Origin of the sequence: Pseudoglutamicibacter cumminsii, from assembly GCF_016907775.1 — a bacterium.
Lineage (GTDB): Bacteria > Actinomycetota > Actinomycetes > Actinomycetales > Micrococcaceae > Pseudoglutamicibacter > Pseudoglutamicibacter cumminsii.
Window position 1 is genome coordinate 1,671,649 of the sequence record NZ_JAFBCO010000001.1, and the last position, 113,727, is coordinate 1,785,375.

Consider the following 113,727-nt stretch of genomic DNA (forward strand, 5'->3'; position numbering starts at 1 on the left):
TCCAGGACTCGGTACACGATCGCCGCCTGGTCGGTCGGCAGCGTCTTCATGAGGTACGCCATGTCGTGGCTGGGTACCTTGCGTGCGAGGTGGCCAAGCTTGACCAGCTCGGCTTCATTACGCGGGTGGTCGCGCAGCGAATCGATCAGCTGATCCATCGTCATGATGACTCCTCACCCCGGGCTGACAACGCGGCAATGGACTGCCGCCGTTTACACCCTACCCGTAAAGATATAACCAACGATGCGGGAGCCGGCTGGCGCGGTCATCAGGGCCTTATCAGGGCGAAAGTTTCGAGTTTCAGTTGAGGGTCAAGGCTCGCCGAGATAGAGGGCAAAACCAGCTTTAATCACGCAAAAACCACTAGCCTTAAAACAGAGCACGCAAGCACATCACGACAACGAAACTCAGCACGGAAGGGCGGTCTCACCCGTGAGCGATCCAAACTCCTTTGGCCGAGTACCTGCGCCAGGCGGAATGCAGGAACTCAACGCCCTCGGACGCCCTCTGAGTAAGCTCCCTGAGCCACCTGTGCTGACCGAACACGGCCCGGCCCGCATTATCGCGATGGTCAACCAGAAGGGCGGCGTCGGTAAGACGACGTCCTCGATTAACCTCGCGGCCTCACTTGCGGAACTCGGCCGACGCGTCCTCATCGTGGACTTCGACCCTCAGGGTGCCGCATCGGCAGGCTTCGGCGTCAACCCGCACGAACTCGACCTGACCGTCTACAACGTGCTCATGGAACGCCGCGTCGAGATCCGCGACGCGATCCTGCAGACCGACGTCCAGAACATCGACCTGCTGCCGGCCAACATCGACCTCTCCGCAGCGGAAGTTCAGCTCGTCAACGAAGTCGCCCGTGAACAGGTCCTCGCCTCGCAGCTGCGTAAGGTCTCCGATGACTACGACGTCATCATCATCGACTGCCAGCCGTCCCTCGGCCTGCTGACCGTCAACGCGCTCGCCGCAGCGCACGGCGTCATCATCCCGCTCACCGCGGAGTTCTTCGCGCTGCGTGCCGTGGCCCTGCTGATCGACACGATCGAGAAAGTTCAGGACCGTATCAACCCTGACCTGCAGATCGACGGCGTGCTCGCGACGATGTATGACCAGCGGACCCTCCACTCGCGTGAAGTGCTGGGCCGACTCGACGAAGCCTTCGGCGACAAGCTTTTCGAAACCGTGATCCGCCGCACCGTGAAGTTCCCGGACGCAACGGTCGCAATGGAACCGATCACCGAATTCGCTCCATCGCACGCCGGCGCACACGGCTACCGGCGCCTCGCTAAAGAGCTCATCGCGCGCGGCGGAGCTCCGTGACACAGCAACCCGGCGCCGGACACGAGAGCACAGCTCCCAAAGCCCCCGGCCCGGCCGCGAGCGCAAACTTCCAAGTAACGCTCGAAAACTTCAACGGTCCCTTCGAGGTGCTGGTTGAGATGCTGAGCCGGCGCGACCTCGACATCACCGAAGTTGCGCTCGCCGAAGTAACCGACGAATTCGTCGCGTATCTGCGCACGCTCGCCGATGAAATCGGCGCGACGGTCCTCGATGAAACCACCGAGTTCCTTGTGGTCGCCTCAACGCTGCTCGACATGAAAGCCGCGCGCCTCCTTCCGCAAGGCGAAGTGGAAGACGCCGAGGACATCGAACGCCTTGAAGCTCGCGACCTTCTGTTCGCGAGGCTGCTCCAGTACAAGGCCTACAAAGAAGCCGCGACTGTTTTGGAACACCTGCTGGAAGCGGGAAGCCGGTTTGTTCCGCGGCAGGTCAGGGCAGATGACCCCGATGTGCGCGAGCACCTTCCGGAACTCGAATGGACGCACACTCCGGAACAGTTCGCGGCCATCGCCGCGAAGGCCCTTGCACACGAACACACTGCTGAGCCCGATGAGGTCGGCACGGACCACATCCATGACGCCCCGGTTTCGGTTGCCGAACAGGCGCAACAGATCGCGGCACGGCTCCGCGCCGCTAAAGCGCTCACTTTTAGCGAGCTCACTGCCGACGCCGAAGCATCCCTCGTCGTGGTCGCCCGCTTCCTCGCTCTGCTCGAAATGTATCGAGACCGCGCAGTGGATCTTGAACAGGAATCCCCGCTTACTGAGATCATGGTCGAATGGATCGCTACAGGCTCCGGAGAGTTCCGGGTCGCTGAATACGACGGCGACGAGGAAGCCGCCTCACAAGGAGGAACAGCATGAGCCACGAGACGGCCAACATCGAAGAAACAGACGCAACTGATGCGGCGCAGTTCCGTGAAGGGCTTGAAGCCGTGCTGATGGTCGCCGACCGTCCGCTCACGGAAACGGAGCTCGCTGAGCTGCTGGAGGTCGATGCGGCGGGCATCAGCCGCGTGCTCCACGAGCTCGCGGCAGAGTATGATGGAAAGTCGCGCTCCACATACCAAGCCAACACAGACGACGGCAACAGAGACCAAGCCAACACCGACCAAGGCTTCAGCGTTCGTCGTGGATTCCAGCTCCGCAGAGTAGGTGGCGGTTGGCGTATCGGGGCGCGGCAGGAGCATCGTGAGCTTGTATCTCGCTTTGTTCTCGAGGGCCAAACGGCCAAGCTTTCAGCCGCCGCGATGGAAACCCTGGCGATCATTGCGTATCGGCAGCCGGTGTCCCGAGCCCGCATCGCAAGCATCCGTGGAGTGAACGCGGACGGCGTGGTGCGCACCCTGATGACGCGCGGTTTGATCGAACAGGTCGCGACCGATGAGGTCACTGGGGCGGGTCTCTTTGGGACCACGCCGGTACTTCTGGAAAGATTAGGCGTAGACAGCCTCGAAGAACTTCCAGACCTGTCGCCACTTTTGCCAGGTGTTGAAAACTTGGATGATGTACTGCCCTCGTTGTGATAATGACGGCGACGGCGGAATAGTCATTCGCTAATCGAAGGACGTTGAGACGTATGACTCGCCAGACTGGATCGAATTCGCGTGGGGGTTCGCGCCGCCGCGGGCACGGTAAACCGAAGGAACAGCCGAAGGGCTTCCAAGCGGGGCAGGTTCGCCGTGGTCGTGCCCCGAAGCAGGATGAAGTAGACCAGTACGCGGGCGGTCAGAAGCCTCAGCTTGGCGGCCAGAAGAGCAACGCACAGAAGCGTGGTGGCGCTAAAGGCGGCGCCCAGAAACACGGCGCCCAGCAGCGCGGTGGGCAGCAGCGTGGCCAGAAGCCGCGTGGTCCGCGTGCTTTCGCTGAGGATCGTTTCAATGATCTTGGTCCGGTGCGTCGTCGCCGCCGCGGCCCGTCGACTCCGGTGGATTCTGGCCCACGTAAGGAGCACAGCGATGGCGAGCGTTTGCAGAAGGTCATGGCTAACGCGGGTGTCGCGTCGCGCCGTGCGAGTGAGGAGATCATCCTCGCGGGTCGCGTTGAGGTCAACCACCAGATCGTGACTGAACTGGGTACGCGTGTGGATCCTGAGGTGGATGTGATCCACGTCGACGGCATCCGTCTGCAACTCGACACGGAGAAGACTTACCTGGTCTTCAATAAGCCAGCAGGTGTCGTCACCTCGATGAATGATCCCGAGGGCCGCAAGGACATTTCCGATTTCTTGCGCGAGGGGCAGGCAGAGCGTTTGTATCACGTGGGCCGTCTGGATTATGAGACGGAAGGGCTGCTGTTGTTGACCAACGATGGTGAGCTTGCGCACCGCTTGACCCACCCGTCGTTCGAGGTGTCTAAGACGTATCTGGTTCAAATCCGTGGCCCGCTGCCTGATGGTGTGGGTGCACAGATGCGTGAAGGCATTGAGCTTGAAGACGGATTGGCGAAGGTTGATTCGTTCCGTCTGGTTGATGGGTCCGGTAAGGACCTGTTGGCTGAAGTGGTCTTGCATGAGGGCCGTAACCGGATTGTGCGCCGCCTGTTTGATGCGGTCGGTTTCCCGGTGCGCCGCCTGGTTCGTACTCAGATTGGCCCGATCACGTTGGGGCAGCAGCGCCAGGGTTCGGTGCGTCGCCTGAGCAAGACTGAGGTGGGGCACCTGCTAGCGGAAGTGGGTTTGTAGGCCGTGGCTGAGGGGTACCTTCAGGGTCCTGTCCTGGTGATTGGGACGGGGCTTTTGGGCACGTCGGCGGCGCTGGGTTTGCGTGCTGTTGGCCTTGAGGTTGGTTTGCGGGATGCCTCGCCGACTGCGCAGCGTATCGCTGTGGATATGGGCGCTGGTTTTTTGGCGCCGCAGGGCACGGATTTTGCGCCTTCTTTGGTGATTGTCGCTACGCCGCCGGATGTGACGCCGGGGATCATTGCGCAGGCTTTGGTCGAGTTCTCTGAGGCGGTTGTGATCGATTTGGCCTCGGTCAAGGGCTCGATCATTGATGTGCTGAAGGCTGACGACGATGTGTCTGAGGCTGATCTGGCTCGTTACGTTGGGTGCCACCCGATGGCGGGGCGTGAGAAGTCTGGTCCGGCGGCTGCCCGGGGTGCGTTGTTTACGGCGTCGCCGTGGGTTGTTGTTCCGCATGAGGGCTCTACGTCGCATGCGGTGAAGACCGCGAAGTCGGTGGGTCTGGATTTGGGTGCGTCGATCACCGTGATGGACGCGGAAGCCCACGATGCGGCGGTTGCGTTGATTTCTCATTTCCCGCAGATCGCGTCTTCGCTTTTGGCGTCGAGGCTTTTGAACGCTCCCGCGTCGTCGTTGGCGTTGGCGGGGAATGGTTTGCGTGACACGACGCGGATCGCTGCGAGTGACCCGAAGTTGTGGATCCAGATTCTGGCGCATAATGCGCAGCAGTTGATCCCGATTTTGGAGGGTCTGCAGTCGGACCTGGATCGGCTGCTTGCGACGTTGCGTGACCCGTTTGCTTCTGGTGCTGCCTTGGATCTTGCGGAGTTGATGACGGAAGGGAATCAGGGGCAGGCACGGATTCCGGGTAAGCACGGCGCGCCCCCGCAGTCTTTCGCTACGGTTTCTGTGATTGTGAATGATGAGCCTGGTCAGGTGGCCCGTTTGTTGACTGACATGGGTGAGGCCGGCATCAATATGGAGGACCTGCGGATGGAGCATTCGTCGGGTTATGAGGTTGGTTTGGTTGAGATCCAGGTTCTGCCTGGGCGCCGCGATGAGCTTGTGTCTGTTTTGACGGGCTTGGATTGGAAGGTTGTGCAGTGAGCATGGATGCGCAGGATGCTTTTGGTTCTCTGATTGTTGCTATCGATGGCCCGGCGGGTTCGGGTAAGTCGTCGGTGTCTAAGGAAGTGGCCCGGACGTTGGGTTTGGGGTACTTGGATACTGGTGCGATGTATCGTGCGGTGACGTTCGCGGCGTTGGAGTCTGGCATTGATTTGTCGGATCAGGACGCTGTTGCTCAGGCCGTGATTGAGGCGGACATTCAGTTGTCTACTGATCCGGATGATCAGCGCGTTGTGGTCAATGGCCGCGACGTGATGAAGGAGATCCGTGAGCCGCGTATTTCTGAGCGGGTTTCTGATGTATCAACGAATCTGAAGGTTCGTGAGAACCTCGTGGAGCGGCAGCGGAACGCGATTGTTGATGCTGGTCGGATTGTTGCTGAGGGCCGCGATATTACGACGGTGGTGGCGCCTTTCGCTGATGCGCGTGTCTTGCTCACGGCGTCGGAAGAGGTGCGGATGAAGCGCCGTGGTTTGCAGTTGAATAACACGCAGTCTGCGCAAGCCTTGGCTCAGCAGGTGGGGGAGCGCGATAAGAAGGACTCCTCGGTCGTGAACTTCATGGAGGCCGCTGAGGGCGTGACGTTGGTTGATACGTCTGAGCTGAACTTTGAGCAGTCTGTTGAGGCTGTTTTGACGGTTGTCGAGTATGAGATCAGCAAGCAGGCCACCGCGATTGTCGAGGGCGATAATGAGGCCGATGAGCAGCGTGCTGAGGCGCTGTTGGCTGGCTTGCAGGATTATGAGCTCGATGACGAGGACGCCGCTCTTCTGGCCGGTGAGGGCTGGGAAGCCGATGAGCCTGGCGAGAACCCTCCTGTGGTCGCGATTGTGGGCCGCCCGAACGTGGGTAAGTCCACGTTGGTGAACCGTATTTTGGGCCGCCGTGAGGCGGTTGTTGAGGACCTTCCGGGCGTTACGCGTGACCGCGTGACGTATGACGCGGAGTGGAACCTCAAGCGTTTCCGCGTTGTGGATACGGGCGGTTGGGAAGCCGATGCGAAGGGCATGGATCGCCTGGTCGCTGAGCAGGCTGAGCGTGCCGTTGACGTCGCGGATGTTGTTGTTCTTGTGGTCGATGCGGTGGTTGGCGCTACCGCGGCCGATGAAGCGATCGTGAAGATGTTGCGCCGCAAGGGCCGCCCGGTCTTGTTGGTTGCGAACAAGGTCGATGGTCCGTCGCTTGAAGCTGATGCGATGGCTTTGTGGAACCTCGGCTTTGGCGAGCCGCATCCGGTGTCTTCGTTGCATGGCCGCGGTACCGCGGACGTGCTGGATGAGCTGATCAAGATGTTGCCGGAGGAGTCCGCTTTCGGTGAGGCTGACCCTGAGGGCGGTCCGCGCCGTGTGGCTCTGCTGGGCCGCCCGAACGTGGGTAAGTCCTCGCTTCTGAATAAGCTGGCGGGCCACGAGCGTGCAGTGGTTTCCGATGAGTCGGGAACCACGCGTGACCCGATCGACGAGTTCGTGGAACTCGACGGCCGCATCTGGAAGTTCGTTGATACGGCGGGTTTGCGCCGTAAGCAACACATGGCATCGGGTGCTGACTATTACGCATCCCTGCGCACGGCATCGGCCCTCGACAAAGCCGAGGCGGTCGTCGTGCTTTTGGCTGTAGACGAGGAACTGGCTGAGCAGGATCAGCGGATCCTGCAGCAAGTGATCGATGCGGGCCGCTGCTTGGTCTTGGCTTTCAATAAGTGGGACAAGCTCGAGGACGAGCGCCGCTACTACCTCGAGCGCGAGATTGAGCAGGACCTCAAACACGTGTCCTGGGCTCCGCGGGTCAACATTTCCGCGAAGACCGGCTGGCATAAAGACAAGCTCGCGCCGGCTTTGGATATCGCCCTGGAATCCTGGGATCGCCGCATCCCTACGGGCAAGCTCAACTCCTTCTTGGGTGAATTGGTCGCTGAGCATCCGCACCCGTTGCGCGGCGGTAAGCAGCCTCGTATTTTGTTCGCGACGCAAGCGAGCGCGCGCCCGCCGAAGTTCGTGTTGTTCACCACGGGCTTCCTGGATCCGGGATACCGGCGCTTTATTGAGCGCCGTTTGCGCGAGACGTTCGACTTCCGCGGAACCCCGATCGACATTCAGATGCGGGTGCGTGAGCGCCGCGGAAACAAGCGCAAAAAGTAACACACAGAAGTTTCAATACAGAACAAAATTTTCCAACGTTAGAATGGCGAACATGTCTAAGGTTCTTTCCAATCTGCCCGTCGGCGAACGCGTCGGCATTGCTTTTTCAGGTGGCCTCGATACGTCGGTGGCTGTCGCATGGATGCGTGAAAACGGTGCGATTCCGTGCACGTACACCGCGCACATCGGCCAGCCGGACGAGCCGGATATCGAAGGTGTTCCTGGCCGCGCTAAAGAATACGGCGCGGAGATCGCTCGTCTTGTTGATGTTCAGGACATGCTGGTCCAGGAAGGCATCGCCGCGCTTCAGACGGGTGCTTTCCACATTCGTTCGGGCGGTAAGACCTACTTCAACACCACGCCTATCGGCCGCGCGGTAACCGGCATGATGCTGGTGCGCGCCATGAAGGAAGATGGCGTCAACATTTGGGGCGACGGCTCGACCTACAAGGGCAACGACATCGAGCGTTTCTACCGCTACGGCCTCATGGCCAACCCGAACTTGAAGATTTACAAGCCGTGGCTTGATTCGAAGTTCGTTGACGAGCTCGGTGGCCGCCAGGAGATGTCCGAATGGCTCACCGAACGCGGCTTCCCGTACCGTGACTCCGCTGAGAAGGCGTACTCGACGGACGCGAACATTTGGGGTGCTACGCACGAAGCGAAGGACCTCGAGTTCCTCAACAACGGCGTGAACTTGGTTGAGCCGATCATGGGCGTGGCCCCGTGGGATGAATCGGTTGAGATCAAGACCGAGGACGTCACGGTGACCTTCTATGAGGGCATGCCGGTTGCGATCAACGGCGTCGAGTACGAAGACAAGGTTGAGCTCGTCAAGGAAGCTAACCGCATCGGTGGCCGCCACGGCCTGGGTATCTCTGACCAGATCGAGAACCGCATCATCGAGGCGAAGTCCCGCGGTATCTACGAGGCTCCGGGCATGGCGCTCCTGCACATCACGTATGAGCGCCTGGTCAACGCGATCCACAACGAAGACACGATCGCGACCTACCACAACGAAGGCCGCCGTTTGGGTCGCCTCATGTACGAGGGCCGCTGGCTGGATCCGCAGGCACTCATGCAGCGCGAGGCTCTGATCCGTTGGGTTGCTTCCGCTGTGACGGGTTCGGTGACGTTGCGTCTGCGCCGCGGTGACGACTACTCGATCATGAACACCGAAGGCCCGAACTTGTCGTACCACCCTGAGAAGCTTTCGATGGAGCGCGTGGGTAACGCTGCATTCGGTCCGGATGAGCGCATCGGCCAGCTCACGATGCGCAACCTGGACATCGCTGACTCGCGTTCCCGCCTCGAGCAGTACGCCGAGCAGGGCATCGTGGGTGGCGTGACCGCCAAGCTCGTAGGCGAGCTTGAAGAGGGTGGCGCTGAAGCGATCGTGGCCGGTTCCGAACAGGCTGACGAGGACCTCGATGAGGCATCCAACCGTGCCGCATTCGACATGGGCACCGACTAATCAACGACGCGCCTAATCAACGCATAGAAACCAGCACATAGCGACGGGGGCTGCGGTTCAATCTGAACCGCAGCCCCCAACATCATCTGTATCTTTTATTCCTTGCCAGCTTCCTGGCGTGGGTCGTACTCGCCGGGCTTGAGGCCGGAGACGTCGACCTCGTCGAGCGGAATGAGCCGGCCCTGCTTAGTGACGAGGGCGTGGATGCCCCAGACTGCGAGGAAGATTGGCAACCCGATGTAGGAGGAGAGCACAGCGCCGAGGTTGCCGTTCTGGATGGCTTCGAAGTTCTGGCCGATGATGACCACGAAGATGACGCTCAACCCGATGATCGGACCGAACGGGTAGAGCGGCGCCTTATACGGCAGTTCGGACAAGTCGTGGCCTTGCTTGATGAACGCTCTGCGGAAGCGCAGGTGGCTCCACGAGATGCCTGCCCACACGGTGAAACCACACAGCGCGGAGATGTTGAGTAGCCACGTATATGCCTGGCCTTCGCCCATGAGGTGGGTTGTGAACGCGAACCCGCCGATTGCAGCGGTGGTCAGTAGCGCAGGGACCGGGACGCGGCGCTTGGAGAGCCACGTGAAGATTTTCGGAGCACGGCCAGATTCCGCGAGTGCGTACAGCATGCGGGTAGAGGAGTAGAGGCCCGAGTTACCTGCCGAGAGGATCGCGGTCAGGATCACGGCGTTCATGACACCGGCAGCGAGCGCGATGCCGGCGCGGTCGAACACGAGGGTGAACGGGGAAGCCGTGATGTCTTCGTTGTTCGCGGCCGCGAGCAGGTTCGGGTCGGTGTAGGGGAGCAGGAAGCCGATCACGGCGATCGCTGCGATGTAGAAGATCATGATGCGCCAGAACACGCCGCGGATGGCGCGCGGCATATCGCGGCGTGGGTTTTCGGATTCGCCGGCGGCGACACCCACGAGTTCGGTGCCCTGGAACGAGAAACCCGCGACCATGAACACGGCGATGGTCGACCACGGTCCGCCCACGAACGGTGCTTCGCCTGTGGTCCAGTTATGGAAGCCAGGGGATGGGCCGCCGATCACACCGATGATCATGAGCACGCCGAGCACGAGGAACACGATGACGGTCGCGACTTTGATGAGCGCGAACCAGAATTCGGATTCGCCGAAGGCACGTGCTGAGAGCGCGTTGATGGTGGTCAGCAGTGCTAGGAAGACTGCGGCCCAGATCCAGCCGGGAACATCAGGGAACCAGAACCGCATCACAAGCCCTGCTGCTACGAGTTCTGCCGCGAGTGTGATGGCCCAGTTGAACCAGTAGTTCCAGCCGGTTGCGAACCCGAATGAGGGGGACACGTAGCGGGACGCGTACACCTCGAAGGAGCCGGCTACGGGCAGGTGGGTGGACATCTCGCCGAGTGACTGCATGACCATGAGCACGACGAAGCCGATGAGTGCATAGGCTAGGAGCGCGCCGCCGGGGCCGGCTTGGGAGATGGTTGCGCCGGATGCGAGGAACAGCCCGGTGCCGATCGCGCCGCCGATGGCGATCATGCGCATGTGGCGGGCGTGCAGGCTCCGGTTGAGGTTGTCGGCAGCATCGTTGTGTGCGTGCTCGGTTTTGCTCATGTTCAACCTTTGGATCGTGTTTGGTTTGAGTGAGTGCCTCACTTTATGTCCGTTGAGACTACTCCTTTCTGCAGAGATGTGGGGGATGAAGTCACGAAGTGACACAGGTTTTGAGGCGGTCACGATATAGGATTCTCAGTAAGTTCATAGATATGATTCAGGTGATACATATATCGGTTGCTATGCAGGAGTCTGTCTCCGCAAGTGAAGGGTCAGAGGCTGGACAGCATGGGTGAGGAGTGGGGCATGGCGGACACAGCGATGTCGGGTAAGTGGTTTGCGAAGGCTTCTGTCGCTGCGGTTCTGGCTGCAACGTTGGGACTAACAGGTTGTGGTAGTTCCTCGGAATCGGCGAAGGAAACTAAGCCGGCCGAGTCTTCCAAGCAGTCAGGTGGCACGGATTCGGTTGCGCCGTCGGAATCGCCCAGTTCATCGGATTCAGCTGCGCCGTCGGAATCGGTTGCGCCGTCTGAGGCCAGCGCGGCAGCCAAACCTAGCGCGAACTCCAGTAAGTCGGAGAAGAGCGCAAGTACGCCGAAACCGAAGATCAACCGCAAGAAATTTGGCGCGAACACGGTGGTCATGGAAGGCACCGTGCGGATCATGTCCAACCGAGAACTTATTGACGGCCCGATGAAGAAGGATCTCAATGGGTGGGTGCCGGTTGAGGCCGATCAAATGACGGACCGCTATCCGATCCTGGTTCTCGACAAACCAACCAAGCTGACGGGGTATCAAGCTGACCCTGAGCCACGCACTGAGACTGTGAAGTATGTTTCGCTGGGGCATTCAAGCCCTGAATGGGCCAACCTGAATGTGTGGCAGCGGTATGACGGCAAGCGCGTCGTTGTCGTAGCTAATCAGGATGATTTTGGGTGGCCTTCCGATGTTTCGATGCCGCTCGGCTGGCTGCGGTTCGCTGGGCACGAAACTGCGGATATCGTCGTTCGCTGATCCCACGCTCTGCTGTGCCTACTGTTCGACGTAGGTGCACAGGGCTCGGCCGGGCTTGACGTTGTCCTGTTGTTCTGCGACGACTTTGCCGTTGATGAGGATCGTGCATTTCGCGGCGAGGTGCGCGCCTTGTGGGACATCGAAGCTCACTCGCACGTCGGAGAGGTCGTTGCTTTCACGCTTCACAACAAGCGGTTCGCTGGTTGCGGTGTCGAGTTTCCCGTGTTCGCCGCCGATTGCTGGGCCGAGCTTCCAGTCCATCGAGGTGAGATCAGCCGGATTGGTTGTGCTGGTTTGAGGTTGGGTTCCGGTCTCCACGGCGACGCCGCGGAACTCCACCTCGACCGTTTCGGCGCCGCAACCGGCGAGCCCCACTCCGATCAACGCTGTCGCGAGGCCTGCGCCGAACAACCTAGGTAGGCGACGTGCAGGTTTTGAAGCGTGACGGGTGAACATACGGGCCTTTCCTTCTTCCGCGATCCGCGGTTGGTCCGCGCACGAACCGCGGTTGATGCGCGATGGTGATCGTGCCTATTCTCTCATCTGCTGATCAGCCGCGCGGGAGCGCCACTAATTGGTCGCTTAAACCGGGCATAGTGTACGGTTGATCGGAGTCTGTCTACTCATTTTGGGCAGAGCCGTCCAGTCATGGGCAGGTATCGGGCTATGGCGCAGCTTGGTAGCGCGCTTGTCTGGGGGACAAGAGGTCGTCGGTTCAAATCCGGCTAGCCCGACCACGATAAATACCACTGGCGGGGTTGCAACAGTTGTTGTTGCAACCCCGCCAGTGTTTTGTCTGGCTATGCTAACTAGAACTGGTAGTCGGTTACGTCAGTTGGTAGGAACAGAACGCCGACGACCGTGCCGTCGCGGCTGATCGCGATGCGGGAGGTGAGTTCACCGGCTTCGTGACGCAGTGTCGAGGCGACCACGGCGGTGCCGATGTTTTTGGCAGTGAGTGTGTCAACCGCGTCGGTCTCTGGGTTGCCCTTGATAGGCACGACGGTCTGCTCGGTGATCTCTTGTAGCTCGCCGAGGTCGGTGAGGATCTCCGTCCACACTTGAGAGATGACGCTCCAGGGGAGGTCGTCGCGGACTCCTGGGTCGAGCATGGTGATGGTTTCGTTTTCTTCGCCGCGTGCGATGTGGCGGATGAGTTGGTCTGAAATGTCAGGGAGGTGCGTGGTTGGTTTCGGGGCCATGGTTTCTCCTGTGAATGGATTGCGTACGGTGCCGAACCGTTTGAAAGCGGCTTGCCGTGAGACGTTGAGTGCTTTCCCGATGTCTGCCCATGAGTGTCCCGCGCTGCGGGCTTGGGTTACGGCATCTTCTAGCTGGTGTTCGGCGAGGCTGACTGCCTGCGTGCAGTGGTGGATGTGCGTCAATGGATCCATGCACGTAAGTCAACCTTAGGTTGACGCCTATGTCAACCAAGGGTTGACGAAGGTGTAAAATTGGGGCATGACCAAGAAGAGGCGCTTCGACCTCCCTAAGCCTCTAGCCCTCGTATTCACCATCGCTATCTTTCTTGTGATACCGATTCCGCCTGCGGTGTATTTCGGTGGTGTCGACTGGCTGACTCAGGGACCTCAGGCTGGGTTGAAGGAGTTCCTCGTCACGTATGTTCTGGGTCTCGTGGTGCTGTTCGTGAGCCTTGGTTTTACTGTCTTTCGTGACCGAAAAAAGAAGAGTGGCCAGGCGACACAGGTGGTCGCGGGTGAGTAGACACCGGCAAACTGGCCAACGGCCTGGAATATGGGACATGTTGTGCCGACCACGGTCAGATTGCTTAGCAACCCAGACTGAATCGCAACTGAAAGAGCGGCATGTAAATCTGATACGCCACCGAAGCCAATCCTGTTCCCCCAACGTAGAGAAGCTTCGTTGGTTACGTTCCATGATCGCCTCCTGACGCACATCACTATCAGAACAGCGACCCCGGATGGATTTCCCATCCGGGGTCGCTGTTGCGTTGCAGGCTCCTAAGCTGACATTTGCAGGCTCGATGCATCGATGGCATCGAAATTCCTGCGAAGCCTAGGTGCCCGTTAATTCAGTAGGGCTAAGGCGGCACCTACAGCAAGCACCGTCAAAGCGACGTTAACAACGACGATCGCCAGATTGATCGCAAGTAACTGCTTTTTCTGAGCCACGTGCTTATTCCTGATGATCGCGTAGAGGATCGCACTTGCGATGGCCGGTCCGAGTGGTACGAAGAGCGCGAAAGCCCCAGCCATGATGGTCACGGTAAGTGCGACCGGATACAGCTGCTGTTGAGAGCCACCGTCTGGTCGCTCACGTTTGTTCACCGTGTTCATGATGTTCTGGTCCCCCTCGAAACGACGTGGTTCATTGGGTGAAGCGCCCTGAGTCTCCACTAAACCCAGGGCGTTTCAGGAGTAGTGCCCCATAGAGTGGTGTAACTCGGTGGCCGAGATCGTCTCCGACTTCGTGTCGTTGTCGGATGTAGAGCGGCCACCGCGTGATCCTTCGAGTCAACCTTCCAAAGAATCCTCGAACGGAGTCATCACGATGACCGCACCCCATATTGTCGACCCTGCCGGCCTGCTGGGCCAAGCCCTCGCCGATGCATCACCGGATCTGATGCGCGAGCTGCTGCAGACCATGATCAACGCCCTGCTTTCCGCCGACGCCGACAGCGTGTGCGGGGCCGAATGGAACGCCCGCTCCGAGCAGCGGACGAATCGCCGCAACGGCTACCGCCAGCGCCCGCTGGACACCCGCGTCGGCACGATCGATGTCGCCGTCCCGAAGCTGCGCCAGGGCTCGTATTTCCCGGAGTGGCTGCTCGAGCGCCGCAAGCGGGCCGAGTCCGCCCTGATCACGGTCGTGGCGGACTGCTACCTCGCTGGTGTGTCCACCCGCCGGATGGACAAGCTCGTCAAGACGCTCGGCATCCACGCCCTGTCGAAATCCCAGGTCTCGCGCATGGCCGCCGACCTCGACGAGCAGGTCGCCGCGTTCCGCCACCGACGTCTGGACGAGGCCGGGCCGTTCACGTTCGTCACCGCTGATGCGCTGGCGATCAAGGTCCGCGAGAACAAGCAGGTCGTCAAAGCCTCGGTGCTGCTGGCCACCGGCGTCAACGGTGACGGCCACCGCGAGGTCCTGGGCATGCAAGTCGCCACCAGCGAGACGAAGGCCTCGTGGAACACCTTCTTCGCCGACCTGGTGGCCCGTGGCCTGGGCGGAGTGCGGCTGGTGACCTCCGATGCCCACGCCGGGCTGGTGGAGGCGATCGCGGCACACCTGCCCGGGGCCGCCTGGCAGCGCTGCCGCACCCACTACGCCGCCAACCTCATGGCCGTGTGCCCCAAGTCCATGTGGCCGGCGGTGAAGGCGATGTTGCACAGCGTGTACGACCAGCCCACCGCATCGGCCGTGCACGAGCAGTTCGACCGCCTGCTGGAGTACACCGACAGCAGGCTGCCCGAGGTTGCTGACCACCTCGGCGATGCCCGTGAGGACCTGCTCGCCTTCACCGGGTTCCCCGACGATGTGTGGCGGCAGATCTGGTCCAACAACCCCACCGAACGTCTCAACCGGGAGATCCGCCGCCGCACCGACGTGGTCGGGATCTTCCCGAACCGGGATGCCATCGTTCGCCTCGTCGGCGCCGTCCTGGCCGAGCAGACCGACGAATGGGCCGAAGGCCGCCGCTACCTCGGTCTCGAAGTCCTCAGCCGCTGCCGACTCACCCTGACCACCGACCCCGCCACCAGCTCGCCGACGGAGGTGAGCACCGACGACCTGATGCAACTACCCGCCTGACCACCCACGAAGGATCACCATTCAGTTACACCACTTCCAGGGGCTTGACCGTTTCAGGTAGGGCGTCGGGTGTTGACTAGGCTTTTTGACGGAGGCTCGCTTTTATGAATCTTCCGATCTATCTTTTCACTACTCAACGAGGGATCAACTCTTGAAAATTATGAGGAAACTCTTCTCTGTCTTTGCTGCAACAGCAATGATTGCCGGTGCAGGGTTGGCAGTATCTGCACCTGCTGCAAATGCCGCATCCTGCACCAAGCTGACGGTGGCTTCAAAGGACGGACGTGTTCTGTATCTATGGAAGTGTGGAACCGAACTTCATGGCCAGCTGGTGAATGCATCAACTGGTGACCTTGCATACCTTCGTGCACCAGGCGGACAAACGACCGGTGGCAAGCGAGTTGCGGCAGGAAAGACGAGCGTCAACACCGGGAATGCAAGCGGCAAGTGGGCTGCATGCGTTGCGGTCAAAGATCGCCCTGGCAAAGACTGGTGCACCGCTTACAAGAGCTAAGCTGGAAGAAAGCATTAAAGGAAAGGAGTAGAGAGATCTACTCGTCTATCTTCTGGCGAACCAAGCCTGTCACAGTCGTACTGGAAATCGTTCTAGTGATTGTGGCGGGCTTGGTGCTCGTTCTAACAAGCCCAAGCGGTCTGGATCTGAAGGTGTATCGAGAAGGTGGTCTTGCGCTTCTCCATAACCCCTCGTCGCTTTACGATGCGATTCTGGGACCTGTGGGAGATCCAGGCCTCCCTTTCACGTATCCGCCGTTTGCGGCTCTTATTTTTGTCCCGATAGCGATAATGCCATTTTGGGCAGCTTTTGTGCTGTCGATTTTAGTTTCGATCGTTGCAGTCCTTTATGTCAGCAAAGATCTCTCTGAGCGAATAGTGGCAAAGTGGCCTAAACTTGAGTCGTACGTAACTACGGTTACGGTAAGCTCGCTGTTGCTAGTCTCAGGCCCCTTTCGAGACACCATTTGGTATGGTCAGATCAACATACTGATTTTTGCGGCCTGCTATCTGACCTTTGTCAAATGCAAGTCTCTAGCGCCATTTGTCGTCGTAGTTGGTATTTTTGCTGGCATCAAGCTGACTCCCATTGCCTTTTTGATTCTTCCGTTCGCAATGAAAAAATGGCGCGCGCTTATCATTGGCGTTGCTACATTCTTTGGTACTCAACTTGTGGGGTGGCTAGTTTCCCCGCACAACACCGTTCATTACTGGACCGATGTTCTCCGTGATCCTACGCGCGTGGGCGGGATTGGGTATCTAGACAACGTTTCGATTCAGGCCGTTCTTGAAAGAGCTGGACAGTCTCAAGCGGTGTGGTTTGTTATCGCACTCATTGTCGGGCTTTCATTTGTCGGGCTGCTATGGAGGATTGCTCCGTACACTGATCGTGTTGCAATGCTTGGCATTGCATCCGCATGTCCGGTGCTTGTGTCGCCCGTTAGCTGGTCCCACCATTGGGTGTGGTGGCCGATTATTGCGCTTGGTTGGATAACTCTGGCCCAGAAGGCTCCGTCAGTAGTAAAGTACACGATTTGGGTAGTAACGACGCTTTCTACGACTGCTTTGTTCTTTGCGCCTAAAGCCATCTCACTGGCTTTCGGCGTGTTCCCGGACGAGGAAATTGTACCGATGTGGGGGTATATCGCTCCAACACTTCCAGTTTTGGCAAACATGATTTGCTTGTACTTGGGCTTTGCTGTTCGAAGTCAAGTTCTCGCCTCAGAAGTAGGTATTGACAATTTTGATCGTGAGCTCGCCATGTAGTCTTTGCCAAGATGCCCTTTGATTGCATCTGACTGATTTTAGATCGCAGCATAAATCAGAACAGCCTTTGTCACTTTATAGAGATAGCGGACTTCGGACAATCCGACGTCCGCTGTCGTCGTTCATGAGAAGCTGAAAGCAAATAAGATGGGTCCGATTCAATGATTCTTTATGCGCTGCTATGGTTTCTCAAACTGTTCGAAAGCGTTCATGTGACGGGTGTATAAACAACTTTCACAAACAGAATCCTTCCAAGATTCCGTCCGCACCCCCTTTTGACCCTTAACCCAGTTCTCATCCGGGGTCGCTGTTGCGTTGCAGGCTCCTAAGCTGACATTTGCAGGCTCGATGCATCGATGGCATCGAAATTCCTGCGAAGCCTAGGTGCCCGTTAATTCAGTAGGGCTAAGGCGACACCTACAGCAAGCACCGTCAAAGCGACGTTAACAACGACGATCGCCAGATTGATCGCAAGTAACTGCTTTTTCTGAGCCACGTGCTTATTCCTGATGATCGCGTAGAGGATCGCACTTGCGATGGCCGGTCCGAGTGGTACGAAGAGCGCGAAAGCCCCAGCCATGATGGTCACGGTAAGTGCGACCGGATACAGCTGCTGTTGAGAGCCACCGTCTGGTCGCTCACGTTTGTTCATGGTGCTCATGATTACTGACCTCTCCAGGTGGAAGAATATCCCTTAGATGTACCGGTTAGTCGGCCTTTGATGGATTTCAGCTGTACACACAGCCCTTTAAGAGGCCCGACCCTATAGCTGAATACAGCCTCTAGATTTGCAGTTTTACCCCCGGAACCGGGTCAAGCCCCTGGAAGTGGTGTAACTGAATGGTGATCCTTCGTGGGTGGTCAGGCGGGTAGTTGCATCAGGTCGTCGGTGCTCACCTCCGTCGGCGAGCTGGTGGCGGGGTCGGTGGTCAGGGTGAGTCGGCAGCGGCTGAGGACTTCGAGACCGAGGTAGCGGCGGCCTTCGGCCCATTCGTCGGTCTGCTCGGCCAGGACGGCGCCGACGAGGCGAACGATGGCATCCCGGTTCGGGAAGATCCCGACCACGTCGGTGCGGCGGCGGATCTCCCGGTTGAGACGTTCGGTGGGGTTGTTGGACCAGATCTGCCGCCACACATCGTCGGGGAACCCGGTGAAGGCGAGCAGGTCCTCACGGGCATCGCCGAGGTGGTCAGCAACCTCGGGCAGCCTGCTGTCGGTGTACTCCAGCAGGCGGTCGAACTGCTCGTGCACGGCCGATGCGGTGGGCTGGTCGTACACGCTGTGCAACATCGCCTTCACCGCCGGCCACATGGACTTGGGGCACACGGCCATGAGGTTGGCGGCGTAGTGGGTGCGGCAGCGCTGCCAGGCGGCCCCGGGCAGGTGTGCCGCGATCGCCTCCACCAGCCCGGCGTGGGCATCGGAGGTCACCAGCCGCACTCCGCCCAGGCCACGGGCCACCAGGTCGGCGAAGAAGGTGTTCCACGAGGCCTTCGTCTCGCTGGTGGCGACTTGCATGCCCAGGACCTCGCGGTGGCCGTCACCGTTGACGCCGGTGGCCAGCAGCACCGAGGCTTTGACGACCTGCTTGTTCTCGCGGACCTTGATCGCCAGCGCATCAGCGGTGACGAACGTGAACGGCCCGGCCTCGTCCAGACGTCGGTGGCGGAACGCGGCGACCTGCTCGTCGAGGTCGGCGGCCATGCGCGAGACCTGGGATTTCGACAGGGCGTGGATGCCGAGCGTCTTGACGAGCTTGTCCATCCGGCGGGTGGACACACCAGCGAGGTAGCAGTCCGCCACGACCGTGATCAGGGCGGACTCGGCCCGCTTGCGGCGCTCGAGCAGCCACTCCGGGAAATACGAGCCCTGGCGCAGCTTCGGGACGGCGACATCGATCGTGCCGACGCGGGTGTCCAGCGGGCGCTGGCGGTAGCCGTTGCGGCGATTCGTCCGCTGCTCGGAGCGGGCGTTCCATTCGGCCCCGCACACGCTGTCGGCGTCGGCGGAAAGCAGGGCGTTGATCATGGTCTGCAGCAGCTCGCGCATCAGATCCGGTGATGCATCGGCGAGGGCTTGGCCCAGCAGGCCGGCAGGGTCGACAATATGGGGTGCGGTCATCGTGATGACTCCGTTCGAGGATTCTTTGGAAGGTTGACTCGAAGGATCACGCGGTGGCCGCTCTACATCCGACAACGACACGAAGTCGGAGACGATCTCGGCCACCGAGTTACACCACTCTATGGGGCACTACTCGGAACCGATCCAGCTTGACTTTTGTTGGAGTTCTGTCTGCGTCATAGGATTGAGGTTTCTCGATACATAGGCATGTGAATAGTTAATCTTTGTCACGCGCGATGAACTTACGCGATAACCCATCTCCAGTCGATATTCCAGTACTTTGATGCCGAATATTTTTACCCAACGGCTGTTCGAGATTTTCTTGTCAGAAGTGGCAAGTGGAGTAGGATGTTGCGGGGATAGGGGGGATTGGTCTTGTGTCGGGGATACCGATTTCTGGGCCAGTACGGGTTTTGGTGAGTCCTGTGGTTACGCCCAGCACTGTCTCAGGATCATCTCCATAGAGCCTAGGGTCCTGTAACGCTTCAAGGAAGGACTCTTGCTGTGTTCTCGTCAAATGTTGGAACTGCTCGAGAGTTTCATTATTAAGTGAAGCTAAATATTCCTCGTATTCTTCTGGGGTCCAGGCCGTGAGCTGCGGCTCGAAGATGACCCCAGCTACGGAATTTCCACTGGCATAAGCAGGCTGCAGACCGAATATGAATGCCAGGAGTAGCAAAGATGCAAGAATGGTGCGGAGCTTTTTGGGTTTCACGGTGCTCATTATGTTCTGGTTCTCCTCGTCATGAAGGGGTGCGCTGAGTTGTGAGGTGGCTGGCTTGGGGTTCTCACCTTGGCCATAACGTTGTGCCTCTAGGACTCATTAGAAAATATTTGCTTTACTTTCGGTATCAACAAATGTTGATACTTGGCTGAACCCAAACCTCAACAGTGCGACTACTGAATCTTGGTGAAGAAGTTTGGGTCTTATCGGTAAAGCGGTACTCGAGTCATGAAACGTCCACGCGTAGCGAGAGCATTCGATCCAAAAGCGCTCAAGTTTGAGTTCTCAGAAACTTTGGTCCTGCAGATCACAGCCGTAGCCATGGCCGTGCTGATCGGTGTGATGGAAATATTGAGCGTCCGCTCTGACGCCGGCACTTTCTGGGACAACGAGTTACTGCACATCGTTTTCACGCTCACCATCTGCATCACCTTCAGCTTCGTTGCCTTCTTAGGCCTTTTCGGGGAGCTACTGTTTATTGGCGTTTATGCATCGTTTGCTCTTATGCCGGAAGGGCCGCCACTGCAACTCATGATGCTCGGGTTGGGTTTCATCGCATGCAGGTGGATCGTGGCGCGCAAAACTACGTGGGCGATCCTACTGCTGGGCTCAGTTGTCCTCATCAACGCGATTCAGACAGAAATAACCCTGAACCAGATTGTTGCCTATGCGTTCCTGATCGCATCCACACTCCTCTTTGGTTTTGGGCTAAGGCTTACGTATGAGCATGTGACCACTCGCAACGCTGAACTCGAACAAGCACGACTCGAAGTAGTTCAAGCGGAATCAAGCATCAAAAAAGAGCTTGCACGCAATCTGCACGACACAGTGGCGCGCGACCTCGCCCGAATCGCAATGACGCTCGAAAGCGTGGGCATCTCTCACCCCGACCTGAGGGATCAACTCGATCCCATCATGAAGCTGGCGCGGGAATCATCTCGCCGGCTCAAACCAACCATCGCGGCCCTCAATGTAGACCTTGAACCTTCAACCTTCTCGGCAGCCGTACGCGAATCCGAGCTCGTCTTAGGCACCCGAGGCATTTCCCTGACAACGATGCTCCCACCTGAGCTCGACCAGCTATTCGACCAAGCAACATCCGACATCGCTTGCCTGGTACTCCGGGAAGCGACATACAACATCTTGAAACACGCAAAACGCAACAGCGAAGCCCACCTAAACGTGGAAGCCGAAGACGGAAACACGTCTCTAACGATCCTCAACAAACGAAGCGCCGCTAACAGCTCAGCGGGTATAACGGAAGGCTTCGGGCTCATCAACCTGCACCGGCAAGTTGAAGAGGGCGGCGGAAAACTGACAGTGAGTTCCTCAAAAACAAAGTGGGGTCTCCACGCAGCATTCACCCGCCAGGCGGTGGACGCATGAACAACATCATTCGAGTTGCTATCGCCGATGACGATGCGATTTTTCGCTCAAGTCTCTACGAAGTTCTAGCCGCACGCGAAGACATTGAGCTCGTTGGAACAGCATCTGACGGACTCAGACTGCTCAAACTTCTCGAAACGCGACCAGTCGATGTTGCCCTGCTCGATGTGGATATGCCATGGCTCAACGGAATTCGAACAGCGGAACTGATTACCGAACGATATCCGAAAACCGCGGTAGCCATGTTGACGGCCTTTCGAGACGAAAACTCCCTCAGCCAAGCACTACAGCACAACGTTCGTGGGTTTTTCACTAAGGATCTCAGCGGCGAGGATATCGCAGCCAATATTCGAAAAGTCGCAGCGGGTGAAACAGTTCTCGGCAACCGCCCGAGTCAAATCATGGTCCAGCATTTCGTCAAGACATCATCACGCAAGCGTGACCCGGGCCTCACCGACGCTGTGAACAACCTTCCCCGTCACCTGCGATCCGTCTTTGACTTGCTCGTACAGGGTCTTCCTAACAAGGCGATAGCGCAAGAACTACATTTGTCAGATTCCACCGTGCGTTCCTACGTCAGTGCTCTATTCGATGCGACCGGATATCGCACCCGTGGCGAACTCATGATGGCCGCCATCGACGCAGGAGACGGCTTACGCCAGGCCAACACCCAACGGTTGCAGTCTTAAACAGCCCTATGAAGTAGCGTTGATCTGTGCTATCAAAACGTCGTAAAGACTCACCTGATCCAGACCGCCGTCAGCCTCTCCAGAGCAGTCATGCGATTGACCCCGCAGGAATGCGTGCCATCTGGCTACTGCTCGTAGCCGCGTTCGTATCGATCCTCAACGAAACGACGATGGCGATCGCCATTCCGGCGTTGAACCGATCCTTGGACATCCCGCCCGAACAAGGGCAATGGCTCACCAGCGGCTTCATGCTCACTATGGCGGTCGTCATCCCAACGACTGGCTTCCTGATCCAGCGTTTCACGACCCGGCAGGTGTTCTTGGCAGCAGCTGGTCTCTTCGCACTGGGCACCGCGGTGTGCATGGTCTCGCAGGGGTTCATTCCGTTGCTGACAGGCCGCGTGATTCAAGCGGCTGGAACCGGCATCATGATGCCGCTGCTCATGACCACCATGATGGAAGTCGTGCCGGCTCAACAGCGCGGACGGATGATGGGCCGCGTAGGCCTCGTCATCTCGCTGGCGCCAGCTATTGGCCCAACCATGTCAGGCATTGTCCTCGACACCCTGGGTTGGCGCTGGCTCTTCGGAATCGTGCTGCCCATCGCAATCATCTCTCTTCTCCTGGGTTGGCGCTGGCTCGGCAACCTGGGGGAGTCCACGACCGCGCCCATCGACGTCCTCTCTGTGGTGCTATCCGCATTCGCGTTTGGCGGCATCGTCTTTGCCTTGAATCAGCTGGCTAACGGCGGGGCCGCAACTGAGGGGGCTTTCCTGACTTCGCCAACTGGAACATGGGTACTGATTGGCGCGAGCCTTTTGATCCTTGTGTTGTTCGTGCTTCGACAGCTGGCTCTTCAGAAACGGGATGGAGCGCTCCTCGACCTCCGCGTGTTCTTGTCCAGCAACTTTGTGGTGTCCGTAGCAATCATGACGATCGTTGCTTTGGCGATGTTCGGTACGTTCTCGCTTCTGCCTCTATACCTGCAGTCCGTCGTGGGGCTGACAGCAACGCAATCTGGTCTGGTGATGCTACCTGGATCGATCCTGATGGGGTTGCTGGGGCCCATCATGGGACGCATTTATGACGCTCGGGGACCTAGAATCCTCCTGATTCCCGGCACGATTTTCATCTCGGGTGCTCTGCTTTCGTATTCCATGGTGGGTACGCAGACCCCCGTCTGGTGGATCGTCTCCACACAGATTGTGATGGCGGTAGGCTTGGCCGCGTCCTTCACTCCACTGTTTTCCGCGTCCCTGGGGTCCCTACAGCGACACCTGTATTCGCACGGTTCAGCCGTGTTGAACACGCTCCAACAAGTAGCTGGGGCGGCAGGAACCGCGATGCTCATCGGCGTGTACTCAGCTTCGCTTCACTCCGGTGAGGCACGCGGACTCACGGTTGTCGAAGCCGGGGAACCGGGCGCGCACACCGCCTTCCAGATGGCCCTGATCGCCGCCCTCGTGGCGGTAGTGCTCTCCGTCTTTGTGCGCAAGCCTGAAGAGCCGGAAGCTCAAGATCGAACCGCCATCGAGGAAGACGGTGAAAACCCGGAGCAGAACAACAACGACTGACGTTCGCTTCGGCACTGACTTCTTCCCGTTAACGTGTCCCACTTCACGCTCCGGAAGCGATAGGCTCAGAGTAGACGCACAGAATGTGCCTAATCTGATCTGTGCTTAACCTGATCCAGGGAAGGTGATGACGTGGAGATTGGTCGCTTTATCGAAGGGCAACCATGCTGGCTCGAGCTTCGGACGTCCGTACGACGTGAGGCGCTCGACTTCTACACAGGCTTGCTGGAATGGCAGTATGAAGAGCGCGAAGGCCTCACCACGGCCCTGATCCGCGGACGCGCTGTCGCATCCATCGTCGACAAGACCGATGATTCCCGCCCAGATGAGTGGATCACCTACATCGCAGTGGCCTCCGTCGACGACGCGATCGAACGCGTCAAAGAAGCCGGCGGCGTTGTTCTCGAAGAAGCCGAAAACCGCCCCGGCCTTGGCCGTGTAGCGCTGGTAGCTGACAGCCCAGGTGAACTCGCCGCTGTCATGGGCCTCATGCAGATCGGGGACCACCAGGGCTACGAGGTCTACTACAAGGCGGGCGCGCCTTACTGGCATGAGCTCTATTCCCGTAACTTCCCGGGCACCGTGAAATTCTTCGAGGACGTCTACGGCTGGAAGACTCAGAACGTCTCCGACGTCGTCGGGCACGAATACGTGACCCTGCAGGGCGAAGAATCCGGCCCAGTCGCCGGTATCATGAACGCCTCGGTGGTGCTCAAGGACAACATCCCGGCGACCTGGCGCATCTACTGGGGTGTGGCCAACGCCGCAGCGCAGATCGACGTCGTCGGCCACCTCGGTGGCCGTGCAGCTAGCCTGCCAACCGAAACGAACATCGGCGCCGTAGCCTCCGTGATCGATCCAGGCGGTGCACGCTTCCTGATCGGCTCGGGCTACCCAGTTCTCTAGTTGTTGGGCAGGGAACTCAAGCCATAGAGACGTTTGGTGCGCACCCTCAGCAGGGTGCGCACCAAACGTTTAAAGAGCGACCGTATTTTGAAGAGAAGCTGCCCGGCGAACGGCTTTAGCTCTGGCTAGTGGCCGGTACCGGGCTCCACGAGTCCTTCTGCTTCCATCCGCAGTAGGTGTTTCTTAGCGAGTTCACCACCCAGGTAAGCCCCCATACGCCCGTCAGTACGCACCACCCGGTGGCACGGCAAAAGTAATGGAAGTGGGTTCGTTGCGCACGCAGTGCCAGCGGCGCGGACGGCATCAGGGTTGCCAGCCATTTCAGCTAGCTCCGCATACGTGATGGTGCTTCCGTACGGAATCCGTGCGAGCGCACGCTGAACAGTCTCGCGGAAACCATTGCCATGGGGGCCGTCCAATGGCACATCGAACGAATCCCTCTCAAGCATGAAGTATTCATCGATCTGCTCAACTGCCATATCGGCCCACGCCTGCGCTCTATCGCGCAGGGTACGGTCCGTCTCTTCAAATAACCGTGCCATTCCTTCTTCGACGAACGGATTCATGCGGTGCTTGAAGTCGATATGTGCAATTCCTGTAGGCGTGGAAGAGACCACAAGCGTTCCAATTGCGGTAGAGAGTTCAGCTACCGCGGCTACAGCACGCACCGTGTTTGTCATGATCACTTCCACCAGGGTTGAGAATGGCACGGAGCCGACATTGAATGGGTATGTAGGTTCCGAATGTGAATTAAACCCATCGTAGTCGGCTACGCTCCACAGGCAAGGCTATGTATCTACTATGTTTTCACACAGGCTTCTTGAGCAGTGTCGACCACGCTCCGCCTCCATGTGACACACATTACGCTTTGCGTCAGGGCATCACGAAACAGTTTTCCGCGTAGTTTTAGAATAGTGCCTCAGGTGAACCGCCATATGGCTTCACACAACATACGGAGGGCACTCAGAATGACTACGGAAACACAACGAAGAATCCGCGCAGGCATCGTCGGTTACGGCAACCTTGGCCGCAGTGTTGAAAAACTTGTTCGGCAACAGCCCGATATGGAATTGGTCGGCATTTTCTCCCGCCGCGATTCCCTCGAAACCGAAACACCAGTCTTCCCAGTAGCCCATGCACCCGAATACTCTGACCAGATTGACGTTTTGTTCTTGTGCCTAGGTTCCGCAACCGATATCCCGGAGCAGGCCCCTGGATTTGCAGAGAACTTCACCACAGTTGACACCTATGACAACCACGCGTTGATCCCTCAACATCGCAAAGCGATGGATGAAGCCGCTAAGAAGGGCGGCACCGTCGCGTTGATTAGCACAGGCTGGGATCCTGGTATGTTCTCCCTTAACCGCACTATGGGCGAGGCTTTCTTCCCGCACGCCCAGCAGAACAGCTTCTGGGGCACTGGCTTATCTCAGGGGCATTCGGATGCGGTGCGCCGCATCCCCGGCGTCAAGTTCGGGGTCCAATACACCGTTCCGGCGGAGGATGCGATCGAAGCCGCCCGCGAAGGCAAAGGTGCCGACATCAGCAAGTTCGATGCGCACCAACGCCGTTGCTTCATCGTCGCCGATGAAGCGGACCACGAACGTATCCGCGAGACTATCGTGACCATGCCAGATTACTTCGAGCCGTACCAGACCGAAGTAACTTTCATCTCCGAAGAAGAGTTCAAGCGCGATCACCAGGGCATGCCGCACGGCGGCCGTGTGATCACGACGGGCGACCTCGCTGGTAGCCGCGCCGGCATCGAATACTCCTTGGATCTTGAAGCGAACCCGGATTTCACGGCCGCAGTTCAGGTTGCCTACGGGCGTGCCGCTGCGCGCCTTGCCGCCGAAGGCCGTACCGGCGCAGTCACGGTTCTTGAGGTTCCTCCGTACCTCATCTCGCCAACGCCGTTGGACGAGCTGGTCAAGCGAGACATTTAATGCCGCATCAACACCACGACGCCGGTGCCGACGTCACCACACCCGAGTCTCTCAATCGAGTTGCTCGGTCGCTTCCGGTGTGGGAGCCAAAGCGTCACGGAAGCGGATACGTTGAGCTGACCCACCCGGACGGTGCCCGCGTTCGCATCACAGCGGACGCGGTCATCGGCCGGAAACCGGGGGAGTTCGCTGAAAAAGAGGGCCTCGTTGGAATACCGGTTCAGGACCCGCACCGGAGCGTATCCCGTGTCCACGCGCATCTCTGGGTGCGCCCTGACGCGCCTCTGTCTGTGAGCGACGCCAACTCCGGAAACGGGACCCGGCTCCAACGCGGTGAACACTACATATCCGTAGCCGACGAGCCTGAACCTCTTGAAGATGGCGACATCATCTGGTTAGGTGACGTTGGATTGCGCACCGCAATTCAACGCTGACCCCGGTGTGGGGTGACCAGAAACGGTGTAGATATGGATCAGTACGGCTACGGCCTCGGTACGGAACACTTCACTGCGATTCACGGTGATGAGCCACCCCACGACATAGGTTCGTCACCCCGCTATCTGCAAAACGCACTCGCCGCATGGCGTACGAATCCGTCCCCTCAGAACTGGATGGGTTTGCTTTCGGAGTTTTACGGGGCCTACGTTGCCGTGCCTGTCAACAGCCAGGGACAGCTGGTGATGTACATCCACGAAGGCCAACTCGCGATCCCCGCCCACACCCGCCGTGAAGCCGTCTATGAATGGTGCGCGGCGCTCGGGATCCAAGAACGCCCGCAGATACGCATGATGCTGGGCGATGACCTCGTGAGCGTCATCGCCTCGATACGCCCTTATCACTGCATCATGCTCGATCCGCAAGAAGCCGCGGTTGCTATCTATGCTGTCGACGAATATGTGGCCGGCTACTCGCGCTTCGGCAATCTAAAAGCCGCGCTACGCACTAACGACGTACAACGCGGCTTCGTTGACCGCATCGTCCATGAGCTCATGCGGCCTGGAGCACACATCGTGTACATGATGAGTCCTGGCTCGAACCAGCAGCACTATCCGCAACTGGTCAACAGGCCAACAGACGGCGCCGTGGCCTGTCCGCTGTTCACATCGGCCCTTGAAGTTTTCCGCTTCCAACCCCAGGCTGGGGCCGGCCAAACAAGCGTTGAATGGTTCCGCCGCTACCTGCCGGCAAACGTGCCCATCTGTATCGACTTGGCCGCTGAAGGGCATGTCGTTGAGATCAGCCCCCAGCAATTGTCCGACGCGGGTTTCTGGATGTGAAGCAATCATCACCCCCGTGGTCAAAACTGCCCCTCAGCATGCGATAAGGTTGTGACAGTTGTTAACACGAGTGAAGGAGTGGTCATGACTCAGGGTCAATCAGATGGCCGCGAATCTGGCGTGGAGCCATCCACGCAGACAACCTCCGTCGCGCTACCGCCAGTCAGCGACGAGGTTATCGCCAAGTACCGTTTGTCTGAGGACGAACGCCGCGCTGTATCGGCTCTTCCGCAGGATTCCGCGCTTCTGCTCTCTAACGAGGGCGAGGTTCGTGGTGCACGCTTCCTGCTGGATCAGGACGTAACTACGGTGGGCCGTCGCCCAGATTCAGATATCTTCCTCGATGACGTCACCGTGTCCCGCAAGCATGCTGAGTTCCGCCGTGAAGGCCGCGCCTTCCGCGTCGTCGACTCCTCGAGCCTCAACGGAACCTATGTCAACGGTGACCGCGTTGACGACGTCGAACTCCGTACCGGTAGCGAAGTGCGCATCGGTAAATACGTCCTGAAGTTCTACCAGCCTCTTCCTGAGCAGTGACTCGACGTAGAAACCTTGATGTAGTTCTGGGCCGAAGCTCCGCAGCCGCTGCTGCACCAGCTTCCGGCCCTCAACGTGAGCCTGCGCTCGCCCCGCGCAGTGGCGTCAAGAACATCGGCGACGTGTTGTCGATCCTGCAGGAAGATTTCCCTGCGGTGACCGCCTCGAAGATCCGTTTCCTCGAGGAGAAGGGCCTCATCACTCCGGCCCGAACCGCTGCCGGATACCGCAAATACACGGCCTCCGATGTTGAGCGTCTGCGTTTCATTCTCGCGTTGCAGCGGGACCAGTACCTTCCGTTGAAGGTCATCAAAGAGCATCTCGACGCGGTCGACGCGGGGGAGAACCCGCAAGCCCTGCCGGGTGGCACGACGATCGCGCCACGCGTTCTCGACGAGGTTGAGGCTGAGCAGATTGCGGGCCACGTCCGGCCGCTCACGCGCGCTGAACTCGCTGGCCGTGCTGGTGCATCGGTAGCTTTCGTTGACGAGCTGACTGAACTTGGCATGGTTACTGCCGATGAAGACGAACTCTTCGATTCACGTGCTTTGCAGGCAGTGGTCGCTGCGTTGCGGTTGGCTGAATACGGGGTTCAGCCGCGTCACTTGCGTCTGGTTCGTACCGCCGCGGAACGTGAGTCTGCGCTGATCGAGTCAGTCGTGACGTCCTCGCATCCGCGCCGTGATTCGACCTCGTCCGCTCGTGCCGCAGACCAAGCCGAGACCATGGCTGAGGCTTTATCTGCTTTGCACCGCTCGATGCTCTACAGCCGCATCGACCACTTTGACCGCTAAACCGGGGTGTTTTTGTGACATTGGACGGTTATCAGGCCGTTGAGGTTGAGAATGCCTTGATCGAGTTGCCATCGCAACAACCAGTTGTTGTGATGCATGAAGTCGGTGGGGATCGCGTGTTCCCGCTGTGGATCGGTTCGCATGAATTCGCGGTGCTTTCGATGTTGCTTGAAGGCAGTCGCGCGATGCGCCCGCTGACTCACGAACTCTTGCTCAGCATGGTTGATGCGCTCGATGCCGAGATTGTGCGTGTGCGCTTGGTGGATGTGGAGGACATGATCTTTCACGCCCGGATTGACTTGAATAATGGTCGTGAAGTTGATGCAAGGGCATCCGACGCGGTGATTTTGGCCACCCACGCTGATGTGCCGATCCTGATGTCGCGAGAACTTCTAGACCACGTGGGGTTTGTGCGGCCTGTCGAGGAAGATCCGGAGGCGACCGACATGCAGGTTGAAGAGTTCAAAGAGTTCTTGGAGGACCTTGACCCGTCCGATTTTGAATAATTAGGGCGACACGCCTTCAAGTTAAACCTGAAGGTCTTTGACGCGAGGCCTGATTCAGCCTACTTTCTTAACTAGAAGAGTCTCCTCTTTTCAACCTTGTTGTCTCACATCACTCGCATCCGAGAACTGCAAGGTTTATAACCGACCCAGTTCTCAAAGACTTGAACGCAAGGAGATCGCACGTGAGTCACGATGTAGATCAGCCGGATATGGTCCCTGTGACGCCCGGAAACCAGGGAATGCTGTTCGATGACGACCTCCCTGTTCTCGACGAAGCCGCCGGCTACCGCGGCCCAACCGCATGCAAGGCCGCTGGCATCACGTACCGCCAGCTGGATTACTGGGCGCGCACTGGGCTCGTTGAACCAACCATTCAGACTGCTACCGGCTCCGGCTCGCAGCGCCTCTACAGCTTCCGCGATGTCCTCGTTTTGAAGGTAGTCAAGCGCTTGCTTGACACGGGTGTGTCTCTCCAGCAGATCCGCACCGCAGTCGCAACCCTGCGTGAACGCGGCGTGGATGACCTTGCGCAGATCACCTTGATGTCCGATGGCGCCTCAGTTTATGAATGCACGTCGGCCGATGAGGTCATCGACTTGGTACAGGGCGGCCAGGGTGTGTTCGGTATCGCCGTCGGCCGCGTTTGGCGTGAAGTCGAATCTTCAATTTCTGAGTTGCCAGTCGACTACGCACGCAACGACGAGGACGCAGAGCCAGAAGTTGCGCATCCAGAAGACGAGCTTGCGCGCCACCGCGCACGCAAGTCCGCTTCCTAACCGAGCGACCCAAGCGAAGAAACGCCTGGACAAAACTTAAACGACTGAGGGCCACGACGAACTGATTCGTCGTGGCCCTCAAACGATTAAGTCAGTGAATCAGCTTAGGGCTGTCGATACACCGTTTCGCTTTTAGCGCCGGCTACGGCGACGCCCCGCGCGACGCGAACTGCTTGCAGGCTTGTTCTTGAGCTGCGGCAGTTCGGGTGCGATCGTGCGCAAAGCATCCTCGAAAGCCTCCGCGGCTTCCTTCGCGGCGCTACCGGGCCAGTGGTGCACAGCATAAGCTGCACCCTGGATCTGCTGCCAGTTAGGCGTCTCCGGGATCGGAGGTTGAATCAGCCCGTCACCGAACATCACCGCGAGCTCGTTGAGACGGAAAGCGTGCTCGGAGGAGTCGCGGCGGTAACGGTTCGCTACCACGCCATATGTCTCAATCGTGGTGTTGAACTCCTGGCGGAAGAGCCTCAGCGCACGCAGAGCGCGCTCCGTGCCCGCCACAGAGAATAGTGCCGGCTCCGCAACCAAAACCACGCCATCGGAGGTGTACCACGCCATCCGGGTCAAACCTGACAGCGACGGCGGGCAGTCGATCAAAACGAGGTCATAGCGGCGCTCTGCCCCTTCAAGAACGCGCTTGAGGCGCTTGAGATCCCGGGTACGGATATCAGGGCGATCAAAATAGCCAGTCAACGCGGAACCGGGCAGAACATCCAAGACCGCATCCGCATCGCCATCGGCTTTTGCTCGGTCAGTCCATGCCGAAGGCGTTGGATCGGTATCAATCGACGCCTTCCGAGGCGACTTCAAGAGAGTGCCGATGGGTGTGGTCGCGTTCGGGGAAACGCCCAGTCCCGTCGATGCGTCCGCATGGGGGTCAAGATCAACCACCAGGGTGCGCACTCCAGCGGCGAGCGCGGCAGAAGCCAAACCCAAGGTGACGGAGGTCTTACCGACGCCTCCCTTCAGCGAAGAAACGCTGATGATCTGCACAAGCAAACACATCCTTGACGAGGTAGCAACAGTTTGGTTCTCATCATATCTAAAAGGAAGCGTTATTCCGTGTTGATTCCGCTGTGTTCTCGTCGACGGGGCCTCATGCGAGTGGCTTGTGCAACATCTCGCGCCTATGTGAATCCGAGGCCGTAATTTATTCACGAATCTATATAGGATGTTGCCACCGGGCAATATGTCCACGAGGGCTCTAAGTCCACGGAAGAGGGCGGCCATAACGATGTGGCCCCGTTTTTGAGGAGGCTTATCTGTGAAGCAGAAAAGCAAAGTGTTGGTCGCTAACCGTGGCGAAATCGCGATTCGCGCGTTTCGCGCCGCCGTTGAACTGGGGATGGACACGGTAGCTGTCTACCCGTGGGAAGACCGGAAGTCGATCCACCGTCAGAAAGCTGACGAAGCCTACCGCATCGGCGAAGAAGGCCGCCCGCTGCGCGCCTATCTCGATGTTGAAGAGATCATCCGTGTAGCGAAGTCCTCGGGGGCGGACTTCATTTACCCGGGCTACGGGTTCCTTTCTGAGAATCCAGACCTCGCGCGCCGCGCTGCCGAAGAAGGGCTCACGTTCGTTGGCCCACCTGCTGAGGTTCTGGAGCTTGCGGGCAACAAGGTCGCCGCGATCAACGCGGCGAAGAGCGCCGGCATCCCGACGCTCGCCTCAACAGATCCGTCTGAGGACCTTGATCACCTTTTGAGCCAAGCCGACACGATCGGCTTCCCTCTCTTCGTGAAAGCCGTTGCCGGCGGTGGCGGTCGCGGCATGCGCAGGGTCGAAAAGCTCGAAGACCTTCGTGATGCGCTCGAAGCCGCATCCAACGAAGCCTCGACGGCCTTCGGTGACGGGAACGTGTACCTCGAACAGGCTGTGCTCAAGCCACGCCACATCGAGGTTCAGATCCTCGCAGACGGCGAAGGCAACACGATCCACCTGTACGAGCGGGACTGTTCGGTTCAGCGCCGCCACCAGAAGGTCGTCGAGGTCGCGCCGGCACGTGACCTTGACCCGCAGGTGCGCGAATCGATCCTCAACGACGCTGTGAAGTTCGCGAAGGCCGTGGGCTACCGCAACGCTGGCACCGTCGAATTCCTGCTCGACACCGAAGGTGAACGCGCCAACGAATACGTGTTCATTGAAATGAACCCGCGTATCCAGGTTGAGCACACCATCACCGAAGAAATCACCGACGTCGACCTCGTCGCCGCTCAGCTGCGCATCGCGATGGGTCAGACACTCGCCGACCTCGGCCTGAGCCAGGATGCCATCAAGCCTCGCGGCGCCGCTGTTCAGTGCCGCATCACCACCGAAGACCCAGCCCAGGGCTTCCGTCCAGACGTCGGAACCATCGCGGCATACCGCTCCGCAGGCGGAACCGGCGTGCGCCTCGACGGCGGAACCATTTACGCGGGCGCGGAAATCTCTCCGCATTTCGACTCACTGCTCGTTAAGCTGTCAACCCGCGGCGCGACCTACGACATCGCGATCCGCCGCGCACTGCGCGCCCTCGACGAGTTCCGCATCCGCGGCGTGGCAACCAACATCCCGTTCATCAAGAACGTCTTGAGCCACCCAGAGTTCCAGGCAGGGCCTGTCGCGACTGACTTCCTCGACAGTCATCCAGACCTGACCGACATCCAGCCAAGCCGCGACCGCGGAACCAAGGCACTGGCCTACCTCGCGGACGTGACTGTCAACCAGCCGCACGGTCCACGGCCCGACATTATCAACCCGGCGCTCAAGTTGCCCGCCTACCCGGGCAACACGCTGGACAACCCGGAAGCATCGCCGTTCGACACGGTCAGTGGGCCGGCGCCAGCCGATGGCTGGAAACAAGTGCTCGATGCGGAAGGTCCGGAAGGGTTCGCGCGTGCACTTCGCGCTCACAAGGGCCTCGGGGTGACTGACACGACGTTCCGCGACGCTCACCAGTCGTTGCTCGCGACCCGCGTACGTACCCGCGACCTGCTCGCGGCCGCACCAGCCGTAGCGCACACGCTCCCGCAGCTGCTTTCGATCGAAGCGTGGGGCGGAGCCACGTACGACGTCGCGCTACGTTTCCTCGGTGAAGACCCATGGAAGCGACTCGAGCTTCTGCGCGCCGCAGTGCCGAACATCCCAATCCAGATGTTGTTGCGCGGCCGCAACACGGTCGGCTACACGCCGTACCCGCAAGAAGTCACCGAAGCGTTCGTCGACCAAGCCGCGAAAGCCGGCGTCGACATCTTCCGCATCTTCGATGCCCTCAACGACATCGAACAGATCGCTCCGGCGATCACTGCTGTACGCAAGACCGGAACCGCTGTTGCGGAAGCCGCCCTGTGCTACACCGGCAACCTACTCGATCCGAATGAGAAGCTCTACACCCTCGACTACTACCTCGAGCTGGCTCAGAAGATGGTCGACGCGGGCGCCCACGTGCTCGCAATCAAGGACATGGCGGGCCTGCTGCGACCAGCCGCGGCAACAAAGCTCGTAACCGCATTGCGGGAACGCTTCGACCTGCCAGTCCATCTCCACACCCACGACACCGCAGGCGGGCAGCTCGCGACCCTGCTGGCCGCAGCCGAAGCCGGCATCGATGTGGTGGACGTTGCCGCCGCATCGATGGCAGGAACCACCTCCCAGCCGTCGATGTCCGCGCTCATCGCCGCAACCGACAACACGGAGCACGAAACCGGGCTCTCGATGCAGGCTGCATCCGACCTCGAACCATACTGGGAAGCGCTCCGGCAGGTCTATGCACCATTCGAATCCGGGCTCAGCTCGCCAACCGGTCGCGTCTACCGCCACGAAATCCCTGGCGGCCAGCTGTCCAACCTGCGTCAGCAAGCGATCTCGCTCGGGCTCGCCGACCGCTTCGAAAAAATCGAAGAAGCCTACGCGGCAGTCGATAAGATCCTCGGCCACCTCATCAAGGTCACACCATCCTCCAAGGTTGTGGGCGACCTCGCGCTCGCCCTCGTCGGGGCGAACGTCGACCCAGCCGACTTCGAGCAAGACCCGACGCTGATCGACCTGCCGGCATCCGTCGTCGGATTCCTCTCCGGCGAACTCGGCACCCCAGCCGGCGGATGGCCAGAACCATTCCGCAGCAAGGCGCTCGCCGCCGGCGCGAAGGATATTTCCGTGGTGCCGCTCGATGCGGAAGACGTCGAAGCTCTCAAGGGCGAGGACGAGACCGTACGCGAAACGCTGAACCGCTTGCTGTTCCCAGCGCCAACCAAGGAATTCAAGCAGAAGCAGGACGAATACGGCGACCTCTCCGTGCTGGAAACTCGCGACTGGCTCTATGGGCCACAGCGTGGCGAAGAGTCACTCATCCCGCTTGAAGAAGGCGTGCGGCTGCTCGCGAGCATCGAAGCGATCTCGCCGGTCGACGAACACGGTATGCGGACTGTGCACTGCCGGCTCAACGGTCAGTCACGCAACATCCAAGTCCGTGACCGATCGGTTGAAGTACGCGCTGCGCAAGCGGAAAAGGCTGACCCAGACAACCCGGCGCACGTCGCCGCACCTTTCGCGGGTGCCGTGACCGTCCGCGTCAAGCCAGGGGAGACTGTGGACCGCGGTGGCCGCGTCGCGACCATCGAAGCCATGAAGATGGAAGCCGCGATCACCACACCAACCGGTGGCGTAGTGCGCCGCGTCCTGATCGACGGAACCGGGCAGGTCAACGGCGGCGACCTCATCGTCGAATTCGAGCGCGACTAAACGCTAAGTGTTCGAGGGCGCCGCGTTCCTGACAACGCGGCGCCCTCGTTAACAGTGGGGCCTCGCCAACAAGAACACACCCGCGTGGGAAGATGAAAGCATGACTCATTACGACTTGGTGATCGTCGGTTCCGGATCAGGCAACTCACTCGTGACCCCGTTTTGGGACAACAAAAAGGTTGCCATCATCGACGGCGGGGTATTCGGCGGAACCTGCCTCAACAAAGGTTGCATCCCGACAAAAATGTTTGTTGTGCCAGCCACGCTGGCATCCGAAACCGAACACCTGCGCAAGCTCGGCGTTGACATGCACGTCGACGCGGTGCACTGGGCCAAGATCCGAGACCGCATCTTCGGGCGCATCGACCCGATCTCAGAAGCCGGCCGGAAGTACCGTGCGGAAGAGCTCGATAACGTTGACCTCTACGAGGAAAATGCGTGCCTCGTGGGTCCGCGCGAACTCGTGACCGACTCCGGGAAGAAAATCACCGCGGACCAGGTTGTGCTCGCGAACGGCTCACGGCCGTGGCTTCCGCCAGTGCGGGGGATGGACCTTCCAGGCGTTCACACCTCCGAGACGATCATGCGCATCGAACGGCTTCCACGCACGATGGTTGTGGTCGGCGGCGGTGTGATCGCCGCCGAGTTTGCCGCGATCTTCCACGGACTCGGCGTTGAAGTGACGCAGGTAGTGCGCGGTGAGCAGCTCCTCAAGACCCTCGACGACGAAATTGCGGACGCGTTCACACAGGCCGCACTACGGCGTTGGGACATCCACCGAGGATGGGACATCAAACGCATCGGCGTGGGCGGAGACGCAGAACTTGCCGCAGAGTTCACGCGCGGGGACGAGAAACTGACACTCAACGCCGATGTTGTGCTCATGGCGACGGGCCGTGTACCGAACTCGGACACGATCGACGCACAAGCAGCGGGGTTTGATGTCGACTCCGCAGGGTTCGTTGAAACCGACGAATACCTGCGGGTGCTCTCCGACGGTAAGCCCGTTGAGGGTGTGTGGGCACTTGGCGACATTACCAACCCTGCGATGCTCAAGCACGTCGCGAACCGCGAAGCGCGCGTCGTCTCCCACAACATGGAGAATCCAGGGCAGCTGCGCGCAGTTGACCACAGCGTCATCGCATCCGCAGTGTTCTCGAATCCGCAGGTAGCATCTGCCGGGTTGACGGAAGCGCAAGCGATCCGAGCAGCAGAGGACGAAGGCCGCGACGCGAACGACGTCATCGCCTACACACAACGCTATGCGGACGTTGCCTACGGTTGGGCGCTCGAAGACGACGAGGGCCTGGTGAAGCTGGTAGCCGAAAAGTCCACCGGCAAGATCCTCGGCGCCTTCATCATGGGCGAGCAGGCTCCAACACTGATCCAACCGCTCATCCAAGCCATGACGCTCGGGACGGATGCGTACACGATGGCTCGCGCGCCGTACTGGATCCACCCGGCACTCACCGAGGTCGTAGAGAACGCGCTACTCGGGCTCGGTACGCAGCCGCCTGAGAACCCAGCGCTTTAGCTTTAAACGCGTTGTGGCTCCCCTACACAAGTAAGGGGAGCCACAACGCGTTAATGATGAGGGATCAGGCCTCGTAGAGCTTCTCTACCTCGTCCTGGAAGTCCTTCAGCACAATCTGGCGGCGGATCTTCAAGCTCGGAGTCAAGTGACCCGTCTCCTCGGTCAGATCCGTGGTCAAGACCCTGAACTTACGGATCGACTCAGCGCGCGAGACCGTGTCGTTCGCCGCATCGACACCCTCCTGGATGTCAGCGAGCAAATCCTTGTTCTCGACTAGATCCTCAACCTTCGTGCCAGCCGGAAGGTTGTGACGTTCGAGCCAGCCAGGAAGCGCTTCTTCGTCGATCGTCACGAGTGCGCCCACATAAGGGCGGCCCTCACCGACCACAACACACTGCGAAACGATCGGGACACTACGAACGCGGTCCTCCATGATGCCCGGAGCCACGTTCTTACCCGAAGCCGTCACCAGGATCTCCTTCTTGCGGCCCGTGATCGTGAGGAATCCGTCCTCATCGATAGTGCCCAAGTCGCCCGTGGCATACCAGCCGTCAACGAACGCGTCATTCGTGAGATCCTCACGGTTGTAGTAGCCCTCGAAAACACAGACACCCTTGGCGAGGATCTCACCGTCTTCTCCGAGCTTGATCTCGTTACCCGGCAATGGGCGTCCAACAGTGCCGATCTTGATCTTCTCTGGAGTGTTCACAGTCACCGGCGCGGTCGTCTCCGTAGCGCCATAGCCCTCCAGAACCGTCAGGCCGATACCGTTGAAGAAATGCCCCAGACGCTCACCCAGCGCACTACCGCCCGACACTGCGTGAGTCACCTTGCCGCCCATAGCGGCGCGCAACTTCTTGTACACCAGCACATCGAAAAGCTTGTGCTTGACGCGAGTGACGAGCGAAACCTTGCCCTCAAGTGACTGCCGCGAATATTCCTCGGCAACCTTGGCTGCACTCGCGAAAATCTTGCCCTTGCCGCCATCCTCAGCCTTCTGCTGTGCGCCGTTGAAAACCTTCTCAAACACGCGCGGAACAACAAGCAAGAACGTTGGTTTGAACGAATCCAGCGCCGGCAACAGGTTCTTCAGATCGGACGTGTGACCGCTGCGAGCGCCGCCACCGACCGCCATCAACGCAATGAAGCGGGCGAAAACGTGTGCCAAAGGTAGGAACAGGATCGTCGAAGCATTCTTAGTGATGACACCCGGAACAGCTTTTGCGGCGTTATCCGAAAGATCAACGAAGTTCGCGTGAGTGAGCTCGCAGCCCTTTGGCTTGCCCGTCGTGCCGGACGTGTAAATGATGGTCGCGATATCCGACTTAGAACGCGTAGCCTCCTGCGCCGCGCGATCCTCCTCCGAGACCTTCTCGCCATCAGCACGTAACTGATCCAGCCCATCGCCATCAATCACGAGGGTCTCAGAAACGTTAGGCAACGACTCCGAATCCTTAGCCCGCTTGACACCCTGCGCATGACGATCGTTCTCTACGATCACAATGTTCGAGCCCGAATCCTTCAGAATCCAAGCGATCTGGCTAGGGGAGGACGTCTCATAGACCGGCACCGAAACGCCACCGGCATAAGCAACCGCGAAATCGATGAGGCTCCACTCATAACGAGTAGCCGACATCAACGCAACGCGATCGCCCGGCTTCACGCCACGATGCATCAAGCCGCGCGCGATAAGTTTCGCATCTGCGGCGAAATCACGAGCGGAGACGTCGATCCAACCGTTGTTGCCGTCCGGTTTAGAGAACAAAGGAATATCGGAATCGTTCACTAGATGACGTTCGACCAGATCAACCAACGTGGCGCTATCTGGGTTCACGACCACAGCCGGAACAGAAACGGTCTCCACGGGCAAACTCCTGACTTCTAATGTTGGCGGTGGACTACACAAACACTGAATGTGATGCGTGTCACCATATGTTTATCAACACTTTATGTCATTGCACGTACAGATGCGTAACCGCGCGCCGTCAGACTCTAGCGGCATCAGACTCTGGCGCCGTCATCCCAAGGGTCACGCCGATGCCGAGGCAGAGTCCAGCCCAAATACAGCAAGGCACCCAACTCAGCCGCGATGAACACCCACCAAGCGAACGACGGCAGGGCCACCTTGAAGATCACGCAGACAAGCATCAATAGCGGCAAACACGCCACGACAATCCAGGCCAGGACCCGGTCTGGACGACCCGAGAAAACCGATGGGGGCTCCTCGGGAACATAGTCGGTGTCCTCATCTTCGACTTCCTCACCCGGAGACCAGTCTCGTGGACCAGAACTTTCAAGACCAGACGGCTCGTCCATTGCCGTGGGGAAAAACGGCTGTGACGCAAAGAAATCCTCAAGGTCAGCGGCTTTGTTCTGAGCCCTCTGTTCCGCTGAAGGCTCGTGCGGCGGCTTATGCGAACCCGAACGCTGCCCGGCGACAGTCTCCTTAGCGCCAGATTCCTCAGTTTCCGGGCCGTCAGTCCCTGACTCCTGAGGTCCCGGGTCCATCTGTTCAAGGCGAGCTACAAGGTCAGCCCACGCCGCATCATCATCACGACGATCCTTCACGACACCTCACACACCCTTCGCTACATCGCGTGCAATCCCATCAACCACATCGCGCGACTCAGAGAAAATCAACGGAGCGTCCTCATCCAACGTTGCAACGTGAAAACTGTTCGGGAGATCAATATGCCGCAACTGACCCCGAACGCTAGGCCGCAAACCACGCTGCAAATGCGCCACCGTCGAATCCGGAACCACATGGTCAACAGCCGAACGGAACAACGTGATTGGAGCCTCAACCCCCGGAAGCATGCGGCGAGTACGCGCAACCAAACGTGTCATCTGATGTACTGCCGCAACCGGAACACGATCATACGCACCCTCAGTGACACAAGGCTTGCGGATGTCGTCACCGATCGCAGGAACTGTAGCCACAAACCGCTTCACAATCCCAGCGAACGACGCCTGCAGAGGATACGAAAACGCGGGATTCACCAAAAACACATGGGCCGGGCGGCGCACCGCACCCAGATAAGCAGTCAACGTGCCACCCATCGAGAGCCCACCCACCGCAACGGCATCACACTCAGCCGCCAGCGCATCGTACGCATTCTCCACATGCTCACACCACTGATCTGCAGAAGCTGCCTGCAGATCCTGCCACCGCGTTCCATGGCCAGGTAACAGGGGCATCGACACCGCATGCCCTGCATCCTGCAACGTGCGGCCCCAGTCGCCCAACGAAGCCGGGCGAGACGTGAACCCATGAATCAGCAGAACCCCAACACCCGAAGTTCCCGGAACGAAAGAACCCGGCTGCGGGACAAACGCTTCATCAACCACGATTGGCACCCTTCTCTACGCCCTGCGCCACAATAAACATTCCGTGCACAACAAACCGCACCTGCGCCACAACAAACAACGTTATGTTGTGAACTCAAGGTTACGTTCAAAAGCCTAGATTACGCTGAAAATCTCAACCTTTATGTCCCGCGCCGCTGGGCTCCGTAGACTGGAGTAATGCTGAACAACGCCGTATTCTCCGATGCTGGATCACAGACAGGCCCTGCCACCGACCCGGCCTTGGACCGGTGGCGTTCACTACCGATCAAGCAACAGCCAGACTGGGCAGGAACCGAAAACCACGACCGCGCCGTCTCGGAGCTCGGAACCAAACCGCCGCTCGTATTCGCCGGTGAAGTAGACGCCCTACGTGAACAACTAGCCCGCGCAACCCGAGGCGAAATGTTCGTGTTGCAAGGTGGGGACTGCGCCGAAACATTCGCCGGCGCAACCGCTGACAAGATCCAGGCGCGCGTCAAGACCATCCTGCAGATGGCCGTCGTGCTCACATACGGCGCACAGATGCCCGTGCTGAAGATGGGGCGCATGGCCGGCCAGTTCGCCAAGCCGCGGTCCTCGGCCACCGAAACCCGCGACGGCGTAACCTTGCCGACCTTCCGCGGAGAGATCGTCAACGGCTTCGAATTCACAGAAGAAGCGCGCAAGCCAGACCCGATGCGCATGGTCCAGGCCTACGACACCGCAGCCGCAACGCTGAACCTGATCCGCGCGTTCACCCAAGGTGGCTTCGCGGACTTGCGTTCCGTTCACTCCTGGAACCGCGGCTTCATGACCAACCCTGCGTACCAGGAATACGAAGAGCTCGCCGCCGAAATTGACCGTGCCGTGCGTTTCATGGACGCATGCGGTGCCGACTTCGAAGCGCTACGCCGAACCGACTTCTACGCAGCGCACGAAGCGCTACTGCTTGACTACGAACGCGCACTGACCCGCACCGATTCCCGCACCGGTAACCCCTACGCAACCAGCGCGCACTTCTTGTGGATCGGAGAACGCACACGCGATATCGACGGCGCGCACGTCGACTTCCTTTCGCACGTCGAAAACCCTCTCGGGGTCAAGCTCGGGCCAACCTCGACCGGCGAGGACGCGCTGCGGCTCATCGAGAAACTCAACCCGAACCGCATCCCCGGCCGGCTGACCTTCATCACCCGCATGGGGGCGTCCAACATCCGCGAAAAGCTGCCGCCCATTGTCGAAGCGGTCAAGAACGCAGGTGAAGACGTCCTATGGATCACCGATCCCATGCACGGCAACACCGTCACCAGCTCAAACGGCTACAAGACCCGGCGTGTAGAAGACGTTATGGATGAAGTTAAAGGCTTCTTCGAGGTGCACCAATCCCTCGGAACAGTCCCGGGTGGCCTGCACATCGAAATGACCGGCGACGATGTCGCCGAATGCCTCGGCGGCGCAGACCCGATCCGCGAAGACCAATTCGATGACCTCTACGAGACCGTATGCGACCCGCGGCTGAACCACTCACAATCGCTAGAGCTCGCGTTCCAGGTAGCCAACGGGCTTGCACACCACTGAACGGAACTAGCAGGATCGAAACACGAAACGGGAAGAAACCAAGGAACCACCATGAGCGAGAAGAACGCTACGAGCAACCTCAACGTCGGCCCATACGCCCTGTTTGACCGCGACGAGGATCCTAACGACCTCATCAGTGGCTTCTGGCGGGCAGACTATGCGCCGAACACGCTGCCAGAGCGGCTCGTCATGGCTTTCCTCGGCCCTACCGTAGACGAATTCGCTCACGAACGCGGCTGGGAATGCCGCGTTGAGCTCGACTCGATCACGCGCGACTACCCGTACTGGGTAACCGAACACAATGGGGTTGAAGTTGCCGTTGTGCTGGCTCCGCTCGGTGCATCCGCCGCAACGCAGAACCTTGAGTTCGGCATGGCGCTGGGCGTCAACAAGGTCTTCGCCGTAGGTAGTTGCGGTGCCCTGGACACTCAAGAAGAGAACGTGTTCTTCATTCCTGAGCGAGCACTGCGTGATGAAGGCACGAGCTTCAAGTACCTGCCGGCCGAGGACTGGATCGACCTTGACCCCGCCGGAATCGAAGCTGCGGAAGCCGCACTTTCCGCCCAGGGGCGTGCGGGGGAGCGAGTCACCGTATGGACGACCGACGGCTTCCTGCGCGAAACCCCAGCGATCATCGAACGCCGCCGTGCGGCAGGATGCGACGTCGTGGACATGGAATGCTCTGCGCTCGCCGCTGTATCGCGTTTCCGCGGCGCAACCTACGGGCAGTTGCTCTACACCGCTGACTCTCTTGCTGACCTGGACAAGCACGACCCGCGCGGATGGGGTAAAGCCTCGCGCGGCATCGCGCTCGACCTCGCGATCGAGGCCGCGAGCCGGCTCTAGTCTTCGGCGTCGGTTGGCGTCGGGGACGCGCGCCAGGCCGGCTCTAAACCACGCCGGCTCTAGACAACACCGATCGTGATGGTTGAGCCACGCTTGGCCATCTGACCTGCACCTGGGTCCTGCTTCACTACGCTGTCGATAACCGTGCCGAAGCTGCCCTCGTCAACAGCGACCTTGAAGCCGGCTTCCTCGAGGATCCGCGTCGCTTCGTCGCGGCTCTTGAACTTCACGTTCGGAACCTCAACAACATCGGGTCCTTTAGAGACGATGATTTCGATCTCGCTGCCGCGCTTGACCTCCTCGCCGCCTTCCGGCGCGCTACGGATCACGTTGCCTTCGCGGTATGTGTCAGAGAACTCTGGCTCGCCCTCAACCACGGTGAAGCCAGCGGCTTTGAGCAAGTCTTTCGCGTCGCTCACGCTACGTCCGCGGACCTGCGGCACCTCGACCGGGGCAGGACCGGAAGACAACACGACATCGACGGCTGAACCTTCAGCGATCTGAGCCCCGATCTGCTCGGATTGCTCAATCACGAGTCCAGCTTTCGCCTCGTCGTGTCGTTCGCTCACATCGCCGAGCTTGAGCTTCGCTTTCTTGAGCTGAGCTTCGGCGGCATCACGGTCTAGACCGTTGAGGTTAGGCACGCTGATCATCCGAGGCCCGCGCGAAATCACCAAGTTCACACCTTGGTATCGGCGGACCGTGTCACCGGCTTTTGGGTCGCTGGATATGACCTTCCCTTTCTCGACGGTCGCCGAGTAGTCCTCGCTCGTGTTGGCATGCGTTCCAGCATCTTCGAGTTGTGAAATCGCGCTCGACTCGCTCTGGTTCTTGAGTTCCGGGACCACGATCTCGGCGCCTGGCCCGGCGCCGAACCACCACGCGCCGGTGCCGCCTAGCAGCGTCACGATGAACACGATGAGAGCGATGAACCAGGCCTTGCGTTTGGTTCCGGGCTTGGAGACGGATTCCGAAGGCTTGCGCGCCGCGCGCCCAGTGCGGGGGCCCGCTGGAGCGTCTGATGCGGGAGCTGCTCCGCCTGAATGCTGGCTTGGAGAGGCAGCGTAGCCGGCATCGTGCGCTGGGCCTGAGTCCGCTGGCGGTTCGATATCTTGTGATTGCGTATCGGCAGGCAGGCGCAGCTCGTGCTGTGGGATGCCGCCTTCGGGCACAAGGCTCGTGTCTGAGTCCGGTGGTGGTGGGGAGAAAACGGATGTGCCGTCGTCTCGGGCCATCGGTACGAACGTGGTGGCCGCATCGTTATCGATGTCACCGCTTGCGGCTTCTGAATCAGGCTCTACGTCCTGGGCGCCGGCGCTCGCGGCGGCAGCGTCTTCTGCGGCGGAAGGCTCGTCGTCAGCGGGTTGGGTGCGTGCCAGGAGGTTCTGCGTCGCGACGACCAGTTCGTGGAGTGCGACCGGTTCGTCGCCGAGATCGAGTTCGTCCTCGGAGAGGTGATCTTCGATGCGGCGGAGCTCGCGGAGGAAATCTCCGGCGTGTGCGGGGCGGTCGTCTGGCTGGTGTTCGGTGGCCCACGCGACAAGGTGGTCGAAATCTTCGCTCAGCTCAGGTACCGCATCGGAAGGGGCGGGCACGGTTTCGTTGACGTGGCGCATCGCCACATCCCATGTTGTTTCACCCGTGTACGGTTGACGGCCGGTCAGCAGTTCGTACAGCAGGATTCCGCACGCGTAGATGTCGGTGCGTTCGTCCGCGCCGCGGCCTGTGACGAGTTCGGGGGAGACATAGGCGACGGTGCCGACGAGGCCGCCGGTTGCGGTGTGTTCGCTCGCTGCGCGTGAGAGGCCGAAGTCTGCGAGTTTGATACGCCCGTCAGCTGAGATGAGGACGTTTTCGGGTTTGATGTCGCGGTGGACCATGTGTGCCGCGTGCGCGGCAGTGAGGCCTGCGAGGACTGCATCCATGACTTCGAGCGCAGCGCGTGGGGTCATCGCGCCTTGGGTCTTGATGACGTCGCGCAGCGTGACACCCGGGACGTATTCCATGACGAGGTAGGCCTCGGAGCCGTCGACGCCTTGGTCGTAGACGTTGACGACGTTCGGGTCGGTGAGCCGGGCTGCGGCGATCGCTTCGGCTTCGAACCGTTCAACGGCTTGCGCGGAGTCTGCGAGGTGGGGGTGCAGAACCTTGAGTGCTACCTGACGGCGGAGTTTGAGGTCAGTGCCGAGGTAGACGGTGGACATGCCTCCGCGCGCGACTCGACGCTCGATGCGGTATCGATCATCGAGTACTTCGCCAACTAGGGCGTCGCGGCGTCCTGGCATAGTCACACACTAGATCTTAGGTGAAAGTGGGGCTGAATCCTTTGAAGCGCATCGTAGATGTGCGGCATTGTGAGGTTTAAATGTCCTGAGGTTTAAACAATGTGGGCGTCCGGGGAGCCCGGACGCCCACATATGTGGTGTGCGCTTAGGATGCGCGGCGTGCGCGTGCGGCGCGGCGCTTCATTGCGCGGCGCTCGTCTTCGCTGAGACCGCCCCATACGCCGGCGTCTTGGCCGGTTTCCATGGCCCACGAGAGGCACTGTTCGATGACGGGGCAGGTACGGCACACATTCTTTGCTTCTTCGATCTGCAGGAGTGCAGGACCTGTGTTGCCGACTGGGAAAAAGAGGTCAGGGTCTTTTTCCAGGCAAGCGGCTTTATCGCGCCAACTCATGCGGTGAATGCTCCTTGGTTGATGTGGCGGGGTGGTCCACGTTTGCTGGGTTCCCGCCGTGTTGTTACGTGGGTGCCGTAACGGTTTTGTGGCGCCTGCAACCGGTGAACTTTTGGAAGGTGGTGCAGGCGTTTGCTTACGAGGACGTTGGGAAACAAGACGGCCCACGCATCGTGGGCCGGTGTATCTCCAACATCAGGTACTGGGTTCAATTTTCCCACGGGGCGGAGAGCTAAACAAGGGTGTTCGCTACTTGAAAGTCACTAAACGGTATGGCGTTGATCACCGTTTGTGCACCTGGATCTGAATTTCTGTTGGTTTTCGTTCTTGCTCTGTTCATGTTTGTGCTCGGGGTGAGTGAGGGAGCTGTTGTGCCGCTTAGAATGTTGGGCATGATGACTCAGCCTTCTGAACCTCGTATGACTGCGCCTACTTCGGTCAAAGTGACTGTTGCGATGCTTGGGATTGAGGTTTTAGGTGTTGCGGCCGCACTGATTATGTCGATTGTGAATCTGAATCAGCCGGGCCCGTTGAATATGGCGGGCCGTATTTTCATGTTGGTTCTGATCGCGGCTGCCGGGGCTGGTTTGTTGGTGACTGCGGTTCAGCATTACTTGGGTAAAGCGTTTACGCGCGCGATCATCGTGGTGTGGCAGCTGTTCCAGATCATCATTGGTGCTCAAGCGCTTGCCGCTGGTGGCGAGTTGTTCGGCGTCGGCATCTGGATGGGTATTGCGATGGTGGTTACGGCCGGGGTCGCGCTGGTCATGGTGTTCGCCCCGGCGACTCGCTTGTATCTGTCAATTGACGACGTGCCCCGCTGATGAGGGGAGCAGGCCACTCATAGGAGTGGAACTGCTCGGTAGGTTTCTTGGTTGATGTTGACGAGCACGTGGTGGGGCTGCATCGAGCTCGTTAGCGGTGGCCTCCAGTTCAGTGGCTCGAAGTCGCTGGGTGCAACGGGTGGGATGACGACGGTGGAGTTGCTGAGCGCTGTGCTGCGCCACCACGGCATGAGGTAGGCGAGGCGTGTTGGTGTGCTGGCTCCGAAGATGATGGGCTGGCCTTCCGCAATGCGACGTTCACAACGGGCTATGACCGCCGGCGTGAGAGCTTCCGCGTTGTCAACGACCCAGATGATTTTGTCTTCTGATGCTTCGGGTGCGTCGTCGCGCTCAGGGTTTATTCGTTTGATGGTGTAGCCGGCGCACCATTGGTTGATGAGCTCGTTGCGTGCGAGTGCGTCAGCGCCGATCACGAGTCCTGCCGGTGTTGCCGGGATGGCGGTCGCCGTCTGGGTGGGCACAAGGCTCACGCGTAGCTCTGGGGTCAGTGCTGCTGTGCTTCGCTGAGACCTGTGCGAAGTGGCACTTCGGGTGGTGCTTGCGATGTTCTGCGCTGTACAGTTTTCTCCCCAACGGTAAGGGTTCGCGTCACGGCGGGGTTCGTTGTCTGCTGTAGGCAGTTGCACGGAAAGGCCTTGGGGTGGTGTTGCTGTTGAACACAGCACGCCGCGTCCTGGAATGGACGGGACAGGGCGGATGCGAGGCCAGACGTGTCGTGCCTCTTCAGCGACGGCATAGGGAAGGTAGATCCGGTGTGCGAGTGTCGAGAAGGTTCGCGATGTTGCGAGGTCCCGGCCTCCGTTGATGATCACACCAACCGTGCCTTTAAGTGCAAGCTCTCGCACTGTGTGCTCTCGATAGGTTGCTGCACGGTCCGAGGCGTCTGCCCACCAGCTGCTCGGGGAGATGATCCATAACGTCGGTGGTGTGGTTTTCTGAGCTTCCCCGTATCCGCCCGCGCGCGCATTGACGTCCGCGTGAGGGTAGCGTCCGTTTTTGAGTTCGCGTAAGACTTCGGTTGCGAGGCTCGTTTCGTGGGGTCCTACGTAGCAGCCCCATATGTGTTTGGTGGGCTCGAGGGTCCCGAGCCCGTCCAGGACTATAACTGAACGCGCTGATCGTCCTTCGTCCTGGCCCGATAGGGCGTGCGCGAGCCCCCGGATCACAGCCGCATCTTCATTGCCTTCAGCGCCGCAGATCCCTATCGAATACGGGGCGCGAGGGGCGAAGTTCTCAACCCTCATCTCCGGGGTAGTGATCAGCCCCAGCGTTGGTGCGCCACCGTATCGAGTAGATGCATCGTCAAGACGGTAGAGGCCGTCTAGGTCGCGTGGGGAGAGTATTTCAGGTAACGCCGGCGGAATGATCACGTCGCCTAGCCCTTGAGGGGCCTGCGCCATGATTCGTTCGAGACGTTCAGCTAGAGTCGGCACGCCGTGGCTAGAGACTTCCTGCGAGGCTTCATCGCATACCCGTGGCCCACGGACGCCGATGCGCACAGTGGAAGGCGCGTCGCTCGTCGGCTCAACCATGCCGTGGATGAGCGGGCTGCCTGTTGACGCGATGATGACGCGGCCTGGTTCAGATGCGGGAATTTCAGCTGCGGCTGTAGAGCCGATCAAAGACATCGAATCTGCGGTGTCTACAAGCCGAAGGCACACGGTGAGTGAAATGTTCGCCTTAATCTCTGGTGTGACGATCCCCTGTGGCCGTTGGGTTGCCAGAATCAGGTGGAGACCTAACGCACGGCCAAGTGTCGCTAGGCGCATGATGTCGGTGAGGATGCTCGGATGGTCCTGGGCGAGGATCCGGAACTCGTCGATCATCACGATGAGCCGCGGGGGTGCCTCCGGTAGCTCCGAAACGTCGGAGGCTCCCGCGCCCTTCAGTAGTTTTTCGCGTCGAGTCATCTCGATCCGTAATGCCTCAACGATGCGGAAGATCTCACTCCCGTCGAGGTCTGTGACACACGTTTCCACGTGGGGTAGCGATGTGAACTCGCTGAATGTTGTGCCGCCTTTGAAGTCAACGAGGGCCAACCTGAGATGCTCGGGCGAATAGCGCTCTGTCAGGCCAAGCACCCACGAGCGGAGCAATTCGGACTTTCCGGAACCGGTGGTTCCGGCGATGAGCGCGTGAGGGCCGTCTTTAACGATGTCGACGGCGAGCGGGGCTCCGTCACTGCGGGTACCTAAAACGGTTGCCGCACTGTGACGCGGCACGGCTTTCCTAGGCCCTTCGGAATCAGTGGGTGCCGCGGTTTTCGCAGGCGCGGCAGCAGGCAAGCGCTCAGCTCCCTGTTGAGGGTCTGTTGCCGCTTTGAACAGCACGGATGCATGGTCGAGTGCTTCGAAGCTAATGCTGTCTGGTTGGAATAACTGTTGAGAACCATCGTGAGCGAGTGTCGCTGACAGCGTTTGCTGGGTGTTTTCACTGCACGTAATGACCCACTCGTCTGGGCCTGCCGTTTGATCGTGAGTCCGCGCGCTTCGGGACTCGACCTGTACAGTGATCGGCTCGGCGCCAGGCGTCGATGGGACGAGTAGGCACTCATGCGGCTGAATAGCGTTATCCAAGCGAACGGCGCTCACTCCTAGTAAACGTGCGGGTATACGCGATGACACCGGGACTTGCAGATTCCAGCCGGTCAAGCCCCTGGAAGTGGTGTAACTGAATGGTGATCCTTCGTGGGTGGTCAGGCGGGTAGTTGCATCAGGTCGTCGGTGCTCACCTCCGTCGGCGAGCTGGTGGCGGGGTCGGTGGTCAGGGTGAGTCGGCAGCGGCTGAGGACTTCGAGACCGAGGTAGCGGCGGCCTTCGGCCCATTCGTCGGTCTGCTCGGCCAGGACGGCGCCGACGAGGCGAACGATGGCATCCCGGTTCGGGAAGATCCCGACCACGTCGGTGCGGCGGCGGATCTCCCGGTTGAGACGTTCGGTGGGGTTGTTGGACCAGATCTGCCGCCACACATCGTCGGGGAACCCGGTGAAGGCGAGCAGGTCCTCACGGGCATCGCCGAGGTGGTCAGCAACCTCGGGCAGCCTGCTGTCGGTGTACTCCAGCAGGCGGTCGAACTGCTCGTGCACGGCCGATGCGGTGGGCTGGTCGTACACGCTGTGCAACATCGCCTTCACCGCCGGCCACATGGACTTGGGGCACACGGCCATGAGGTTGGCGGCGTAGTGGGTGCGGCAGCGCTGCCAGGCGGCCCCGGGCAGGTGTGCCGCGATCGCCTCCACCAGCCCGGCGTGGGCATCGGAGGTCACCAGCCGCACTCCGCCCAGGCCACGGGCCACCAGGTCGGCGAAGAAGGTGTTCCACGAGGCCTTCGTCTCGCTGGTGGCGACTTGCATGCCCAGGACCTCGCGGTGGCCGTCACCGTTGACGCCGGTGGCCAGCAGCACCGAGGCTTTGACGACCTGCTTGTTCTCGCGGACCTTGATCGCCAGCGCATCAGCGGTGACGAACGTGAACGGCCCGGCCTCGTCCAGACGTCGGTGGCGGAACGCGGCGACCTGCTCGTCGAGGTCGGCGGCCATGCGCGAGACCTGGGATTTCGACAGGGCGTGGATGCCGAGCGTCTTGACGAGCTTGTCCATCCGGCGGGTGGACACACCAGCGAGGTAGCAGTCCGCCACGACCGTGATCAGGGCGGACTCGGCCCGCTTGCGGCGCTCGAGCAGCCACTCCGGGAAATACGAGCCCTGGCGCAGCTTCGGGACGGCGACATCGATCGTGCCGACGCGGGTGTCCAGCGGGCGCTGGCGGTAGCCGTTGCGGCGATTCGTCCGCTGCTCGGAGCGGGCGTTCCATTCGGCCCCGCACACGCTGTCGGCGTCGGCGGAAAGCAGGGCGTTGATCATGGTCTGCAGCAGCTCGCGCATCAGATCCGGTGATGCATCGGCGAGGGCTTGGCCCAGCAGGCCGGCAGGGTCGACAATATGGGGTGCGGTCATCGTGATGACTCCGTTCGAGGATTCTTTGGAAGGTTGACTCGAAGGATCACGCGGTGGCCGCTCTACATCCGACAACGACACGAAGTCGGAGACGATCTCGGCCACCGAGTTACACCACTCTATGGGGCACTACTTTCCAGCCCGCAGGTATGCCGCGCTCCATGAACGAGACGAGCAATGCCCTCAGAATGCCAAGACACTGGGCAGGCGGCCCGACGATGCGCACGCTCTCTCCCGGCTGAAGATGAAGCACTGCCGGCCATTCGTACGGTTCACGGCCGATGCCGCGCGAGAGCTTGATACTCGTGGGTTCTCCGTTGACGGTGAGACCGAGCCGACGCTCACTCACAGTCCCGACGCGCAGGCTCACTGAGTCTGTGCCGGGGGATGTAGTGCCGAACTTTCCCCAACGGTCACGCGTACTTTCTGCCGGAGCGTTCACTGTCTTAGCTGAGGTCTGTCGGCCCAGCGTCTGGTGCCATGATGCGATGATGCGTGCCGGTGTCGGGGCGTTGTGTTTCAAGGTTTCGATGTGTCGGAGACCTTGTTGCCGCAGGCGGTGGCGGTAGCGGCGCCGCTCCGCGATGTTCTGTCCCACCATGAACGATCCGGTGAGGACGCCCAGGGCACCGAACACCAGCATGAACCACGATCCGAGCGCGAGCCATAACGCGATGCCGATCCCTAGGGGTGCCACCGCCATCACGAGTCCGAGCCACGGGAACTTCGGTGGTGCTTGCACGGAAACGTCAAGCTTGTGCGGCAGAGGCGCTGTGCCGCGTCGCCGCTGGGTTCCCACGACAAGCCGCAGAGTCGTGTCACCTGCCAGAACCGTGTCAGCGTCGGTGATGGTGGCTGAAGCAGTGCGCTCGCCGTTGACACTGAGTTCGCCATCGAGCTCCGAGATGGTGATGCCCGTTGCGGCGACACGTATGAGGGCGTGTTCGCGGGACATTGTGGGGTCGTTGATTTGGATCCTTCCGGGGCCGCGGCCGATGAGGGAGTCACCTCGGGGGAGTGTGAAGACTGTCCCGCAGTCGGGCCCGGAATCCACGATGAGGTGCAGAGAGTCCCGATGCCGGTGCTCGGTGGCAAGCTCGTCGGCAGCCGCCGTACGGAGTTTTTGTGCGGTGTTGGGCTCGCCCACGAGCGTTTGCGTGAGATGTTCGGCCGCGTCCTTCCGAAGTCCCGGAAGCTGAAATACGCGGGGTTTCCGTGGGTCGAGCAACAACATGAGGATGGCTCCTGAGTAAAAACAGTGATTTTCCGTTGTTGAAGCCAACGTAGTGAAGAACCTGCTGTGGATGCGCTGTGAATAGGTGTTATGTGGATAACCTTCGTTATCCACATCGTGCTGTTTGATGCTTGCGGGCGTTCGCTAAGTGCTTTTATCGTCGGTACCGCAAAGCAAAGTCATTCCAGTGACGTTCGCACGTCCATGGAAAGTGCGTCAGGAGGTGGGTATGAGCGACATCGCAACCATGATCGAACACGACGTTCGACAACGAATGCGTCGCGATGGCCTGGACCCCGTCACGGCACCTACGCAGGTGCGTGCACTCGTCGCGCAGGCTCTCGAAGAATACGATCTGCGTTCGCTCACGGAATCCCTCACCCCGCTGCGGCAACGCGATGACGTTGAACGCACGATTGTTGATTCGCTCATTGGCCTTGGTCCGTTGCAGGCCCTCATGGAGGACCCTGAAGTCGAAGAGATCTGGCTCAACGGTCCGGACAAGATCTTCGTCGCGAGGGCAGGGGTCGCATCACTCACGCCGATCAAGATGACCCAGGAAGAGTTGCGTTCTCTGGTTGACCGCATGCTCGCCGGAACGAATCGGCGCGTCGATTTGTCGTCACCATTTGTGGATGCCGCCCTGCCCGATGGTTCGAGGCTTCACGTAGCGATCCCTGACATCACACGGTCGGTGTGGATGATCAACATCCGTAAGTTCGTTGCCCAAGCCCACCGACTCAGCGACCTCGTTCGCCTCGGTTCGCTCAGTAACAGCGCTGCAGCGTTCCTTGACGCGTGCGTTGAAGCCGGCCTCAACATCGTGGTTTCAGGGGCTACAGGAGCGGGCAAAACCACGATGCTCAACGCGCTTTCCGCCTCGATCGGGGCGCGGGAACGTGTCATCACCGTCGAAGAGGTGTTTGAGCTTAAGGTTCCGCTGCGGGATGTCGTGGGGATGCAGTGCCGGCCAGCGAACTTGGACGGCATGGGTGAGATCACGTTGCGCAGGCTAGTGAAAGAAGCGCTCCGGATGCGGCCAGACCGGATCATGGTCGGCGAGGTCAGGGAAGCGGAAAGTTTCGATCTGCTCCTAGCGCTCAACGCCGGGTTGCCGGGGATGGCGACGATCCACGCGAACTCCGCGCGAGAAGCGATCAGCAAACTGTGCTCGCTGCCCTTGTTGGCCGGCGCGAACATATCGCAAGAGTTCGTAGTGCCAACCGTGGCTTCGACGATGCACGTGGTGGTTCACTGCTACCGAACCCCAAGCGGCGAGCGCGGTGTTGACGAAATTGTGATGCTCAAAGGGTCCGACGGGGAAGGGGTCATCGAAACATCAACAATTTTCAAACGTGCCGACGGTGAACTGCGTCCCAACCAGGACGCCGACCCCGCACACGTCCGTTTCGCTGCTCGCGGCATCGACCCGCGCAGTTTCTTGGTGGAACGCACATGAGCGCAATCCTAGGGCTGACGCTGGGGCTGGGTCTGCTTCTGATCTGGCAATCAGGTTTCGAAACCCGGCGACGCGCACGCTCCCTCACAGCGGACACCAGGTTGCGACGCACTATGGACCAAGCCGGCCTACAACACGTCACAACCGTGACGTTCCTCCTCATCAGCGGCGGGATCGTCGCAGTTGCTACGGGGATCTATTTCCTCGCAACATCAACCCTTACGGTGTCGCTTGTTTTGTGTGGCATTACCGCAGTCCTGCCGGCGTGGTGGCTCCGGCACAAAGCAGACCAACGCACCAAAGCACTGCGGCAAATGTGGCCCGACGTCGTGGACCACCTCCGCTCAGCCGTACGCGCCGGACTGCCGCTCAACGAAGCGCTCGCACAACTGAGTTACGAAGGCCCTCAAGAACTCCAGCCAGCGTTCAGAGCCTATGCGGCAGACCTCAAAGTCACCGCCAACATGGACGCGACCCTCGACAGGTTGGCGCATCGACTCGCGGACCCCGTGGCTGACCGCATCGTCGCCGCAGTCAAACTCACGCGCGAAGTCGGCGGCGCCGACGTCAGCATCATGCTCAGCACGCTCTCCGGATTCCTCCGAACCGACGCCCGAACCAGGGGAGAGCTCGAAGCCCGCCAGTCCTGGACAGTCAACGCGGCCCGGCTTGCGATCACAGCGCCGTGGGCCATCCTGCTCGTTCTGTGCCTAGAACCGCGCATCGCCCAGGCGTATTCAACCCCAACGGGGCTCATGGTTCTGCTTGGCGGAGCGTTCGTAGCGGTCGTGAGCTACCGGATCATGATGCGCATCGCCCGGCTACCTGAACCACAGCGGGTGGTCACATGAACATCTACGTAGCCAGCGCACTCCTGACACTCGTAGGGCTCGCAGGGATCGCATTGATTATCGACTTTGTGCTCCGAGGAAGAAGCCTGCCCATCGGCGACAGAATTGCTGCACAATTCGGTGCCCGCACACCCCAGCCGTGGAGATGGCGAACCCTCAACCCGTTACGTTATCTCTCCCCAAAAGCCGTGCGAGCAGCGCGCTATTCAACCACTAACACGCGTGCCTCAAGCCCCCACATCGCGATGCGAGAGAAGAAGATCGCAGCAATGCTAGCGGCCGCAGGGCTAGAAACCAGCGTGGCCGAACACAAGCAACACCGGCTCGTTGCATCCATCGTCACAGCAGGGGCCGCAGGAACGATCTTCATCGCGCTCAGCACACGGCAGAACATCCAACCCGTCGCTGCCACTATCGCGGTCATCGCGAGCGCCGTAGCTGGAACCTGGCTCGTCGACGCCCGGGTCAACCGAAAGATCAAACAACGCCGCCAAACGGCAATCGAGCAATGGCCGGAATACATCGAACTCGTCGCGCTCGCCGTGGCCGCGGGTGACGGAATGCGCTCAGCGATCGCCCGCGTGGGGCAACAGTTCCCTGGTGTTCTAGGGGAGCGGATCCGCGACATGCTGATCCAGGTGCGGACGAACGGGAACGTTGGCGAAGCTCTGATTGAGTTTGCGGACGAGCTGGAAAGCCCCACTATCCAACGATGTGCCTCCACGGTGAGTGTCGCCGCGGAACGCGGCACTCCGCTGGCAGCGGTCCTGCGAGATCAAGCAGCAGACGCTCGCGAATCAGCGCGGCGAGACCTCATGGAAGCCGCAGGCAAACGCGAGCTCGGGATGCTGTTACCAGTGGTTTTCGGTGTTCTTCCGTTGTCCGTGGTCTTCGCGGTATTCCCGGGTCTGAGCCTGCTCACGATGTCTGTCTAGAAACCACACTCCCTGAAACTTTTGCCATCACTCCTGGAAATCCATTCACGAAAGGAACCAATCATGAACAATCGATTCACCCGCACCCGACTAGGTTCATCCATCACGGCTATGTTTTTGAAGTTCTCGGCTCTCATAGCGGGCGGTGCGGCCGCAGATGAAGACCGTGAACGCGGCGACGTCCCGGGCTGGGTTCTCGTGACGCTCATGTCAGCTCTGCTGGTTGCCGGAATTTACGCGGTTGCCGGCCCAGCATTGGTCAAGATGTTCAACGAAGCGGTCGGTAAAGTCGGCGGCATGTAATGGCCGGCGGTACGCATGATGAGCACCGGGAGCGAGGCTCTGCCGTCGCCGAAACAGCGATGATCATGGGTTTGATCACACTGCTGTTCATGAGCCTGATCCAGCTCGCTGTTTTCCTGCATTGGCGCAACATGGCAGCTGACGCGGCAACCCACGGTGCACGCTACGGAGCATTCCCGGATCAGGAGGCCAGCGCCGGAGCGCTGAGGGCTCAAGAACTGCTGGATTCCTCGCTCAACCAAGGCGCCGGACAAGCGCGGGCCGATCTCATCAAGCGCGACTACGGCCCGGCCGTCAAAGTGACGGTGACCGTTAATGTGCCGATCCTCGGTTTCCTCCCTTCACCGCTCACATATTCGACCAGCGCGGTCGTGACTAAAGCGACGTACTAATGCACTCAACTCAGATTCAGGCGACATCTTGCGGGCCTGCAACCCCCGAGACGCTCAAGCCACGCGTCACAACTGAACCTGAAAGAGGCAGCGCGATCATCGAGTTCATCGGGCTGTCCGTGCTCCTCGCGATCCCGCTCATGTACCTCATGCTTGCGATATCGATGGTGCAAGCCAGCAACCTTGCCACCGTCGCGGCAGCGGATCAGGCGGCACGCATCGTCAGCAATTCCAATGCCGCGCCAGATACTGGAGCACCCGGCACGCGGGAGAAGGCTGAACATGCGATTGCAGACGTCATGAATGGCTACGGGATCGCACCAGAGAACGCGAGCCTCAACATTGAGTGCTCCGGCCTATGCCCCGGTCCCGGGTCACTCATTACTGCCCACGTTGAAGTACGGGTTCCGTTACCGTTCGTGCCTGACGGCGTGCAAGGGATCGTCAAGACACACGCAGAAACCACGACGCTGGTAGGGGAGACAGAATGAGCTCCGTCCACACGGAAGCAGGTAAGCAAGAAGAAGGCCGTATCGCGGTGATGATCGCCGGGCTCATGGGCCTGCTTATCGCGGTCATAGCTGTGACATCGGCGCTCAACCATGTGGCGATATCCCAGCGGAAGTTGACCTCGATCGCTGATTCGGTGACCAGCACCGCGGTGCTGAGCAAATCACAAGCGAAAGCAGTTCAAGAAAACGGGCATCCGGACGTCAACGCGGCGCGAGCCGACATCGAAAGGCAACTGAAGAAGACACCTTTGCCTGCGCAGTTGGAAAACCTGCGGATCGATAGCGTCGAATTCAGGGGCGAACCGCTCACGCTTCACGTGAACATGTCAGCCACAACTCAGATCCCGATCATCGGCGGTATCTTGCCCGGTTCGGCACACGTACACACCCACGCGTTCAGCCGCCTGGACGTCCGATAGCGGATGCGGACACGCCCGGGCGCACGACGGGTAGACTTGAAATCACTATGTCTTCAACTGATTACGCCGCCGAGATCCGCGACCTCCGACACACTCTTCATGAGATCGAAGAGGTTTCGGACATTGAGCAGCTTCAAGCCGAGATCGACCAGCTCGAAAAAGAAGCCGCCGCACCAGACCTGTGGGACAACCCCGATGAGGCGCAGAAAGTGACCTCCGCGTTGTCCCATAAGCAGGCTGAACTTGGTCGTATCACCGGCATGAGCGCACGCATCGATGACTTCGAAACGCTCATCGAACTCGCGGAAGAAGAGGGCGAACCAGAGCTACTCGAAGACGCCGACTCTGAGCTCGCAAAGATCAAAGAAAAGCTTTCCGAGCTCGAGATCATGACGCTGCTCAACGGTGAATACGACGCCCGCGAGGCCGTCGTCACAATCCGAGCCGGCGCTGGTGGTGTCGACGCCGCAGATTTCGCGGAAATGCTGTTGCGTATGTACCTGCGCTACGCGGAACGCCGCGGCTGGAAGACCAAGGTCACCGATACGTCCTACGCCGAAGAAGCGGGCCTGAAATCCGCGACTTTCGAAGTCAACGAACCATACGCATTCGGAACCTTGTCAGTCGAAGCGGGAACCCACCGGCTCGTGCGCATCTCGCCGTTCGATAACCAGGGCCGCCGCCAGACCTCGTTCGCGGCTGTCGAGGTGATCCCGCTCATCGAAACCACAGACCACATCGAGATCCCTGAAAACGAACTCAAAATCGATGTGTTCCGCTCTTCGGGGCCAGGCGGCCAGTCGGTTAACACGACTGACTCCGCGGTGCGTATGACCCACATCCCAACCGGCATCGTGGTCTCGATGCAGAACGAAAAATCACAGATCCAGAACCGTGCGGCGGCGTTGCGCGTCATGCAGTCCCGCTTGCTGCTGCTCAAGCAGGAACAGGAAGCTGCAGAGAAGAAGGCGCTCGCGGGCGACGTCAAGGCGTCATGGGGTGACCAGATGCGTTCCTACGTTCTGCACCCGTACCAGATGGTCAAGGACCTGCGCACCAACCACGAAGTCGGCAACACCGGCTCGGTGTTGGACGGCGACATCGACGGCTTTATCGACGCCGGCATCCGCTGGCGTGCAAGCCAACGTAACCAAGACGAAGACTAAGCACGACGCCGACTAAACACGCCGACTAAACACGCCGACGACTAAACACGACGCAGACTAAACCGGCCCGGCGCATCGTGCGTTAGGCCACCCGCGTCTGACCGACCGTGATCCGTGAGGTTTCCTTGGTGTGGTCGGTGATGCGGCCATCGATCAACGTCACCATTTCATCGAAGCGGTGCGCATGCTGCAGGTCGTGGGTCACCAGGAGCGTGGTGACGTCGAGCTGTTTGGTCATGCGGATCAAGAGGTCGATGATCGTGGCGCCTGCGCGTGAATCGAGCGCCGAGGTCGGCTCATCCACCAGCAAAACCGATGGGTTAGCTACGAGCGCGCGAGCGATGTTGACTCGCTGACGCTGACCTCCGGAAAGCTGCGCTGGCCGCAGATTGGCTTGGGCACTGAGACCCACCGCCTCAAGCAACTCACCTGCGCGGGCCCGTGCCGCGCGTTTCTGTGAGCGCGTCCCGGCAAGCTCAATCACGGCACGGATCTGTTCGTGGGCGGTCAGCGAAGGCAGCAGGTTGGACTGCTGGAACACGATCCCGATCTTCTCGCGACGCAAACGCGCCGCCTCAGCTGGCTTGAGCCGGCTGGCTTCGATCCCATCGATCATGACGGACCCGGAATCCGGCTGGGTCAGCGTCGCCGCGACCGTGAGCAGCGAAGACTTGCCCGAGCCCGACGGCCCCGTGATTCCGACGAGGGTGCCTGGCTCTGGTGTGAGCGTCACATCATCGAGCGCGGTCACGGTGTCGTTGCCGTCTGGGTAGGTGAGGTTCAGATTCGTCAGGGAAAGCATGGTGGTCCTTTCAACGGGCGGGGACGAGATGGTGGTGGGTGAGCGGGTTTAGTTCAGAGCCTGCATCGGGTCGGCTTTGGTCACGGAACGCAGCGCGAACGCTGCGCCGATGAGTCCCAGGAGGGTCATGAGGAGGCCCGGTGCGAGCGTTGTGAGCCAGTTGCTCACGAACGGAACGCTTGAGGAGATCGCCGGGCCAACGAGCATGATGATTCCGATGCCCGCGCCGACGCCTACGGCCAAAACGAGCAGCGACTGCCCGATCGCGTCACGCAGCAGTGCGCTCACGGGGGAGCCGAGGGCCCGCATCACGGCGATGTCGCGGGTTCTTTGCAAAGTCCACACGGTGAAGAACGCGCCGACAACGAGCGCGGAGATCGCCATGAGCATCCCGATCATCATCCCGAGGGAGCCCACCTCCGAGCGGAAAGACCCCACCGCCAAAAGCTGCTCGAAACCGGCAGGAGACACCGTGTTGGCGACCGTGTTGATGTTTGCGGCTTCGTCGTCGGAGATCTCGGCGTGGACCAGCAGGGCGTTAGGATGGCCGGTTCCGCCGGTGCGCTCGGACAGCTCTTGCCACGCGCTCCACGACATGCCGATGACTGGCACGTGCGAGTAGTGCCCGCTTCCGGTGACATCGGCGACAGTGAACTCGTGACCTGCGATGGTGATTGTGGCTCCGGCTTCTACGCCGAGTTCTTCTGCCGCATCTTCGCTCAAGGTGACGTTACTGCCGGAAGGGGCGACGGCGTCGTCGGCTTGGCCCGGTCCGGTACCGGCGCCGAGGTCAGCGCCCGGTCCATGGGCCACGAGGGCAACGCCGGTCGTGACATCGTCGTGAGCCGCGGCGATTTGGGTGACGCCAACGGCGGTCACGTTGCTGCGGCCGGCGTGATCTTCCCACCGCTGTTGAGCATCTGGGGTCACGGAAGAGGTGGACATGCTCGCATCCTGGCTTCCGTTCGGCGCGGACATCACGAGCCGGTCGGCCTTCCAGGAACGGACGGTGTCGACGTTGGCGCCGGCGAGGCCCCCGGTCAACCCGGTGAGGAAGCCCACCAGCAGGGTCATGAGCATCACGACAACGGTGATGATCGCGAAGCGTCCTTTCGCGTGGAGTACGTCGCGCCAACCGAGAAACATGTCAACCTCGTTTTCTGTACCGTCTCTTCGCAGCTCGGCATTGCCGCTGCGTTGTTCGTTGCTTCTATTCCATCGAGTTCGGGGCTTCAACGGATCCGGCGCAAGACTGATCTTGAATGTCGACATGGTTGAGGCGCGGGATCAATCTTTCGGTTGATGCGTTGCGGCGACTGAGGACTGTTGGACGCAGTATTCTCGTTTATATGGTTGAGTCCACGCCGTCTGTTGCCCGGTCTGCTCCGGAACCGGAGCATGTCGTATCCGCGATGGCGCCTGCGTTTCGTCTGCTTCGTGCGGGCTTGCATGTGGTGATGCTGGTGTGCGCTGGCATCGCTGTTGCTGCCGGTGTGAAGCTCATCAGCGTGCCGGGGCAAGAGGTGCGTGGATGGCTTGGGATCGTGGGTGTGGCCGCGTTTGTTGCAGGCTGGGCAGGTGGTGCGGTTCAGGTTGAGCGTGGAAAGATCCGCGAGAACACCACCTCGACTGTGCTGGGTCTCATCGGGATGGCTGCGGCTTGGATGCTTGCTGCGAGCCAGATCTTCGAAGCCGCGTATCTGGTGTTCCCGTTCTTTTTCGCGCTGCTGTTCCTGTTAGGGATGAAGTTCGGAACTATCGCGGTCATGGCGGCGACGGCGTGCGCGATCCTCTTCATTTCCCAACGCCTGGGGTTTTCGTTCGCGGTCGTGATTGGCCCGGTGCTGGGTGCTTCGGTGAGCGTCATGATCGGGTGGGCTCTGCGTGCGGTTGCGTATCAGGCCGCGGTGCGTGAATCCTTGTTGCAGCGGCTGCTCGATACGGAACGCGAGCTGACCGTGACCCAGCGGGAAGCCGGCGTTCAAGCCGAACGCGCTCGCTTGGCGGGAGAGATCCACGACGGCGTTTCGCAGTCTTTGTCTTCGATCCAGATGTTGCTGCACGCGGCCGAGCGTGGCCTGCCAACTGATGATGCGCATCGTAGGACCAAGGAATACATTGTGATGGCGCGGTCTGCTGCCGAGGATGCGCAGTCGGAGACGCGGGGGATCTTGCGGCGGATGGCGCCCGCGGCTTTGTCTGATGAGACGCTCACGGGCGCGCTCGAACGGCTTGCCGATGTGGGCGCTGGCCCGGCCGTGGTGGTTATGAGCGATGACCCTCCGTTGACGATGAGCCAGCAGGCCGCGTTGTTGCGGATCGCACAAGGTGCGGTCGGGAATGCACGCCAGCATTCGCGGGCTCACCGGGTTCTGGTTTCGCTTGAACACGATGTGAATTCGGCCACGTTGACGATCAGCGACGACGGCGTTGGTTTCGTTCCGGGGAGCGTTCCGGAAGGCTCGCGCGGCCGGGGTCATTTCGGGTTGGCGTTGATGCGCGAGCGGGCTGAGCAGATGGGCGGCCAGTTCGCTGTTGAGTCCCGGCCGGGTCAGGGAACGAGGATCTCGGTTTGCATCCCGCTGGAAAACGGTGACGGGCAGCACACCACGGCGGGCGAGGAGGAAGCATGAGTGGAGCTGGCGAGGCTATCCGCATCGTAGTGGTGGATGATCATCCGGTGGTGCGTGCTGGTTTGCGCGCGCTTTTGGAGATGGAGGAGGACCTCACGGTTGTCGGGGAGGCCGGCAGCGAAGACGGTGCTGTCGCCGAGGTTGAACGTGAACAGCCGGATCTGGTGTTGATGGATTTGCGCCTGGATCACGACGGCTCTGGTGCGGTTGCGATTCAACGGTTGCGTTCCGCAGGGCTCACGATGCCGGTTCTGGTGCTCACGAATCACGACACGGACGCGGACATCCTCGCGGCGGTCGAAGCTGGGGCTTCCGGATACCTGCTCAAGGACGCGCCACCTGAAGAGCTTTTGCCTGCGGTGCGCGCGGCTGCCGCGGGGCAGTCGGCGCTCGCCCCGGCGATCGCGAGCCGCCTCATGGAACGCTTGGTTTCTCCGCTTCCGAGCCTCACGTTGCGCGAGCTGGAAGTTCTGCGCTGCGTTTCGGACGGGCTCACGAACGCCGAGATCGCGCAGAAGCTGTTCGTTTCCCAAGCGACCGTCAAGACCCACCTTGTGCACGTGTTCGAAAAGCTCGGGGTTACGTCCCGCACCCAGGCGGTAGCGGAGGCACGGGACCGCGGTCTTTTCTAGAGGCCGCCGTGTAACAGAAGGCCCTGGGCAACGTGTGTTGCCCAGGGCCTGAACTGTAGTGGCTTCTTAGCGGCTAGAGGTAGACGACGATGTCCTCGCCTTTGATCTCGCATGCGAAGCGTGGCAGGGCGGCGTTAGCTGGGCCAGAAATGACGCTACCGTCCTCTGCTTTGAACCAGGATTCGTGGCACGGGCAGTGGAAGCGGTTTTCCGAGCCTGGGCTCACCTCGCAGCCCGCGTGCGTGCAGACCGCCGAGAAAGCCAGAACTTCATTCTCCGATGGACGGAAAAGAACAAGCTTGGTCTTACCTGCGGTTGCGCTCGCTTGGCCGCCCACTGCAAGGTCGCTCGTCTTCAAGACAGGCTCAGGTTTGCCCGTGGCCTCCGGAATCTCGGCAGGGCCGCTCGCGCCACACGCCGCGAGACCCAGCGCCGCAGCACCCAGGACCGCGCCGCCAAGAACAGCGCGACGGGAAGTGCAGCAACCCTGGTGGGCCGCATCGTGCTCAACTGGCAAGGCAGCATCAGCTGCCGGGGCTTCGACTCGCGAAATCTTGTTCTCCATACCGCCTATTGTCTCACCTCGAAGAGGTCGGCAGGCTCCACGCGCCGAACGGTGCGCCGTTGGTGCGTTCGCTCGCGCCCGACTGATCCAGGAACGGCGTGATACCGCCTAGGTGCTGCGGCCAACCCGCGCCGAGGATCATGCACAAGTCGATATCCTGCGGGCCAGCGACGACTCCCTCATCGAGCATGATGCGGATCTCGGTCGCCAGCGCATCGAGCACCGTGGTGAGCAGCTCATCCTTGGTGATCGTGGCATCACCGCGTTCAAGCAACGCAAGGTGCTCTTCCGGAATGAAGGTGCGGCCGTTCTCATCCTTCGACCAGATCGAGGTGACCTTGTTATCGATGAGCGTCTGCAGGTTCTTCGACAGCGGGAAACGCTCCGGGAAGCTGCCGTGTAGCGTCTCAGCGACGTGCTGAGCGACAGGCAATCCCACCATCGCAAGCAGATCGAACGGGGACATCGGAAGGCCGAGCGGGTCCAGCGCGGAATCAGCCTCATGCGGATCCATGCCCTGATCGAACGCATCCATGACCAAACCGAGCAGAAGCAAAAGCAAACGATTGACGACGAACGCCGGCGCATCCTTGACCAGCACGGCGGTCTTGCCGAGGCTCTTCGCGGCGGCGAAGGCCGTCGCCAGGACCTGATCCGAGGTCTCAGGACCGCGCACAATTTCGATCAGCGGCATCTGCGCTACCGGGTTGAAGAAGTGGAAGCCGACGAGGCGCTCAGAGTGCTCGAGGACCTCCGCCATCTCCTTGACCGAAAGCGAAGACGTGTTGGTTGCGAGGATCGCATCCGGGCGAACGATCTGCTCAACCTCACGGAATACCTGCTGCTTGACGCTGATCTCCTCGAACACGGCCTCGATCACGAAATCAGCATCCGCGTAAACGCCCTTATCGGTACCAGCTGTGATGAGGCCCTGGATCGCGCGAGCATCCTCTTCCTTCATGCGGCCACGCTCAACGTTCTTAGCGAGGTAGCCCGCAACGTGATCCAGGCCCGCCTGAGCACGCTGCTCATCCATGTCCGTCATGACAACAGGCACCTGAAGCTTCTGAGCGAACACGAGCGCAAGCTGAGCCGCCATGAGCCCCGCACCGACCACGCCGACCTTCGAGATCTTCTGAGGCTCAACATCGGGCACACCTGCCGGACGCTTAGCGCGAGCCTGGAACAGCTCGAGGAACGAGTAGATCGTGTTTTGGAACGCAGGCGTGAACATCAGATACGCGAGCTTATCCACCTCAAGCGCGCCCGATTCCTTCTGAGTCATCGAACGGTTCGCATCCAACGTATCCAGGAGCGCGGTAGGGGCCGGACGGGTTTCAGCGTGGGTTGCCTTCTGGACCAGGCCACGAGCGTACTTGAGCGCGGCATCCCAGCGGGCGGAAACCTCAGGATCGGACGGATCCTCGAGCTCGCGGCTCGCTTCAGGGGCCGTGCCGTCCAGGACCGAGGCGGCCCACTCGAGCGAATCCTGCAGGAAGCTCTCCGGCCCGAAAGCGATGTTCGCGCCACCCATCTCAGCCAACTGGCTACCGTTCAGGAAGCGGTTGCCCTTGAGAGGGTTCTCAAGCATGACTTTCAACCCGTTCTCGATGCCCACCAAGCGAGGGAAGCGGTAGACGCCACCCCAACCAGGGATCAGGCCGAGACCCGCCTCAGGCAGACCGAGTGCGCGCACCCCGGTGTTGACCGTCCGGTAGTCGCAAGCGAGCGCGGTCTCGAAGCCGCCGCCCAGCGACTGGCCGTTGATGAACGCGAAGCTCGGGACGTCGGCGTCGGCGATGACGTCATAGGCAACATGGCCGAGTTCCGCGAGCAAGCGACCGTCTTCAGGGTCAGTGAGGGTGCGGATCGTGCTGAGGTCAGCTCCAGCAGCGAAGGTGCGGCCCGTACCAGTGACGGCGATAGCGTCGATCTCGCCAGCCTCAGCTCGCTTGACCTGTTCTTCTGCGGCACGGCCGAAATTCAGGAGGCCAGCCGGCCCCAGGGTTGCGGGATGCCCGTCCTTCTCAGAAACCATCGTCATGACCGCGATGGTGTGCCCGCCAATCTTGTGGTCCTCAACGTGAACCTGGGTCACGACCTCGTAAGGGGCGGCGGAACGCAAGTTATCGAAGCGCGCGAAACGGTCGTGGGTATTTGATGTGGAGCTGTGGGATGAAGCCTGGTTACCGGCAGAGTTAAGTGAATCGGTCACGTGAGTTCCTCCTAGGAAGCGGTACAACCTCTCAACAGGAGGTTACCGCAAAGTAGTGAGGTGAATCACATGCGCTGAGCTTTGAGCGGCTCAGGCTCAGTGCTTAAGCGGCTCTGGCTCAAGGAACGCAACGGTAATCACGGCGGCAGTGCGGCGAATCTGCCACTCGCGGGCTCCGAGCTCACGCAGCTTCTCTTGAACAGAATCCAGCGTGACCACCTCAGGCGGCTCCCATGAGATTTCCTTCAAAACAGCGGGAGCCAAAAGGTTCTCCAAAGGCATACCCAAAGCTTGGGCATCCCGCTCCAAGCGCCACCGCGCAGTCTGATACCGCTCGGCAGCCTCAGGGAACCGGTCATTCCACGAACGTGGGGGAGGCATCGTTGAACGGCGCGCCGTCCTCGGAGGGAAACGAGTCGCGTTCCGGGCCCGCGCAATCGCGGTGACCCAACGGCGGGCCTCCTTGCTAGCCAACCGGCCGCGGAAACCATCCGTGCGCAACAGAGCCGGCACCGTCGTCGGGAGCGCGCGAGCCGCGGCGATGATTGCCGAATCCGGCAAAAGACGGCCCGGAGCGCGGTCCTTGTTTTGGGCGACCTTCTCGCGCTCTTCCCACAGCTCCTTGACCGCCAGAATCTGGTGCTTGTCTTTCAACTGGTGTAGGCCGTGGGTGCGCCGCCATGGATCCTTACGCGGCTGCGGGCCAGGCTTGAGGCGTTCATACTCGAACTCTTCAAGAGCTAAATCCCACTTCTTCTGACCCCGAAGAAGCTTCTCAAGCTGATTCCGCAACTCGATCAAAACCTCAACATCGAGCGCGGCGTAATTCAGCCAGTCCTCCGGCAACGGCCGCATCGACCAATCGGCAGCCGAATGCTCTTTCGCCAAACGGACGCCCAGCATCGTCTCAGTCACGTACGCCAAACCTACGCGTGGCAGACCCGCTAGACGGGCGGCGAGCTCGGTGTCGAAAAGCGTGTTCGGCTGTAGCTCGAGCTCACGCAAGCACGGCAAATCCTGGTGCGCCGCGTGCAAAATCCATTCCGCATCCGCGAGCGCCTCGTTCACATCCAGAAGATCGTCGAACGCCTCAGGATCAATCAGGAACGTGCCAGCGCCAGCCCTGCGCAGCTGAACCAAGAACGCGCGCTGACCGTAACGGAAACCGGAAGCCCGCTCTGCATCGACCGCTACAGGGCCGTGCCCTTCACGCAACTGAATGACCGCGTTATCGAGTGCGGCCCGCGTCGAAATCACCGGTGGGATCCCCTCGGCGGGGGAGTCAAGAAGGGGGAGGTCTGAAGGCTCGCGCTCCGGGAACTGGCCAGAGGCGAGAAGGGCTGCCGGCGGTGGATCAAGCTTCATGGTTCTTCTGATCATACTAAGGAGTAGCCACGCTCAAGGGGCAACGCCCGATGTGGAAGCCAGCTCAGCATGCTTGGCACCTAGGTGAGCCGGACGTTGGGCATCGGTGTGACGCCGTCTTCCATAGGAGGCAGGCCCGCGAAGGAGCACACCATGTCGCACCACGCTTCGAGCTGGTTTTGGACGTTGTAATCCTCAGGTGTCCACGAGGCTCGAAGCTCGATGTCGACGCGTTCAGGCTGTTGCGCGAGGTCGCCGAAGTTCTCGCTCAACGCACGCGTGGCTGTGCCGCCGGCCCGGCGATAAGGTGCACCGTGTTCCTCAAGCGCTTCCACCAGCCACGTCCACGCAACCGATGCGGCGAGCTGATCGTTACCCATCTCGCCGTCCACCTCGGCGCGGATGTAGGTCACGATCCGCATCGTTCCATCCCACACGGGATTACCTTGTGGATCGAACAGCAAAATGAATCGACCCGTCGCGAGCTCATCATCCCCGTGGGGGTCCGCGACATTCGCCTTTAACGCGACGGCGTATGGAGCCAAGCGCTTAGGGGCAGGGATCTCCTCAAGCGTCATCTCAGGACGCACCAAGGCGCGCTTCAGACCGTCCAGCACCAACGAAAATTCGTGCGGGACGCCGGCTGAACCCAACCGTGCTGTCTCTGCGCTAAAACTCACACAGCTAGCTTATGAAACACGAAAACCTTTTGGTGACGGCACGCCGGTAACGCAGGGCAGAGGCTCGCCAACAGGCGGTGGGAGATAGGCCGGCGCCGATCTAGCGACTTCTCGACACCTACACAACGCCTACGCAGCGCGAGGGTATTGAACTGGACCTAAACGGGCTTTTGAACCAAGCAGATCGAATTGATGCAATAACGCTGATCCGTTGGAGTGTCGAACCCCTCGCCTTCAAAAACGTGCCCCAGGTGCGAATCACAGTTCGCGCAACGCACCTCAACACGGCGCATACCCAACGAGTTGTCGACCAAGTAACGGATCGCATCGGAATTCTCCGGCGCATAAAACGCGGGCCAGCCGCAGCGGGCATCAAACTTCGTGTCCGAAGAAAACAGCTCCGCACCGCAGGCACGGCACGCATACACCGCATCGGTCGTGTCATTCGTGTAAGCGCCCGTGCCCGGACGCTCCGTGCCGGCCTGACGCAACACGGCATACTCTTCAGGGCTCAACTGCTCACGCCACGCGGCGTCACCGCGGCCCAGCGGATCTTCAACAGGAGAATGCATGTATCCAGTCTAGGAGGGGCATGCACAGAACTAGCGAGACATTACCTCTGGCAGCGACGGATGTAAGTGAGATGATGGGGGACATGGGATCCGGAGCGAAGAAGTCACCGTGCACTGGCTCACGTATGAGCCCATCATCGTGGGCCGCTGTGGGGCTCGGCGCGGGAATCATCGGCACAGGCGTCATCACTGGACTCGCTTCGCTGTTCGCTCGCGCCGTCGTCACTCCGTCACGCAACAACGCCGACGAGGTGAAGATCCTCGGCGTTGGCCGCGACCACATCGGTGGCTACGTCGATCTGCAAACGCGTGACCCTCAAGCCACCGCACCCGGGTGCTACTCGCTGTGGTTCAACAATCAGTCCGGGCACGCGAAAATCGGCGACATCATCTCCACATCATCTGGAACGCACGTGCGCCGCCGCATCATCAGCATCGACCGTGGCGACCTCGCCCACGCAACCCACGGAAGTATCGGCGGCAACTACTTCATCGACCCCACCGACGCCGGCGTCCTCGCAACTGACGTCCACGTACCGCTCACAGCCGGGCCAGCACCTGCATGGCTTGTCGAGGGCGATCAACACGCAGACACCTGGGCGATCCTGATTCACGGCCGCGGAGCAACACGCCTCGAAACCCTGCGCGGACTCAAACCACTCAGCGATCTCGGGCTCACCGTGCTGTCGATGAGCTACCGCAACGACGGCGAAGGCCCCGAAGTCAACAACGGCCGGTACGGGCTCGGTGCAACAGAGTGGCACGATGTGGACGCTGCCATTGGGTATGCGCTCAGCCAAGGCGCGCGCGACGTTGTGCTCGTGGGCTGGTCGATGGGTGGTGCGATCGCTTTGCGGACGCTCGAGCTATCGCGGTTCCGCCACCGCATCCGTGCTCTCGCGCTCACCGGTCCCGCCGTCGACTGGTTCGAAATCCTGCGCTACCAAGCGAAAATTAACAACATCCCGTACCTCTCCGGGCGGATCGGCGGGTGGATGCTCGGCCAGCCCATCGGTAAGAAACTCACCGGGCTGACCGCGCCCATCGACCTCAACGCGCTCAACTGGGTTGAACGTGCCGGCAACATCGAGACTCCAGTGCTGATTCAGCATTCGCGTGACGACGGCTTCGTGCCTTTCATCTCCTCCGAACGGCTAGCGAAAAAGAATCCGCGCTACGTGACCCTCGTGCCGTTCACGCGCGCAGGGCACGTACGTGAGTGGAACGTCGACCCGCAGAAGTGGGAAACAACTCTCAAGGGCTGGATGCGTGCAACCTTGAAGATATGACAGAAAACCTTGTTGCTCTCACGCGAAGACGCGCCCGCCCTGACAAAGGGGCGGGCGCGTCTTTAAAGCTCTAAACGTGCCGGAGCGGGGCTAGTACTCGAACCGGATTAGGCGTCAGCGAGTTCCTTACGTACACGGTTCTTGATTCGACCCAGCATGGCCGTCATGCCGCGCAAACGCAACGGCGAAACCGCGCGCGCCAAACCAATGGTTGAGGGGTAGTCATCCGGGGTCTCCAGGACCTCCTCGGCAGGCAGGCCATGCAACCCCTCAACCAAGACGCCAGCGAAACCGCGCGTCGTTGGAGCCTCCGGCGGTGCCGTGATGAACACGCCTACCGTGTGGTCCGCGTCGTCGGCGACCTCAACCGTCAAAAACACAGGCGACTGGCACTCAATCACCTGTTCAAGCTCGGCGTCCTGATAACGCTCCGGGAGCTCCGGAAGGTTATCCGAAAACTCAAGCAACAGCTCAAGACGCTGCGGTTCAGGTAACGCGTTAAAATCCTCGGCGATCTCCGTCAAAGCAGTTGGCAAAGCCATAGAAACTACCTCCTAAGCGTTGCGTGCCGCGGAAGCCGGAACAGTGCCAGGCTCCTCGCCCAACACGATAGGGACACCCACAACGTTGCCCCACTCAGTCCACGAGCCGTCATAGTTACGGACGTTCTCAAAACCAAGCGCATACTTCAAAATGAACCACGTCAACGCGGAGCGCTCACCGATGCGGCAATAAGCAATCACATCATCGCCGGATTTCAAACCAGCCTTGTCCATGTACAGAGCCTCGAGCTCAGCGCGCGGCTTGATCACCGAGCCCTCACCAACGGCACTTGACCACGGAATCGAGGCCGCCGTCGGAATGTGGCCGCCACGCAACGCACCTTCCTCCGGGTAGTCCGGCATGTGCGTGCGCTCGCCCGTGTACTCCTGCGGGGAACGGACATCGATCAGCGGCGTGGTGCCCAGCAACGAAAGAACCTCAGGCAAGAAGACACGCAACGTCGAATCGTCGCGCTCAACCACCGGGTAGTCCGTCGCCGCACGCTGTGGAACCTCGCGGGTCAGGGCACGGCCCTCAGCGATCCACTTATCGCGACCACCATCCATCAAGCGAACATCCGGGTGACCGAACAGTTCCAAGACCCACAGTGCATAAGCCGCCCACCAGTTCGACTTATCGCCGTAGACCACGATCGTGTCATCGCGGCTGATGCCCTTGCGACTCAACAGGGCAGCCAGACCCTCGCCGTCGACGTAATCACGGGTCACCGCATCGTTGAGTTCTGTGTGCCAATCCAACTTGACCGCGCCCTCGATATGGCCGGTCTCATACAAAAGAACATCCTCATCGGACTCGACGATCACGATGCCGGGCTCGTTCAGGTGATCCTCAACCCACTGGGTGGTCACCAGTTTCTCCGGGTGCGCATATTGCGCATGACGAGCTTCCTCCGTCAAAACCTCTGACATAACTGAACGATCTCCTTAAAGTCTGTTCACGTCCGGACCCGAAGCCGGCATCATGCCAGCCGGGAAATGCACCTATTCAGAACAACCTGCACCCACTCAGAACAACAACAGAGCGGGCGTAATGATTCCCTCCCAGCCTAATGACAAACAAAACGCCGGACAGAAGTAGCACACACAAAAGGAAACATTCACAAGATTGCGTAAGATCGCAGGCAGAGACATCGTCGATTGTGCGCCGCGAGGTGCACGCTGAGTCTGCAATTGAGACACCGCTATCTGAGGGAAAGCATCTACGTGGCAACCATTCACAAGTTGACCGACATTACTCCCAACGTCGCCGCAGAGGCGCTCCTTGACGGTATGCACCCGTCGTACCGGTTTGGTGAGGTGTCTTTCGACACATACATCCCGGACCCTTCTCAGCCGAGCCAGGCCGCTGCGGTGAAGCGTTTGCAGGAGTTCGCCGAGGCCGTCAACGCGGATGCTTCGCCATCTAAAGGCCTCATGAAGTTGTTCGGCAAGAAGAAAAAGGCGAAGGGACCGGCGGGTATTTATCTCGACGGCGGCTTCGGTGTCGGTAAGACCCACCTTTTGGCGTCGCTGTGGCACGCGACGGAAGGCAAGCGCGCATTCGGCACGTTTGTTGAGTACACGAACCTCGTGGGTGCCCTCACGTTCCCGCGCGCGGTTGAGATCCTCAAGACCTACAACCTCGTGTGCATCGACGAGTTCGAGCTCGACGACCCGGGCGACACTGTCTTGATGTCCCGCTTGATGCGCGAACTGGCCGACGCCGGGGTCAAGCTGGCGGCGACATCGAACACTTTGCCTGGTGCGTTGGGGGAGGGCCGATTCGCAGCCCAGGACTTCCAGCGTGAGATCCAGGTTTTGGCGGATCAGTTCGAGATCATCCGCGTGGACGGTGAGGATTACCGTCACCGTGGTCTCCCTGACGCTCCTGAGCCGATGGCTGACGGTGAGCTGTTGTCGTTTGCTGAGGAACGTTACCCGGATGCTCACATCGCTGAGGATGACTTCCCGCAGCTCGTGGATCACTTGTCTAAGGTTCACCCGTCGCGTTACCGCAAGCTTCTGAGCGATACCGATGTGCTGGTCCTGCATAACGTCGAGACCATCACTAACCAGGCCATCGCGTTGCGGTTTGTGGTTTTCGCTGACCGCCTCTACGACAAGGACGTGCCAATCGTCGCTTCCGGCGAGTCCTTCGACCACCTCTTCACCGAAGAAATGATGGCCGGCGGCTACATGAAGAAATACTTCCGCGCTGTGTCTCGTTTGACCGCGCTGGTCCGCGAAGGCCAGGGCGCCGCATCCTAATCGACACTGAATCCTGAACGCACGTCCTAGCGTCTGGTGCGTTGTTGCCGGGCGCTAGGACGTAGCCTTGTACTTAGCGCGGCTCGTGCTTAACGCGGAAGGCCGGGAACATCGTTTTGATGTTCCCGGCCTTCCGTCTTGCGAGCGGACAACGGGATTCGAACCCGCGACCTCCACCTTGGCAAGGTGGCGCTCTAGCCAGCTGAGCTATGTCCGCGAATGACAGTCCAGTTCAGGACCGTATTTATAAAAACCGTGGTTCCGTTCTCAACAGAACCGTGGTTCTCGTGCGCGATACTGGGTTCGAACCAGTGACCTCTTCCGTGTCAAGGAAGCGCGCTACCGCTGCGCCAATCGCGCCTATTCAGGCTGCAAATCACTTAGTGGAGGTGGGGACGGGATTCGAACCCGCGTATACGGCTTTGCAGGCCGCTGCCTCGCCTCTCGGCCACCCCACCACATCCGTAACAAGTACGGTGCCCTTGCGGGCCAGCAAGTGGTTTGCGAGCGGACAACGGGATTCGAACCCGCGACCTCCACCTTGGCAAGGTGGCGCTCTAGCCAGCTGAGCTATGTCCGCATGTGGTGTCACCCGCGGTTCGTTTCCTGTTCGGAAAGCGTTTCCGCTGTGATGCCAACGAGTGATTACTCTAGACCAGTTTTTACCGCTTTGCCAAATCGGCTCAAACTAGGGGCGTGTCACTGGGGCAACGCAACCTTGGTGCTGCCCGGAATTCCGCGTAAACACCTATTGAATTATTCGACGAGATTAGTTTCGTGGCACCGGCGGGCCGAGCCACAGCAGCGTCACAAACAGCACCGCCACGAAAGCAACTAGCAGCACAATCGCGAGCCATACGTGACGCAAGATCCATGCCTGCACGTGTTCGATAAAGCCGCGTGGCTCGTCGCCACCTGGAGCGAGCCGCCATCCGCCTTTCAAGAGCCCCTTGCGGTCAACGTAGAGGTCAAACGGCAGGGTCGCGAACGGCACAACGGCCAGTAAAACACCCGTTACACCGATGCGTGCAGGCCACTTCTGGTTGACCCACACGAAAACCGTCGACGTCGCGTAGCTCAGGAAGACGAAGCCGTGGATACCGCCGGCGATCGGCACGATGTTGGTGACATCGAGCGCGCGCAGGATCAGCGCGGCAATGAGCCCCGCCCACGTGAAGATCTCCGCGATCGCGAAGGTGCGGAAAAGCAGGCGCGGGGTGACGGCATGAGTCGGAGGTGTCGTTGTCATGAAGTGGTTGCTCCGGAGGTGGTCGATGCGGACTTGATTTTAGATGCGGACGCTTATGCAGAGGCCGCTTCGGTAGCGCTAGATGCGGTTGCGCTGGTTTTGACGGCGCGGCGCAGTGCCACGAAGAAGACGATGAGGGCCGCTGTGATCGCGATGTGGCCAAGGCCTGCGATGCCGGAGATCATCGCGGAGGATTCCTTGCCGAGCACCGTGAGGGTTCCGTGCCAGATCATCATCGCAGAGGTTACGATGACACCCGCGTTGTAAAGCCAGAAGAACCAGCCGAACAGCTTAGGGCTTCGGGAGATCGCAAAAGCTTTCTCGATCACGAGGAAAATCAGGGACGCCATGAAGCCGAGCGCGAGCAAGTGCGTGTGGGCAACGCCGAGCTGAGTGAACTGGCCCTCTGGGAACTCGTTGATCTTGGTGAATTCACGATAAAACACGCCCGCGCTCAAGCCTGCGATCATGTAGATCAAGGATGCGTTGAGGAGCTTCTTCACGGTTTTACTTCCTTTCGAACACCGCGCATGCTTTGAATCCGTGCATGGGCGCTGTGGCTTATGAGGTGCTGTGGTCTGGGGCGCAGTGGTTTATGTGGCGCTGTGGTTTGACCTATGCCTCGATTCAACCCGCGCGCACGTCGTTAAACATCGCGATCAGTGTTGAAACCGGCCTCAACCTTTCGGTTGATAACGGTGATGGAATCGACCATGTTGTGGGAGCAAACTGTCAGGGGTAGGTGACACACTGGGGAGCATGACACAGCCACTGCTCGCGCATCAGACCTCGTTGGGGCGAATGTATTCCCGCACTGTTGACGGCCTTCCCGAAGTCCCGTCGATTACCACCGTGATTTCCCGTCACGCAGTAGACATGACGGGGTGGGCTGGGCACATGGCGGCGACTGCCGTTATTAACGATGCGCGACTGGCTGGTTCGGTAGGCAACAAGGTTCAGCTCAAGCAGATTGCGCGGCAAGCGTCCTCAGCTGCTGAGAAGTACCGCGACGAGGCTGCGGCCCGTGGCGACCGGGTCCACAATTATGCCGAACACAAGGCGCTGCGCGAGCTGGGTCGGCCGCACGAGGCCGCGCAGATGCGTGAAAAACTGAAGGAGCATGGGGAAGGCGCCTACGCAGATCGTTTCGACGAATGGTGGGACCTCTACGGGGTCAAACCGATCGAACCCGAAGTCACCATCTGGAATCACACGGTCGGTTACGCTGGAACGCTCGATCTTGTCGCCGAGATCGGGGGAGTGACCTGCCTCATCGATTACAAGACGCGCGGAACCACCCGCGACGGCCGGGTCAAAGCCCCGGACCCTAAAGTCGTGATGCAGCTCGCCGCCGGCGCGCAAGCCGAGGAGTACTTGAGCGACCCTGAGAACGGAACATGGGAGCCCTGGCCCTTCCCGAAAGATAGCGTGCTGTTGGCCGTCGCACTCGGTGAAACCGAAGTACTACCCATGCGAGCGCAACCGCACAGCCTCGAAAACGCATGGAAACGGTTCTGGGCCCTACGCCAAGTTTGGGAAACCGAATCCGTGGCATTCAGCGCCGCTGCCGAACTCCAACCCGTCCCGCCACCAGCCGCACGCTCAATGACGCCGCATGCTCAATGACCGACTCAGGCTAGGGGCACCGAACCACAAGCACTCTTTCTCGCATACGATGGAAGAGCGCACCCGTGGCACCCATGGGCGTGTGCGGTACGCCTTCAGAAACACAGCGAAGCGCCCCAAGGAACTCAGCGAAGCACCTTCTGAAATGCAGCGAAGCGTATTCAAAACTAAGCGAAGCACATTGAGAAAAGGAGTAGCGTGACAGTTCACGCGATTCGAACAGTAGGGGACCCGGTCCTACGTACCGTGGCAGATCCCGTCACCACATTCGATGCACCACTAGCCGCACTAGCTCAAGACATGCACGAAACCATGAATGACGTCAACGGCGTCGGCCTGGCCGGCCCACAGATCGGCATCAGCAAACGAATCTTCACCTACAACATCGACGGCCACGTCGGCACAGTCTGCAATCCCGTCCTCGAAATCCTGGACGAAGAAACCGTCGAAGACGACCGCACCATCGAAGGGTGCTTGTCCGTTCCCGGGATCCAAATGCCGCTGGAACGCCCCAAGAAAGTGCGTCTCACCGGCGTTGACATCACCGGTGAGGAACTCGAAATCATCGCCGATGGCCTCCTCGCGCGCTGCTTCCAGCACGAAACCGACCACCTCAATGGCAAACTTTTCATCGACCGACTTACAGGTGAAGAGCGCCGCCGCGCACAACAAACCCTGCGCCACAACACGTACCAAAGCAACGTTGATCACGTGCAAGACCAACGCGCCGCCACCATCGGGAGCGCCTTTTCAAACAACACCGGCAACTCATTCCTCAGGAGCTGATGCGTTCATGGCACGAATCCTCTACGCCGGAACCCCCGACGTCGCAGTGGCGCCGCTAGCGCAGCTCATCGCCGACGGCCACGAAATCGCCGCAGTCCTGACGCGTACCGACGCCCCCATCGGACGCAAACGCGTCATGACGCCATCGCCCGTGGCGGCCTACGCCGAAGAACACGGGCTCCCCATTATCAAAGCTGACAAGATCACAGACGAAGCCCACGACGCGATCGCCGCGCTCAACATCGACGTCGCGGCGGTCGTCGCATACGGCGCGATGATCCCACGCCGCACCCTCGACGTCCCAGAGTTCGGGTGGGTCAACCTCCACTTCTCACTCCTGCCAGACCTACGCGGAGCCGCGCCTGTTCAGCACGCGCTCATCCGGTGCCACGACATCACCGGGGCCACAGCGTTCATGCTCGACGAAGGCATGGACACCGGGCCGGTGCTCGGCGTCATGACCGAAGCCGTGCAGCCAAGCGACACCGCCGGCGACCTCCTCGAACGCCTCTCCACAGAAGGCGCAGTGCTGTTGAGCCAAGCGATCACCGGCTACGTTTCCGGTGCCGTGGTGCCACAACCGCAAAAGGGCGAGCCGACTCTTGCGCCGAAACTCGAACGCAACGACGGCCGCGTCGACTGGACAACATCCGCCGAAGCCGTGCGCGGACGCATCGCCGGAACCACACCAGAACCCGGCGCCTTCACACACTTCAATGGGGCGAGCATCAAACTTGAACGGGTGCGCATCACAACCCCAGACGAGCTCGAAGACCACGAGAAAAACCTTGCCCCCGGCCAGCTGAGCTTCCGCAGCCGGAAGCCAGCCCGCGTCGTCGTCGGTACCGGGTCTTCACCGGTTGAACTAACACGCGTACAGCCCGCAGGTAAAAAGATGATGGCCGCCGCTGACTGGGCTCGCGGAGCCCTCAGCGATGGGGAAGGACGCTTCGAATGAGCCGAGATTCACGCTCAAATGACCGCACCCCACGCTCCCGCGGAGGGGCCGGGAACGATCGCCCACGCCGCGGTCAGCAGCAGGGCCAGGGTAAAAGGCAGGGTAGCGCCGACGGCTCGCGCCGCAACGCTAAAGGCCGCGAACGAAACCGCGGCGGCCGCCAGCCCCGCCAATTCAGCGCCGCAGCTCCATCGCAACGCAGCCGCAACGCCGACCCCGCACGCAAAGTAGCGTTCGATGTTCTGCAGGCCGTTGCTGTCGACAACGCGTACGCGAACCTCGCCCTGCCGCACCATATTCGTCGCGCCCGTCTCGACCAGCGGGACGCCGGTTTTGCAACCGAGCTGACCTACGGCTCGCTCCGAGAACTCGCAAGCCTCGATGCGGTCCTGGCCGAATGCTCCGACCGCCCACTCAAAAACATCGACCCACCGGTCCTAGACGTTCTGCGGATCGGCACATACCAGCTGCTTCACATGCGCGTCCCGCAGCACGCCGCAGTCGACGAAACCGTGGCGCTGGCCCGCGACTGCGTAGGTGCCGGAGCAGGTGGCTTCGTCAACGCGGTGCTCCGCCGAGTTACGGAACGCTCGCGTGAAGAATGGGCTGAAACGCTCGAATCCTCGATCACCGACCCGATGGCGCGGCTCGCGCTCCGGTATTCGCACCCCGAATGGGTGGTTCGTGCGCTGCGCTCTTCACTCGTCGTGCACGGGCGTTCGGCTGAAGATCTCGAGGCCCTACTCGTCGCCGACAACGTGGCTCCTGCAGTGCATCTGGCCGCGCTTCCAGGGATCGCAACCGAGCAAGAACTCAAACGCCTCAAAGCCACACCGTCAACCTGGGTTCCCGAAGCCTACTCCGTGAACTCGGGTGGCGGCCCGCTGCGTTGGCCTGGCGTTGCCGAAGGTCACATCCGCGTGCAGGACCACGGTTCGCAACTCGCCGCCCGCGTCCTGGCGGAAGCCGATGTTGCAGGCACCGACGCTGGACGTTGGCTCGATATGTCCGCAGGCCCCGGAGGCAAGGCGGCGCTGTTGGCCGCGATTGCCGCTCAACGCGGGGCACACCTGACGGCGAATGAAGTTCAGGAACACCGCTCGAACCTCGTGAAACAAGCGCTTCGCGCGGTCGATGAGAAGGCATGGACATCCGTCACGGGTGACGGCCGAGACATCGGTAAGGCACAGCCGAACCACTACGACCGCGTCCTGCTCGACGCCCCATGTTCAGGGCTCGGTGCGTTGCGTCGCCGCCCGGAAAGCCGCTGGCGCAAACAGCCATCCGACATTCCGGCGTTGACCCGCCTGCAGAGCGAACTTCTGAACTCTGCCCTGGACGCGCTGCGCCCAGGTGGGGTGCTCGCGTACGTGACGTGCTCACCGCACCCGGCGGAAACCCTCGCGATCCTCGAAGACGCGTTCCACCGTCGGAAAGACATCGAACTGCTCGACACCGGAGCCGTCCTCGACTCCGTAACGCTCACCGGCAAAGGTGACGCGACCCGCCCAGCCGACCCCGTCGTCGGAACCAACACCGGTTCCACGGCCCAACTTTTCCCGCACTCCCATGGAACCGACGCCATGTTCATGGCCCTCATTACCAAGAAGGAACAAGCATGAGCCGCCACAGCTGCGCAATCCACCCCTCGATCCTCTCGGCCGACTTCCTTCGCCTAGGGGAGGAACTGCAAGCCATCAAAACCGCCGATGCCGTGCACGTTGACGTCATGGATCAGCACTTCGTGCCGAACCTGACGCTCGGCCCTCCAGTTGTCAAGCGGATCCAGGACGAGTCCCCGCTCCCCCTCGATATCCACCTCATGATCGAGGACCCAGACCGTTGGGCCCCTGAATACGCGGACATGGGCGCCTACTCGGTCACGTTCCATGCGGAAGCCGCGACGGCACCGATCCGCTTGGCTCGCGAACTGCGTGCACGCGGATCGAAAGCGTCGATGGCTTTACGTCCAGCGACCGGCCTGGACTCCTACATGGACATGCTCCCTGAGCTCGACATGCTGCTGCTCATGACGGTCGAGCCCGGCTTTGGTGGGCAGGCTTTCCTCGACGTTGTGGTCCCGAAGATTCGCGCGGCCCGCACAGCGATCGACGGCTCCGGTGCGCAGGTTGCATTGCAGGTCGATGGTGGCGTGACGACCGAGACTATCCGCATCGCCGCTGAAGCCGGCGCGGACACGTTCGTTGCAGGCTCGAGCGTCTACGGCGCCGAAGACGTGGCCGTAGCGATCGAAAACCTGCGCCGCGAAGCCCACGACGCCATCGGACACTAAACCTTCCGAACAGCGTGGGTGTCGTTGATTCGCCACCCACGCTCAACCCACGCTCAGCGGGCCAATACTCAACTTGCGCTCAACATTGCGTCACCGTGCCATCCTCCGAGCCGCACCCTGGGCTACAGTGGTGATCACGTGCTCCGGGGTCGGTGAAATTCCGAACCGGCGGTGATAGTCCGCGACCCGTTGTCTGCAATCGAGGATCCCCTCCGATTGAGTAACGGCTGAACTGGTGAAACTCCAGTACCGACAGTCAAAGTCTGGATGGGAGAAGCACGGTTTACGCTGAGACAGTGTTCTCCACGTAGCCAACTGGCTCGACAACCAAGCCAACTGGCAACGTGACCGTTCAGCCGCGTCGCAAGATGCAACGCAGGCGCACGGACGAGTCAACCCGACGAGTCCAAGCCACCTGCCGCATCGTGAGCTAGACCGCAGCTGATCGAAGAAGCCACTCACGTATTCCTCAACCCTGGGGCCGCCGTAGAGCGAGAAAGGGTAAGGAATGGATTTTCTGCGGTGGCTTGTCGACATGTTCAACGGGACGATCGATCTGCCTGGCGGGCAGGTTCTTGTGGTCCGCGAAGTCGTCGGCAATGTTTTCGGTTTGGCATCGGCTCTTGGCGGTATGCGCCGTAAAGTGTGGGCCTGGCCTATCGGTATTGCGGGCAACCTCTTGTTGCTCACCGTTTTCTTAGGGTCCCTGATTGACCCGAACGCGACAATGCCTCACCTGTTGGGGCAGGCCGGCCGTCAGATCATGTTCATCGTGGTCTCCGTGTACGGGTGGGTTCGCTGGAATCAAAGCCGTAAGCAGCGCGGCGCTGGCTCATCCCAAGCGATCACCCCACGATGGGGTGGCTGGGGCGTTCGCGTAGGGATGCTGCTGGTCATGGTGATCGGTGCGGTTGCCCTGACTCCGCTGTTCGCTGCGTTGGGTTCATATGATCCGGTGTGGGCTGACGCGTGGACCTTCATTGGTTCGCTCGTGGCTACCTACGGTATGGCGAAGGGCTGGACTGAGTTCTGGCTCGCGTGGGTCGCCGTGGATGTTGTGGGTGTCCCGCTGCTGTTCTCGGCCGGCTATTTCGCATCGGCGTTCATGTACCTGTTCTATGGCGTGTTCACGCTGATCGGCTTCTTCGTGTGGGCCCGGGCTCAGAAAAACGAGAAGCCATCGATCTCGAGCATGGAGACACTCGACCCAACCGTGGAGTGACGTTCGACCCAACCGTGGAGTCACGCCCCGACACGGCAGATATGAATCGTTGGCGCCGGTTTGGAGGAATCTTTCAAACCGGCGCTAACTCATTTCAGTGCTGGCTTGTTCCGGAGCCATGACAGCGGCGCACCGGTGCTCTGCCAGCGGGCTTGGTTGGTCTTTGTGTCGTCACGTTCTGCCCATGAAGGGCGCGGTGTGATTAGGCTGAGAGTGTGAAAAGCTTCGAGGAACTCTTTGCTGAACTGCAAACCAAAGCTGTAGAACGCCCTGAGGGCTCCGGCACAGTCAAACAGCTGGATGCGGGCATCCACGCGATCGGTAAGAAGATCGTTGAGGAGGCCGCCGAGGTGTGGATGGCTTCCGAATACGAGTCGGATGAAGAAGCTGCTGAGGAGATTTCGCAGCTTTTGTATCACGTCCAGGTCATGATGATCGCTAAAGGTTTGTCCCTGCAGGACGTGTACAAGCATCTGTGAGTTGCTGGCCTGGCGAGCGTTCGTGCGTCGCCAGCGTTGTGGTGGGTCGTTGATTGAGTGGGTTGTCGATTGAGTTTGTGAAGGGTGCGTTGTTGTGTCGATTTTGCGTGTAGCTGTTCCGAATAAGGGTTCGTTGTCTGCCGCCGTGACGGAGATGTTGTCAGAGGCGGGGTATCGTCAGCGTCGTGATTCTCGTGAACTGGCGTTGACTGACCCTGAGAACGATGTTGAGTTCTTCTATCTGCGGCCGCGTGACATCGCGGTTTATGTTGGCCGCGGCGTCTTGGATCTGGGGATCACGGGCCGTGATTTGATGATGGACGCCGATGTGGATGATGCGGTGGAGGAGCTCATGCCGTTGGGCATCGGTGCTTCGACCTTCCGCATCGCTGGCCCGCAGGGTGAGTTCTCTGATTTCTCGGAGCTCAACGGTAAGCGGATCGCCACGAGTTACCGGGTTTTGGTCGACCACTATCTTGAGGAGCACGGGATCCAGGCGGAGACGGTCCGCTTGGATGGTGCGATTGAGACGTCGATCCGCTTAGGTGTTGCCGATGCGGTGGCCGATGTGGTGGAGACGGGGTCGACGATGCGCGCGGCTGGCTTGGAGCCGTTTGGCCCTGCGTTGATGAAGTCTGAGGCCGTTTTGATTGGCCGGAAGGATCACCACCCGAAGGCAGAAGATAGGTTGGTGCGTCGTTTGCGCGGTGTGATTGTGGCGCGCCAGTACGCGATGCTGGATTACGACATCCCTAAGTCCTTGGTGGATGAGGCGATGCGGTTGACCCCGGGGCTTGAATCGCCGACGATTTCCCCTTTGGCTGATCCTGAGTGGGTTGCGGTGCGAGCCATGGTTAAGGAGAACCAGGTGAACCGCGTCATGGATGAGTTGTATGACGTGGGGGCTCGCGCGATTTTGGTGACCCCGATCAACGCGTGCCGTTTGTAGAAGGGCTAAGGCTATGTCTGTTGCTGTTCGTGTGATTCCGTGCCTCGATGTGGATGCTGGCCGTGTGGTTAAGGGCGTCAACTTTGAGGGTTTGCGGGATGCAGGGGATCCGGTTGAGCTCGCGGAGCGTTACGGTCGTGTTGGTGCCGATGAGTTGACGTTTTTGGATGTCACGGCGTCTTCGGATGAGCGTGACACGGTGTATGACATCGTGGCTCGGACTGCTGAAGAGGTTTTCATCCCGTTGACGGTCGGCGGCGGCATCCGTTCGGTTGAGCATGTTTCTAAGCTGTTGAACGCGGGCGCGGATAAGGTTTCTGTGGCTACGGCCGCGGTCGAGAACCCGGACCTGATCAATCAGATCAGTGAGCGTTTCGGTTCGCAGGTTTTGACGTTGTCCCTTGACGCGAAGCGCAGCGATAACCCTGATCTTGCCTCGGGTTATGAGGTCATGGTCCGAGGAGGCCGTGTGGGCACGGGCCGTGACGCTCTCGAGTGGGCGGCTGAAGCGCAGAAGCGTGGCGTGGGCGAGGTGTTGTTGAACTCGATCGACGCCGACGGAACCCAGGAGGGTTTCGATACGCAGATGTTGCGCGATGTGCGTCGCGTCATTTCGGTTCCGTTGATCGCTTCAGGTGGCGCTGGTAAGCCTGAGCACTTCCCGCCGGCCGTTGAGGCGGGTGCCGATGCGGTGCTTGCGGCGTCGCTGTTCCACTTCGGCCCGGATCACATGATGGCTGAGGTCAAGGCCGCGATGCGCGCGGCCGGAATCACGGTCCGTTAGAGACACGCGGTCCGTTACGGAAACCGTTTTAGTCGTCGGAGAGTGAAGCCTCGAGTGCCTTTTTGGCCTCGGGGCTTCCTTCGTAGAGGACGAGCGCGTGGTTGGTGCGTCCGTAGGCGTGCATGATGAGTTCGCTTACGGAGCCGTAGATCGCTACCGAGTCGGTGCCTTTCTTGGCTTGGTAGCGCGTGCCGTCGGGGCGTACGAGGATGATGCCGACGGGTGCATGGCGGTAGAGCAGCTTGGCGGCTTGTCGGAGTCTTTGCCACAACCGTTCGGTGTAGGCGGCGTCGAGCGAGCGTGGGACCCAGCGTTCACGGGCGCGGCGAATGTCTTCGAGGTGTACGAAGTATTCGAGGAGGTTCGCGGCCGCGTCGACCCGTTTGAGGTTGAACGGTGAGAACTTTGTAGGCCCTTGAGAGAACTGCTTGATGAGTCGGGCGTAACCGCCGGGGTGTTCGGCTTGAGCCGCGAGGATGTCGAGTTTTCGTTCCATGCCGTGACGTAGGCCGGGCGCGCCAGTGATGCCGGCGGCCCACACGGAGTGTTCGCGGAGCACGAGGTGTGCTGCGAGGTGTCGTGTTTCCCAGCCTTCGCACAGCGTAGGGGCGTCCGGGCCTACGGCGAGGAGCGCATCAGCGAGCGCTTGGCGGGAAAGTTTGACAAAGTGAGGCACGCTCTCAACGTAGCACGTTCTTGGGGCGCTTCATGCTGTGACGTCGGATGCTGGGTGCCGCGTAGCATGGGAGGGTGTCTGATTCTCGTGAACTTTCTGCTGAGCTAGCCGCAGATGCGGTCTCCGATGCGAGCGAAACGTCTGCAGCGCCGGCCTTCGATACTGCCGTTTTGAAATTCAATCCGGACGGCCTGATCCCTGCTGTTGTGCAGGATGCTGAGTCGTTGCAGGTTTTGATGCTCGGCTGGATGGATGCCGAGGCGGTGCGCCGGAGCGCTACGAGCGGCCGTGCGACGTACTGGTCTCGTTCGCGACAAGAATATTGGCGCAAGGGTGACACATCGGGTCACATTCAGGAAGTCGTTGCGATGCACTATGACTGTGATGCCGACACGATCTTGCTGACTGTGAAGCAGACAGGTGCCGCGTGCCACACGGGGACGCGTTCGTGCTTTGACGATCGCGTCATCCCTGTCACCACACCAGCACAGGCAACACAAGCACGCGAGACACAGGCACACGAGACGCAAACGGGGGATAAGTCATGAGCGTTCCGAAGGTCATTCCAAACCTCACGCGTGAGGAGTTTGTTGCTACTGCAGCATCGGTCGATGGCCCCCGGGTCATCCCGGTGACCGCTCGGATGCTCGCTGACGGCCTCACCCCGTTGGGCGTGTACCGGCGTCTTGCCGATCAGCGTCCGGGAACGTTCCTGCTCGAATCCGCAACGGCCGGCCAGTGGGCACGGTATTCCTTCATTGGCGCCGGAAGCGCTGCGATGCTCGCCGAATCCGAGGGACAAGCGGTGTGGGAAGGCGCCCCGCCGGTCGGGATCCCGTCTGAGGGCGGCGTCATGGATGTTCTGCGGGAGACCCTGCAGTTCCTCAAGCGCGGCCAGCAGAATGTGACCCGCCCATCGTTCCCTTTCGTTTCCGGCTTGATGGGATACATCGGATGGGATGCGGTCCGTTATTGGGAAAAGCTTGGCGAAGGCCCTGCCGATGACATGCAGGTCCCGATGCTCGCGCTCCAGCTTGTGACCGACATGGCTGTATACGACCACCTGGATGGCTCGCTGACCCTGGTCGCTAATGCGTATAACAAGAATGGCCTCGACACCGGCGCTGAACGCGCTTATGACGATGCGGTGGCTCGCTTGCAGCGGATGGCTCAGCGGCTCGGTGAACCTTCAGAAGCCGAAGCTCCCGTGCCGATGCCGTCCGCGGATGTCTCTCGTGAAGAAATGTTCGCGACCGTCAAGCAGACGTGGGCTGAGCCTGAGTTCCTGAAAGCGATCGATACGATCAAGGACGCGATCGTGGACGGCGAAGTGTTCCAGGCGGTTGTGGGACGGCGGTTCGAGCTCCCAACCCAAGCGAGCGCGTTGGACGTCTACCGCGTCCTGCGGGCGACCAACCCGAGCCCGTACATGTATGTCGCTACCTACCAGACAGGGGACGGCGAACCGTTCTCGGTAGTCGGGTCTTCACCGGAAGCGCTTGTGACCGTTAAGTCAGGCAACGTCGTGACCCACCCGATCGCTGGCTCCCGCCCACGTGGAGCAACACCGACCGGCGACGACGCCCTGGCGAAAGAACTCCTCGAAGACCCCAAGGAACGGTCTGAGCACATCATGCTCGTGGACCTTTCCCGCAACGACCTCTCCAAGGTCTGCACCCCTGGCACTGTGGACGTCACCCAGTTCATGGAGATCGTGCGCTACAGCCACATCATGCACATGGAATCCACCGTGACCGGGGACGTCGAGGCTCACGCGAACGCCTACGATGTGCTACGCGCCGTGTTCCCGGCCGGAACCCTCTCCGGGGCGCCTAAGCCTCGTGCATTGCAATTGCTAGATCAGCTTGAGCCGGTAGGCCGCGGGATCTATGGCGGCGTGGTCGGTTACTTCGATTCCGCAGGTGACATGGATATGGCCATCGCGATCCGGACCGCTGTCCTGAAAGACGAGACCGCCTACGTTTCAGCAGGCGCAGGCATTGTGGCTGATTCCCAACCGGAATCCGAAGCACTTGAGACCGTGAACAAGGCCTTCGCGCCACTGCGCGCCGTATGGCTTGCAGATGAACTCAGCTCACCTGAACGCGGAGGCGAAAATGCCTCGCACTAACGAGCCGCCACGAACTGAAACCACACCAACCAAGCGACGCTTCGGGCAACGCAAACACGTCGTTCTCGCCGGGCTTGCTCTCTCGATCGCGGCGCTGATCCTCATCTCACAGACCTGGATCACAGTCGGAGCACCCGACACCGGAGTTGCCGTGGCAAGCCTCGACGTAGCCGGCGGAACAGCTTCTCCAGCGGCAGTCGCGCTCGCCGTCGTGATGCTTGCCGCCACCATCGCGCTGACGATCGCGGGTCCCATAACCCGCTGGGTCATCACCGTGGTCCAGGCGCTCGCCGGCGCCGGCATTGCCGGCGTCAGCATCTGGTCTGCACTGTCGCCGCAGGATGCCGCCGCGACGAAGGTCGGGGAGACCTTTGGGCTCGGGATTGTGAGTAGCAATTACGACGTCACGATCTTCCCTTTCATCACCGCCGTCCTCGGCGTGCTCATGGTTCTCGTTGCCGTGTGGGGTTCGCTCGTAGCCGCACCTGCCGCATCGACATCAAGCAAGTATGAACGCGCAGGTTCATCACCGCGCCGTAGCAAGCACGAGGCCGGCAAACGAGCCAGCGCAAGCGGTGGCGAAACTGCCCAGGCTGGCAAGAACGCTGACGATGAGCCACGCGAGACCAATCAAGGCGAGACCGACCTTGACGAGATCGAGCTGGACGAAATAGACCAGTGGGACGCGTTGACGCAAGGCGAAGACCCCACCGACCCAGACGGACCGAACACCGCCCGCGCACGCTTCTACTGAGCCGAATCACACATCAATCATGACTCGCCGTGCGTAGCGATTGAGCGGTCAACGGCGAGAAGTGGCAGAATAGACATAAGCGTGTGTTCATGCTGCCGCTTCACTCGCACGAAGCCGGCCGTGCAGGGAACTCACATCTACCCGTGGCCTCACGGTCGCGGATGCCCCACAGAGGGCAGAGCATCACTGACCTGAGGTTTCAACTCGAAGGAGATAGGGATATGCCTCTCGATCGCCAGACCATTGCTCATGACCCAATCCATGAGCAGCACCTGGGCCACGGCAACACTGTTGCTTCGTGGGCAATGTTCACCATCATGTTTGTTGGCTTCCTGCTGTCCTGCATCGCCTTCACCATCCCCAACTGGTTCCTCTTCTGGACCGGCGGCGTGATCCTGGTTGTCGGCATCATCGTCGGCCTCGTTCTGAAGGCTGCTGGCTTTGGCGTGGGCGGCTCCCGTACAAAGCACGACTAACGTTGTGAACGAACGGCCCCGCGAAAGACTCGCGGGGCTTCGTTCTATACAGGGTTCTATACCCGCCACACATCACTTACTGAACGCAGCTCATACTGAACTCAGTCCGTAGAAGGGGAGAGGCACGGCACATGGCAGAGGCCACTGTTCTGGATCAGATCATCGAAGGTGTTAAGGAAGATCTGGCCGCACGCAAGCAGCTTGTGCCGCTTGAAGAGATGAAGCGCCGTGCCGCTGAAGCCGCACCAGCCCGCGATGCGCTGGCCGCCTTGTCCCCTAACGCTGACTCCGCTTTCGCCGTGATTTCCGAGGTCAAGCGTCGCTCGCCATCGAAGGGCGCGCTCGCTGACATCCCGGAGCCAGCGGATCTTGCCGCTGAATACGAAGCCGGTGGCGCCGCCGCTATCTCAGTTCTGACGGAACAGCGCCGCTTTGGTGGCTCACTTGCAGATTTCGATGCGGTACGGGCACGTGTCGACGTCCCGTTGCTACGCAAAGACTTCACGGTCGACGAGTACCAGATCTACGAAGCACGAGCGCACGGAGCTGACCTGGTACTGCTGATCGTTGCGGCCTTGACGGATCAGGAGCTCAGCGACTTCCTCGAGCTCACTCACGTGCTGGGAATGAACGCGCTCGTCGAAACGCACACTCCGGAAGAGATCGAACGCGCTACGAAAGTCGGTTCCAAGATCGTGGGCGTTAACGTTCGCAACCTCAAGACCCTCGATGTCGATACCGGCCACTATGCTGAACTCGCCAAGCATCTACCAGCTGGGGTTGTGACGGTCGCTGAATCTGGCGTCGAAGACATCGAACAGGTCAAGACCTACGCACACGCGGGTGCAGACGCGGTCCTCGTCGGCGAGGCCCTCGTCAAACACGCACAGCCACGCGAAACCGTCGCCGAGTTCACGGCTACCGGTCACGCCATCAGGTCCGCTGCCCGCTAATCTCCAGCCAAACCATCAAGCTCACGCTGTACCCACCATCATCAAGGAAAAGCATGACCAGCACACCAGAGTCTGAAGAGAACCGCACCACCATGGCGGATTCGTTCATGGCCGGCTCCCTGCGTAACGCGCCCGGCCCTTACTTCGGTGAATACGGCGGCCGATGGATGCCGGAGTCCCTGGTACGTGCGCTCGATGAGCTGGCTGAAACCTTCAACGCGGCCAAGGATGACCCTGAGTTCGTCGCCGAGTTCCAGGACCTGCTGGCCAACTATGCCAACCGTCCATCGCTTCTGACCGAAGCATCACGATTCGCAGAACACGCGGGCGGCGTACGGATCTTCCTCAAACGCGAAGACCTCAACCACACCGGTTCGCACAAGATCAACAACGTGCTCGGCCAGGCGCTGCTCGCTAAGCGCATGGGGAAGAACCGCCTCATCGCTGAGACCGGCGCAGGCCAGCACGGCGTAGCAACCGCAACCGCAGCCGCACTCTTCGGTATGGAATGCGTTGTCTACATGGGCGAAGAAGACACTCAGCGTCAAGCGCTCAACGTGGCCCGCATGGAACTGCTCGGTGCGAAGGTTGTGCCAGTTGCGGTGGGCTCCCGCACCCTCAAAGACGCGATCAACGAAGCGCTGCGCGACTGGGTCGCCAACGTCGACCACACCCACTACCTGCTCGGAACCGCGGCCGGACCGTACCCGTTCCCGAGCATGGTGCGCTTCTTCCACGAGTGCATCGGTAACGAAGCCCGCGAACAGATCATCGAACAAGCCGGGCGTCTCCCAGACGCCGTCTGCGCATGCGTCGGTGGTGGTTCCAACGCGATCGGAACCTTCCACGCGTTCCTCGACGACAAAGAGGTTGAACTGCACGGGCTCGAAGCCGGCGGCGACGGAATCGACACCCCGCGCCACGCCGCCACGATCACCCTCGGCCGGGCCGGCGTGCTCCACGGCGCCAAGACCTACCTCATGCAGGACGAAGACGGCCAGACCATCGAATCCCACTCGGTCTCCGCAGGCCTCGACTACCCAGCCGTGGGCCCAGAGCACGCGTACCTTGCGGACATCCACCGCGTTCAGTACACCGCCATCACAGACAGCGAAGCGATGGACGCGTTCCGACTCCTGTCGCAAACCGAAGGCATCCTGCCAGCCATCGAATCCAGTCACGCACTCGCCGGCGCCATCAAAGTCGGCCAGCGCATGGCTGAGGAAGCGAAAGCCAACGGCCAGGACCCAGCCGAGCGCTTCGTCGTGGTGACTTTGTCCGGCCGCGGCGATAAGGACGTCGCAACCGCAGCCCGCTGGTTCGGACTGCTCAACGAAAACGACGAACAGGAAGGCGAGTAAGCGTGAGCCAGCCCGCACCACGAATCACATCCGGCGACGCGATCGCCCGCGCGCGTCAAGAAGGACGCCCAGCTCTGATCGCCTACCTCCCGGCAGGTTACCCCGACGTTCAGTCGACGATCGATGCCGCGATCGCTGCAGCTAAGAACGGCGCCGACATCATTGAGATCGGCCTGCCGTACTCCGACCCTGTGATGGACGGCCCGGTCATCCAGGCCGCGACAACCGAATCGCTCGCTAACGGTTTCAAGGTTCCGCAGGTTTTCGAGATCATCGAAAAAGTGACCGCCGAAGTCGACGCCGCGGTCCTCATCATGACCTACTGGAACCTCGTGATGCGCATGGGCGTCGACGAGTTCGCGCGCCGACTCGCAGAAGCCGGTGGCGCTGGCCTCATCACCCCGGACCTCTTGCCGGAAGAAGCCAGCGACTGGATGGAAGCCTCCGAGAAATACGGGCTCGACCGCGTCTTCCTGACCGCGCCATCGAACACTCCTGAACGCGTCAAGCAAACCGTGGAAGCATCCCGCGGATTCGTGTACTGCGTTTCGATCATGGGTGTCACAGGCGCCCGCGACACCGTCTCCGACGCCGCCCAGGGCGTTGTTGAAGCAGTCCGAGCGGCCGGCGACATGCCCGCGTGCGTGGGCCTCGGCGTATCCCAGCGTAAACACGTCGAAGAGATCGGCGCGTACGCCGACGGCGTCATCGTCGGTACCGCGCTCGTGCGCGAACTCGGCGAAAACGGCCCAGAAGGCGTAGGTAAGCTTACCGCGGAACTAGCCGGACGAGGTAGCGGCGCATGATCATACAGGCGACCACCGCATCACTCGTGCCGGCCGCGATCCCATCGCCGCCGAGGGAGTTCTCAGCGTTCCACTTGGGCCCGCTCACCATTCACATGTATGCGATCTGCATCCTCATCGGGATCATCGCAGCGCTCATCCTGACGCAACGTCGCTGGAAGGCCCGCGGGGGCAACCCCGAGCTCGTGTGGGACGTAGCGATCTGGGCGGTACCGCTCGGCATCATCGGTGGTCGCCTTTACCACGTGTTCTCGTCCCCGGACGAATACTTCGGTCCCAACTATGACGGCACTGGGGACCCTATCAAGATTCTGTACATCGCCAACGGCGGCCTCGGGATCTGGGGTGCCGTGGCGCTCGGTGCGGTGGGCGTGTGGATCGCTACACGCCGCGCTGGGGTGCGGTTCTCAACGTTCGCTGACGCCGCCGCGCCAGGCGTGCTGTTGGCCCAAGCCATCGGCCGCTGGGGCAACTATTTCAACCAGGAACTCTTCGGTAGCCCAACCGAGTTGCCGTGGGGACTCAAGATCGACGCCGACTCACCGACATTCCCGGCAGGAATGCCAGCCGATACCCTGTTCCATCCGACGTTCCTCTATGAATCCATCTGGAACATCCTCGGCGTGATGGTCATCCTGCTCATCGACCGCACCCGACACATGCGGCGCGGCTCGGTTTTGTGGCTCTACATCGTGATCTACACGGCCGGCCGCACCTGGATCGAGGCCCTGCGCATCGACGAAGCCCAGATGATCACGATCGCCGGAATCACACAGCGCCTCAACGTGTGGGTTTCGATCCTCGTGTTCATCGGAGCGCTCATCGCGTTCGTGATCGCGTACCTGCGCGGCAAGAACGCACCCGAGATCGACGTTGACCTGCCAGGCCGCACACCACGCGCGGCAACTGTTGCCGCGAGCGCCGGCACGGATACAGGTGACGCAACCGACGAAGCCGCTACCGCATCGTCGGAAGCCGACAAAAACACAACTACATAAGCACCCATCATGAAACATTCGACCTAGAGCCCTGTGCCCGCCCCACGACGCGGTCACAGGGCTGTAGGCTTATCAAAAGGTGAGAACATGCGCAGCATGAGCGCTGCCGAATACGAAACCACGATGAGGCGTTGAACCATGATTGTTGACAAAGACAAAGCCAGCAAGACGAAGCGCCAGGTGCGGAGAGCCAAAATCGTTGTGACGTTTGGCCCTGCGCTCAGCACCAAGAAGATGGCGAAGAAGGCCCTCAAAGCTGGCATGAACGTCGCCCGACTCAACATGAGCCACGGCGATCACCAGACCCATCAGAACAATCTTGACAACCTGCGTGAGGCCTCCGCGGAGCTCGGCAAGCCCCTCGGAATCTTCGCTGACCTCCAGGGGCCCAAGATCCGTCTTGCACGTTTCGCTGACGGTCCACATGAGCTCGCGGAGGGCGATACCTTCACCATCACAACCCGCGATGTGCCAGGGAGCAAGACCGAGTGCGGTACGACGTTCCCCGGCTTGGCCGAGAACGTCAACGTTGGGGACACGCTGCTGGTCAACGACGGCAAGGTTCGTCTGCGCGCGGTCGAGGTGACGGCGACCGATGTCGTAACCGAAGTTGAGGTCGGCGGCGAGGTTTCGGACAACAAGGGCATCAACCTCCCTGGTGTCGCTGTGAATGTTCCGGCCCTTTCGGAGAAGGACGAAGAAGACCTGCGGTGGGCTCTGCGCGCGGGCGTGGACATGATCGCGTTGTCATTCGTGCGTAACGCTTCGGATATCGATCCGGTGCATCAGATCATGCGTGAAGAGGGCCGGAAAGTCCCGGTGATCGCCAAGCTTGAGAAACCGCAAGCGGTTGAGAACATCGAGGAAATCATTGACGCGTTCGACGCGATCATGGTGGCTCGCGGCGACCTCGGCGTTGAGCTTCCGCTCGAGGACGTTCCTGTGGTGCAGAAGCATGCGGTCGAGTTGGCTCGCCGCTGGGCTAAGCCGGTGATCGTCGCTACGCAGGTTTTGGAATCGATGATGGACGCGCCGACGCCGACGCGCGCTGAGGCTTCTGACTGCGCGAACGCGGTTCTGGATGGCGCTGATGCGGTCATGCTTTCGGGTGAAACCTCGGTTGGTAAGTACCCGATCAAGACGATCGAGACCATGGCGCGGATCATCAAGTCGACTGAGGCGCATGGGTTGAAGCGGATTCCGCCGCTGGGCGCACGTCCACGCACCCGCGGTGGTGCAGTGACCCGGGCTGCTGTTGAGGTCGCTGAGGAGGTCAACGCGTCGTATCTGGTTGCGTTCACGCAGACGGGGGATTCGGCGCGGCGTTTGGCCCGTATGCGTTCGGAGATCCCGGCTTTGGGGTTCACATCGAGCGAGCAGACGTTCCGGTACATGAACCTGTTCTGGGGGATTTCTCCGGTTCTTGTGGACTTTGTCGATCACTCCGACAAGATGTCGCAGCAGGCGGAGGACTATCTGCTGGGTAGCAACCTGGCCGAGGAGGACGAGCTCGCGGTGATTGTGTCCGGTTCGCCTCCAGGCAAGGCTGGTTCGACGAACTCTCTGCGTGTGCATCGTTTGGGCGATATGACACACGGCGGAGAGGCTGGACAGCGCAACGAGGAACGCCATGAGGAGATCCGTCCATGGCGCACCCGTGAACAGGCGGCTGAGGATCTCGTTCTGCGGATGAACGAGGGGCAAGCCACCCGTCCACCGGCCATCTAGCTTTGTTCCGATGCCGGAGAAGGTGCACGTGGGTTGTGTAGATACAGGTTCTGAGCTGGTGCTTGCGGAACGCAGGGGTGCGTTGGGTATCATTGCGCTCAACCGCCCTGCAGCCGTGAACGCGCTGAACCTCGAGATGGTTGATGCGATGCACCACGCACTGGACGCGTTTGCCGCCGATGATGCGGTACATGCTGTGCTTCTGCACGGCGCGGGGGAGCGCGGTTTGTGTGCAGGCGGCGATGTGCGGGTCATTTACCAGGGCACGCTCGGGGATCCTGGGGTTGCAATGGATTTCTTCGCGGCCGAGTACCGCCTGGACCATGCGATTTCGTGCTTCCCGAAGCCTTTCATTCCGCTGATGGATGGATTGGTTTTAGGCGGCGGAGTGGGGATTTCTGTTCCTGGTTCGCATCGGATTGTGAATGAGACGTCTCGGGTGGGCATGCCTGAGGCGGGGATCGGTTTCAGCCCGGACGTGGGGGCCGCCTATTTCTTGGCACGTTCACCTGGGGTGGTGGGCTGTTTCTTGTCATTGACGGGCTTGCATATCGGCGCGGCTGACGCGATGTTTTCGGGGCTTGCTGATGCTTTTGTTCCGGTGTCGCAGAAGGATGCGTTGATTGCGCAGCTTGAACGGATCTCGTCTTTCAGTGACGTCGACGATGTGGTGGCTGGCTTCGCGGCTCCGGTTGCTGATGCGAACGAGGAACCGCCGGGTGCTGGGCGTCTTGAGGTAGCTCGTGACTGGATTGATGAGGTTTTCTCGCGCGATTCGGTTGAGGAGATTTTTGCGGCGTTGCAGGAGCGGGCTGAGGCGGCTGGCAACGATTCGCTTGAGCAGGAGGCACTGGTTGCGATGCGCCGCAACAGCCCAACGGGTATGAAGACTGCGTTGGAAGCGGTCAAACGTGCGCGAAACCTCAGCCTCGCGGAGACCTACAAGCAGGATTACCGCTTATGCGGAAACGCGGTGCTGGGAAACAGGACAGCGCAGCCGTCTAATCCGCGCGGTGGTGCTAGTGGTGTCCAGCGGGCTGGCCACGACATGCGTGAGGGGATCCGTGCGCAGATCATTGACAAGGACCGCAATCCCCAGTGGAACCCGGCAACGTTTGAGGGCGTCGACGCTGACTTGGTGAACAGTTTCTTCGCCGAGGTTCCCGGATTCCCGGACATCGACGTGCAGGGAAGCGGACGCACATAGTTTCGGTTCGTCGCTGATCATTCGTCGTTAAAAGCCATTCATCGTTAAAAGCCTGTGGGGCACAACCATCGTTGTGCCCCACAGGCTTGCTGTGTGCCCGAGGCGGGACTCGAACCCGCACGATTTTCATCGCTGCATTTTGAGTGCAGTGCGTCTACCAATTCCGCCACTCGGGCTGGTGCTTATCCGAAGCTAACCCCTCACGTTAACTTGGGGTGTTCTAACCAGCGGGTTCTACTGTATACGCACTTGTGCTGAAAATGCACATTTGACTCGCGCGAGAAGGCGCGGGTGACGATTCACACAGTCTTGGCACCCTTGAGGGGTCACGCTTTTGGGCTTAAAGGTCTAGCATGGTCAATGGAGCACAATGAACGCCAGGTAAACGAGCGTTCACGTGTCGTTTTCTTTGTTATCTGGTTCCGCCCGCAGACTGGCGGGAAGCATGATGTAGCGGTTGCTCCAATGAATTCATAGACGCAGAGAAAGGTCCAGCATGGATCCGTTCTTACTCGTTGTCATCGTCATCGCTTTGGCGTTGTTCTTTGACTTCACGAACGGCTTTCACGACACCGCGAACGCTATGGCTACCCCCGTTGCAACGGGTGCAATCAAGCCGAAGAATGCGGTGACGTTGGCCGCAGTCTTGAACCTTGTCGGTGCTTTCCTTTCAACCGAGGTCGCTATGACGGTCTCGAAGGGCATCATCAACGAATCCTCATCCGATGGCGGCATCCTCATCACACCGTCTGTGATCCTTGCCGGGTTGATGGGTGCGATCGTCTGGAACCTCCTCACATGGCTTCTTGGCCTGCCGTCGTCGAGTTCGCACGCGCTGTTCGGCGGTCTCATCGGCGCGGCGATCGTGGGTGCTGGCTTCTCAGCAGTCAACTACGGAACGCTTCTGGAGAAGGTCCTCATCCCTGCCGTGGCGGCGCCGCTCATCGCGGGCGTGACGGCTTTCTGCGCAACGAAGCTCGCGTACCGCATCACGCGTCGAAACAGTAACCAGATTTCACCGAAACGCGGCGGCTTCAAGATCGGCCAGATCTTCTCGTCCTCGCTCGTTGCGCTGGCTCACGGCACGAATGACGCCCAGAAGACGATGGGCATCATCACCCTGGTTTTGGTTTCGGCCAATATGCAGGAAGCTGGCACGGGCCCACATTTGTGGGTTATCGCGAGTTGTGCTTTCGCGATCGCATTGGGTACCTATACGGGCGGTTGGCGCATCATGCGCACCATGGGTACCGGCTTGACTGAGGTTAAGCCTCCGCAGGGTTTCGCAGCTGAAGTCTCGACTGGTGCTGCGATCTTGGCATCGTCGCACCTGGGTTTCGCGCTCTCAACGACGCAGGTCGCTTCGGGTTCCGTGGTGGGATCCGGCCTGGGTCGTAAGGGTGCGGGCGTCCGCTGGCGTACGGCCGGCAAGATCGCAACGGGCTGGCTGTTCACGTTGCCAGCTGCGGCGATCATCGGCGGCATTGCAGCTGCTTTGACGCACATCGGTGCCGTAGGCGTGTGGATCGTCCTGATCACTGGTGTGGCTGCGATGCTCGTCATCTTCTTGATTTCTATGCGTAACTCGGTCACTCACGAGAACGCGATGCGTGGCGTCGAGGTTTCCTCTGCCGCGGTCCATATCCCAACCAAGAAGGAGCGCCGTAGCGCGGCTCGTGCGTTGCGTCGCGAGGCCCGCGAGGCCCATGAGCACGCGAAAGCTGCTGCAGCGAAGGCTAAGTCGGAAGCCCGTAAGGCACGCCGCGCAGCTCGGGCAGCAACGCATGCGAGCCGTGTAGCCCGGAAGGCGGCGGCCGCAGAATTGCGTGAGGCACGTCGGGCGCAAGACATCGAGGAAGCGGCACGGCTGAGCTTCATCGCTGCAGTTGACAGCCAGGCGGCAGCGGAAGAGTCCGATGTTGCGGCTAGGGAAGCGGAACTCGCAGCTAAGGAGGCCCGAAGGGCCCACGACCGTGTCGATTCGAAGCAAGGGAAGTAGCGGAGGAAATAAATGACTATTGAGTGGATGTCTTTCCTGCTGGTCTTTGCCGCGACCTTGGTGTCGACGATGTTCGTGGTGTTGATGTTTTCCACGGGCGTGCGCTTGCAATCGATGCACGACGCGGCAATCGAGGAGGGTCTGTCTAATACGAAACGCCTCAAAGCGGGCTATTACGCGTGCTATGCGGTCTCTGGCGTGATCGTTCTGATTGGTATCGCGCTGATCGTTCCGGCGCTCCATAAAGCTCTGGGTTTTTGACGTGGGGCTTCTGGAACGTTAGATAGCGATGAGGGCGGGCCACCATCGATGGTGGCCCGCCCTCATCGTGCGTTGCGGCTTGTTGGCCTGCCGTGGCCGCGGTTTGCACTAGCGCGGATTGTATTACCGAGGGTTGATGATCTGGTTGGTGATGCGCGCGCTCGCTACGAGTTTGTCTTGCTCATCGTAGATTTTGATGTCGTGGCTCGTGGTGGTGCGGCCGAGGTGGGCTGGAGTGCACACGCCACGCACACGACCGGAGACTCCTGCACGGTGGTGGGTGATGTTGAGGTCAACACCTACCGCGACTTTCCCGTGGAGACCGGAGTCGACGATGTGCAACGCGGCCGCGAACGAGCCGAGGGTTTCCGCGAGTGCCGCGCTGGCACCGCCGTGGAGGATTCCGGCAACCTGGGTGTTGGTTTCAACGGGCATGGTTGCGGTGAGCTCATCGACTGTGAACTTCTCGAAGACGATTCCGAGCTTGGTTACCAGCTCGCCTGGACCGTGATGTCGCAGATACTCCCAGGCCGCAGGCGGGATGTTCGCTTGGGTCAGTTCTGCCGCAAACGGGTGGTTTTCGGTGGCTTCACAGGTGCCGGCCGTTTCGGGTTTCGGGCTTTTGTCAGTCATGGGCATTAGGCTTTCATACGTGAGTGTCAACGCAAAGTCTTCATCGTCTGCATCTTCGTCGTCTTCTGAACCTAAGCCACGTTTGCTCGTTATCGATGGGCATTCGATGGCGTTCCGCGCGTTTTTCGCTTTGCCTGCCGAGAATTTTTCTACGGCTACGGGCCAGTACACGAACGCGGTTCATGGTTTCGTGTCGATGCTGTTGAAAATGATTGAGCAGCGTGAGCCGACCCATGTTGCGGTCGCGTTTGACCTTTCTGGTCCCACGATTCGCTCGCAGCAGTATGAGGAATATAAGGGCGGCCGAGCTGAGACGCCGCCAGAGTTCGCGGGCCAGATTGAGTTGATCGATCAGGTTATGGCTGCGATGAACATCCCGACGCTCACGTACGAGGGCTACGAGGCCGATGACATTTTGGCGACGCTCTCGACCCGGGGTGCCGCTGATGGCTTTGAGGTTCTGGTTGTTTCGGGTGACCGGGACACGTTCCAGCTGATCAACGACGACGTGCTCGTTTTGTATCCGATGCGCGGCATTTCGGATATCCCGCCGATGGACGCCGCAGCTGTTGAGGAGCGTTACGGGGTTCTTCCGCAGAATTACCCGGATATGGCCGCGCTGGTGGGGGAGAAGGCCGATAATCTGCCGGGTGTTCCTGGCGTGGGCAATAAGACCGCGGCTAAGTGGATCAATCAGTACGGCTCGGTCGAAGACATCCTGGCTCATGCGGATGAGATCAAGGGCAAGGTCGGTCAGAACTTGCGTGATCATGTCGATGATGTGCGCCGCAACCGTGAGCTGAACGCTTTGGTTCGGGATTTGGATGTGGATGTCACGTGGGATGACATGCGGGTGCGTGAGCCTGAATGGGACCGTATTGAGGACTTGTTTGATTCGCTTGAGTTCAATACGTTGCGTCGTCGTTTGAATGATGTGATGGGTGGCTTGAGCGAGGACGAAGGCCCGGCTGTTGAGCTGCCGAATGCGGTGTCTGCTACTTCTGCGAAAGAGATTCGCGAGTGGCTTGATGAGGTGGCCGCCCCGGATGCTGTGGCTGGTTCTGTTGCTGCTTTGCGCGCTGAGCTTGCGGCTGAGCATGCGGTGGGCGAGGCATCGGATGTCCTGAGCCTTTCGGTTGCTGTGCTTCCGGAAGGGGCGGCGCAGGCTGAGGTCTTGCAGGTTGATCTTGCCCAGCTGGATGAGGAAGCTACCGATGTGGTGGCGGGCTGGCTGGCGGATGCCGAGCGTCCGAAGGTGGTCTATGACCTCAAGCCGATGCTGAAGGCGCTGTGGGCGCGTGGCTTGAAGGTCGCGGGCGTCATCGATGATGTTGCGTTGTCTGCGTATTTGGTTCAGCCGGATCGTCGCGGTTACGCGCTTGAGGATCTTGCTCAGCAGCATCTGAAGCGCACGCTGGGCGAGGCGGCGGCGCAGGAAGCTGGCCAGCTTGATCTGGGTCTGCACGAAGACGGTTCGGCCGTCGATGGCCGTGAGGCTGAGCGTGCGGATGTCACGTTGCGTTTGCATGCGGTTTTGCAACCGATGCTGGTGGATCGTGAGGCCGAGGACTTGCTGACGCAGGTTGAGGTTCCGTTGGCGAGCGTTTTGGCGCGCATGGAGGCCACGGGTGTGGCCGTGGATCTGGAGTCACTCGATGATTTGATCGACAGCTTCACTCAAAACATGAATCGTGCTCAGCAACAGGCTTTCGATGCCATCGGGCACGAAGTCAACCTGAGTAGCCCTAAGCAGTTGCAGGCGGTTTTGTTCGAGGAGCTCGAGCTTCCGAAGACCAAGAAGATCAAGACCGGTTACACGACGGATGCGGCATCGCTACAGGATCTGTTGGTCAAGACGGGGCATCCGTTCCTTGAGGCTCTGATGGCTCACCGTGACGTGAGCAAGCTGCGCCAGACCGTCGAAGGTTTGAAGAAGACCGTTGCGGCCGATGGTCGTATTCACACGACGTTCTCGCAGACTGCCGCGGCGACTGGCCGGTTGTCATCGTTGAATCCGAACCTGCAGAACATCCCGGTGCGTACCGAGGAAGGCCGCCGTATCCGCGACATCTTCACTTGCGGTGACAGCGCCGAACTGCTGACGGCGGACTATTCGCAGATTGAGATGCGCATTATGGCGCACCTCTCCGGCGATGAGTCGTTAATCCAGGCGTTCAAGGACGGCGAGGACTTGCACCGCTTCGTGGGTTCGCGTGTCTTCGATGTCGCCCCTGAGGATGTTTCGCCGGAGATGCGCTCCAAGGTCAAGGCGATGAGCTACGGCCTCGCATATGGTCTGAGCCAATTCGGTTTGTCCCAGCAGCTGGGTATTTCGGTCGATGAGGCCCGCACACTGCGTAACGACTACTTCAAGCGTTTCGGTGCGGTCCGCGATTACCTCGACGAGGTTGTCGACCAGGCGCGAGTGGATGGTTACACATCGACGTTACTGGGCCGCCGGCGTTATCTTCCTGAGCTGCATAGCGATAACCGCCAGCTCCGAGAGATGGCTAAGCGTGCCGCCTTGAACGCCCCGATTCAGGGGAGCGCCGCGGACATTATTAAGCTCGCGATGCTGAGGATTCCCGCCGCATTCGAAGAAGCGGGGTTGGAATCGAAGATGCTGTTGCAGGTCCATGACGAATTGATTTTCGAGGTCGTGGACGGCGAACAGGATAAGGTACGTTCACTCGTGGTTGAGATTATGTCCGGCGCGATGGAACTGTCTGTCCCGCTGGATGTGAACATCGGCAGCGGACGTACCTGGCACGATGCCGCGCACTAGCACAAGGTGCGACACAAAGCTTCCACAAAGATACTGATCTGGAGATAGAAATGAGCACTGACGTGGTTCGCGATGAGCAGTTCAGGGTTGTTCGGCACAGCCCGGAAGGCCCTCTGGGAAGCCCCGATCCGGTGACTGAAGCGTTCGTTGAAGCTATGGCGTTAAGCTTCCTGGAAGGGCGCCGGAGCAAGGAAGAGTTGCAGGGCAAAGTTGACCGTTTCCGCCTGGACGGTTCGCTCTTGACGATGGTTCATGACGACAACCAGCCGTCGATCGCTCTAGATGCCGAAATCCCTGTCGCGACGTTCGCGGAGTTCCCCGGGAAGCTGTGCGTCCGAGAAGACGTGCTGGTTGATACGCACATGGTCACTGAGGTGACAGTCCGTACCTCGCACCGTCGTCGTGGTTTGCTGACCAAGATGATGCACGCGTCCTTTGACCGAGCTAAGGAAGCCGGGCGTCCGTTGGCTGCGCTGACGGCAACCGAGGGCGTGATCTATGGTCGTTTCGGTTTCGGTGTCGCCGCGCATACGGGAACATGCCGCGTTAAGGTTTTGCACGGTTTGCGTTTGCGGGATTCGGCGATCAAGGCGATCGAGGATTCTGGTGTTCGTGTTGTGGTTCCGTCCTGGGACGAGATGCCTGCGATCCACCGTGAGTCCTCTGAGGCTTTCGTGAAGCGTATGCCGGGCCAAATTGCGCCGGTTTCTTCGCAGATTCGTCGTGCCGAGGGCATGAGCAACTATTCGGCTGAGCCGGGGGAGAACCACGACTTGCGTCCGCTGGTGGCTCTCGGCCCGGACGGCGCGGTTCGTGGTCACGCGATCGCTGAGTTCTCGGGCTGGGAATCCAATCCGTTCACGTTGCAAGTTCATGAGCTCATGGCGGCTGATCCTGTTGCGGAGCTCGCGCTGTGGCAAGCGCTGGGTGCCACTGACCTGGTAGCGGAGCTTTCCGCCGATGCGGTGGTTGCCGATCATGCGCTACGTGTTGCCTTGATCAATGGCCGCGATGTCATTGACGGAGAGACCAAAGATGCGTTGTGGCTACGGATGTTGGATGTTCCAGAGGCGATGCGTGCACGCGGCTTGAGCGCCGAGGGTTCCGTGGTTCTGAACGTGACTGATCCGTTGGGCTATGCGCAGGGTACGTTCCTGATCGAGACGGATGCCAACGAGACACGCGTTACTGAATCGCCTGAGGATGGCTCCATTGGCGCCGATGTTCCGCGCTTGAGCTTGGATGCCGAGGCGTTGGCTGCCTTGTACTTGGGTACGTGCCGCGTGGCTGATCTGGTTGCGAGTGGGCGTGCGCAGGCCGAGGAAGCTGACCTCGAAGCACTTCACGTGTTGTTCCACTCCAAGGTGCCTCCGATTAACACAACCTATTTCTGATGTTCTGGTTACATCGGCATCATGGGCAGAGTCTTGTCATGAGGCAGCAGTAGACGAAGGTCATACTTCATTGACTGGTCTGGCCCCATAGCATAGACTTGATTGAGTTGTGCATTTCGCGTGCCCTCACGCGTGCGCAATTTCATATTGTTCACTACTCGGAACAGCACATATCGAGCGAAGTATTCGCAGCTGTTTCCGACCGATTTACTATCCGTAACGGAGCCCCTACTACATGACCACTACGAACCCGGATCAGACCGGACTCCCGCAGGTCGCAGTCAACGACATCGGCTCGGAGGAAGATTTCCTCGCCGCAATCGACGCAACCATCAAGTACTTCAACGACGGCGATCTCGTTGAAGGCGAGGTTGTCAAGGTTGACCACGACGAAGTTCTGCTGGATATCGGCTACAAGACCGAGGGTGTTATCCCGTCCCGCGAACTGTCCATCAAGCACGATGTGGACCCGAGCGATGTCGTCGAGGTTGGCGACACGGTTGAGGCTCTTGTCCTGACTAAGGAGGACAAGGAAGGCCGTCTGATCCTCTCCAAGAAGCGCGCACAGTACGAGCGTGCATGGGGCGACATCGAGAAGGTCAAGGAAGAAGACGGCGTCGTTACCGGTACCGTCATCGAGGTTGTCAAGGGTGGTCTCATCCTCGACATCGGCCTCCGCGGCTTCCTGCCTGCTTCCTTGGTTGAGATGCGTCGCGTTCGCGACCTGGCTCCGTACATCGGCCAGCAGCTCGAAGCTAAGATCATCGAACTCGACAAGCACCGCAACAACGTTGTGCTTTCCCGCCGTGCATGGCTCGAGGAGACCCAGTCCGCAGTTCGCACTGAGTTCCTCAACAAGCTCGAGAAGGGCCAGGTTCGCGAGGGCGTTGTTTCGTCCATCGTCAACTTCGGTGCATTCGTTGACCTGGGCGGCGTAGACGGCCTGGTTCACGTTTCCGAGCTCTCCTGGAAGCACATCGACCACCCATCCGAGGTTGTCGAGGTTGGCCAGAAGGTCACCGTCGAGGTTCTCGAGGTCGACATGAGCCGCGAGCGCGTTTCCCTGTCGCTCAAGGCAACTCAGGAAGACCCATGGCAGACCTTCGCCCGCACCCACGCACTGGGTCAGGTTGTACCAGGTAAGGTCACTAAGCTCGTCCCATTCGGTGCGTTCGTTCGCGTCGAAGACGGCATCGAGGGCCTCGTTCACATCTCCGAGCTGGCTGAGCGCCACGTTGACCTCGCTGAGCAGGTTGTTCAGGTTGGTCAGGAAATCTTCGTCAAGGTCATCGACATCGATCTCGAGCGCCGCCGCATCTCCCTGTCCCTCAAGCAGGCCAACGAAGGCGTTGACCCAGAGGGCACCGAGTTCGACCCAGCTCTGTACGGCATGGCCGCAGAGTACGACGAGGCCGGCAACTACAAGTACCCAGAGGGCTTCGACCCAGAGACCAACGAGTGGCTCGAGGGCTACGAGGCTCAGCGCGCAGAGTGGGAGCAGCAGTACGCTGCCGCACAGGCTCGCTGGGAGGCTCACAAGAAGCAGGTTGCAGACGCAATGGAGAAGGACGCCGAGGCCGGCGCACAGCAGGCAGCTGCTCCAGCTCCAGCTTCCTACTCCTCCGAGGACCAGGGCGCTGCTGAAGACAGCGGCACCCTCGCATCGGACGAGGCTCTTGCTGCACTGCGTGAGAAGCTCACCGGCAACAAGTAAGCAACACATCGACTCCCGCTCGTGAGGTAAACACCCCTGCGGAGTAGATGATACGAAGAGGGCGGTTCCTTCCGGAACCGCCCTCTTTGCGTATCAACTTGCTGTGCGTATCAACTTCTAGTGCTTGGCAACTTCTTGTGCTGTGCTGAGCAACGCGTGCCCGGTGCGCAACTGCGGGCGAGCAGCAAGCCCGCCCGCAGGAGGACGTTAGTCCTTCTTCTCTTCGTCGAGGGTCACCAGCTGGATCGTCTGAGGCGCCTCGTTCGGGCGGATCAACATGCCTCGGCCAGCAGGGAAGTGGCGCGGACGGATCCGGCCGATGATAGGCCCTTCGCCGCTGTCGCCATCCATGAGCAGAGTTACTGCGCCGGCTTCGCGCAGGGATGCGAAGAACGGCTCATACATGGTTCGCGATGCGCCGCGAACTCGACGCGTGAGTGCAACATGCAGGCCGATGTCTCCACTCATCGCGAGGAACGGCGTGAACGCGTGCAACGGCGAGGCCGCGCCTGCGGTCAGCACATCGTAGTCATCTACGAGCAACACGATGCGCGGACCTTCGAATGCTGCGCTCTGTTGCTTGAGCGGGTCCACCTGTACACGCGACTGCACTTCCTTCACCACCGCGGCCGTCAGCTGTTCTGCGTGCATCGCTGATGCCGCATATCCTCCGAGGTATTCCTCCGGGATAACGTTCTGCAGGTCACGCCGCGGATCGAAGACAGCGAACACGAGCTCCTCGGAGCTGTACTGCTGCATGAGCTCGTGGGCGAGCACCCGTAGGAGGCTCGTCTTGCCGGCCTCTTCGTCTGCAAGCACTGCGAGATGCGGTTCGCGGCCAAAAAAGTCCAGGTACCGGATCGTCTGGTTGCGTTCCAGAACGCCGAACCGTGTGTGACCCGGGGCTGGCGCCGCCGGTAGCTCGTCCACATGGATGTGCGTCGGAAGCAAGCGGACAGTTCGTGGAGTCTGCCGAGGGTAGTGCATCTTGACGATCTCAACTGCCTCGTTGAACGCCTTGATAAGTCCGTCATCGCTCGGTTCATCGTCGATGCGTGGCAGAGCGACTTGGCCGATGCGGCCATCGATGTTGAAACCGCGTCCCGGCCTATTCTTCGGCAGGTGAGCGGCGGTCTTGGAACCGTGCATTGAATCGCTCGGCTCCGTCAACCGCATCTCCAAGCGCGTTCCGAAGAAGGACTGTTGAGCCATCCGGACTTCATTCCAGCGGGTAGCTGTCGCGACGATGTGGATGCCGTAGCCGCTTCCGCGAGTCAGGAGTGAGTAGAGCGAGTCTTGAAGGTCCTCGAACTCGTCGATCAATCCGCCCCAACCGTCCACGAAGAGCACCACGTCGCACACATCGAGCTCTGGGTGCTCACCCGAGGCGAACATTTCACGCATCGTGGATACCGAATCGATGTGCAAGGATTCGAACAGAGCCTCTCGCTCGGTCAAGAGGTCGGTGACTTCCTCAAGGGTTCGGCGCAAGGATTCTCTGCGCGTACGCACCGCGACACCTGCGGTGTGGGGAAGCCCCTCGATCGCGCGCAAACCTGAACCACGAAGGTCCAGCCCATACATAGTGACTTCGCGAGGCGAGTTCTCCAGCGCGAGCGAGAGCGCCATCGTGCGCAGAAGCGTGGACTTGCCGGTTGCCGGTCCACCCAAGATAGCGATGTGGCCACCCGAGTGGGTCAGGTCAATTTCCCAACGGCCCTGCCACTGATGTGCGGGATCATCCAAGACACCGATCGGAACCATGATGCTGTGTGCCGCGTCGGCCTGTGGATGCGTTGGCTCTGTGAGTACCTCTTGTGGCATCGAGAGAGCCTGGTCCAGCGTGAGCTTGTCCAGCAGTGGCGGCAACCAGATCGGGTCAGTCACGGCGGGGTAGCGGCTCATCATGTCCACGGATGCGCTGAGGACGGTCGGTCCTTCGGTATCATCGTCGGCGGTAACGGGTTTCGAGGCTTCGTCCTCGTCGTCGGCTTCGTCCTGCCGCCTGGTAGCTGTCATGAAGTTCTGCGCGTAGAACTGATCGATCAGAACTACAGGTGTAGAAGCTTCGTTAGCGTTGCTATCCTCAGCGGTCTCGATGGCGAGCGGGCCAGAGACGTAACCGGCTTTGAACTGTTCGTAGACGGTCGTATCGACCTTGAGGTATCCGTAACCGGGCAGCGGTGGCAAGTGGAAAGCGTCGGTGGTTTCCAGCACGGTGCGGGACTCCGCCTCGGAAAGCGTACGCAAACCGAGCCGGTAGGAAAGATACGTGTCCAAGCCTCGAAGCTTTCCGGCTTCGAGGCGCTGCGAGCTCAGTAGCAAATGCACGCCGATCGAACGGCCGATACGACCGATCGACATGAACAAGTCGATGAAGTCCGGCTGGGCGGTCAAAAGCTCACCGAACTCGTCAATCACGAGGAACAGGTGAGGCATGACCGGAAGGTCAGGATTACGACGCCGCGCACGCTGATAATCAGTGATGGAGGCGATGTTGCCCGCCGCTTTCAGCTGCTCCTGACGCCGCAGGATCTCACCTTCGAGGCTTGCATAGATACGGTCGACGAGCGAGACATCGTCTGCGAGGTTCGTGACGATTCCGGACACGTGCGGGATGCCCTTGAACGGGGCGAACGTAGCGCCACCTTTGTAGTCGACCAGAACCAGGTTGAGCTGTTCAGGGGAGTGAGTCAGAGCTAGGCCGAGGACCAACGTTCGCAGAAGCTCCGACTTACCGGAACCGGTCGCACCCACACACAGGCCGTGAGGACCCATGCCGTGCTGTGCGGCCTCCTTGATGTCTAGCCGCACCGGCTTTCCCTGCTGATCCAAGCCGATCGGAACCGTCAAGAAATCTGGTCCGAAGTTCGGTTCCCACGACCTTTGCAGGTGTTGTTCATCGAGCTCCTTGAGGCCGAGCAACTGCGTGAACTTCATGCCCGCTTGCTGCTCGGAGTGCTCGAGCGAATCATGTGAAAGCCGCATCGGCGCCAACACGCGGGAGATCGCTTGGGCGAGCGCCACATCGGACTCATCCAAAACACCCGTGTGCCGTTGTGCCACGGAACCGTCAGCGTCCAGGCGCTGAACCTCAACCTCGGCTACGGGCACGGCTGCGCCACCGTCACTGAGGCCAGCCTGATTCTTTCGGTCCTTGTTCTTGTTGTGTATTGAGTTGTTGTTTTGTACGAGGCGAGCGGAAACATCCCCGGGTTCCTCGAGCTGATTCCGCAGCGCGTGGATGACGGTGATGCCCATCATCTCGAGGTCGGTTGCCGCACCGGCGCTGAAGTTCTCTACCGGGCCGCTGTGCCTAAGGTCGATCACGAGCAGGCGCGGCTGGTTGAGATTGACCACTGTGTGGTTAGCAGGGGTACGGCGCAGCTCCGCGGTGGTCTGATAGCGGCGCTGAATGTTGCTGCGCAGAAGCGCAGAAAGCTCCGACATCGTTTCGCTGATGCGGGGGACTGGCCCAAACGCCGTCGGCTGCTCTTGATCGAGAATATGGGGGAGCCGGCGCACCCATTCCCAATTCTCTCGTGCCGCCGGTGGAACGAGGAATGCGAGTTGGAGGTCCTCAGGTGAATGAAGTGACACAGCTTGCAACACGAGATTTCGGATCGCCTGGTCACAAAACTCGGTGTCCCCGATGACCGAAACCGTGTGGTCCGCACCTAGATGCACACGCAAAGGCATATCGGGGGTGGTCGCGAACCGATCCTGAAGCACCTCAAGCTGCTGCTCGAGGTGCGGATCCGTGCTTTCGATGGATTGATCCTCGCCTTCAAGGCGGAACTCAACACCGGTCGCATCGCCGATGCCGCACCGGACGTTGAGGTAGTCGCTGTGTTGGCGCCGCCGCTCCCACAGCCGGGACGGGGTAGAGATCATCTCAACAAGAGCGCTCGTGCGAGGATCTGTCACCTGCGCGCGTGAACGTCGCTCCGCTTCTTCCGTACGCAGTTCGTGGTGTCGTTCCTCGAGGTATTCAAGGTAGTTATCTCGCAGTTGTTTGCGGCGCCGGGTCTGCTTCCCGTTCTGAGAGGTCATCATGACAATCGCGCCGATGACCGTCACGATCATCATCAACGCACCAACCGCCGCGAACGGCGAGCCCCTAAACAGCATCATGACGGTCATCGAACCCGCCATACCCAGCAGCGGAATGAGACCCATGAAGCCCATAGCACCGGACCCGCCTTCCTCGATCAAGGGAGGTCGTCGGATGGTCGCCAACTCGGGGTCGGCGGCAGGCGGTTCGGAACGAGCCGGACGGTGAAAGAGCCCGTTCGCTTCGAGTGCGGTCAGTGATCGGCTGTCTAGAGTCATGATGCAGCTTTCGCGACGGCGAGCACGGTTGCGCCGAGCTGTGCCGTTTGGAGTCGTAGCCTTTCTGAGAGCAGGTCCATGTTGAGCCGCCCGCCGGTTGCGACGTGGGCGTCGAAGCTCAGCTCAGGCAAGTAGTGTTTGCGGCTCGCCGGCAGATAAGTGCGCAGATTCGTCTGGCGGACGGCTTGCTTGGTTGCACGGATCTGTTTGGGCGAAGCATGGATGCTGTCCACGAGGATCGGAATGATCCCGATGTGCGGGAAGCGTTCGTGAATGTACTTACAGAACGCTTCGCTGACGTCTATCGCGGCCGGATACATCGGAATCGGAACGATAAGCGCGTGAAGGCCTGGATAGAAGGCATTGATGACCTGTTCGGTCATCGGCAGGTCAAGCAACGCTACAGACGCTTTTTCCGAGAGGAACTGGAAACTGTTGTGCAACAGCGCTTTGTCATCCAGGTGCTCTTCGCTTTCACCCCAGGGGATGTACCGCAGATAACGGTTGATTTCATCAGAGAACGTCCGGTAGTTCTGGTTGACGGCCGTATTCTTCTGATTCATAAGCTCAGAGAGCAACGCGAGACCTCGCTCATCGCTGACCTTGCGTGGATTTCGAGGACCTAAGCGGCGGAGCGTTGCGCCGTCACGGTTCAGTACATCCACGGCGAGGATTGATTCTTTACGGCCGTTCGCTAGCTGGTGCCCCAAGAGAGCTACAGTCGAGCTTGCGCCGGCCCCACCCAGTGGACTGGTGATACCGATGCGGCGCCCCGTAATGACAGATGTCTGGCATCCCTTCAAAGCGCGCTGATACGCCTCCGGGAACGGGTCAGACAGCAGCAGGTGTACAACGCCACGGGTTGCGCGAACCCACCACGAATCGCCTCGAGTTGTTGACGTGTATTTCGGGGTCGAAGATTTCTTCTCCGGGCGCGCCGGTTGCTTCTTCTTTAGAGGATGCGTCGGCATCTTGGTCTTGGAAAACATATTCAGGAAGTCCACCCTTCCGGCCGGTGTTTACCCCTGGAACGTCTCGATCAGGCGCGCGTAGAGGCCGAACGCACCCACCAGAACAGGGAAAATAGACAGTGTGAGCAAGGTTTCGATGCGGCGAGCACCCAGACGTAGACCCGCCGAGACATGCGCCGGGATTCGCCACAACGGTTGCGTCAAAATGAGGACCAACAAAAGCCCAAGTGCACCAGGCATAATCCATTCAGGCATCGATACGAACGGCAACCCGGCCCAGAAGACCCCGCCGATCACCGCGGCACCCAGCATGCACGTCTTCTCTGAGACCAGCGGCATGTGACGCGACCGCAAAGTCACCAACGCCATCGTGATCAAGACGAGCGACGTGATCCACGGATTATCTCCGGTGGGCCCGAGCAAGAACACAGCGGTGAGCATCGTGAAGCAAATGAGCCACATCATGACCGCCATACCGGCGTGAGCGCGCATGACACGCGAAGCAACCGAGCTGCGGTACGGACGTTGACCGTCGGCGAGGTCATCGTCAACGCGGCTGAGTCCCGAGAGGATCAAAGCGATACGCGGGATCAAACCAACCAGAACGCCGCTGAGGGTCAGCATCCACAAGCCGAGGTGCTGAAAGCTCAAATCCAGAGTGAAACCGAGGTACCACAGGCCCGCTGTCGTGATTGAGGCTATGCCGATCAGCAACGCGGTTTTCCAAGCTCTGTGGTTGAGTGCGAGCGTCAAGAGAGTCGAAGCGATCCATGCGTGGGCGATCATCCACCCGGTGAACGGAGCCGGCCCCGCTAAGAAAAGAGCGAGGGCTAGAAGCGTTGCGGATATGGCCGTGAGCTCGATGTCGGTAGCCCACCAGCGGTGGTCGATGACCGCCATCGCCACGAGAGGCACGGCCGCTGCGGCTAGTGCCCAGGTGAGGAATGAGTCACTGTCTGGTGCCGGCAAGAGTCGCAACGCGAGGGGGACTGCCAGAAGCAGGACCAGCACCGTGCTCAGCAACCGGCCTTTGGTAAAGCGGACGGTGCTTGCCTGGTCGGCTGTGAGTTCCGCGCTCGTATCGGCTAGGTCGTAGACGACGGGGGAGCGGACGATCTCGTCGCGGCGGTCCAATCGGATCAGGGAACCATCAGTGATCTGTGCGTCCGCCAGCGTTTCATGGAGCGCAAGACTGCCTCCACCGACCGGCGTCAACGTGAGCTCCTGAGGCGCTGCTTTCACACCGGTGTGGGTGTGTTTCAGGATCTGCGGAATGAGTTCCCCGACGCTCACACCCGAAGGCAGCAACATTTCGACGTTGCGGTCTGCTGCCAAGACCGTGATTCTGCGGTATCCGGTGTTCACCATTCGGCAACCTCATCGACGGTGCGCTGAATCGGCATCGATTCCTTTGTGGGCGTCCAGGTGCGGTTCATACGCTCTTTTTCTTTTTGGAACAGGCTTGAGATGAATGAGAAGCCAACGCAACCGGCACATATGAGAGCGGCGATAATCAGACCGATCACGACGTGTTTGATGCCGGTCATGAAGGTTCGGCGGCGACGGTCATTGCCGTAAAGAAGCGCGAGGCTGAGTCGTTGCCGACGAACAGCTACTGATTCGAGGATCTGTTCGTCATGGTTTTGCATGGGCCTCCTCAGCGCATTCACAGAAGCGGAAAGTGATAGCGGCCCGATTATGCGCGCCCTACGTTACAAGCGAGTTAATGGCTCTGGTCAATCCAGTGACGTAAGGTTCCGCGAATGTTTAGCAAATGTGTTCTACGAAACAGTAACTAATTCATTCGCCCCAAGATCACGGTTCTAAATCGGGTTAACGCAACTTCAACAGATTAAAGAATGGGAATTCTTGGGGGTTCAATCTCGGAGTTCACGGGAGTAGCGTGACCAACGTTGGTCTGGGGCTTGGTGTGCGTAACAAGCCGGGGTCCCCGGGCTAATACATCAATTGGAAAGCTTTTGAAGGGACATACCAATGAAGTTCGATATGGGATCGCAGACCCTCGCAACTCTGAACCAGAAGACCTCCGGATCCAACGATGACCTGGGTGGTCTTGTTCGCCAGCTCGTTGACGCTGTTTCTCCACTTGAGGGCAAGTTCAACGGTCAGGGTCGCGTAAAGTTCGACCAGTTCAAGGCTCGCACCGACGAGATCGCTGCGGACTTGAACTCCTCCCTGTCCAGGATTGCTCAGGGTCAGTCTGAGATGAATGTAGCTACTCAGACTGGCGACCAGGAGACTGCAGACAACTCGACTCGCAACGAGTCCTCTGCAAACTTTGACGGCGCTCGTTTCTCGTCGTCCCGCTAATTCTTCAACAGCATAGTCTTTGCTGATTCTTATTTGATTTTTATTTTACGCACAAGTAAATCTTTCTCACTTAGTCTTTTAGGAGCAATCATGTCTTTGGATCGTATTTCGTTTGACACCGGTGTTTCTGGTCAGGTTCAGGGTGACATTCAGGGCATCATTTCCCGCCTTGAGAGCCTGATCAGTGAGCGTGACGCTCAGGTCGCTGAAGCTATGGCCGACTTCCAGATGGACGGCGTGGACGCTGAATACCAGCACGTTGAGAAGCGTTGGCACAACGCTTCGAACGAGGTTCGCAGCATCATCAACTTGGTTCGCCAGACCCTGTCGAACAACGACGAGACTGCAGTCAGCACGCAATCCCGCGCACGCAACGCAGTCGCAAACATCGGCTAACAGCGGCCTCTAAGGCCCGGAAATTCTGTTCCGGAAGGTTGTGACTATGTTCTATTCCATTCAGCATCCTGACGCCACGGGGACCGTTGCTGCGACGAACGGTGCCGCTGAAGAGCTAACTGCTGCAATGACCGAACTCTCAAATGCGTTCGTGGCGGCTGGCGGTGCTCTGCCGCATTCGCCAGTCGTGACGAACGCCCTGGCAGCTGTCTTTATGGGAGCACTCCAGCCTGCATCGGAGTCGGTCATCAACCGGGTCAACACAGCAACCAGCAGCACGAGCATCGCGCTCAGCGCGTACTTGCAGGGCGACCAGCAGATGAGCGCCCACGTGTGCGTGGCTCCAACTAAGCCCGATATGCCGGGGGTGAGCTGAGTGAGCTTCGATGTTGTAGAACTTGATCAGAGTAGTTCGGCGAGCTCCGCAGGTTCGGACATCCGGTCAGCCGGCGAGGCCATCGTGGGCGCGATGAACAGTGTTCAAGGTCGGTGGAGCCCCATCGGTGGGCAATACATTGCGCCGGAATCCGGGCAGGTCGTCACCGCGATGGAAACTCCCACGATGACGAGCGTGCAGATTGATGAAGCTACGCAACGTGTGAAATCGGCGTTGGATTCATACGCTTCCGCGTTGGACTCATTGAATCAACAGCGTGACCGGATTCTGGATAAGATCGCACGGTACGACGCTATGAATCCGGCTCCTGACGATCTTGAAGGGCAGAAGGAAAAGGAACGGCTTCGCCAAGAGATCGAGTCCGACTGCCAACAGCTGGCTCAAGATAAGGACAGCGCGCAGAACGCGTGCCAGGGCCAGTTGCTTGGCATCTCGGTTGCCGGACACTCGGCATCGATGGCGGACGGGGTCGATCTTGCGAAGGCCAATGAGGCTGGCGGCAAGGTCGTCGGTAGCTTCTTCAAGACTCTTTGGGACAAGGTTGCGCGCAACAACAGCGTTGAGGGACCGTTTGGCGTCATGGCTCAAGCGAGCCTACTGTTTATGGACAAGTGGAAGTACACCGCGCAGTTCTTCCAGATGTCGGGTCGCTGGACCACCATGATCAGCGGCGATACTGCGTGGAAACTGCCGAAGACGTTCCAGTATCTGGCCGATAAGGGAGGCGTCAGCCTGGCCTTGATCCATAAGTTCAGCGGGTGGCAACATGGTGCCACTCCGCAAAGCTGGAATCCGATGGCTAAACCGACCACCTTCAAGGAAGGGGTCAAAGCCTTCGCCGGTCGATCGCTGTTGAAGCTCGAAGGTTCAGGCAACCGCGCTGCGCTGAACGCGGTTGACAAGCCGTTCATTAGTTCCATGAGCAATGCCGGCAAGGCTCTGTCGAGGGCAAGCACCGTAGTTGGCCTCGCGACCACGGGTATGGCGAGCTGGCAAGCGGACTCTAAGACCTATCCGGCTATGGGTAACGGCGAGAAGCTTGCCCGAGCAGGTGTCAGGGCAGGGGCCTCCACAGCGGGCGGATGGGTTGGAGCCAAGACTGGCGCGGCTACAGGTGCCGCGCTGGGTTCCTTTGTCGGACCAGTTGGTACCGCCGTCGGCGCAGTCGCAGGTGGCATCATCGGCGGTGTCGTAGGTGGCAAGGCTGGCGGATGGGCCGGCGAGAAACTCATCCAGGGGGCTGAGTATGTGGCCCACTGAGCTACTGCAGCTGAGCGCGGCTCGTTAGCCTAAACCAACAAAGCTCGCGACAGTGCGACGCCGATGAGGAGGACAACGAAACTCATGAGCAACCCAGAGTCTGGGGTTACGATCTCTGAACATCCTGACGCACAGTTCAGGCTGTCCATTCCCGATAGTTGGGACGTGGACACGTCTGGAAGTGATAAGGGAATGTTCATTTACCAGGACACGACAGCGTGGGGCGGTCGCTTCCACCCCAATGTTGTGGTGATCCAGAGGTCGTACGACAACCGGCACGAGAACGAGGAAGACTACTACAAGGAAATCCTCGCAACCGATGCCGGTTTGGCAGAACAGCTAGCTGAATACCGGAACATCCATCTCGGGTGGGACACATTGGGGGACGACGACACGCCAGCAATCCTGCGGGTCGCTTCATACCGCAATGACGAAGGCACGCCACTCATGCTGTACCAATGGCACGCTGTGCGCAGCGGCATCGAGATCAGCTTTGCAGTGACGTTCCCAACCGCGTTATACCGGGAATGGGCGCAACCGGCATGGCTCTGGTCGAAGGATTTCGAATGGACAGTGTAGATACGAGTCAAGAAGAACAGCAGCTAGCGATCGTGTTGCCTCGCCACCAGTTCAGCGAACTGGTCAGCGGGACTTTCGAAGGCGACGGCCCCACGATCCATGATGTCGCTGATGAGCGTGTGCTTGACGACGGAAAGGCGCCATCACAGTACACACTGTTTTGGCACGTCTACACGACCTACCGAAGCTTCGCACTCATCGAAAGGCTACGTCCAGACGGTACCGAGAACAGGGTTTACCTCTGGATCGGCCCAGAAGGCATCATCGTTGCAGGGGACAACCAGACGGAAAGCACTGTAACGATGATTGCTACTGAGCTCGATAGTCGTTTCACGTTCCTGATTGATGGCATGGTTCTTGGCCGGCGTAATTTCCCTCGCGAATATGAGCCCGGCTACGGAGTCGTCCAGCAGAAGGACATCATGAATGTCATTTCGCCGGACCTTTCAGAAACAGAGAGGAGAGCATCCGCGAACAGGCTCGCTGAATCGGTGAGCCATGTTCAACCAGAGATGGCTCAAGACCTCGTGGATGGACAGTTTGAGGCGATTTCAATCGTTGTGGAATGGCAAGCTGGTTCCCGGAACGAGACCCGTAGCCTCGTCTACCTGGACACTCCGCACGGCTACCTTCTATACAACACGGAACGTCACATGATGCGCAAAGAACATCAGCTCGAGCCTGCGCCGGGCTGGTATGTCCTAGCGCAGGCTGTGAGCCTGCTCCCGACCGAGGAGATCATTGCTTCTTGGCAGGGGCAAGACTAGGGATCGGAGGTAACGCACTATGGGAGACATCCTTCTTTTCTCTGCCGTAGTCATTGCCACGATCGTGTACTGGATCATGTACGTCAAGGTTGTGCGCAAACCACAATCTGATTCGTGGTACCAAGACGTGTGGAGCATATCTAGTCTCTATGCGTTTCCGTACGGCTCTCTGATTGTGGGTTCGGCGGCGGCTTTGGGTCTGTTCGCTCAGCTCAATATTCCGGAGGATATCGCGTTCTGGCTCTACGAAATCCCGTTGCTGTTGGTCTTCATCACCGGGGTCATCGGGTTTCTGGGTGCTATGGGCATTCCGCTTCCTTACCCCTTCACCCCGAAATGGGTTCTTAAGAAACGCAAGGAAGAGCGAGCCAAGGCACGGGCACGGCGTGCAGAACGCAAGCGGAAACGTGAGGCTGCGAAACGTGAGGAACGTCGGGAGATGACCTCAAACATGAGTTGATATCCGCTCAGTATTGTGGGCGCTCAGGTGAAAGCCTGAGCGCCCACAACGTTTAACGCCCACAACGTTTAAGGTGCGCTGTTGTAGGGCAACTGTTCCTGAAGTGGCGGGGAATCCTAGACCCGGGTTTCCGTCACCGTGAACGTCGCATCACGGTCCAGTTGGCGAGTCTGCCCGATGTTCTCGCGCAGAAACGCCCGGTACCGCAAATGAGAATTCCACACAGCGATGATGCGGCCGCCTCGGCCCGCGATCTCACGAGCCGCAAACAACAACTTCTCACCAATAGCACGTTCCACCACGGCACCCTGGTGGAACGGCGGATTCACCAAAACAAGACGAGGCGAGTACGGCCTATCAGGACGCCTCGCATCGGCATGCCTCTCATCGTCCGCCGGCAACAAGTGCTCACCCGCATCAGCCGCAACCGCTCGCACCTGGTCAGCGACACCAGAGGCTCGGGCACTCGCGATCGTAGCTGCAACGGCCGCAGCGGAATCGTCCGTGGCCTCAACGTGAGCATCCGGCCAGCGACGCGCAGCCCACACGGCGATGGTCCCATTACCGCAACCGAGATCCACAACCTCCTGGCCGGGCTCCGGGTCGATGTCGTGATCCGAGATCGCTTCGAGCATGAACGTCGTGCCCGGATCAAGGCGGTTCCGCCCAAACACCCGGGCATCTCCGTGCAGCGTCACCTTGTTACCCGCAACCACGACAGTGCGTGGCTCCGGCGACAAGACCTTCCGAGTCGCATCGGCATCCTGTTGCCGAGCGTCAACCAAAACCTTCAAGACACGCGACTTCTTGCGGCCACGCTGAGGCTGAACCTCGCCAAGCCAGAGCTCAAGCGGCTTGTTCATCGCTGGCGTCATATGTTTATCGCGGCCACCGGCCCACACCGTCGCGCCATCCGCTACCAGCCCGCGCAACGCAACAGCCCAATACTCAACCTCGGCAACAGACCGAGGTAGCTGCCACAAAACCAGCCGGAACCCGCCATCGGGGGTAATGGCGGCATCGGCCACCTCATCCAGCGACGCGAAGGCAGAGAAGCCATCCACGCCAAGGTCCTCCGCGTTGGCCTTCAACGCGGTCAGCAAAGCAACCGAATCCTGAACCGTGACAACCCCACGCACGCCGGCCTCAATAAGGCCCAACGTCAGCGCGCCATAGCGGTCGCCCAGAACCAAGACATGTTCGCCGGTAAGACCCTCGGCAGCTACCTGGGCAAGGCCGTGATCCAAAAGCAGCTGGTCAGTAGCGTCCCACGCACGTAATTCGGGGGACTCGATGTCCGGCCAGCGCCGCAACGAACCCCAACTCGCCGGAACCTGCTGTGAGCCGCTACCGGCTGCTGAGCCCTGAACACCGGCCGCTGTGCCTTGATCACGAGTCACTGCGCCCACACCGCCCGTCCTTCCACGATGTCAACCTCACCGGCGAAGGCCGTCTGCAACGCGGCCCGCGCACCGCCGATGCCGTCCTCGGAATCAGCGACAGCGATCGTGATGCAACATCCGGTGGCCGAATACGTCGTGTCCAGCAACGTGTACCCCAAGCCGC

The 113,727-nt window shown here is 60.1% G+C and carries 109 protein-coding genes, 6 tRNA genes and 1 riboswitch (2 of these 116 cut by a window edge); of the genes, 73 read left to right on the forward strand and 42 right to left on the reverse strand.

The genetic code is table 11. From position 1 onward, the window contains the following. Positions 1–164, reverse strand: the 5' portion of a protein-coding gene (gene mgtE, locus JOD50_RS07560) for a magnesium transporter (protein ID WP_204881035.1). Its footprint begins 1,180 nt before the window's first position; 164 of the gene's 1,344 nt are visible here — the first part of the coding sequence; the start codon lies at positions 162–164; the stop codon falls past the left edge of the window. A 313-nt stretch (positions 165–477) separates the two neighbouring features. Between mgtE and JOD50_RS07565 the strand changes: the two genes are divergently transcribed. From JOD50_RS07565 to argG, 7 genes are read left to right on the forward strand one after another with little or no spacing between them, the layout of a single operon-like run. Further along, positions 478–1,323: a ParA family protein gene (locus tag JOD50_RS07565; protein WP_101629979.1), complete on the forward strand. Its 846-nt coding sequence runs from the start codon at positions 478–480 to the stop codon at positions 1,321–1,323. After that, positions 1,320–2,207, forward strand: a complete 888-nt coding sequence (locus JOD50_RS07570; protein WP_338052068.1) for a segregation and condensation protein A — start codon at positions 1,320–1,322, stop codon at positions 2,205–2,207. The genes JOD50_RS07565 and JOD50_RS07570 overlap by 4 nt, the downstream gene beginning before the upstream one ends. Then, a complete protein-coding gene (scpB, locus tag JOD50_RS07575; RefSeq protein WP_204881036.1) occupies positions 2,204–2,869 on the forward strand; it encodes an SMC-Scp complex subunit ScpB in 666 nt (221 codons plus the stop codon). The genes JOD50_RS07570 and scpB overlap by 4 nt, the downstream gene beginning before the upstream one ends. Positions 2,870–2,922: 53 nt before the next feature. Further along, complete coding sequence (locus tag JOD50_RS07580) at positions 2,923–4,026, forward strand: pseudouridine synthase (protein WP_204881037.1); 1,104 nt, start codon at positions 2,923–2,925, stop codon at positions 4,024–4,026. 3 nt (positions 4,027–4,029) lie between these two features. Beyond that, positions 4,030–5,133 carry a prephenate dehydrogenase gene (locus tag JOD50_RS07585; protein WP_204881038.1) on the forward strand — a complete coding sequence of 368 codons (1,104 nt, stop codon included), beginning with the start codon at positions 4,030–4,032 and terminating at the stop codon, positions 5,131–5,133. Between the two features lie 2 nt (positions 5,134–5,135). Beyond that, positions 5,136–7,292 (forward strand): bifunctional cytidylate kinase/GTPase Der, encoded by a 2,157-nt coding sequence (gene der, locus JOD50_RS07590; protein ID WP_204881603.1) that lies wholly within the window; start codon positions 5,136–5,138, stop codon positions 7,290–7,292. 52 nt (positions 7,293–7,344) lie between these two features. Then, positions 7,345–8,766, forward strand: a complete 1,422-nt coding sequence (gene argG, locus JOD50_RS07595; protein ID WP_101630138.1) for an argininosuccinate synthase — start codon at positions 7,345–7,347, stop codon at positions 8,764–8,766. 95 nt (positions 8,767–8,861) lie between these two features. Here argG and JOD50_RS07600 read toward each other — a convergent pair whose 3' ends face one another. Next, entirely contained in the window at positions 8,862–10,367 is a 1,506-nt protein-coding gene (locus JOD50_RS07600; RefSeq protein ID WP_204881039.1) for an amino acid permease, read from the reverse strand. Positions 10,368–10,571: 204 nt separating this feature from the next. Between JOD50_RS07600 and JOD50_RS07605 the strand changes: the two genes are divergently transcribed. Then, complete coding sequence (locus JOD50_RS07605; protein WP_204881040.1) at positions 10,572–11,321, forward strand: hypothetical protein; 750 nt, start codon at positions 10,572–10,574, stop codon at positions 11,319–11,321. A gap of 18 nt (positions 11,322–11,339) precedes the next feature. Here JOD50_RS07605 and JOD50_RS07610 read toward each other — a convergent pair whose 3' ends face one another. After that, positions 11,340–11,777 (reverse strand): hypothetical protein, encoded by a 438-nt coding sequence (locus JOD50_RS07610; RefSeq protein WP_101629987.1) that lies wholly within the window; start codon positions 11,775–11,777, stop codon positions 11,340–11,342. Between the two features lie 204 nt (positions 11,778–11,981). On the opposite strand from JOD50_RS07610, the gene JOD50_RS07615 reads away from it, so the two are divergent. Continuing rightward, positions 11,982–12,058 (forward strand) — tRNA-Pro (locus tag JOD50_RS07615). 72 nt (positions 12,059–12,130) lie between these two features. On the opposite strand, the gene JOD50_RS07620 is transcribed toward JOD50_RS07615, so the two are convergent. After that, complete coding sequence (locus JOD50_RS07620; protein ID WP_204881041.1) at positions 12,131–12,715, reverse strand: hypothetical protein; 585 nt, start codon at positions 12,713–12,715, stop codon at positions 12,131–12,133. Between the two features lie 67 nt (positions 12,716–12,782). Between JOD50_RS07620 and JOD50_RS07625 the strand changes: the two genes are divergently transcribed. Next, a complete protein-coding gene (locus JOD50_RS07625) occupies positions 12,783–13,046 on the forward strand; it encodes a hypothetical protein (protein ID WP_204881042.1) in 264 nt (87 codons plus the stop codon). Positions 13,047–13,369: 323 nt separating this feature from the next. Here JOD50_RS07625 and JOD50_RS07630 read toward each other — a convergent pair whose 3' ends face one another. Beyond that, a complete protein-coding gene (locus JOD50_RS07630) occupies positions 13,370–13,639 on the reverse strand; it encodes a hypothetical protein (RefSeq protein ID WP_204881043.1) in 270 nt (89 codons plus the stop codon). A gap of 214 nt (positions 13,640–13,853) precedes the next feature. Here JOD50_RS07630 and JOD50_RS07635 point away from each other — a divergent pair, with 214 nt between their 5' ends. The 3 genes from JOD50_RS07635 (at position 13,854) to JOD50_RS07645 (ending at position 16,892) form a co-directional block, all read left to right on the forward strand. Further along, positions 13,854–15,113, forward strand: a complete 1,260-nt coding sequence (locus JOD50_RS07635; RefSeq protein WP_070491369.1) for an IS256 family transposase — start codon at positions 13,854–13,856, stop codon at positions 15,111–15,113. Between the two features lie 85 nt (positions 15,114–15,198). Further along, complete coding sequence (locus JOD50_RS07640) at positions 15,199–15,627, forward strand: hypothetical protein (RefSeq protein ID WP_204881044.1); 429 nt, start codon at positions 15,199–15,201, stop codon at positions 15,625–15,627. Beyond that, positions 15,606–16,892 (forward strand): glycosyltransferase 87 family protein, encoded by a 1,287-nt coding sequence (locus JOD50_RS07645; protein WP_204881045.1) that lies wholly within the window; start codon positions 15,606–15,608, stop codon positions 16,890–16,892. Before JOD50_RS07640 ends, JOD50_RS07645 begins: the two co-directional genes overlap by 22 nt. Positions 16,893–17,283: 391 nt before the next feature. Here the strand turns inward: JOD50_RS07645 and JOD50_RS07650 are convergent, their stop codons facing one another. The 3 genes from JOD50_RS07650 to JOD50_RS07660 all read right to left on the reverse strand — a co-directional run bounded on the left by JOD50_RS07650 (position 17,284) and on the right by JOD50_RS07660 (position 19,737). Continuing rightward, on the reverse strand, positions 17,284–17,553 hold the full coding sequence (locus tag JOD50_RS07650) for a hypothetical protein (RefSeq protein ID WP_204881046.1): 270 nt from the start codon (positions 17,551–17,553) through the stop codon (positions 17,284–17,286). 200 nt (positions 17,554–17,753) lie between these two features. Then, positions 17,754–19,013 carry an IS256 family transposase gene (locus JOD50_RS07655; RefSeq protein WP_070491369.1) on the reverse strand — a complete coding sequence of 420 codons (1,260 nt, stop codon included), beginning with the start codon at positions 19,011–19,013 and terminating at the stop codon, positions 17,754–17,756. A gap of 325 nt (positions 19,014–19,338) precedes the next feature. Next, the gene (locus JOD50_RS07660; RefSeq protein ID WP_204881047.1) at positions 19,339–19,737 is read right to left on the reverse strand and encodes a hypothetical protein; all 399 of its coding nucleotides are present in this window, start codon (positions 19,735–19,737) and stop codon (positions 19,339–19,341) included. A 228-nt stretch (positions 19,738–19,965) separates the two neighbouring features. On the opposite strand from JOD50_RS07660, the gene JOD50_RS07665 reads away from it, so the two are divergent. The 4 genes from JOD50_RS07665 (at position 19,966) to JOD50_RS07680 (ending at position 24,292) form a co-directional block, all read left to right on the forward strand. Beyond that, positions 19,966–21,123 carry a sensor histidine kinase gene (locus JOD50_RS07665; RefSeq protein WP_204881048.1) on the forward strand — a complete coding sequence of 386 codons (1,158 nt, stop codon included), beginning with the start codon at positions 19,966–19,968 and terminating at the stop codon, positions 21,121–21,123. Beyond that, the gene (locus JOD50_RS07670) at positions 21,120–21,812 is read left to right on the forward strand and encodes a response regulator transcription factor (protein WP_204881049.1); all 693 of its coding nucleotides are present in this window, start codon (positions 21,120–21,122) and stop codon (positions 21,810–21,812) included. Before JOD50_RS07665 ends, JOD50_RS07670 begins: the two co-directional genes overlap by 4 nt. Positions 21,813–21,922: 110 nt before the next feature. Then, the gene (locus JOD50_RS07675; protein ID WP_204881604.1) at positions 21,923–23,386 is read left to right on the forward strand and encodes an MDR family MFS transporter; all 1,464 of its coding nucleotides are present in this window, start codon (positions 21,923–21,925) and stop codon (positions 23,384–23,386) included. Positions 23,387–23,518: 132 nt separating this feature from the next. Further along, entirely contained in the window at positions 23,519–24,292 is a 774-nt protein-coding gene (locus tag JOD50_RS07680; protein ID WP_204881050.1) for a VOC family protein, read from the forward strand. A gap of 125 nt (positions 24,293–24,417) precedes the next feature. Here the strand turns inward: JOD50_RS07680 and JOD50_RS07685 are convergent, their stop codons facing one another. Then, positions 24,418–24,972 carry a methylated-DNA--[protein]-cysteine S-methyltransferase gene (locus JOD50_RS07685; protein WP_204881051.1) on the reverse strand — a complete coding sequence of 185 codons (555 nt, stop codon included), beginning with the start codon at positions 24,970–24,972 and terminating at the stop codon, positions 24,418–24,420. 288 nt (positions 24,973–25,260) lie between these two features. On the opposite strand from JOD50_RS07685, the gene JOD50_RS07690 reads away from it, so the two are divergent. The 7 genes from JOD50_RS07690 (at position 25,261) to JOD50_RS07720 (ending at position 30,128) form a co-directional block, all read left to right on the forward strand. Next, positions 25,261–26,238, forward strand: coding sequence for a diaminopimelate dehydrogenase (locus JOD50_RS07690; protein ID WP_204881052.1), 978 nt, complete (start codon positions 25,261–25,263; stop codon positions 26,236–26,238). Next, positions 26,238–26,672: an FHA domain-containing protein gene (locus tag JOD50_RS07695; RefSeq protein ID WP_204881053.1), complete on the forward strand. Its 435-nt coding sequence runs from the start codon at positions 26,238–26,240 to the stop codon at positions 26,670–26,672. Before JOD50_RS07690 ends, JOD50_RS07695 begins: the two co-directional genes overlap by 1 nt. 33 nt (positions 26,673–26,705) lie before the next feature. After that, a complete protein-coding gene (locus tag JOD50_RS07700) occupies positions 26,706–27,515 on the forward strand; it encodes an SseB family protein (RefSeq protein ID WP_204881054.1) in 810 nt (269 codons plus the stop codon). A gap of 84 nt (positions 27,516–27,599) precedes the next feature. Next, positions 27,600–28,052, forward strand: coding sequence for an FHA domain-containing protein (locus JOD50_RS07705; RefSeq protein ID WP_204881055.1), 453 nt, complete (start codon positions 27,600–27,602; stop codon positions 28,050–28,052). Further along, positions 28,049–28,846 (forward strand): transcriptional regulator FtsR, encoded by a 798-nt coding sequence (ftsR, locus tag JOD50_RS07710; protein WP_338052069.1) that lies wholly within the window; start codon positions 28,049–28,051, stop codon positions 28,844–28,846. The genes JOD50_RS07705 and ftsR overlap by 4 nt, the downstream gene beginning before the upstream one ends. A gap of 14 nt (positions 28,847–28,860) precedes the next feature. Further along, on the forward strand, positions 28,861–29,352 hold the full coding sequence (locus JOD50_RS07715; RefSeq protein WP_204881056.1) for a bifunctional nuclease domain-containing protein: 492 nt from the start codon (positions 28,861–28,863) through the stop codon (positions 29,350–29,352). Between the two features lie 209 nt (positions 29,353–29,561). After that, positions 29,562–30,128 carry a MerR family transcriptional regulator gene (locus JOD50_RS07720; protein WP_204881606.1) on the forward strand — a complete coding sequence of 189 codons (567 nt, stop codon included), beginning with the start codon at positions 29,562–29,564 and terminating at the stop codon, positions 30,126–30,128. A 132-nt stretch (positions 30,129–30,260) separates the two neighbouring features. Here the strand turns inward: JOD50_RS07720 and JOD50_RS07725 are convergent, their stop codons facing one another. Then, positions 30,261–31,121 carry an AAA family ATPase gene (locus tag JOD50_RS07725; RefSeq protein ID WP_204881057.1) on the reverse strand — a complete coding sequence of 287 codons (861 nt, stop codon included), beginning with the start codon at positions 31,119–31,121 and terminating at the stop codon, positions 30,261–30,263. A 271-nt stretch (positions 31,122–31,392) separates the two neighbouring features. Between JOD50_RS07725 and JOD50_RS07730 the strand changes: the two genes are divergently transcribed. Both JOD50_RS07730 and JOD50_RS07735 read left to right on the forward strand, forming a co-directional pair. Further along, the gene (locus JOD50_RS07730; protein ID WP_204881058.1) at positions 31,393–34,848 is read left to right on the forward strand and encodes a pyruvate carboxylase; all 3,456 of its coding nucleotides are present in this window, start codon (positions 31,393–31,395) and stop codon (positions 34,846–34,848) included. Positions 34,849–34,948: 100 nt separating this feature from the next. Then, entirely contained in the window at positions 34,949–36,382 is a 1,434-nt protein-coding gene (locus JOD50_RS07735; protein WP_204881059.1) for a mycothione reductase, read from the forward strand. 64 nt (positions 36,383–36,446) lie between these two features. Here the strand turns inward: JOD50_RS07735 and JOD50_RS07740 are convergent, their stop codons facing one another. The 3 genes from JOD50_RS07740 to JOD50_RS07750 form a co-directional block, all read right to left on the reverse strand. After that, positions 36,447–38,246, reverse strand: coding sequence for an AMP-binding protein (locus tag JOD50_RS07740; protein ID WP_204881060.1), 1,800 nt, complete (start codon positions 38,244–38,246; stop codon positions 36,447–36,449). 137 nt (positions 38,247–38,383) lie between these two features. Continuing rightward, complete coding sequence (locus JOD50_RS07745) at positions 38,384–38,950, reverse strand: hypothetical protein (RefSeq protein WP_204881061.1); 567 nt, start codon at positions 38,948–38,950, stop codon at positions 38,384–38,386. 6 nt (positions 38,951–38,956) lie between these two features. Then, a complete protein-coding gene (locus JOD50_RS07750) occupies positions 38,957–39,730 on the reverse strand; it encodes an alpha/beta fold hydrolase (protein ID WP_204881062.1) in 774 nt (257 codons plus the stop codon). Positions 39,731–39,907: 177 nt separating this feature from the next. On the opposite strand from JOD50_RS07750, the gene JOD50_RS07755 reads away from it, so the two are divergent. Together JOD50_RS07755 and JOD50_RS07760 are read left to right on the forward strand one after the other, a co-directional pair. Beyond that, on the forward strand, positions 39,908–41,287 hold the full coding sequence (locus JOD50_RS07755; RefSeq protein WP_204881063.1) for a class II 3-deoxy-7-phosphoheptulonate synthase: 1,380 nt from the start codon (positions 39,908–39,910) through the stop codon (positions 41,285–41,287). A gap of 51 nt (positions 41,288–41,338) precedes the next feature. Further along, a complete protein-coding gene (locus tag JOD50_RS07760) occupies positions 41,339–42,133 on the forward strand; it encodes a nucleoside phosphorylase (protein WP_204881064.1) in 795 nt (264 codons plus the stop codon). A gap of 59 nt (positions 42,134–42,192) precedes the next feature. Here JOD50_RS07760 and JOD50_RS07765 read toward each other — a convergent pair whose 3' ends face one another. Together JOD50_RS07765 and JOD50_RS07770 are read right to left on the reverse strand one after the other, a co-directional pair. Next, a complete protein-coding gene (locus JOD50_RS07765; RefSeq protein ID WP_239541811.1) occupies positions 42,193–44,418 on the reverse strand; it encodes a Stk1 family PASTA domain-containing Ser/Thr kinase in 2,226 nt (741 codons plus the stop codon). A 145-nt stretch (positions 44,419–44,563) separates the two neighbouring features. Beyond that, positions 44,564–44,812, reverse strand: coding sequence for a WhiB family transcriptional regulator (locus JOD50_RS07770; RefSeq protein WP_101630012.1), 249 nt, complete (start codon positions 44,810–44,812; stop codon positions 44,564–44,566). 392 nt (positions 44,813–45,204) lie between these two features. Here JOD50_RS07770 and JOD50_RS07775 point away from each other — a divergent pair, with 392 nt between their 5' ends. After that, on the forward strand, positions 45,205–45,636 hold the full coding sequence (locus JOD50_RS07775; protein WP_143483893.1) for a hypothetical protein: 432 nt from the start codon (positions 45,205–45,207) through the stop codon (positions 45,634–45,636). 17 nt (positions 45,637–45,653) lie between these two features. Here JOD50_RS07775 and JOD50_RS07780 read toward each other — a convergent pair whose 3' ends face one another. From JOD50_RS07780 to JOD50_RS07790, 3 genes are all read right to left on the reverse strand, one after another. Then, positions 45,654–48,233: an FtsK/SpoIIIE domain-containing protein gene (locus tag JOD50_RS07780; RefSeq protein WP_204881066.1), complete on the reverse strand. Its 2,580-nt coding sequence runs from the start codon at positions 48,231–48,233 to the stop codon at positions 45,654–45,656. Positions 48,234–48,352: 119 nt separating this feature from the next. Beyond that, positions 48,353–49,612, reverse strand: a complete 1,260-nt coding sequence (locus JOD50_RS07785; protein ID WP_070491369.1) for an IS256 family transposase — start codon at positions 49,610–49,612, stop codon at positions 48,353–48,355. A gap of 109 nt (positions 49,613–49,721) precedes the next feature. Further along, positions 49,722–50,846 carry an FHA domain-containing protein gene (locus tag JOD50_RS07790; RefSeq protein ID WP_204881067.1) on the reverse strand — a complete coding sequence of 375 codons (1,125 nt, stop codon included), beginning with the start codon at positions 50,844–50,846 and terminating at the stop codon, positions 49,722–49,724. A 229-nt stretch (positions 50,847–51,075) separates the two neighbouring features. Here JOD50_RS07790 and JOD50_RS07795 point away from each other — a divergent pair, with 229 nt between their 5' ends. The 8 genes from JOD50_RS07795 to prfB all read left to right on the forward strand — a co-directional run bounded on the left by JOD50_RS07795 (position 51,076) and on the right by prfB (position 56,883). Beyond that, positions 51,076–52,305 (forward strand): TadA family conjugal transfer-associated ATPase, encoded by a 1,230-nt coding sequence (locus tag JOD50_RS07795; RefSeq protein ID WP_204881068.1) that lies wholly within the window; start codon positions 51,076–51,078, stop codon positions 52,303–52,305. Continuing rightward, positions 52,302–53,156: a type II secretion system F family protein gene (locus JOD50_RS07800; protein WP_204881069.1), complete on the forward strand. Its 855-nt coding sequence runs from the start codon at positions 52,302–52,304 to the stop codon at positions 53,154–53,156. The genes JOD50_RS07795 and JOD50_RS07800 overlap by 4 nt, the downstream gene beginning before the upstream one ends. Next, positions 53,153–54,091, forward strand: a complete 939-nt coding sequence (locus JOD50_RS07805) for a type II secretion system F family protein (RefSeq protein ID WP_204881070.1) — start codon at positions 53,153–53,155, stop codon at positions 54,089–54,091. Before JOD50_RS07800 ends, JOD50_RS07805 begins: the two co-directional genes overlap by 4 nt. A gap of 111 nt (positions 54,092–54,202) precedes the next feature. Further along, positions 54,203–54,394, forward strand: coding sequence for a hypothetical protein (locus tag JOD50_RS07810; RefSeq protein WP_233430878.1), 192 nt, complete (start codon positions 54,203–54,205; stop codon positions 54,392–54,394). Beyond that, positions 54,394–54,786 carry a TadE/TadG family type IV pilus assembly protein gene (locus JOD50_RS07815; RefSeq protein ID WP_275587685.1) on the forward strand — a complete coding sequence of 131 codons (393 nt, stop codon included), beginning with the start codon at positions 54,394–54,396 and terminating at the stop codon, positions 54,784–54,786. Before JOD50_RS07810 ends, JOD50_RS07815 begins: the two co-directional genes overlap by 1 nt. Continuing rightward, positions 54,786–55,277 carry a hypothetical protein gene (locus JOD50_RS07820; protein ID WP_204881072.1) on the forward strand — a complete coding sequence of 164 codons (492 nt, stop codon included), beginning with the start codon at positions 54,786–54,788 and terminating at the stop codon, positions 55,275–55,277. Before JOD50_RS07815 ends, JOD50_RS07820 begins: the two co-directional genes overlap by 1 nt. Beyond that, positions 55,274–55,717, forward strand: coding sequence for a hypothetical protein (locus JOD50_RS07825; protein ID WP_204881073.1), 444 nt, complete (start codon positions 55,274–55,276; stop codon positions 55,715–55,717). Before JOD50_RS07820 ends, JOD50_RS07825 begins: the two co-directional genes overlap by 4 nt. 47 nt (positions 55,718–55,764) lie before the next feature. After that, the gene (gene prfB / locus JOD50_RS07830) at positions 55,765–56,883 is read left to right on the forward strand and encodes a peptide chain release factor 2 (protein ID WP_204881074.1); all 1,119 of its coding nucleotides are present in this window, start codon (positions 55,765–55,767) and stop codon (positions 56,881–56,883) included. An 82-nt stretch (positions 56,884–56,965) separates the two neighbouring features. Here the strand turns inward: prfB and JOD50_RS07835 are convergent, their stop codons facing one another. Both JOD50_RS07835 and JOD50_RS07840 read right to left on the reverse strand, forming a co-directional pair. Further along, on the reverse strand, positions 56,966–57,685 hold the full coding sequence (locus tag JOD50_RS07835) for an ABC transporter ATP-binding protein (protein ID WP_204881075.1): 720 nt from the start codon (positions 57,683–57,685) through the stop codon (positions 56,966–56,968). A 48-nt stretch (positions 57,686–57,733) separates the two neighbouring features. Then, positions 57,734–58,831 carry an ABC transporter permease gene (locus JOD50_RS07840; RefSeq protein WP_204881076.1) on the reverse strand — a complete coding sequence of 366 codons (1,098 nt, stop codon included), beginning with the start codon at positions 58,829–58,831 and terminating at the stop codon, positions 57,734–57,736. A 116-nt stretch (positions 58,832–58,947) separates the two neighbouring features. On the opposite strand from JOD50_RS07840, the gene JOD50_RS07845 reads away from it, so the two are divergent. Continuing rightward, a complete protein-coding gene (locus tag JOD50_RS07845) occupies positions 58,948–60,318 on the forward strand; it encodes a sensor histidine kinase (RefSeq protein ID WP_204881077.1) in 1,371 nt (456 codons plus the stop codon). Then, the gene (locus JOD50_RS07850) at positions 60,315–60,950 is read left to right on the forward strand and encodes a response regulator (protein ID WP_204881078.1); all 636 of its coding nucleotides are present in this window, start codon (positions 60,315–60,317) and stop codon (positions 60,948–60,950) included. Before JOD50_RS07845 ends, JOD50_RS07850 begins: the two co-directional genes overlap by 4 nt. A gap of 73 nt (positions 60,951–61,023) precedes the next feature. Here the strand turns inward: JOD50_RS07850 and JOD50_RS07855 are convergent, their stop codons facing one another. The 5 genes from JOD50_RS07855 to msrB all read right to left on the reverse strand — a co-directional run bounded on the left by JOD50_RS07855 (position 61,024) and on the right by msrB (position 66,347). Further along, positions 61,024–61,515 carry a Rieske (2Fe-2S) protein gene (locus tag JOD50_RS07855; protein ID WP_204881079.1) on the reverse strand — a complete coding sequence of 164 codons (492 nt, stop codon included), beginning with the start codon at positions 61,513–61,515 and terminating at the stop codon, positions 61,024–61,026. A gap of 13 nt (positions 61,516–61,528) precedes the next feature. Beyond that, on the reverse strand, positions 61,529–63,640 hold the full coding sequence (locus tag JOD50_RS07860) for a 3-hydroxyacyl-CoA dehydrogenase NAD-binding domain-containing protein (RefSeq protein WP_239541812.1): 2,112 nt from the start codon (positions 63,638–63,640) through the stop codon (positions 61,529–61,531). Positions 63,641–63,826: 186 nt separating this feature from the next. Next, a complete protein-coding gene (locus JOD50_RS07865) occupies positions 63,827–65,095 on the reverse strand; it encodes an HRDC domain-containing protein (RefSeq protein WP_204881080.1) in 1,269 nt (422 codons plus the stop codon). Positions 65,096–65,175: 80 nt separating this feature from the next. Further along, positions 65,176–65,775, reverse strand: a complete 600-nt coding sequence (locus tag JOD50_RS07870; protein ID WP_420825531.1) for a DUF3000 domain-containing protein — start codon at positions 65,773–65,775, stop codon at positions 65,176–65,178. A gap of 158 nt (positions 65,776–65,933) precedes the next feature. Continuing rightward, positions 65,934–66,347: a peptide-methionine (R)-S-oxide reductase MsrB gene (gene msrB / locus JOD50_RS07875; RefSeq protein ID WP_204881081.1), complete on the reverse strand. Its 414-nt coding sequence runs from the start codon at positions 66,345–66,347 to the stop codon at positions 65,934–65,936. Between the two features lie 125 nt (positions 66,348–66,472). Here msrB and JOD50_RS07880 point away from each other — a divergent pair, with 125 nt between their 5' ends. Further along, entirely contained in the window at positions 66,473–67,636 is a 1,164-nt protein-coding gene (locus tag JOD50_RS07880) for an alpha/beta hydrolase family protein (protein WP_204881082.1), read from the forward strand. Between the two features lie 107 nt (positions 67,637–67,743). Here JOD50_RS07880 and JOD50_RS07885 read toward each other — a convergent pair whose 3' ends face one another. Together JOD50_RS07885 and JOD50_RS07890 are read right to left on the reverse strand one after the other, a co-directional pair. Beyond that, positions 67,744–68,178, reverse strand: a complete 435-nt coding sequence (locus tag JOD50_RS07885) for a SufE family protein (RefSeq protein ID WP_204881083.1) — start codon at positions 68,176–68,178, stop codon at positions 67,744–67,746. 12 nt (positions 68,179–68,190) lie between these two features. Further along, positions 68,191–69,108, reverse strand: a complete 918-nt coding sequence (locus tag JOD50_RS07890; protein ID WP_204881084.1) for a sulfurtransferase — start codon at positions 69,106–69,108, stop codon at positions 68,191–68,193. 294 nt (positions 69,109–69,402) lie between these two features. Here JOD50_RS07890 and zapE point away from each other — a divergent pair, with 294 nt between their 5' ends. Then, the gene (zapE, locus tag JOD50_RS07895; protein WP_204881085.1) at positions 69,403–70,446 is read left to right on the forward strand and encodes a cell division protein ZapE; all 1,044 of its coding nucleotides are present in this window, start codon (positions 69,403–69,405) and stop codon (positions 70,444–70,446) included. A 143-nt stretch (positions 70,447–70,589) separates the two neighbouring features. Here the strand turns inward: zapE and JOD50_RS07900 are convergent. The 6 genes from JOD50_RS07900 to JOD50_RS07925 form a co-directional block, all read right to left on the reverse strand. Continuing rightward, a tRNA-Gly gene (locus JOD50_RS07900) sits at positions 70,590–70,663 on the reverse strand. Between the two features lie 71 nt (positions 70,664–70,734). Beyond that, positions 70,735–70,806, reverse strand: a tRNA-Val gene (locus JOD50_RS07905). Positions 70,807–70,830: 24 nt separating this feature from the next. Then, positions 70,831–70,904 (reverse strand) — tRNA-Cys (locus JOD50_RS07910). Between the two features lie 48 nt (positions 70,905–70,952). Continuing rightward, positions 70,953–71,026, reverse strand: a tRNA-Gly gene (locus JOD50_RS07915). Positions 71,027–71,215: 189 nt separating this feature from the next. Then, entirely contained in the window at positions 71,216–71,695 is a 480-nt protein-coding gene (locus JOD50_RS07920) for a DUF3817 domain-containing protein (RefSeq protein ID WP_204881086.1), read from the reverse strand. A gap of 53 nt (positions 71,696–71,748) precedes the next feature. Then, complete coding sequence (locus JOD50_RS07925; protein ID WP_204881087.1) at positions 71,749–72,198, reverse strand: DUF2871 family protein; 450 nt, start codon at positions 72,196–72,198, stop codon at positions 71,749–71,751. Between the two features lie 44 nt (positions 72,199–72,242). Here JOD50_RS07925 and JOD50_RS07930 point away from each other — a divergent pair, with 44 nt between their 5' ends. The 10 genes from JOD50_RS07930 (at position 72,243) to hisF (ending at position 80,792) form a co-directional block, all read left to right on the forward strand. Then, a complete protein-coding gene (locus JOD50_RS07930; RefSeq protein WP_204881088.1) occupies positions 72,243–72,437 on the forward strand; it encodes a hypothetical protein in 195 nt (64 codons plus the stop codon). 17 nt (positions 72,438–72,454) lie between these two features. Next, positions 72,455–73,321 carry a cytochrome gene (locus JOD50_RS07935; protein WP_204881089.1) on the forward strand — a complete coding sequence of 289 codons (867 nt, stop codon included), beginning with the start codon at positions 72,455–72,457 and terminating at the stop codon, positions 73,319–73,321. 198 nt (positions 73,322–73,519) lie between these two features. Further along, positions 73,520–74,107: a peptide deformylase gene (def, locus tag JOD50_RS07940; protein ID WP_338052071.1), complete on the forward strand. Its 588-nt coding sequence runs from the start codon at positions 73,520–73,522 to the stop codon at positions 74,105–74,107. A 7-nt stretch (positions 74,108–74,114) separates the two neighbouring features. Beyond that, the gene (gene fmt, locus JOD50_RS07945) at positions 74,115–75,065 is read left to right on the forward strand and encodes a methionyl-tRNA formyltransferase (protein WP_204881090.1); all 951 of its coding nucleotides are present in this window, start codon (positions 74,115–74,117) and stop codon (positions 75,063–75,065) included. Then, on the forward strand, positions 75,062–76,687 hold the full coding sequence (locus JOD50_RS07950; protein WP_204881091.1) for an RsmB/NOP family class I SAM-dependent RNA methyltransferase: 1,626 nt from the start codon (positions 75,062–75,064) through the stop codon (positions 76,685–76,687). The genes fmt and JOD50_RS07950 overlap by 4 nt, the downstream gene beginning before the upstream one ends. Continuing rightward, positions 76,684–77,358, forward strand: coding sequence for a ribulose-phosphate 3-epimerase (gene rpe / locus JOD50_RS07955; RefSeq protein WP_204881092.1), 675 nt, complete (start codon positions 76,684–76,686; stop codon positions 77,356–77,358). The genes JOD50_RS07950 and rpe overlap by 4 nt, the downstream gene beginning before the upstream one ends. A gap of 135 nt (positions 77,359–77,493) precedes the next feature. Next, positions 77,494–77,641, forward strand: a riboswitch (FMN riboswitch). Positions 77,642–77,866: 225 nt separating this feature from the next. Continuing rightward, positions 77,867–78,580: a nicotinamide riboside transporter PnuC gene (gene pnuC, locus JOD50_RS07960; RefSeq protein ID WP_204881093.1), complete on the forward strand. Its 714-nt coding sequence runs from the start codon at positions 77,867–77,869 to the stop codon at positions 78,578–78,580. Between the two features lie 215 nt (positions 78,581–78,795). Further along, positions 78,796–79,059 carry a phosphoribosyl-ATP diphosphatase gene (locus tag JOD50_RS07965; RefSeq protein WP_109302855.1) on the forward strand — a complete coding sequence of 88 codons (264 nt, stop codon included), beginning with the start codon at positions 78,796–78,798 and terminating at the stop codon, positions 79,057–79,059. A 100-nt stretch (positions 79,060–79,159) separates the two neighbouring features. Next, positions 79,160–80,008 (forward strand): ATP phosphoribosyltransferase, encoded by an 849-nt coding sequence (gene hisG / locus JOD50_RS07970; protein ID WP_204881609.1) that lies wholly within the window; start codon positions 79,160–79,162, stop codon positions 80,006–80,008. A gap of 13 nt (positions 80,009–80,021) precedes the next feature. Continuing rightward, positions 80,022–80,792: an imidazole glycerol phosphate synthase subunit HisF gene (gene hisF / locus JOD50_RS07975; protein ID WP_109302857.1), complete on the forward strand. Its 771-nt coding sequence runs from the start codon at positions 80,022–80,024 to the stop codon at positions 80,790–80,792. 28 nt (positions 80,793–80,820) lie between these two features. Here hisF and JOD50_RS07980 read toward each other — a convergent pair whose 3' ends face one another. Beyond that, positions 80,821–81,468, reverse strand: a complete 648-nt coding sequence (locus JOD50_RS07980) for a TIGR03085 family metal-binding protein (protein ID WP_204881094.1) — start codon at positions 81,466–81,468, stop codon at positions 80,821–80,823. A gap of 74 nt (positions 81,469–81,542) precedes the next feature. On the opposite strand from JOD50_RS07980, the gene hisI reads away from it, so the two are divergent. The 10 genes from hisI (at position 81,543) to JOD50_RS08030 (ending at position 91,882) form a co-directional block, all read left to right on the forward strand. After that, positions 81,543–82,016 (forward strand): phosphoribosyl-AMP cyclohydrolase, encoded by a 474-nt coding sequence (gene hisI / locus JOD50_RS07985; RefSeq protein ID WP_204881095.1) that lies wholly within the window; start codon positions 81,543–81,545, stop codon positions 82,014–82,016. Next, positions 82,013–83,599: an anthranilate synthase component I gene (gene trpE, locus JOD50_RS07990; RefSeq protein ID WP_204881096.1), complete on the forward strand. Its 1,587-nt coding sequence runs from the start codon at positions 82,013–82,015 to the stop codon at positions 83,597–83,599. Before hisI ends, trpE begins: the two co-directional genes overlap by 4 nt. Then, entirely contained in the window at positions 83,586–84,353 is a 768-nt protein-coding gene (locus JOD50_RS07995; RefSeq protein WP_204881097.1) for a Trp biosynthesis-associated membrane protein, read from the forward strand. Before trpE ends, JOD50_RS07995 begins: the two co-directional genes overlap by 14 nt. 221 nt (positions 84,354–84,574) lie before the next feature. Beyond that, positions 84,575–84,829, forward strand: a complete 255-nt coding sequence (locus tag JOD50_RS08000) for an HGxxPAAW family protein (protein ID WP_101630049.1) — start codon at positions 84,575–84,577, stop codon at positions 84,827–84,829. 131 nt (positions 84,830–84,960) lie between these two features. Then, positions 84,961–85,782 (forward strand): indole-3-glycerol phosphate synthase TrpC, encoded by an 822-nt coding sequence (gene trpC, locus JOD50_RS08005; RefSeq protein ID WP_204881098.1) that lies wholly within the window; start codon positions 84,961–84,963, stop codon positions 85,780–85,782. A 53-nt stretch (positions 85,783–85,835) separates the two neighbouring features. Continuing rightward, positions 85,836–87,143, forward strand: a complete 1,308-nt coding sequence (gene trpB / locus JOD50_RS08010; protein ID WP_204881099.1) for a tryptophan synthase subunit beta — start codon at positions 85,836–85,838, stop codon at positions 87,141–87,143. Positions 87,144–87,145: 2 nt separating this feature from the next. After that, positions 87,146–87,949, forward strand: coding sequence for a tryptophan synthase subunit alpha (gene trpA, locus JOD50_RS08015; RefSeq protein WP_204881100.1), 804 nt, complete (start codon positions 87,146–87,148; stop codon positions 87,947–87,949). Then, positions 87,946–88,947, forward strand: coding sequence for a prolipoprotein diacylglyceryl transferase (gene lgt / locus JOD50_RS08020; protein WP_204881101.1), 1,002 nt, complete (start codon positions 87,946–87,948; stop codon positions 88,945–88,947). The genes trpA and lgt overlap by 4 nt, the downstream gene beginning before the upstream one ends. A gap of 180 nt (positions 88,948–89,127) precedes the next feature. Further along, complete coding sequence (gene pyk, locus JOD50_RS08025; RefSeq protein WP_204881610.1) at positions 89,128–90,675, forward strand: pyruvate kinase; 1,548 nt, start codon at positions 89,128–89,130, stop codon at positions 90,673–90,675. Between the two features lie 28 nt (positions 90,676–90,703). Beyond that, positions 90,704–91,882 carry a 3-hydroxyisobutyryl-CoA hydrolase gene (locus JOD50_RS08030; protein ID WP_338052072.1) on the forward strand — a complete coding sequence of 393 codons (1,179 nt, stop codon included), beginning with the start codon at positions 90,704–90,706 and terminating at the stop codon, positions 91,880–91,882. Positions 91,883–91,976: 94 nt separating this feature from the next. On the opposite strand, the gene JOD50_RS08035 is transcribed toward JOD50_RS08030, so the two are convergent. Then, positions 91,977–92,058, reverse strand: a tRNA-Leu gene (locus JOD50_RS08035). Positions 92,059–92,378: 320 nt separating this feature from the next. On the opposite strand from JOD50_RS08035, the gene JOD50_RS08040 reads away from it, so the two are divergent. Both JOD50_RS08040 and JOD50_RS08045 read left to right on the forward strand, forming a co-directional pair. Further along, the gene (locus tag JOD50_RS08040) at positions 92,379–93,881 is read left to right on the forward strand and encodes an inorganic phosphate transporter (RefSeq protein WP_204881103.1); all 1,503 of its coding nucleotides are present in this window, start codon (positions 92,379–92,381) and stop codon (positions 93,879–93,881) included. Positions 93,882–93,893: 12 nt separating this feature from the next. After that, positions 93,894–94,142, forward strand: a complete 249-nt coding sequence (locus JOD50_RS08045; RefSeq protein ID WP_204881104.1) for a hypothetical protein — start codon at positions 93,894–93,896, stop codon at positions 94,140–94,142. 123 nt (positions 94,143–94,265) lie between these two features. Here JOD50_RS08045 and JOD50_RS08050 read toward each other — a convergent pair whose 3' ends face one another. Next, complete coding sequence (locus tag JOD50_RS08050; protein WP_204881105.1) at positions 94,266–94,775, reverse strand: hotdog fold thioesterase; 510 nt, start codon at positions 94,773–94,775, stop codon at positions 94,266–94,268. On the opposite strand from JOD50_RS08050, the gene polA reads away from it, so the two are divergent. The 3 genes from polA to rpsA all read left to right on the forward strand — a co-directional run bounded on the left by polA (position 94,774) and on the right by rpsA (position 100,668). Beyond that, positions 94,774–97,560 carry a DNA polymerase I gene (polA, locus tag JOD50_RS08055; RefSeq protein WP_204881106.1) on the forward strand — a complete coding sequence of 929 codons (2,787 nt, stop codon included), beginning with the start codon at positions 94,774–94,776 and terminating at the stop codon, positions 97,558–97,560. The two genes, JOD50_RS08050 and polA, sit on opposite strands and share 2 nt — an antisense overlap. A 50-nt stretch (positions 97,561–97,610) precedes the next feature. Next, positions 97,611–98,954 (forward strand): GNAT family N-acetyltransferase, encoded by a 1,344-nt coding sequence (locus JOD50_RS08060; RefSeq protein ID WP_204881107.1) that lies wholly within the window; start codon positions 97,611–97,613, stop codon positions 98,952–98,954. Between the two features lie 235 nt (positions 98,955–99,189). Continuing rightward, a complete protein-coding gene (rpsA, locus tag JOD50_RS08065) occupies positions 99,190–100,668 on the forward strand; it encodes a 30S ribosomal protein S1 (RefSeq protein WP_101630060.1) in 1,479 nt (492 codons plus the stop codon). Between the two features lie 207 nt (positions 100,669–100,875). Here rpsA and eccCa read toward each other — a convergent pair whose 3' ends face one another. Genes eccCa through JOD50_RS08085 form a run of 4 tightly spaced genes read right to left on the reverse strand, consistent with a single transcriptional unit; the run spans position 100,876 to position 107,620 of the window. Further along, positions 100,876–105,000, reverse strand: coding sequence for a type VII secretion protein EccCa (gene eccCa / locus JOD50_RS08070; RefSeq protein WP_204881108.1), 4,125 nt, complete (start codon positions 104,998–105,000; stop codon positions 100,876–100,878). After that, positions 104,997–105,989, reverse strand: coding sequence for a hypothetical protein (locus tag JOD50_RS08075; protein WP_204881109.1), 993 nt, complete (start codon positions 105,987–105,989; stop codon positions 104,997–104,999). The genes eccCa and JOD50_RS08075 overlap by 4 nt, the downstream gene beginning before the upstream one ends. 30 nt (positions 105,990–106,019) lie before the next feature. Beyond that, the gene (locus JOD50_RS08080) at positions 106,020–107,339 is read right to left on the reverse strand and encodes an EsaB/YukD family protein (RefSeq protein WP_204881110.1); all 1,320 of its coding nucleotides are present in this window, start codon (positions 107,337–107,339) and stop codon (positions 106,020–106,022) included. Beyond that, the gene (locus JOD50_RS08085; protein ID WP_204881111.1) at positions 107,333–107,620 is read right to left on the reverse strand and encodes a hypothetical protein; all 288 of its coding nucleotides are present in this window, start codon (positions 107,618–107,620) and stop codon (positions 107,333–107,335) included. The genes JOD50_RS08080 and JOD50_RS08085 overlap by 7 nt, the downstream gene beginning before the upstream one ends. Before the next feature lie 346 nt (positions 107,621–107,966). Here JOD50_RS08085 and JOD50_RS08090 point away from each other — a divergent pair, with 346 nt between their 5' ends. The 7 genes from JOD50_RS08090 (at position 107,967) to JOD50_RS08120 (ending at position 112,161) form a co-directional block, all read left to right on the forward strand. Then, on the forward strand, positions 107,967–108,302 hold the full coding sequence (locus tag JOD50_RS08090) for a hypothetical protein (protein WP_204881112.1): 336 nt from the start codon (positions 107,967–107,969) through the stop codon (positions 108,300–108,302). A 90-nt stretch (positions 108,303–108,392) separates the two neighbouring features. Continuing rightward, complete coding sequence (locus JOD50_RS08095; RefSeq protein ID WP_204881113.1) at positions 108,393–108,698, forward strand: pore-forming ESAT-6 family protein; 306 nt, start codon at positions 108,393–108,395, stop codon at positions 108,696–108,698. Between the two features lie 46 nt (positions 108,699–108,744). Then, entirely contained in the window at positions 108,745–109,074 is a 330-nt protein-coding gene (locus JOD50_RS08100) for a DUF6507 family protein (protein WP_204881114.1), read from the forward strand. After that, positions 109,075–110,355 carry a hypothetical protein gene (locus JOD50_RS08105; RefSeq protein ID WP_204881115.1) on the forward strand — a complete coding sequence of 427 codons (1,281 nt, stop codon included), beginning with the start codon at positions 109,075–109,077 and terminating at the stop codon, positions 110,353–110,355. 84 nt (positions 110,356–110,439) lie between these two features. Then, a complete protein-coding gene (locus JOD50_RS08110) occupies positions 110,440–110,934 on the forward strand; it encodes a hypothetical protein (RefSeq protein WP_204881116.1) in 495 nt (164 codons plus the stop codon). Beyond that, positions 110,922–111,701 (forward strand): hypothetical protein, encoded by a 780-nt coding sequence (locus JOD50_RS08115; RefSeq protein WP_204881117.1) that lies wholly within the window; start codon positions 110,922–110,924, stop codon positions 111,699–111,701. The genes JOD50_RS08110 and JOD50_RS08115 overlap by 13 nt, the downstream gene beginning before the upstream one ends. Before the next feature lie 19 nt (positions 111,702–111,720). Continuing rightward, positions 111,721–112,161, forward strand: a complete 441-nt coding sequence (locus tag JOD50_RS08120) for a hypothetical protein (protein WP_204881118.1) — start codon at positions 111,721–111,723, stop codon at positions 112,159–112,161. Between the two features lie 116 nt (positions 112,162–112,277). Here JOD50_RS08120 and JOD50_RS10630 read toward each other — a convergent pair whose 3' ends face one another. Both JOD50_RS10630 and JOD50_RS08130 read right to left on the reverse strand, forming a co-directional pair. Continuing rightward, positions 112,278–113,570, reverse strand: a complete 1,293-nt coding sequence (locus JOD50_RS10630) for a methyltransferase (protein ID WP_204881119.1) — start codon at positions 113,568–113,570, stop codon at positions 112,278–112,280. Beyond that, positions 113,558–113,727, reverse strand: partial view of an IMPACT family protein gene (locus tag JOD50_RS08130; protein WP_204881120.1) — the 3' portion only. Its footprint extends 523 nt past the window's final position; the window shows 170 of its 693 coding nt (coding positions 524–693); its start codon lies off the right edge, out of view — the gene reads right to left on this strand; the stop codon is at positions 113,558–113,560. The genes JOD50_RS10630 and JOD50_RS08130 overlap by 13 nt, the downstream gene beginning before the upstream one ends.

Coding starts and splice junctions, on each gene's coding strand:
- JOD50_RS07800 (WP_204881069.1), top strand. CDS start 52,302: ATGAGCGCAATCCTAGGGCTGACGCTGGGGCTGGGTCTGCTTCTGATC.
- JOD50_RS07805 (WP_204881070.1), top strand. CDS start 53,153: ATGAACATCTACGTAGCCAGCGCACTCCTGACACTCGTAGGGCTCGCA.
- JOD50_RS07950 (WP_204881091.1), top strand. CDS start 75,062: ATGAGCCGAGATTCACGCTCAAATGACCGCACCCCACGCTCCCGCGGA.
- JOD50_RS07835 (WP_204881075.1), bottom strand. CDS start 57,685: ATGCTTTCCCTGACGAATCTGAACCTCACCTACCCAGACGGCAACGAC.
- JOD50_RS08120 (WP_204881118.1), top strand. CDS start 111,721: ATGGGAGACATCCTTCTTTTCTCTGCCGTAGTCATTGCCACGATCGTG.
- JOD50_RS08115 (WP_204881117.1), top strand. CDS start 110,922: ATGGACAGTGTAGATACGAGTCAAGAAGAACAGCAGCTAGCGATCGTG.
- msrB (WP_204881081.1), bottom strand. CDS start 66,347: ATGCATTCTCCTGTTGAAGATCCGCTGGGCCGCGGTGACGCCGCGTGG.
- JOD50_RS07625 (WP_204881042.1), top strand. CDS start 12,783: ATGACCAAGAAGAGGCGCTTCGACCTCCCTAAGCCTCTAGCCCTCGTA.
- polA (WP_204881106.1), top strand. CDS start 94,774: ATGGGCATTAGGCTTTCATACGTGAGTGTCAACGCAAAGTCTTCATCG.
- trpC (WP_204881098.1), top strand. CDS start 84,961: ATGGCAGAGGCCACTGTTCTGGATCAGATCATCGAAGGTGTTAAGGAA.
- JOD50_RS07705 (WP_204881055.1), top strand. CDS start 27,600: ATGACTCAGGGTCAATCAGATGGCCGCGAATCTGGCGTGGAGCCATCC.
- JOD50_RS07930 (WP_204881088.1), top strand. CDS start 72,243: ATGGGCGCTGTGGCTTATGAGGTGCTGTGGTCTGGGGCGCAGTGGTTT.
- JOD50_RS07700 (WP_204881054.1), top strand. CDS start 26,706: ATGGATCAGTACGGCTACGGCCTCGGTACGGAACACTTCACTGCGATT.
- JOD50_RS07695 (WP_204881053.1), top strand. CDS start 26,238: ATGCCGCATCAACACCACGACGCCGGTGCCGACGTCACCACACCCGAG.
- JOD50_RS07620 (WP_204881041.1), bottom strand. CDS start 12,715: ATGGATCCATTGACGCACATCCACCACTGCACGCAGGCAGTCAGCCTC.
- JOD50_RS07785 (WP_070491369.1), bottom strand. CDS start 49,612: ATGACCGCACCCCATATTGTCGACCCTGCCGGCCTGCTGGGCCAAGCC.
- JOD50_RS07635 (WP_070491369.1), top strand. CDS start 13,854: ATGACCGCACCCCATATTGTCGACCCTGCCGGCCTGCTGGGCCAAGCC.
- JOD50_RS08075 (WP_204881109.1), bottom strand. CDS start 105,989: ATGTTTTCCAAGACCAAGATGCCGACGCATCCTCTAAAGAAGAAGCAA.
- JOD50_RS07880 (WP_204881082.1), top strand. CDS start 66,473: ATGAGCCCATCATCGTGGGCCGCTGTGGGGCTCGGCGCGGGAATCATC.
- JOD50_RS07995 (WP_204881097.1), top strand. CDS start 83,586: ATGCCTCGCACTAACGAGCCGCCACGAACTGAAACCACACCAACCAAG.
- JOD50_RS08085 (WP_204881111.1), bottom strand. CDS start 107,620: ATGCAAAACCATGACGAACAGATCCTCGAATCAGTAGCTGTTCGTCGG.
- JOD50_RS08110 (WP_204881116.1), top strand. CDS start 110,440: ATGAGCAACCCAGAGTCTGGGGTTACGATCTCTGAACATCCTGACGCA.
- JOD50_RS07795 (WP_204881068.1), top strand. CDS start 51,076: ATGAGCGACATCGCAACCATGATCGAACACGACGTTCGACAACGAATG.
- JOD50_RS08040 (WP_204881103.1), top strand. CDS start 92,379: ATGGATCCGTTCTTACTCGTTGTCATCGTCATCGCTTTGGCGTTGTTC.
- JOD50_RS07755 (WP_204881063.1), top strand. CDS start 39,908: ATGCTGAACAACGCCGTATTCTCCGATGCTGGATCACAGACAGGCCCT.
- JOD50_RS07675 (WP_204881604.1), top strand. CDS start 21,923: ATGCGTGCCATCTGGCTACTGCTCGTAGCCGCGTTCGTATCGATCCTC.
- JOD50_RS07665 (WP_204881048.1), top strand. CDS start 19,966: ATGAAACGTCCACGCGTAGCGAGAGCATTCGATCCAAAAGCGCTCAAG.
- JOD50_RS07765 (WP_239541811.1), bottom strand. CDS start 44,418: ATGCCAGGACGCCGCGACGCCCTAGTTGGCGAAGTACTCGATGATCGA.
- JOD50_RS07770 (WP_101630012.1), bottom strand. CDS start 44,812: ATGAGTTGGCGCGATAAAGCCGCTTGCCTGGAAAAAGACCCTGACCTC.
- JOD50_RS07790 (WP_204881067.1), bottom strand. CDS start 50,846: ATGTTGTTGCTCGACCCACGGAAACCCCGCGTATTTCAGCTTCCGGGA.
- JOD50_RS07600 (WP_204881039.1), bottom strand. CDS start 10,367: ATGAGCAAAACCGAGCACGCACACAACGATGCTGCCGACAACCTCAAC.
- scpB (WP_204881036.1), top strand. CDS start 2,204: ATGAGCCACGAGACGGCCAACATCGAAGAAACAGACGCAACTGATGCG.
- JOD50_RS07810 (WP_233430878.1), top strand. CDS start 54,203: ATGTTTTTGAAGTTCTCGGCTCTCATAGCGGGCGGTGCGGCCGCAGAT.
- JOD50_RS07865 (WP_204881080.1), bottom strand. CDS start 65,095: ATGAAGCTTGATCCACCGCCGGCAGCCCTTCTCGCCTCTGGCCAGTTC.
- JOD50_RS08060 (WP_204881107.1), top strand. CDS start 97,611: ATGAGCACTGACGTGGTTCGCGATGAGCAGTTCAGGGTTGTTCGGCAC.
- JOD50_RS07845 (WP_204881077.1), top strand. CDS start 58,948: ATGTCGACATGGTTGAGGCGCGGGATCAATCTTTCGGTTGATGCGTTG.
- JOD50_RS08095 (WP_204881113.1), top strand. CDS start 108,393: ATGTCTTTGGATCGTATTTCGTTTGACACCGGTGTTTCTGGTCAGGTT.
- JOD50_RS08050 (WP_204881105.1), bottom strand. CDS start 94,775: ATGACTGACAAAAGCCCGAAACCCGAAACGGCCGGCACCTGTGAAGCC.
- eccCa (WP_204881108.1), bottom strand. CDS start 105,000: ATGACTCTAGACAGCCGATCACTGACCGCACTCGAAGCGAACGGGCTC.
- JOD50_RS07885 (WP_204881083.1), bottom strand. CDS start 68,178: ATGGCTTTGCCAACTGCTTTGACGGAGATCGCCGAGGATTTTAACGCG.
- rpe (WP_204881092.1), top strand. CDS start 76,684: ATGAGCCGCCACAGCTGCGCAATCCACCCCTCGATCCTCTCGGCCGAC.
- JOD50_RS08080 (WP_204881110.1), bottom strand. CDS start 107,339: ATGGTGAACACCGGATACCGCAGAATCACGGTCTTGGCAGCAGACCGC.
- JOD50_RS07650 (WP_204881046.1), bottom strand. CDS start 17,553: ATGAGCACCATGAACAAACGTGAGCGACCAGACGGTGGCTCTCAACAG.
- JOD50_RS07820 (WP_204881072.1), top strand. CDS start 54,786: ATGCACTCAACTCAGATTCAGGCGACATCTTGCGGGCCTGCAACCCCC.
- JOD50_RS08090 (WP_204881112.1), top strand. CDS start 107,967: ATGAAGTTCGATATGGGATCGCAGACCCTCGCAACTCTGAACCAGAAG.
- der (WP_204881603.1), top strand. CDS start 5,136: ATGGATGCGCAGGATGCTTTTGGTTCTCTGATTGTTGCTATCGATGGC.
- JOD50_RS08000 (WP_101630049.1), top strand. CDS start 84,575: ATGCCTCTCGATCGCCAGACCATTGCTCATGACCCAATCCATGAGCAG.
- JOD50_RS07825 (WP_204881073.1), top strand. CDS start 55,274: ATGAGCTCCGTCCACACGGAAGCAGGTAAGCAAGAAGAAGGCCGTATC.
- JOD50_RS07670 (WP_204881049.1), top strand. CDS start 21,120: ATGAACAACATCATTCGAGTTGCTATCGCCGATGACGATGCGATTTTT.
- JOD50_RS07890 (WP_204881084.1), bottom strand. CDS start 69,108: ATGTCAGAGGTTTTGACGGAGGAAGCTCGTCATGCGCAATATGCGCAC.
- JOD50_RS07840 (WP_204881076.1), bottom strand. CDS start 58,831: ATGTTTCTCGGTTGGCGCGACGTACTCCACGCGAAAGGACGCTTCGCG.
- trpB (WP_204881099.1), top strand. CDS start 85,836: ATGACCAGCACACCAGAGTCTGAAGAGAACCGCACCACCATGGCGGAT.
- JOD50_RS07565 (WP_101629979.1), top strand. CDS start 478: ATGCAGGAACTCAACGCCCTCGGACGCCCTCTGAGTAAGCTCCCTGAG.
- JOD50_RS07735 (WP_204881059.1), top strand. CDS start 34,949: ATGACTCATTACGACTTGGTGATCGTCGGTTCCGGATCAGGCAACTCA.
- JOD50_RS07855 (WP_204881079.1), bottom strand. CDS start 61,515: ATGGAGAACAAGATTTCGCGAGTCGAAGCCCCGGCAGCTGATGCTGCC.
- JOD50_RS07630 (WP_204881043.1), bottom strand. CDS start 13,639: ATGAACACGGTGAACAAACGTGAGCGACCAGACGGTGGCTCTCAACAG.
- JOD50_RS07720 (WP_204881606.1), top strand. CDS start 29,562: ATGGTCCCTGTGACGCCCGGAAACCAGGGAATGCTGTTCGATGACGAC.
- JOD50_RS07935 (WP_204881089.1), top strand. CDS start 72,455: ATGACACAGCCACTGCTCGCGCATCAGACCTCGTTGGGGCGAATGTAT.
- fmt (WP_204881090.1), top strand. CDS start 74,115: ATGGCACGAATCCTCTACGCCGGAACCCCCGACGTCGCAGTGGCGCCG.
- hisF (WP_109302857.1), top strand. CDS start 80,022: ATGTCTGTTGCTGTTCGTGTGATTCCGTGCCTCGATGTGGATGCTGGC.
- JOD50_RS07655 (WP_070491369.1), bottom strand. CDS start 19,013: ATGACCGCACCCCATATTGTCGACCCTGCCGGCCTGCTGGGCCAAGCC.
- JOD50_RS07760 (WP_204881064.1), top strand. CDS start 41,339: ATGAGCGAGAAGAACGCTACGAGCAACCTCAACGTCGGCCCATACGCC.
- JOD50_RS07685 (WP_204881051.1), bottom strand. CDS start 24,972: ATGACAAACACGGTGCGTGCTGTAGCCGCGGTAGCTGAACTCTCTACC.
- trpE (WP_204881096.1), top strand. CDS start 82,013: ATGAGCGTTCCGAAGGTCATTCCAAACCTCACGCGTGAGGAGTTTGTT.
- JOD50_RS07920 (WP_204881086.1), bottom strand. CDS start 71,695: ATGACAACGACACCTCCGACTCATGCCGTCACCCCGCGCCTGCTTTTC.
- JOD50_RS07850 (WP_204881078.1), top strand. CDS start 60,315: ATGAGTGGAGCTGGCGAGGCTATCCGCATCGTAGTGGTGGATGATCAT.
- JOD50_RS07580 (WP_204881037.1), top strand. CDS start 2,923: ATGACTCGCCAGACTGGATCGAATTCGCGTGGGGGTTCGCGCCGCCGC.
- prfB (WP_204881074.1), top strand. CDS start 55,765: ATGTCTTCAACTGATTACGCCGCCGAGATCCGCGACCTCCGACACACT.
- JOD50_RS08045 (WP_204881104.1), top strand. CDS start 93,894: ATGACTATTGAGTGGATGTCTTTCCTGCTGGTCTTTGCCGCGACCTTG.
- JOD50_RS07610 (WP_101629987.1), bottom strand. CDS start 11,777: ATGTTCACCCGTCACGCTTCAAAACCTGCACGTCGCCTACCTAGGTTG.
- lgt (WP_204881101.1), top strand. CDS start 87,946: ATGATCATACAGGCGACCACCGCATCACTCGTGCCGGCCGCGATCCCA.
- argG (WP_101630138.1), top strand. CDS start 7,345: ATGTCTAAGGTTCTTTCCAATCTGCCCGTCGGCGAACGCGTCGGCATT.
- JOD50_RS07775 (WP_143483893.1), top strand. CDS start 45,205: ATGATGACTCAGCCTTCTGAACCTCGTATGACTGCGCCTACTTCGGTC.
- JOD50_RS07660 (WP_204881047.1), bottom strand. CDS start 19,737: ATGAGCACCGTGAAACCCAAAAAGCTCCGCACCATTCTTGCATCTTTG.
- JOD50_RS07690 (WP_204881052.1), top strand. CDS start 25,261: ATGACTACGGAAACACAACGAAGAATCCGCGCAGGCATCGTCGGTTAC.
- pnuC (WP_204881093.1), top strand. CDS start 77,867: ATGGATTTTCTGCGGTGGCTTGTCGACATGTTCAACGGGACGATCGAT.
- rpsA (WP_101630060.1), top strand. CDS start 99,190: ATGACCACTACGAACCCGGATCAGACCGGACTCCCGCAGGTCGCAGTC.
- JOD50_RS07815 (WP_275587685.1), top strand. CDS start 54,394: ATGGCCGGCGGTACGCATGATGAGCACCGGGAGCGAGGCTCTGCCGTC.
- JOD50_RS08100 (WP_204881114.1), top strand. CDS start 108,745: ATGTTCTATTCCATTCAGCATCCTGACGCCACGGGGACCGTTGCTGCG.